The sequence below is a fragment of the Kocuria sabuli genome (assembly GCF_040981185.1).
In the GTDB taxonomy this organism is placed as follows: domain Bacteria; phylum Actinomycetota; class Actinomycetes; order Actinomycetales; family Micrococcaceae; genus Kocuria; species Kocuria sabuli.
On the sequence record NZ_JAVHZE010000007.1, the window covers coordinates 55112 to 162981 of the forward strand.

At 73.4% G+C, this 107870-nt stretch carries 96 protein-coding genes and 1 riboswitch (1 of these 97 cut by a window edge); of the genes, 39 read left to right on the forward strand and 57 right to left on the reverse strand.

The window, feature by feature from the left end:
- Positions 1 to 44, forward strand: the final stretch of a protein-coding gene (locus RE027_RS09030) for a metallopeptidase family protein (RefSeq protein ID WP_387920906.1). Its footprint begins 301 nt before the window's first position; the window shows 44 of its 345 coding nt (coding positions 302–345); the start codon falls outside the window, past its left edge; the stop codon is at positions 42 to 44.
- A gap of 10 nt (positions 45 to 54) precedes the next feature.
- On the opposite strand, the gene RE027_RS09035 is transcribed toward RE027_RS09030, so the two are convergent.
- The gene (locus RE027_RS09035) at positions 55 to 1125 is read right to left on the reverse strand and encodes a universal stress protein (RefSeq protein WP_368807917.1); all 1071 of its coding nucleotides are present in this window, start codon (positions 1123 to 1125) and stop codon (positions 55 to 57) included.
- 179 nt (positions 1126 to 1304) lie between these two features.
- Between RE027_RS09035 and RE027_RS09040 the strand changes: the two genes are divergently transcribed.
- On the forward strand, positions 1305 to 2666 hold the full coding sequence (locus RE027_RS09040; protein ID WP_368807918.1) for a D-arabinono-1,4-lactone oxidase: 1362 nt from the start codon (positions 1305 to 1307) through the stop codon (positions 2664 to 2666).
- Positions 2667 to 2778: 112 nt separating this feature from the next.
- Here the strand turns inward: RE027_RS09040 and RE027_RS09045 are convergent, their stop codons facing one another.
- The 8 genes from RE027_RS09045 to RE027_RS09080 all read right to left on the reverse strand — a co-directional run bounded on the left by RE027_RS09045 (position 2779) and on the right by RE027_RS09080 (position 12007).
- Positions 2779 to 4206 (reverse strand): FAD-dependent oxidoreductase, encoded by a 1428-nt coding sequence (locus RE027_RS09045; protein WP_368807919.1) that lies wholly within the window; start codon positions 4204 to 4206, stop codon positions 2779 to 2781.
- 99 nt (positions 4207 to 4305) lie between these two features.
- A complete protein-coding gene (locus RE027_RS09050; protein ID WP_368807920.1) occupies positions 4306 to 5244 on the reverse strand; it encodes an ABC transporter permease in 939 nt (312 codons plus the stop codon).
- Positions 5234 to 5998, reverse strand: a complete 765-nt coding sequence (locus RE027_RS09055) for an ABC transporter ATP-binding protein (protein WP_387920870.1) — start codon at positions 5996 to 5998, stop codon at positions 5234 to 5236. Before RE027_RS09055 ends, RE027_RS09050 begins: the two co-directional genes overlap by 11 nt.
- The gene (locus RE027_RS09060; protein ID WP_368807921.1) at positions 5995 to 7137 is read right to left on the reverse strand and encodes an ABC transporter substrate-binding protein; all 1143 of its coding nucleotides are present in this window, start codon (positions 7135 to 7137) and stop codon (positions 5995 to 5997) included. The genes RE027_RS09055 and RE027_RS09060 overlap by 4 nt, the downstream gene beginning before the upstream one ends.
- Position 7138: 1 nt before the next feature.
- The gene (locus RE027_RS09065) at positions 7139 to 8530 is read right to left on the reverse strand and encodes a sulfate adenylyltransferase subunit 1 (RefSeq protein WP_368807922.1); all 1392 of its coding nucleotides are present in this window, start codon (positions 8528 to 8530) and stop codon (positions 7139 to 7141) included.
- A gap of 2 nt (positions 8531 to 8532) precedes the next feature.
- Positions 8533 to 9468 (reverse strand): sulfate adenylyltransferase subunit CysD, encoded by a 936-nt coding sequence (gene cysD, locus RE027_RS09070; RefSeq protein WP_368808011.1) that lies wholly within the window; start codon positions 9466 to 9468, stop codon positions 8533 to 8535.
- 80 nt (positions 9469 to 9548) lie between these two features.
- Positions 9549 to 10316, reverse strand: coding sequence for a phosphoadenylyl-sulfate reductase (locus RE027_RS09075; RefSeq protein WP_368807923.1), 768 nt, complete (start codon positions 10314 to 10316; stop codon positions 9549 to 9551).
- Positions 10313 to 12007, reverse strand: coding sequence for a nitrite/sulfite reductase (locus tag RE027_RS09080; RefSeq protein WP_368807924.1), 1695 nt, complete (start codon positions 12005 to 12007; stop codon positions 10313 to 10315). Before RE027_RS09080 ends, RE027_RS09075 begins: the two co-directional genes overlap by 4 nt.
- Before the next feature lie 303 nt (positions 12008 to 12310).
- Here RE027_RS09080 and RE027_RS09085 point away from each other — a divergent pair, with 303 nt between their 5' ends.
- Both RE027_RS09085 and RE027_RS09090 read left to right on the forward strand, forming a co-directional pair.
- Entirely contained in the window at positions 12311 to 13780 is a 1470-nt protein-coding gene (locus tag RE027_RS09085) for an NCS2 family permease (protein ID WP_368807925.1), read from the forward strand.
- Between the two features lie 106 nt (positions 13781 to 13886).
- Complete coding sequence (locus RE027_RS09090; protein ID WP_368807926.1) at positions 13887 to 14276, forward strand: YchJ family protein; 390 nt, start codon at positions 13887 to 13889, stop codon at positions 14274 to 14276.
- A 10-nt stretch (positions 14277 to 14286) separates the two neighbouring features.
- Here the strand turns inward: RE027_RS09090 and RE027_RS09095 are convergent, their stop codons facing one another.
- From RE027_RS09095 to RE027_RS09105, 3 genes are all read right to left on the reverse strand, one after another.
- Entirely contained in the window at positions 14287 to 14652 is a 366-nt protein-coding gene (locus RE027_RS09095) for a VOC family protein (RefSeq protein ID WP_368807927.1), read from the reverse strand.
- Positions 14653 to 14661: 9 nt separating this feature from the next.
- Complete coding sequence (locus RE027_RS09100) at positions 14662 to 15525, reverse strand: SDR family NAD(P)-dependent oxidoreductase (RefSeq protein WP_368807928.1); 864 nt, start codon at positions 15523 to 15525, stop codon at positions 14662 to 14664.
- A 106-nt stretch (positions 15526 to 15631) separates the two neighbouring features.
- The gene (locus RE027_RS09105) at positions 15632 to 16657 is read right to left on the reverse strand and encodes an AraC family transcriptional regulator (RefSeq protein ID WP_368807929.1); all 1026 of its coding nucleotides are present in this window, start codon (positions 16655 to 16657) and stop codon (positions 15632 to 15634) included.
- 69 nt (positions 16658 to 16726) lie between these two features.
- Here RE027_RS09105 and RE027_RS09110 point away from each other — a divergent pair, with 69 nt between their 5' ends.
- The 6 genes from RE027_RS09110 to RE027_RS09135 all read left to right on the forward strand — a co-directional run bounded on the left by RE027_RS09110 (position 16727) and on the right by RE027_RS09135 (position 24255).
- Positions 16727 to 18262 carry a flavin-containing monooxygenase gene (locus RE027_RS09110; RefSeq protein ID WP_368807930.1) on the forward strand — a complete coding sequence of 512 codons (1536 nt, stop codon included), beginning with the start codon at positions 16727 to 16729 and terminating at the stop codon, positions 18260 to 18262.
- Positions 18259 to 19182, forward strand: a complete 924-nt coding sequence (locus RE027_RS09115; protein WP_368807931.1) for an alpha/beta fold hydrolase — start codon at positions 18259 to 18261, stop codon at positions 19180 to 19182. The genes RE027_RS09110 and RE027_RS09115 overlap by 4 nt, the downstream gene beginning before the upstream one ends.
- A 314-nt stretch (positions 19183 to 19496) precedes the next feature.
- Positions 19497 to 20867, forward strand: a complete 1371-nt coding sequence (locus RE027_RS09120) for a pectate lyase family protein (RefSeq protein WP_368807932.1) — start codon at positions 19497 to 19499, stop codon at positions 20865 to 20867.
- Positions 20864 to 22753 (forward strand): pectinesterase family protein, encoded by a 1890-nt coding sequence (locus tag RE027_RS09125; protein ID WP_368807933.1) that lies wholly within the window; start codon positions 20864 to 20866, stop codon positions 22751 to 22753. Before RE027_RS09120 ends, RE027_RS09125 begins: the two co-directional genes overlap by 4 nt.
- Positions 22754 to 22999: 246 nt before the next feature.
- Entirely contained in the window at positions 23000 to 23794 is a 795-nt protein-coding gene (locus tag RE027_RS09130; protein ID WP_368807934.1) for a GAF and ANTAR domain-containing protein, read from the forward strand.
- A 125-nt stretch (positions 23795 to 23919) separates the two neighbouring features.
- Positions 23920 to 24255 (forward strand): hypothetical protein, encoded by a 336-nt coding sequence (locus tag RE027_RS09135; RefSeq protein WP_368807935.1) that lies wholly within the window; start codon positions 23920 to 23922, stop codon positions 24253 to 24255.
- Between the two features lie 79 nt (positions 24256 to 24334).
- Here RE027_RS09135 and RE027_RS09140 read toward each other — a convergent pair whose 3' ends face one another.
- Genes RE027_RS09140 through RE027_RS09150 form a run of 3 tightly spaced genes read right to left on the reverse strand, consistent with a single transcriptional unit; the run spans position 24335 to position 26060 of the window.
- Entirely contained in the window at positions 24335 to 25207 is an 873-nt protein-coding gene (locus tag RE027_RS09140; RefSeq protein WP_368807936.1) for a spermidine synthase, read from the reverse strand.
- Positions 25204 to 25689, reverse strand: a complete 486-nt coding sequence (locus tag RE027_RS09145) for a GNAT family N-acetyltransferase (protein ID WP_368807937.1) — start codon at positions 25687 to 25689, stop codon at positions 25204 to 25206. The genes RE027_RS09140 and RE027_RS09145 overlap by 4 nt, the downstream gene beginning before the upstream one ends.
- A gap of 53 nt (positions 25690 to 25742) precedes the next feature.
- Entirely contained in the window at positions 25743 to 26060 is a 318-nt protein-coding gene (locus RE027_RS09150) for a thiamine-binding protein (RefSeq protein WP_368807938.1), read from the reverse strand.
- A 187-nt stretch (positions 26061 to 26247) separates the two neighbouring features.
- Between RE027_RS09150 and pta the strand changes: the two genes are divergently transcribed.
- From pta to RE027_RS09185, 7 genes are all read left to right on the forward strand, one after another.
- Positions 26248 to 28341, forward strand: coding sequence for a phosphate acetyltransferase (gene pta / locus RE027_RS09155; protein ID WP_368807939.1), 2094 nt, complete (start codon positions 26248 to 26250; stop codon positions 28339 to 28341).
- Between the two features lie 52 nt (positions 28342 to 28393).
- Positions 28394 to 29548 carry an acetate/propionate family kinase gene (locus tag RE027_RS09160; protein WP_368807940.1) on the forward strand — a complete coding sequence of 385 codons (1155 nt, stop codon included), beginning with the start codon at positions 28394 to 28396 and terminating at the stop codon, positions 29546 to 29548.
- Between the two features lie 150 nt (positions 29549 to 29698).
- Positions 29699 to 30229 (forward strand): carboxymuconolactone decarboxylase family protein, encoded by a 531-nt coding sequence (locus tag RE027_RS09165; protein ID WP_368807941.1) that lies wholly within the window; start codon positions 29699 to 29701, stop codon positions 30227 to 30229.
- Positions 30226 to 31215, forward strand: a complete 990-nt coding sequence (locus RE027_RS09170) for a pirin family protein (protein ID WP_368807942.1) — start codon at positions 30226 to 30228, stop codon at positions 31213 to 31215. The genes RE027_RS09165 and RE027_RS09170 overlap by 4 nt, the downstream gene beginning before the upstream one ends.
- 122 nt (positions 31216 to 31337) lie before the next feature.
- The gene (locus RE027_RS09175) at positions 31338 to 31865 is read left to right on the forward strand and encodes a hypothetical protein (protein ID WP_368807943.1); all 528 of its coding nucleotides are present in this window, start codon (positions 31338 to 31340) and stop codon (positions 31863 to 31865) included.
- A gap of 53 nt (positions 31866 to 31918) precedes the next feature.
- On the forward strand, positions 31919 to 34324 hold the full coding sequence (locus tag RE027_RS09180; protein ID WP_368807944.1) for a TIM-barrel domain-containing protein: 2406 nt from the start codon (positions 31919 to 31921) through the stop codon (positions 34322 to 34324).
- Positions 34325 to 34486: 162 nt separating this feature from the next.
- The gene (locus RE027_RS09185; RefSeq protein ID WP_368807945.1) at positions 34487 to 34942 is read left to right on the forward strand and encodes a hypothetical protein; all 456 of its coding nucleotides are present in this window, start codon (positions 34487 to 34489) and stop codon (positions 34940 to 34942) included.
- Between the two features lie 102 nt (positions 34943 to 35044).
- Here RE027_RS09185 and RE027_RS09190 read toward each other — a convergent pair whose 3' ends face one another.
- The 5 genes from RE027_RS09190 to RE027_RS09210 form a co-directional block, all read right to left on the reverse strand.
- Positions 35045 to 36190 (reverse strand): AI-2E family transporter, encoded by a 1146-nt coding sequence (locus RE027_RS09190; RefSeq protein ID WP_368807946.1) that lies wholly within the window; start codon positions 36188 to 36190, stop codon positions 35045 to 35047.
- 202 nt (positions 36191 to 36392) lie between these two features.
- Positions 36393 to 37664, reverse strand: a complete 1272-nt coding sequence (locus tag RE027_RS09195) for a TRAP transporter large permease (RefSeq protein ID WP_368807947.1) — start codon at positions 37662 to 37664, stop codon at positions 36393 to 36395.
- Positions 37661 to 38311, reverse strand: coding sequence for a TRAP transporter small permease (locus RE027_RS09200; RefSeq protein WP_368807948.1), 651 nt, complete (start codon positions 38309 to 38311; stop codon positions 37661 to 37663). The genes RE027_RS09195 and RE027_RS09200 overlap by 4 nt, the downstream gene beginning before the upstream one ends.
- Positions 38308 to 39237: a TRAP transporter substrate-binding protein gene (locus RE027_RS09205; protein WP_368807949.1), complete on the reverse strand. Its 930-nt coding sequence runs from the start codon at positions 39235 to 39237 to the stop codon at positions 38308 to 38310. Before RE027_RS09205 ends, RE027_RS09200 begins: the two co-directional genes overlap by 4 nt.
- A gap of 879 nt (positions 39238 to 40116) precedes the next feature.
- Positions 40117 to 40779 (reverse strand): GntR family transcriptional regulator, encoded by a 663-nt coding sequence (locus RE027_RS09210; protein ID WP_368807950.1) that lies wholly within the window; start codon positions 40777 to 40779, stop codon positions 40117 to 40119.
- Positions 40780 to 41269: 490 nt separating this feature from the next.
- On the opposite strand from RE027_RS09210, the gene RE027_RS09215 reads away from it, so the two are divergent.
- The gene (locus RE027_RS09215; protein ID WP_368807951.1) at positions 41270 to 42133 is read left to right on the forward strand and encodes a transketolase; all 864 of its coding nucleotides are present in this window, start codon (positions 41270 to 41272) and stop codon (positions 42131 to 42133) included.
- The gene (locus RE027_RS09220) at positions 42130 to 43176 is read left to right on the forward strand and encodes a transketolase family protein (RefSeq protein WP_368807952.1); all 1047 of its coding nucleotides are present in this window, start codon (positions 42130 to 42132) and stop codon (positions 43174 to 43176) included. Before RE027_RS09215 ends, RE027_RS09220 begins: the two co-directional genes overlap by 4 nt.
- Before the next feature lie 113 nt (positions 43177 to 43289).
- On the opposite strand, the gene RE027_RS09225 is transcribed toward RE027_RS09220, so the two are convergent.
- From RE027_RS09225 to RE027_RS09235, 3 genes are all read right to left on the reverse strand, one after another.
- Positions 43290 to 43499 (reverse strand): hypothetical protein, encoded by a 210-nt coding sequence (locus tag RE027_RS09225; protein ID WP_368807953.1) that lies wholly within the window; start codon positions 43497 to 43499, stop codon positions 43290 to 43292.
- A gap of 135 nt (positions 43500 to 43634) precedes the next feature.
- Positions 43635 to 44408 carry an SDR family NAD(P)-dependent oxidoreductase gene (locus RE027_RS09230; protein ID WP_368807954.1) on the reverse strand — a complete coding sequence of 258 codons (774 nt, stop codon included), beginning with the start codon at positions 44406 to 44408 and terminating at the stop codon, positions 43635 to 43637.
- A 30-nt stretch (positions 44409 to 44438) separates the two neighbouring features.
- On the reverse strand, positions 44439 to 45263 hold the full coding sequence (locus tag RE027_RS09235; RefSeq protein WP_368807955.1) for a sugar phosphate isomerase/epimerase family protein: 825 nt from the start codon (positions 45261 to 45263) through the stop codon (positions 44439 to 44441).
- A gap of 286 nt (positions 45264 to 45549) precedes the next feature.
- Between RE027_RS09235 and RE027_RS09240 the strand changes: the two genes are divergently transcribed.
- Complete coding sequence (locus tag RE027_RS09240; RefSeq protein WP_368807956.1) at positions 45550 to 46491, forward strand: alpha/beta hydrolase; 942 nt, start codon at positions 45550 to 45552, stop codon at positions 46489 to 46491.
- A 98-nt stretch (positions 46492 to 46589) separates the two neighbouring features.
- Here RE027_RS09240 and ppc read toward each other — a convergent pair whose 3' ends face one another.
- Positions 46590 to 49397, reverse strand: coding sequence for a phosphoenolpyruvate carboxylase (gene ppc, locus RE027_RS09245; protein ID WP_368807957.1), 2808 nt, complete (start codon positions 49395 to 49397; stop codon positions 46590 to 46592).
- A gap of 204 nt (positions 49398 to 49601) precedes the next feature.
- On the opposite strand from ppc, the gene RE027_RS09250 reads away from it, so the two are divergent.
- Positions 49602 to 50072, forward strand: a complete 471-nt coding sequence (locus RE027_RS09250; protein ID WP_368807958.1) for a hypothetical protein — start codon at positions 49602 to 49604, stop codon at positions 50070 to 50072.
- 61 nt (positions 50073 to 50133) lie between these two features.
- Here RE027_RS09250 and RE027_RS09255 read toward each other — a convergent pair whose 3' ends face one another.
- Positions 50134 to 50637, reverse strand: coding sequence for a phosphoribosyltransferase (locus tag RE027_RS09255; RefSeq protein WP_368807959.1), 504 nt, complete (start codon positions 50635 to 50637; stop codon positions 50134 to 50136).
- A 120-nt stretch (positions 50638 to 50757) separates the two neighbouring features.
- Here RE027_RS09255 and RE027_RS09260 point away from each other — a divergent pair, with 120 nt between their 5' ends.
- Positions 50758 to 51333 carry a cysteine hydrolase family protein gene (locus RE027_RS09260; RefSeq protein ID WP_368807960.1) on the forward strand — a complete coding sequence of 192 codons (576 nt, stop codon included), beginning with the start codon at positions 50758 to 50760 and terminating at the stop codon, positions 51331 to 51333.
- Positions 51334 to 51447: 114 nt separating this feature from the next.
- Here the strand turns inward: RE027_RS09260 and RE027_RS09265 are convergent, their stop codons facing one another.
- Positions 51448 to 52152 carry a cation efflux transmembrane domain-containing protein gene (locus RE027_RS09265; RefSeq protein ID WP_368807961.1) on the reverse strand — a complete coding sequence of 235 codons (705 nt, stop codon included), beginning with the start codon at positions 52150 to 52152 and terminating at the stop codon, positions 51448 to 51450.
- Complete coding sequence (locus RE027_RS09270; protein ID WP_368807962.1) at positions 52149 to 52481, reverse strand: ArsR/SmtB family transcription factor; 333 nt, start codon at positions 52479 to 52481, stop codon at positions 52149 to 52151. Before RE027_RS09270 ends, RE027_RS09265 begins: the two co-directional genes overlap by 4 nt.
- Before the next feature lie 420 nt (positions 52482 to 52901).
- On the opposite strand from RE027_RS09270, the gene RE027_RS09275 reads away from it, so the two are divergent.
- A complete protein-coding gene (locus RE027_RS09275; protein ID WP_368807963.1) occupies positions 52902 to 54899 on the forward strand; it encodes a hypothetical protein in 1998 nt (665 codons plus the stop codon).
- Between the two features lie 338 nt (positions 54900 to 55237).
- Here the strand turns inward: RE027_RS09275 and RE027_RS09280 are convergent, their stop codons facing one another.
- From RE027_RS09280 to RE027_RS09295, 4 genes are all read right to left on the reverse strand, one after another.
- Entirely contained in the window at positions 55238 to 56941 is a 1704-nt protein-coding gene (locus tag RE027_RS09280; protein ID WP_368807964.1) for a peroxidase family protein, read from the reverse strand.
- Positions 56942 to 57101: 160 nt separating this feature from the next.
- Positions 57102 to 57635 carry a signal peptidase I gene (gene lepB, locus RE027_RS09285; protein WP_368807965.1) on the reverse strand — a complete coding sequence of 178 codons (534 nt, stop codon included), beginning with the start codon at positions 57633 to 57635 and terminating at the stop codon, positions 57102 to 57104.
- Positions 57636 to 57702: 67 nt separating this feature from the next.
- Positions 57703 to 59463 carry a multicopper oxidase family protein gene (locus RE027_RS09290; RefSeq protein WP_368807966.1) on the reverse strand — a complete coding sequence of 587 codons (1761 nt, stop codon included), beginning with the start codon at positions 59461 to 59463 and terminating at the stop codon, positions 57703 to 57705.
- A gap of 108 nt (positions 59464 to 59571) precedes the next feature.
- The gene (locus tag RE027_RS09295; protein WP_368807967.1) at positions 59572 to 60123 is read right to left on the reverse strand and encodes a hypothetical protein; all 552 of its coding nucleotides are present in this window, start codon (positions 60121 to 60123) and stop codon (positions 59572 to 59574) included.
- 350 nt (positions 60124 to 60473) lie between these two features.
- Between RE027_RS09295 and RE027_RS09300 the strand changes: the two genes are divergently transcribed.
- The 3 genes from RE027_RS09300 (at position 60474) to RE027_RS09310 (ending at position 63720) form a co-directional block, all read left to right on the forward strand.
- The gene (locus RE027_RS09300; RefSeq protein ID WP_368807968.1) at positions 60474 to 61451 is read left to right on the forward strand and encodes an AfsR/SARP family transcriptional regulator; all 978 of its coding nucleotides are present in this window, start codon (positions 60474 to 60476) and stop codon (positions 61449 to 61451) included.
- 212 nt (positions 61452 to 61663) lie between these two features.
- Positions 61664 to 62332: a response regulator transcription factor gene (locus RE027_RS09305; RefSeq protein WP_368807969.1), complete on the forward strand. Its 669-nt coding sequence runs from the start codon at positions 61664 to 61666 to the stop codon at positions 62330 to 62332.
- A 116-nt stretch (positions 62333 to 62448) separates the two neighbouring features.
- Positions 62449 to 63720 carry a sensor histidine kinase gene (locus RE027_RS09310; RefSeq protein WP_368807970.1) on the forward strand — a complete coding sequence of 424 codons (1272 nt, stop codon included), beginning with the start codon at positions 62449 to 62451 and terminating at the stop codon, positions 63718 to 63720.
- Between the two features lie 39 nt (positions 63721 to 63759).
- Here RE027_RS09310 and RE027_RS09315 read toward each other — a convergent pair whose 3' ends face one another.
- From RE027_RS09315 to RE027_RS09335, 5 genes are all read right to left on the reverse strand, one after another.
- The gene (locus RE027_RS09315; RefSeq protein WP_368807971.1) at positions 63760 to 64806 is read right to left on the reverse strand and encodes an LLM class flavin-dependent oxidoreductase; all 1047 of its coding nucleotides are present in this window, start codon (positions 64804 to 64806) and stop codon (positions 63760 to 63762) included.
- 104 nt (positions 64807 to 64910) lie between these two features.
- The gene (locus RE027_RS09320) at positions 64911 to 65615 is read right to left on the reverse strand and encodes a hypothetical protein (RefSeq protein ID WP_368807972.1); all 705 of its coding nucleotides are present in this window, start codon (positions 65613 to 65615) and stop codon (positions 64911 to 64913) included.
- A 148-nt stretch (positions 65616 to 65763) separates the two neighbouring features.
- Positions 65764 to 67629: a gamma-glutamyltransferase gene (ggt, locus tag RE027_RS09325; protein ID WP_368807973.1), complete on the reverse strand. Its 1866-nt coding sequence runs from the start codon at positions 67627 to 67629 to the stop codon at positions 65764 to 65766.
- A gap of 45 nt (positions 67630 to 67674) precedes the next feature.
- Complete coding sequence (locus RE027_RS09330; protein ID WP_368807974.1) at positions 67675 to 71196, reverse strand: proline dehydrogenase family protein; 3522 nt, start codon at positions 71194 to 71196, stop codon at positions 67675 to 67677.
- A gap of 141 nt (positions 71197 to 71337) precedes the next feature.
- Positions 71338 to 71811, reverse strand: coding sequence for a DUF2867 domain-containing protein (locus RE027_RS09335; protein ID WP_368807975.1), 474 nt, complete (start codon positions 71809 to 71811; stop codon positions 71338 to 71340).
- 141 nt (positions 71812 to 71952) lie between these two features.
- Here RE027_RS09335 and RE027_RS09340 point away from each other — a divergent pair, with 141 nt between their 5' ends.
- Positions 71953 to 73026: a threonine aldolase family protein gene (locus RE027_RS09340; protein ID WP_368807976.1), complete on the forward strand. Its 1074-nt coding sequence runs from the start codon at positions 71953 to 71955 to the stop codon at positions 73024 to 73026.
- A gap of 168 nt (positions 73027 to 73194) precedes the next feature.
- Positions 73195 to 73782 (forward strand): dihydrofolate reductase family protein, encoded by a 588-nt coding sequence (locus RE027_RS09345; RefSeq protein WP_368807977.1) that lies wholly within the window; start codon positions 73195 to 73197, stop codon positions 73780 to 73782.
- Here RE027_RS09345 and RE027_RS09350 read toward each other — a convergent pair.
- From RE027_RS09350 to eat, 5 genes are all read right to left on the reverse strand, one after another.
- Entirely contained in the window at positions 73764 to 74540 is a 777-nt protein-coding gene (locus tag RE027_RS09350) for a 3-oxoacyl-ACP reductase (RefSeq protein ID WP_368808012.1), read from the reverse strand. The genes RE027_RS09345 and RE027_RS09350 overlap by 19 nt on opposite strands.
- A gap of 68 nt (positions 74541 to 74608) precedes the next feature.
- Entirely contained in the window at positions 74609 to 75970 is a 1362-nt protein-coding gene (locus RE027_RS09355; RefSeq protein ID WP_368807978.1) for an aldehyde dehydrogenase family protein, read from the reverse strand.
- Positions 75967 to 76764: a gamma-glutamyl-gamma-aminobutyrate hydrolase family protein gene (locus RE027_RS09360; RefSeq protein ID WP_368807979.1), complete on the reverse strand. Its 798-nt coding sequence runs from the start codon at positions 76762 to 76764 to the stop codon at positions 75967 to 75969. The genes RE027_RS09355 and RE027_RS09360 overlap by 4 nt, the downstream gene beginning before the upstream one ends.
- Positions 76745 to 78127 carry a glutamine synthetase family protein gene (locus RE027_RS09365; RefSeq protein WP_368807981.1) on the reverse strand — a complete coding sequence of 461 codons (1383 nt, stop codon included), beginning with the start codon at positions 78125 to 78127 and terminating at the stop codon, positions 76745 to 76747. The genes RE027_RS09360 and RE027_RS09365 overlap by 20 nt, the downstream gene beginning before the upstream one ends.
- Positions 78128 to 78187: 60 nt before the next feature.
- Positions 78188 to 79618, reverse strand: coding sequence for an ethanolamine permease (gene eat / locus RE027_RS09370; protein WP_368807982.1), 1431 nt, complete (start codon positions 79616 to 79618; stop codon positions 78188 to 78190).
- 203 nt (positions 79619 to 79821) lie between these two features.
- On the opposite strand from eat, the gene RE027_RS09375 reads away from it, so the two are divergent.
- From RE027_RS09375 to RE027_RS09385, 3 genes are all read left to right on the forward strand, one after another.
- Entirely contained in the window at positions 79822 to 80652 is an 831-nt protein-coding gene (locus tag RE027_RS09375; RefSeq protein ID WP_368807983.1) for a FadR/GntR family transcriptional regulator, read from the forward strand.
- A gap of 207 nt (positions 80653 to 80859) precedes the next feature.
- Positions 80860 to 80963, forward strand: a riboswitch (TPP riboswitch).
- A 47-nt stretch (positions 80964 to 81010) separates the two neighbouring features.
- Positions 81011 to 81775 carry a 3-oxoacyl-ACP reductase gene (locus RE027_RS09380; protein WP_368807984.1) on the forward strand — a complete coding sequence of 255 codons (765 nt, stop codon included), beginning with the start codon at positions 81011 to 81013 and terminating at the stop codon, positions 81773 to 81775.
- Positions 81776 to 81786: 11 nt separating this feature from the next.
- Complete coding sequence (locus tag RE027_RS09385; protein ID WP_368807985.1) at positions 81787 to 83103, forward strand: LLM class flavin-dependent oxidoreductase; 1317 nt, start codon at positions 81787 to 81789, stop codon at positions 83101 to 83103.
- A gap of 15 nt (positions 83104 to 83118) precedes the next feature.
- On the opposite strand, the gene RE027_RS09390 is transcribed toward RE027_RS09385, so the two are convergent.
- The 4 genes from RE027_RS09390 to RE027_RS09400 form a co-directional block, all read right to left on the reverse strand.
- Positions 83119 to 83853 (reverse strand): GAF and ANTAR domain-containing protein, encoded by a 735-nt coding sequence (locus RE027_RS09390; RefSeq protein WP_368807986.1) that lies wholly within the window; start codon positions 83851 to 83853, stop codon positions 83119 to 83121.
- 683 nt (positions 83854 to 84536) lie between these two features.
- Positions 84537 to 84641, reverse strand: coding sequence for an MFS transporter small subunit (locus RE027_RS18285; RefSeq protein ID WP_438612428.1), 105 nt, complete (start codon positions 84639 to 84641; stop codon positions 84537 to 84539).
- 1 nt (position 84642) lies between these two features.
- Positions 84643 to 86037, reverse strand: coding sequence for an OFA family MFS transporter (locus tag RE027_RS09395; protein WP_368807987.1), 1395 nt, complete (start codon positions 86035 to 86037; stop codon positions 84643 to 84645).
- Positions 86038 to 86205: 168 nt separating this feature from the next.
- A complete protein-coding gene (locus RE027_RS09400) occupies positions 86206 to 88353 on the reverse strand; it encodes a glycosyltransferase (protein WP_368807988.1) in 2148 nt (715 codons plus the stop codon).
- 390 nt (positions 88354 to 88743) lie between these two features.
- Here RE027_RS09400 and RE027_RS09405 point away from each other — a divergent pair, with 390 nt between their 5' ends.
- On the forward strand, positions 88744 to 89394 hold the full coding sequence (locus tag RE027_RS09405) for a helix-turn-helix transcriptional regulator (protein ID WP_368807989.1): 651 nt from the start codon (positions 88744 to 88746) through the stop codon (positions 89392 to 89394).
- Positions 89395 to 89401: 7 nt separating this feature from the next.
- Here RE027_RS09405 and RE027_RS09410 read toward each other — a convergent pair whose 3' ends face one another.
- The 3 genes from RE027_RS09410 to RE027_RS09420 are packed head-to-tail and all read right to left on the reverse strand — an operon-like array spanning position 89402 to position 92444.
- The gene (locus RE027_RS09410; RefSeq protein ID WP_368807990.1) at positions 89402 to 89713 is read right to left on the reverse strand and encodes an AzlD domain-containing protein; all 312 of its coding nucleotides are present in this window, start codon (positions 89711 to 89713) and stop codon (positions 89402 to 89404) included.
- On the reverse strand, positions 89710 to 90432 hold the full coding sequence (locus tag RE027_RS09415; protein WP_368807991.1) for an AzlC family ABC transporter permease: 723 nt from the start codon (positions 90430 to 90432) through the stop codon (positions 89710 to 89712). The genes RE027_RS09410 and RE027_RS09415 overlap by 4 nt, the downstream gene beginning before the upstream one ends.
- The gene (locus RE027_RS09420; RefSeq protein WP_368807992.1) at positions 90429 to 92444 is read right to left on the reverse strand and encodes a glycoside hydrolase family 15 protein; all 2016 of its coding nucleotides are present in this window, start codon (positions 92442 to 92444) and stop codon (positions 90429 to 90431) included. Before RE027_RS09420 ends, RE027_RS09415 begins: the two co-directional genes overlap by 4 nt.
- 122 nt (positions 92445 to 92566) lie before the next feature.
- On the opposite strand from RE027_RS09420, the gene RE027_RS09425 reads away from it, so the two are divergent.
- Genes RE027_RS09425 through RE027_RS09435 form a run of 3 tightly spaced genes read left to right on the forward strand, consistent with a single transcriptional unit; the run spans position 92567 to position 95431 of the window.
- Positions 92567 to 92881: a metal-sensitive transcriptional regulator gene (locus tag RE027_RS09425; protein WP_368807993.1), complete on the forward strand. Its 315-nt coding sequence runs from the start codon at positions 92567 to 92569 to the stop codon at positions 92879 to 92881.
- Positions 92882 to 92922: 41 nt separating this feature from the next.
- Positions 92923 to 93132 carry a heavy-metal-associated domain-containing protein gene (locus RE027_RS09430; protein WP_368807994.1) on the forward strand — a complete coding sequence of 70 codons (210 nt, stop codon included), beginning with the start codon at positions 92923 to 92925 and terminating at the stop codon, positions 93130 to 93132.
- Positions 93125 to 95431 carry a heavy metal translocating P-type ATPase gene (locus tag RE027_RS09435; protein ID WP_497795570.1) on the forward strand — a complete coding sequence of 769 codons (2307 nt, stop codon included), beginning with the start codon at positions 93125 to 93127 and terminating at the stop codon, positions 95429 to 95431. Before RE027_RS09430 ends, RE027_RS09435 begins: the two co-directional genes overlap by 8 nt.
- An 81-nt stretch (positions 95432 to 95512) precedes the next feature.
- On the opposite strand, the gene RE027_RS09440 is transcribed toward RE027_RS09435, so the two are convergent.
- The 4 genes from RE027_RS09440 to pdxR form a co-directional block, all read right to left on the reverse strand.
- A complete protein-coding gene (locus RE027_RS09440) occupies positions 95513 to 95710 on the reverse strand; it encodes a hypothetical protein (RefSeq protein ID WP_368807995.1) in 198 nt (65 codons plus the stop codon).
- Between the two features lie 116 nt (positions 95711 to 95826).
- On the reverse strand, positions 95827 to 96300 hold the full coding sequence (locus RE027_RS09445; RefSeq protein ID WP_368807996.1) for a hypothetical protein: 474 nt from the start codon (positions 96298 to 96300) through the stop codon (positions 95827 to 95829).
- Positions 96301 to 96360: 60 nt separating this feature from the next.
- Positions 96361 to 96951 (reverse strand): DUF308 domain-containing protein, encoded by a 591-nt coding sequence (locus RE027_RS09450; RefSeq protein ID WP_368807997.1) that lies wholly within the window; start codon positions 96949 to 96951, stop codon positions 96361 to 96363.
- An 80-nt stretch (positions 96952 to 97031) separates the two neighbouring features.
- On the reverse strand, positions 97032 to 98588 hold the full coding sequence (gene pdxR / locus RE027_RS09455) for a MocR-like pyridoxine biosynthesis transcription factor PdxR (RefSeq protein ID WP_368807998.1): 1557 nt from the start codon (positions 98586 to 98588) through the stop codon (positions 97032 to 97034).
- 147 nt (positions 98589 to 98735) lie between these two features.
- Here pdxR and pdxS point away from each other — a divergent pair, with 147 nt between their 5' ends.
- Positions 98736 to 99692: a pyridoxal 5'-phosphate synthase lyase subunit PdxS gene (gene pdxS, locus RE027_RS09460; RefSeq protein ID WP_368807999.1), complete on the forward strand. Its 957-nt coding sequence runs from the start codon at positions 98736 to 98738 to the stop codon at positions 99690 to 99692.
- Complete coding sequence (gene pdxT, locus RE027_RS09465; protein WP_368808000.1) at positions 99689 to 100291, forward strand: pyridoxal 5'-phosphate synthase glutaminase subunit PdxT; 603 nt, start codon at positions 99689 to 99691, stop codon at positions 100289 to 100291. The genes pdxS and pdxT overlap by 4 nt, the downstream gene beginning before the upstream one ends.
- A 75-nt stretch (positions 100292 to 100366) precedes the next feature.
- On the opposite strand, the gene RE027_RS09470 is transcribed toward pdxT, so the two are convergent.
- From RE027_RS09470 to RE027_RS09490, 5 genes are all read right to left on the reverse strand, one after another.
- The gene (locus tag RE027_RS09470) at positions 100367 to 101242 is read right to left on the reverse strand and encodes a TPM domain-containing protein (protein WP_368808001.1); all 876 of its coding nucleotides are present in this window, start codon (positions 101240 to 101242) and stop codon (positions 100367 to 100369) included.
- A 149-nt stretch (positions 101243 to 101391) separates the two neighbouring features.
- Positions 101392 to 102282, reverse strand: coding sequence for a universal stress protein (locus RE027_RS09475; protein WP_368808002.1), 891 nt, complete (start codon positions 102280 to 102282; stop codon positions 101392 to 101394).
- Positions 102283 to 102328: 46 nt separating this feature from the next.
- Positions 102329 to 103300 (reverse strand): universal stress protein, encoded by a 972-nt coding sequence (locus RE027_RS09480; RefSeq protein WP_368808003.1) that lies wholly within the window; start codon positions 103298 to 103300, stop codon positions 102329 to 102331.
- A gap of 51 nt (positions 103301 to 103351) precedes the next feature.
- Positions 103352 to 104704 (reverse strand): MATE family efflux transporter, encoded by a 1353-nt coding sequence (locus RE027_RS09485; protein WP_368808004.1) that lies wholly within the window; start codon positions 104702 to 104704, stop codon positions 103352 to 103354.
- A gap of 58 nt (positions 104705 to 104762) precedes the next feature.
- Entirely contained in the window at positions 104763 to 105134 is a 372-nt protein-coding gene (locus tag RE027_RS09490) for an RNA-binding S4 domain-containing protein (RefSeq protein WP_368808005.1), read from the reverse strand.
- Positions 105135 to 105393: 259 nt separating this feature from the next.
- Here RE027_RS09490 and RE027_RS09495 point away from each other — a divergent pair, with 259 nt between their 5' ends.
- Positions 105394 to 106230: an ABC transporter substrate-binding protein gene (locus RE027_RS09495; protein WP_368808006.1), complete on the forward strand. Its 837-nt coding sequence runs from the start codon at positions 105394 to 105396 to the stop codon at positions 106228 to 106230.
- A gap of 160 nt (positions 106231 to 106390) precedes the next feature.
- On the forward strand, positions 106391 to 107870 hold a 1480-nt coding region (locus tag RE027_RS09500), incomplete at its 3' end, for a M13 family metallopeptidase (RefSeq protein ID WP_368808007.1).

Consider the following 107870-nt stretch of genomic DNA (forward strand, 5'->3'; position numbering starts at 1 on the left):
TCGGCATCGACGACGACCGCCTGCACGAGCTGGGCTGGGGCTGAGCCGGTCCGCTCAGACGTCCCAGGGGCGGACGTCGTCCAGGTCGAAGTCCTTGCGGGTCTCGATCCGCTGGTCGTAGCGGTCCGGGACGATCAGCACCGGACCGGCCGCGTTGTGCAGCACCCCCTGCGAGGTGGAGCCCAGCAGCATGCCCGCGAAGCCGCCCCGGCCCCGGGTGCCGAGCACCACCAGGCCGTTGCTCCGGGTCTGCTCCACCAGGACCTGCACGGGCGGGCCGTCGGCCAGCTCGGAGCCGATCTCGAGGTCCGGGAACCAGCTCTTGAGCCACGCGACCCCGCCGTTGAGGGACCGGGCGACGTCGTCGTGCATCACCTCGAAGTCCACGGCCGTGGGCATCCAGGCCAGCGCCCCGCTCACGGGCGGGAGCGCGCAGACCACGCGCAGCGGGACCCCGAGCAGGCGGGCCTCCTCCGCGGCGTAGAGCATGGCCGCCCGGGCCTGTGCGGAGCCGTCCGAGCCGACGACCACACGGTCCACGAGGGCCCGGGTGGTGGTGAGCTCCTCCTCGCTCAGGTGCTCCTTCGACCAGGGCAGGGGCACGACCCCGGTGGGGCACTTGGCGTGGGCCGGCACCGCCGTGGAGACCGTGCCCAGCAGCCGGCCCAGCAGCCCGCCCCGGCCGCGGGAGCCGAGGACCATCAGCTCGGCCGAGCGGCTCAGCTCGAGCAGGGCACCGGAGGGGTCCCCCGTCTCGACCGTCGCCCGCAGCTCGACCCCCACCGCGCCGACCTGCTCCGCGGCGTGGTTCAGCAGCTCCTCGACGCCCCGGGTCAGCGCGGCCTCGTCCACGGTGGCGTAGCCGGTGTCGAACCCGGAGCCCGAGAACACGGGCAGGCTGTAGGCGGTGACCATCCGCACGGGCAGCCCGCGGCGTCGGGCCTCGCGGGCCGCCCAGCGCAGGGCCCCGAGGCTCTGCTCGGAGCCGTCGATGCCGACGACGACCTCTCCGGCGGCGTCCAGGCCGCGGCGCTGCCCGCCGGAGGGGAGGCGGCGGCGCACGGCCTCCTCCCCCAGGCTGGGCTCGTGGCGCTCCTCGCGGCCGGGTGACGGGTGGTCGGTCATGGTGCTGCCTCCTGTGCGCGGCCTCGGCCCGGGCGGCTCCGTCGCGGTCCCGGGCTCCGCCTCCGATGGTACGCGGGGACGCGCCGCGGCCGGCGCCGCCCACGGCGTGCGTCGGGGGCCCGGAGTGAGAAGATGAGGGCGCACTGTGCACCTGCCTGCGAGGAAGGACGGTCCCGCCGATGAGCGAGGTCCCGCTGCCCGACGCCCTGCCCGGGGAGACCGGCACGAAGGAGTGGACCACGTGGGGCCGGACGCACGCCGTCACCCCCCGGCACGTCCTGCGCCCGTCCTCGGTCCCGGAGCTCGCGGAGGGCGTGGCCGCCGCCGCGCGCCGGGGCCTGGGCGTGCGCGCCGTGGGCTCCGGGTGCAGCTTCTCGGCGCTGCCCCTGGCGCCCGAGGTGATGGTCGAGCTCTCCGGGCTCACCGGGCTCACGGCGGTGGACGCGGACGAGCACCGGGTCACGGTCCTGGCGGGCACCACGATCCGCGCCCTCAACAAGGAGCTCGACGCCCACGGGCTGGCCGTGACCAGCCTGCCGGACAGCGACTGGCAGACGATCGCCGGAGCGGTCTCGACCGGCACCCACGGCACCGGCCTGGCCTTCGGGTCCCTCTCGGCGCAGGTGGTCGCCCTGACCCTGGTCACCGCCCGGGGCGAGCTCGTGGAGTGCTCCGCCGGGCAGCGCCCCGAGCTGTTCCAGGCGGCGCGCGCGGGGCTGGGGGCCCTCGGCGTGCTCGCGAGCGTGACCCTGGCCTGCGAGACGGCGTTCCGGCTGCACGCCGCGGAGATCCGGGAGCCCCTCGGCCAGCTCGTGGACACCCTCGGGAGCCGGATGGCCGGGGCGGACCACTTCGAGTTCTTCTGGATGCCGGGGACCCCCACCGCGCAGACCCGCATCCTCACCCGGCTGCACAAGCTCCCGGACTCCTACACGCGCCCCGGGTCCCCCGTGGCGCGCACCGTGCGCCGGCTCGACGACGCCGTGCTGCGCAACACCCTGACGGCCGGGCTGAACCAGCTGGCCACCGTGCTGCCGCGCTCCACCCCCGGGCTCAACCGGGTGGACGCCCTGACCAACAGCCCCCGGCAGTACAGCGACCTCTCCTCCCGGGTGTTCACCGTGCCGCGCCGGGTCCGGTTCGTCTCCACCGAGTACGCGCTGCCCGTGGAGGAGCTGGTGCCCGCCTTCCGGGATCTGCAGACGCTCATCGAGCGCCGCGGCTACGCCTTCTCGCTGCCCGTGGACGTGCGCTGCTCCGCCGCCGAGGAGGCCTGGCTCGCGCCCGCCCACGGCCGCGAGACCGCCTGGATCGCGCTGCGGCAGTACTGGCGGCGCTACGAGCCGAAGGTCTTCGCCGCCGCGGAGGAGATCTTCGTGGACCACGGCGGGCGGCCGCACTGGGGCACCGTGCACACCCAGGGCGCCGAGTACCTGCACTCGGTCTATCCCCGGTTCCAGGACTTCCTCGACGCCCGGGCCGCGGCCGACCCGGACGAGGTCTTCCTCAACGACCACGTCCGCGGGCTGCTGGGCCTCTGAGGCCGTTCCACGGGAGCGCGCCGCCCGGCCTCTGCGCGGCCCTGCCCCACTTCACGGCGCAGGGTCGCGCCCTGTCGACCAGGACGCGGCCCCGCGCGCGGAGGGAGCCGGCTCAGACCGGGGAGGAGACCGGCTCGGCCACGCCCTCGCGGGAGACGCTGACCATCTCCTCGCGCTCGACCACCTTGACCCGCTCGCGCGGGTTGCCCTCGGCGTCGTGCGAGGACTGGCCGAGGCCCTGCTCGTACTCGTCCAGGGCCAGCCAGCCCTCCCACGTGGTGTACTCCACGCCGCGGGCCTCGAGCACGTCGTTGACGGACTCGGGGTCGGGGCGGGTGGCGCCCGGCAGCACCGGGCGGTCCGCCAGGAGGTGGTTGACCGTCTCGAGGGCGTCGGACTTGGTGGCCCCGATCAGCCCGACCGGGCCGCGCTTGATCCACCCGGTGGCGTAGAGGCCGTGCAGCACGGTCCCGTCCTCGGCCAGGACGCGGCCCTCCACGTTGGGGATCACGCCGCGGCCGTCGTCGAAGGGGAGCTCCGGCAGCCGGGAGCCCAGGTAGCCGACCGCGTGGTAGACGGCCTGCACCGGGTAGTCGACGTACTCGCCGGTCCCGGACACGGAGCCGTCGCCGTTGAGCCGGGTCCGCTCCATGCGCAGGCCGGTGACCCGGCCGTCCTCGCCGAGCACCTCGCGGGGGCTCTGCAGGAAGTGCAGGTGCAGGCGCCGGGAGGCGGTCTGCGGGGAGTCGTCGGCCCGCCACTTCTCGAGGGTCTTGACCATGACCTTGACCTGGTTGTTGTCGGCGATGGCCTGCTCGGAGCCCTCGTCGTAGGCGAAGTCCTCGTCGTAGACGACGATGTCGACGTCGCGCGACTTGGCGAGCTCGCGCAGCTCCAGCGGGGTGAACTTCACCTGCGCGGGGCCGCGGCGGCCGAAGATGTGCACGTCCGTGACCGGGGAGGCCTTGAGGCCCTGGTAGACGTTGCCGGGGATCTCCGTCACGAGCATGTCGTCGGCGTGCTTGGAGAGCACGCGGGCGACGTCGAGGGCCACGTTGCCGTTGCCGATGACCGCGACCTCCCGGGCCTCGAGCGGCCAGGTGCGCGGGAAGTCGGGGTGGCCGTCGTACCAGGCGACGAACTCGGCGGCGCCGTGGACGCCCTCGAGGTCGTTGCCGGGGATGTTGAGCGGGGCGTCGTAGACGGCGCCGGTCGCGAAGATCACCGCGTCGTAGTGGGCGCCGAAGTCGGCGAGGGTCAGGTCCCGGCCGAACTCCACGTTGCCGAAGAAGCGGATGTCGCCGCGGCCCAGGATCGCGCGCAGCGCGGTGATGATGCCCTTGATGCGGGGGTGGTCGGGGGCCACGCCGTAGCGGATGAGCCCGAACGGGGTGGGGTAGCGGTCGAACAGGTCGATGCTGACCTCGAGCTCCCCGTTCTTCACGGGCTCGGACTTGGTGAGCATGTCCGCGGCGTAGATGCCGGCCGGGCCGGCGCCGATGATGGCGACGCGCAGGGGGCGGGTGGTGGTGTCAGCCACGTGGGTTCCTTTCGATTGCGCGCACGGCGTGCACCGCGCGCATCGTAGACCGGGTCCAAGTTTAGTGAAGTCGTCCCAGGATCTCCTGGGTGAGGATGCTCACGAGCGGTGCCCGAGCAGCCCCCGCCCGCGCAGCAGCCGGCGTTCCACGGGGTTGAAGAACAGCAGCTCCACGAGGATGCCGACGGCGAGGATCGCGAGCACCGCGACCATCACCACCGCCATGTTGGAGACCGTCCGCCCCTGCGCGAGCAGGGAGCCGAGGCCGAAGCCGATGGAGCCGCCGATCGCGATCAGCTCGGCGCCCATGAGCGAGCGCCACGAGAACGCCCAGCCCTGCTTGAGTCCCGCCACGTAGCCGGGCAGGGCCGCCGGGAGCACGATCCGGCTCGCCATCGTCCAGCCCGAGGCCCCGAGCACGTGCCCGGCCCGGCGCAGCTGCGGCGGGATCTGGTCCACGCCCGCGAGCATCCCGTTGACGATCGACGGGACGGCGCCCATGAGCACCACGAAGTACACCGTGGCGTCGGAGAGCCCGAACCAGATGATCGCGGCGGGCACCCACGCGACGGACGGCAGCACCTGCAGCCCGGAGATGAGCGGCCCGACGGCGTTGCGCAGCCCCTGCCACTGGGCCACGAGCAGCCCCAGCGGGGTGGCCACGGCCACGGCGATGAGGAAGCCGCTGAGCCCGCGCCACAGGCTCGTGCCCAGCGCGCTCAGCACCGTCCCGTCGGAGAGCAGGACCCCCAGCTGGCGGGCGACGTCGACCGGGCCCGGCACCACGTCCGGGCGGGGCCCGAGGACGGCGACGAGCAGCTGCCAGGTGAGCAGCGCGAAGAGCAGTGCCACGAGGGGCGGGGCCACCTTGGAGCGCAGCACCTCCGTGGCCGACGTGCGGCGGGTGCGCTGGGTCTGCAGGGCGTCGAGCCCGGCGAGCTCGTCGGCGGCGGCGTCCGGGCGGGTCCCGGCCGGCGCCGCGACGGGCGCGGTGGAGCGGCGGGCCGTGGCGGGCAGGGCGGCGGTCTCAGGCGGCATGGCGGCTGATCTCCTCCCGGAGTCGTGCGGTGATCGTGCGGGTCAGCTCGCCGAGGGTCTCGTCGAGGGACTGGGCGTTGCCCTCGAAGCCGTAGGCGTCGGGGTCCTTCCAGGGGCGGGTGTCCCACTCCTGGACGATCCGCCCGGGCCGGGAGGACATCAGCAGCACCCGCTGGCCCAGGCGCACGGCCTCGCCGACGTTGTGGGTGATGAACACGATCGTCCGCCCGGTCGCCTGCCAGATCCGCAGCAGCTCCTCGTGCAGCAGGTCCCGGGTGATGGCGTCGAGCGCGGAGAACGGCTCGTCCATGAGCAGCACCTCCCGGTCCTGGGCCAGGGCCCGGGCCAGGGCCACGCGCTGGCGCATGCCGCCGGAGAGCTCGTGCGGGCGCTTCTCCCCGGCGTGGCCGAGCCGCACGAGCTCGAGCAGCTCGCGCGCCCGGTCGGAGCGCTCGGCCCGGGGCACGCCGCGCAGCTCCAGGGCCAGTTCCACGTTGCGGCGCGCGCTCAGCCAGGGGAACAGGGCGGCGTCCTGGAACATCAGGGCCGCGCCCTCCGCCGGGACGGTCACGGATCCCCCGCTGGGCTCCTCCAGGCCCGCCACGATGTTGAGCACGGTGGACTTGCCGCAGCCGGAGGCCCCGAGCAGGGCCACGAACTGGCCCTGCTCCACGGTCAGGTCCACGCCCTCCAGGACGGGCCCGTCGGTCGTGCCGAACCTCTTGCTCAGGTTCTCGAGCTTGATCGCGGTCACGGCGCGGCCTCCGCCGTGACGGGCGGCGCCTGCTCCAGGAACCGGGTGTCCACGAGGCCCTCGAGGGAGGCGTCCTGCGTGGTCCCGGCCGCGACGCCGTCGGCGAGCAGGGCGGGGTAGGTCTCCGTGAGCGGGTCGACCGTCCACTCGAGGGCGTCGAGCGCATCGATCAGCGTGCTCTGCGGCAGGGGCTCGGTGCCGGCCTCCACGAGTCCGGCGTTGAGGGTGCCGGCCAGCGTCACGGGGTCGTCCTCGTGGGCGTCCAGCCACTCCACGGAGCGCTCCAGGCCGCGGACGAGCTGCTGCACGGTCTCGGGGTGGCGCTCCAGGTAGTCCCGGCGCACGACGAGCACCGTGGTGGGGAACCGGCCGTCCTCCCACAGGTCCCGCTCGTCGACGAGCACGGTGGCGCCCTCCTCCTGCACGGCGCGGGTGGCCCACGGCTGGGGCAGCCAGCCGCCGTCGATCTGGCCCTGCCGGAGCATCTGGAGGGCCTGGCCGTTGGGCATGGGGGTGATCGCGACGGAGCGTTCCCCGTCGCCGTCCGCCACGTAGTCGTGCTCGGCGAGCCAGGTGCGCAGGGCCACGTCCTGGGTGCCGCCGAAGTCGGGGGTCGCGAGCGTGCGGCCGGCGAGGTCGTCCTCGCCCGCGACGTCGCCGGCCACCACGAACTGGGCGCCGCCGGAGGCCGCCCCCGCGACGACGGCCAGAGACTCCCCGCCCGACTGCACGTAGGAGTTGATCGCCGGGCTGGGGCCGACGAAGGCGGCGTCGACGGTCCCGGCGTTCATGGCCTCCACGGCGGTGGGCCCGCTGCCGAAGACCTGGGTGGACAGCTCGGTGCCGCCCACCTCCTGGGCGAAGAGCCCCTCCTGGGCGCCCACCAGGGCGGGGGCGTGCGTGAGGTTGCCGAAGTAGCCCAGCCGCAGCTCGGCCGCCTCGGAGGTCTCCACCCCGGCCTGCTCCCAGGCCTCGAGGGTCCCGTTGGCGCGCAGGACGGTGGCGGCCGCCGTCAGGGCGGCCAGGAGCGCGAGCGCGGTCAGCACCAGCGGCCAGCCCGGGCGGCGGCGTCCTGCGGCGGGGCGCCCGCCGTCGCCGGCCGTCACCGTGGCGAGGTCCAGCGGCTGCTGCCGACCCACCTCAGGCGTCCCGGACGAGCCCGGCGCCGAGCGTGTTGCCGGTGGCGGGGTCGACGAGCAGGAAGGCACCCGTGCGCCGCAGCCGGTCGTACGGGTCGACGGGCAGCGGCGAGGCCAGGCGCAGGCGCACCCGCCCGATGTCGTTGAGCTCGAGGGTCCCGGCGTCCCGCAGGACCAGCTCCTCCAGGTCCAGGCGCCCCTCGAGGTCCTGGACCATGGCCTGGACCGTGGCGGCGCCGTGCTTGACGAGCACGCGGGCGCGGGACTGCAGGGGACGCTCGCCGAGCCAGGCCACCGAGGCGACCAGGTCCCGGGTGGGCTCCGGCAGCTCGTCGTCGGCGCTCGCGACGAGGTCGCCGCGGGCGATGTCGATGTCGTCGGCCAGCCGCAGGGTCACGGACAGCGGCGCCGCGGCCTCCGCGAGCTGCTCGCCCGGCAGGGGCGCGCCCGGGACGGGCGCGGTGCCGGCCACGTCGATGCCGGTGACCGTGGTGCGCCGGCCCGCGGGCAGGACCACGACCTCGTCCCCGACCGCGACGGTGCCCGAGGCGATCTGGCCGGCGTAGCCCCGGTAGTCGCGCAGGGCGTCGGCGTCCAGGCCGGGCGCCGTGCCGCCCTGCGGGCGGATGACGTACTGGACGGGGAAGCGGAAGGGGCGGGCGGTGCCGCGGCCGGACTCGTCGACCGTGGGCAGCTCCTCGAGCACGCGCAGCAGCGGGCGCCCGGTGTACCAGGGGGTCCGCTCGGAGGGCTCCACCACGTTGTCCCCCTCGAGGGCGGAGACGGGCACGACGTGCACGTCCTCGATCCCCAGCCGGGTGGCGACGTCGGTGGCGTCCGCCGTGACCCGGTCGTAGACCGCCTGGTCGTAGTCGACCAGGTCGATCTTGTTCACGGCGATCACCACGTGCGGGACGCGCAGCAGCGAGACCACGGCCAGGTGCCGGCGGGTCTGCTCGACCACGCCGTGCCGGGCGTCCACGAGCAGCACGACGGCGTCGGCCGTCGAGGCGCCCGTGACCGTGTTCTTGGTGTACTGCACGTGGCCGGGGCAGTCGGCGAGGATGAAGGAGCGGCGGTCCGTGGCGAAGTAGCGGTAGGCCACGTCGATCGTGATGCCCTGCTCCCGCTCGGCGCGCAGGCCGTCGGTCAGCAGGGCGAGGTCGAGCCGGCCCGTCCCGCCGCCGAAGCCGCGCTCGGCCGAGGTGCGGCCCACGGCCTCGAGCTGGTCGGCGAGGACCGCCTTGGCGTCGTGGAGCAGCCGGCCCACCAGGGTGGACTTGCCGTCGTCGACGGAGCCGGCGGTCGCGAAGCGGAACAGCGAGCCGGGGTCGATCGTGGGGACCTGCCCGGCGGCGGGGGCCTGCGGGGTCACGGTGCTGGGGGAAGTCATGTCTAGAAGTACCCGTCCTTCTTGCGGTCCTCCATGGCGGCCTCGGAGATCCTGTCGTCCGCGCGGGTGGCCCCGCGCTCGGTCAGCGTGGACACGGCGACCTCGGCCACCACGTCGGCCACGGTTCCCGCGGCGGAGAGCACGGCGCCGGTGCAGGACATGTCCCCGACGGTGCGGTAGCGCACCGTGCGCCGCTCGACCGGCTCGGTCGGGGCCGGTGCGGAGAACTCGCCCACGGCCATCCACATCCCGTCCCGGTGGAAGACGTCCCGCTCGTGGGCGTAGTAGATCGGCGGCAGCTCGATGTTCTCGCGCTCGATGTAGCGCCAGATGTCCAGCTCCGTCCAGTTGCTGATGGGGAACGCCCGCACGTGCTGGCCGGCCGTGTGCCGGCCGTTGTATAGGTTCCACAGCTCGGGCCGCTGGTTGCGGGGGTCCCACTGGCCGAACTCGTCGCGCAGGGACAGGATCCGCTCCTTGGCGCGGGCCTTGTCCTCGTCGCGGCGGCCGCCGCCGAACACGGCGTCGAACTTGTTGTCCGCGATGGCGTCCAGCAGCGGGAGGGTCTGCAGCGGGTTGCGGGTGCCGTCGGCACGCTCGAGCAGCCGGCCGTCGTCGATGTAGTCCTGCACGCCGGCCACGACCAGACGGATGCCCAGCCGCTCCACGGTGCGGTCCCGGAAGTCGAGGACCTCGGGGAAGTTGTGCCCGGTGTCCACGTGCAGCACGGGGAAGGGGATCCGGCCCGGCCAGAAGGCCTTGGCGGCCAGGTGCAGCATGACCACCGAGTCCTTGCCGCCCGAGAAGAGCATGGCCGGGCGGTCGAACTCGGCCACGACCTCGCGCAGGATGTGAATGGACTCGGCCTCGAGCGCGTCCAGGCTGCTGTGCACGCCGGCCTCCGCCGGCCCGTGGTCGCGGGTCGCGGCGGTCGGGATTGCCGTCACGTTCTCCTCCGTCGTCGTGTCTGTCGTGCCGTCGGGGCTGTGGGTCGTCGTCGTGCCGGTCGGTCGCGGGCTCACAGGTGGATCCCGCACTCGACCTTGTCCTGGCCGGCCCAGCGGCCGGCGCGGGGGTCCTCACCGGGGGCCGTGGGGCGGGTGCAGGGGGCGCAGCCGATGGAGAGGTAGCCCTCCGCCATCAGCGGGTTCGTCGGCACACCGTGGTCCTGCGACCACTCGATCAGCTCGTCGAGGGTCCAGCGCACCATGGGGTTGACCTTGACGAGCTTGTGGGTCTCGTCGAAGGTCACCATCGGGGCGTTGGTGCGGGTCCAGGACTCGTCCCGGCGCACGCCGGTGAACCACACCTCGTAGCCCTCCAGGGACTTCTTGAGCGGGGCCACCTTGCGGATCGCGCAGCACAGACCGGGGTCGCGGGCGAAGAGGTCCTTGCCGTGCTTCTCGTCCTGCTCAGCCACGGTCAGCTCCGGGAGGGCGTCGACCACGTTGATGTCGAGCATGTGCGCCACGGCGTCCCGGGTGCCGATGGTCTCCGGGAAGTGGTAGCCGGTCTCGAGGAACAGCACGTCCACGCCGGGCAGCTGCTCGGCCACGAGGGCCGGCAGCACGGCGTCGGCCATCGAGCAGGCCACGGTGACGTTGCGCAGGTCGAAGTTCTCGGCGACCCAGCGGATCGCCTCCTCGGTGGACGCCTCGCCCTCGGCGGGCACGCGGCCCTCGGCGTCCGGCTCGGCGTGCAGCGCGGCGGCGCCGGCCGCCGCGAGCTCACGCAGCTGCTGCTCGTCGCGCAGCGCGGGGCGGGTGCCCGTGTCGGTGCTGGTCATGCGAGTTCACTCTCCTCGACCCTGCGGGTCCACTCGGCGAAGGTCTCGTTCTCGGCGCGCTGGTCCACGAAGCGCCGGACCAGCCGTTCCACGTAGTCGGCGAGGTCGTCCTGGAACACCTTCAGCCCGCGGACGGTGCGGCCCAGCTCGGCCTCGGCCCGCATGTCGTCGGTGAGCCCGCCGCCCAGGTGGATCTGGTAGCCGGGCTTCTGCCCGCCGTCGTCCGTGGGCAGCAGCTGGCCCTTGAGCCCGATGTCCGCGGTCTGGATGCGGGCGCAGGAGTTGGGGCAGCCGTTGACGTGCAGGGAGATCGGCTGGGGCAGCTCGATGTCGCCGAGCCGCCGCTCGAGCTCGTCGATCGTGTCCGAGGCCGTCTGCTTGGTCTCGACGATGGCCAGCTTGCAGTACTCGATGCCCGTGCACGCCACCGTGGAGCGGCGGAACGCGGAGGGCCTGGCCTGCAGGTCCAGGGCCTCGAGCTCGGCGACGACGTCCTCGACGTCGGCCTCCTCGACGTCCAGGACCACGAGCTTCTGGTGCGGGGTGGTGCGCAGCCGGTCGGAGCCGTACTTCTCCATGACGTCGGCCAGGGCCAGGAGCTTCCCGCCCGAGACGCGGCCCACGCGGGGCGCCACGCCGATGTAGTAGCGGCCGTCCTTCTGCCGGTGCACGCCCACGTGGTCGCCGGGCACGGCGGACTTCTCCGGGGCCGGCCCGTCGGCCAGCTCGTAGCCGAGGTACTCGTCCTGGAGCACCTGGCGGAACTTCTCGGGTCCCCAGTCCTGGACCAGGAACTTCAGGCGGGCACGGTTGCGCAGCCGGCGGTAGCCGTAGTCGCGGAAGATGCTCGTGACGCCCTTCCACACCTCGGGGGCCTGCGCCTCGGTCACGAAGGCGCCGAGGCGCTTGCCCAGGTGCGGGACCACGGACAGCGCGCCGCCGACCCACAGGTCGTAGCCGGGTCCGAGCTCGGGGTGGACGACGCCCACGAAGGCGCAGTCGTTGATCTCGTGCACGACGTCCAGCGACGGGTGGCCGGTGATCGCCGTCTTGTACTTGCGCGGCAGGTTGGAGAACTCAGGGCTGCCGATGTAGGTGGCCTTGATCCGCTCGATCACGGGAGTGGGGTCGATGATCTCGTCCGCGGCGATGCCCGCCAGCGGGGAGCCGAGGAGCACGCGGGGCACGTCGCCGCACGCCTCGATCGTGTCCAGGCCCGCGTCCTCGAGCCGCCGCCAGATCTCGGGGACGTCCTCCACCCGGATCCAGTGGTACTGGATGTTCTGCCGGTCCGTGACGTCGGCCGAGTCCCGGGCGAAGTCCGCCGAGATCTGCCCGAGCACGCGCAGCTGCTCGCGGGTCAGGGCCCCGCCGTCGAGCCGGACGCGCATCATGAAGTACTTGTCCTCGATCTCGGCGTCCGACAGGGAGCCCGTCTTCCCGCCGTCGATGCCCGGCTTGCGCTGGGTGTACAGGCCCCACCAGCGGAACCGCCCGTGCAGGTCCTCGGAGGAGATCGAGTCGAAGCCCTCCTGGGAGTAGACCTCCTCGATCCGGGCGCGCACGTTGAGCCCGTCGTCGGCCTGCTTGAAGACCTCGTTGGGGTTCAGGGGTTCCCGGCCGTCGACCTTCCACTGCCCCTCGGGCTTCGGCTTCCGGGCAGCGCGGGGCGCGCGCGTCGTCTGAGTCATGGGATCGATTGTTCGCGGGTCCTCCCGGCCAGTCACGCCGGTCGTCACAATCCGCCATGAACCGTCGTGACCTGACACAGGCCTTGACATGAAAGAGGAGATGTGGGAATACGTGGCGGTCGCTGCCCGTCCCGGAGGCGCGCGGGCAGACCCCGCCCCGCCCGGGGGGCCCTCCGCGGACCGGGCGACGACACCACGGAGCGGGACCGGTAAGGTTCCCCCGGTGGCACGCGGATCCCGGCGCCGCCCCGGACCCGCCGCCGTCGAGCCCGCCCTGTCCCGTCGAGTGCCCCTAGGACCACCATGGCATCCTCCGCCTCCGTTCCCACGGAGACCCCTTCCCGTCCCCCGCGCAACGGACTGGACCGCTTCTTCAGGATCAGCGAGCGCGGTTCCTCCGTCACGAGCGAGGTCCGCGGCGGCGTGGCCACGTTCATCGCGATGAGCTACATCGTGGTCCTCAACCCGCTGATCCTCGGCTACGGCCCGGACGGCGCCGGGAACGTCCTGGGCGCCGAGCGGGTCGCGGCCGTGACCGCGCTCGTCGCCGGCGTCATGACCATCCTCATGGGCGTCGTGGCCCGCTCGCCGTTCGCCATCGCCACCGGCCTGGGGGTGAACGCCTTCCTGGCGGTGACGATCGTGACCACCCCGGGGCTCACGTGGCCCCAGGTGATGGGCCTGGTCGTCTGGGCGGGCCTGGTCATGTTCGTGCTGGTGCTCACCGGCTTCCGCACCGCCGTGTTCAACGCCGTGCCGTCCTCGCTGAAGACCGCGATCGTCGTGGGCATCGGCCTGTTCATCGCCCTGATCGGCTTCGTGAACGCCGGGTTCGTGTCCCGGATCCCGGACGCCGCCGGCACCACCGTCCCGGTGCAGCTCGGCGACGGCGGGACGCTGCTGGGCTGGCCCATGCTCACGTTCGTCGTCGGCCTGCTGCTGACCCTGGCCCTCATGGTGCGCAACGTCCGCGGCGCCATCCTGATCGCCGTGGTCCTCACCACGGTCCTCGCCCACGTGCTCGAGGCCGTCGTCCCGTCCGGATCGTCCGTGGACAGCCCCACGGGGTGGTCGCTCGTGGTGCCCTCGACACCTTCCTCCTTCGTGGCGCTCCCGGACCTCTCGCTCGTGGGCGCGGTCGCCCCGCTCGAGGCGTTCCAGAGCCTCGGCGCGCTCGCGGCGCTGCTGCTCGTCTTCACCATCCTGCTCTCGATCTTCTTCGACGCGATGGGCACCATGGTGGGGCTCTCCCAGCAGGCCGGTCTCGTGGGCCGCAACGGCCAGATCGAGAACGTGGACCGGGTGCTGCTCGTGGACGCCGCGGGCGCGATCGCCGGCGGCGCGGGCTCCGTGTCCTCCAACCAGATCTTCGTGGAGTCCTCCACCGGCATCGCCGACGGCGCCCGCACCGGCCTGGCCAACGTGGTCACCGGCGTGCTGTTCCTGCTCGCGACGTTCATCACCCCGCTGGTCAACGTGGTGCCGTTCGAGGCCGTCGCCCCGGCCATGGTCGTCGTCGGCTTCCTCATGGCCAAGCAGGTCGTGCGCATCGAGTGGGACGACTGGGGCCTGGCGGTGCCGTCCTTCCTGACCTTCGCCGTCATGCCGTTCACCTACTCGATCGCCGACGGCATCGGGGCGGGCTTCGTCTCCTACGTCTTCATCCGCCTCGTGCAGGGCCGGGGCAAGGAGGTCCACCCGCTGATGTACGTGGTGGCGGCGGCCTTCGTGGTGTTCTTCGGCAAGGGCGTGGTCGAGGGCTGGATGGCCTGAGCGCCTCCTCGCCGAACCCGCGGCGGACGGCCGCCGGAACGCTCCCGGTGGCCGTCCGCTGTCACCTCGCGGGCCGGCGGCGGCCCGCGGTGGGAGGATCGGGGACATGATCGACGACGACGCCCGCTGCCCCTGCGGCACCGGCGAGACCTACGGCGCGTGCTGCGGGCGCTTCCACGGCGGCCGCCCCGCGCCCACCGCCGAGCTGCTGATGCGCTCCCGGTTCAGCGCCTTCGCGGCCGGGGACGAGGCCTATCTCCTGGCCACCTGGCACCCGAGCACGCGCCCGGCGTCCGTGGAGCTGGACCCGGGCGTGCGCTGGTACCGGCTCGACGTCCACGGCGGGAGCGGCGGCGGGCCCTTCGAGGACGAGGGCCGGGTGGAGTTCAGCGCCCACTGGCGCGGCGCCGCGGGCGCGCGGGGGCGGCAGCGGGAGGACTCCCGGTTCGTGCGCGAGGACGGCCGGTGGTTCTACGTGGACGGCGTCCCGGGCTGAGCCGGGCGGCTCAGCCGTCCTCGGGGTCGGCCAGCACGCAGAACTCGTTGCCCTCCGGGTCGGCCAGGACCACCCAGGTCACCTCGGGGCCCTGGCCCACGTCCACCCGGCGCGCTCCGAGGGACTCCAGGCGCGCCACTTCGCCGTCCTGGTCGGTGTCCGCCGCCCGCAGGTCCAGGTGCAGCCGGTTCTTGACGGTCCTCGGCTCCGGGACGAGCAGGAAGTCGAGGCGCGGACCGGCGCCCTCCGCGGGCGCGATCCCGACGTAGCCCTCGGCCTCCCCGTGGACGACGTAGTCCAGGGCGTCGCACCAGAAGCGGGCGAGGCTCTCGGGGTCGCGGCAGTCGACGGCGATGGCGGACAGTGTGCTGGTCATGGCGCCAGCCTAGGCGCGGCGCCGTCGCCGCGGAAGGCGCTGCAGCACCCCGGCGGCCCGTCCGACGACCGCCCAGTAGGAGCCTGGCAGCATCCGGGCGAGCAGGTCCGGCGCCGCGGCGCTCGGGGCGACCAGCAGGCGGGGCCGGCGACGGGCGATCCCGCCCAGGATGTCCTCGGCGGCACGGTCCGCGGGATAGGTGAGCAGGGCGTCGAAGCTCTCCCGCTGGAGCCGGGCCCGGTCGAGGTCCCCGTCCTCCGGCAGCCGGGCCGACCGGGCGATGCCGGTGCGCACGCCGCTGGGGTGCACCACGGTGACGCCCACCCGCCCGGCGAGCTCGTGGCGCAGTCCCTCGCTGAAGCCGCGCAGCGCGAACTTGCTCGAGGAGTAGGCCACCTGCCCGGGGGGCGCGACGAGGCCGAAGAGGCTCGACATGTTGACGAGGTGGCTGCCGGGCGTGCGCAGCAGCGCCGGCAGCAGCAGGCGGGTCAGCACCACGGGCGCCCGGAAGTTGACGTCCATGACCCAGTCGAAGTCCTCGGCGGAGACCTGCTCGAAGCGTCCGCCGAGGCCGACCCCCGCGTTGTTGACCAGCAGGTCGATCCGCGGGTCCTCGGCCAGGATCTCCTCGGCGACGCCGGGCAGCGCGGAGAGCTCGGCGAGGTCGGCCACGACGGTGCGCACCCGCGCCTGCGGGTGCCGCCGGCGGATCGCGGCCGCGACGTCCTCCAGGCGGGGCGCGTCCCGGTCCAGGAGCACCAGGTGGGAGCCGCGGGCGGCGAGGCCGTGGGCCAGCTGCTCGCCGATGCCGCCGGCCGCGCCGGTGAGCACCGCGGTGGCGCCGGCGAAACGGAAGGGTGCGGAGGGGGACACGGGCTGCTCCTGGGATCGGACGACGGGTTCCGGGCTCCAGTGTGGTGCGCCCCCACGTCCACGCGCTTGACCCGGCGCGACAGGAAGTTGACACCGGGCGACACGCTCAGCCGGCGCGGGCCACGCCGCGGCGCACGTCCCGCGGCGGCGCACCCCACCAGCGGCGGGCGCACCGGGTCAGCGCCGAGGACTCGGACAGGCCCACCAGTCCGGCGATCTGGCTCAGCGGCACGTCCGTCGTGGTGAGCCAGCGCAGGGCCGCGCTGCGCCGGGTCTCGTCGAGGACCGCGCCGAAGGTGGTGCCCTCCTCGGCCAGCCGGCGCTGGAGGGTGCGGGGGTGCAGGTCCAGCACGCGGGCCACCGCCTCGATCTCCGGGGCCGCCGTGCCGAGCAGCTGCACCAGGACGCCGCGGACCCGCGGCGTCCACGCGGAGCCCCCACCGGGGAGCTGGGCGTCGAGGAAGGCCAGCGCCACCTGCCGGACGCCGGCGTCCCCGTGCAGCGGCCGCGCCAGGGTGCTCGTGGGGATCCGCAGCAGGACCTCCGGGCGGGCCGGGCGCACCGGCACGCCGAAGAACTCCTCGTAGGTCCGCAGCGGCGCGGTGGGACGGTGGTCCAGATCGACCGTGCGCAGCCCGTAGCGGCCGCCGACCAGCGAGGTCAGGGCCCGGTGCAGCAGCCCCAGGCCGAGGTCGGTGCCCTGGGGGCTGACGGGCCCGTCCCCCCGGGCGGCCGGCGCGGGCCCGCCGTAGCGCACCGCCGTGACCCCGCGGGCGCCGTAGGGGTCCTGGACCAGCGCCAGCTCGAGCGAGGGGGCGTGCACGAACAGGTAGCGGGACGCGCACTCCAGGGCGTCGCGCACCGTCTCCGAGTGGCGGGCGGCGAGCGCGATCGGCCCGAGCACGCCCGGGTCCTGCCGGGCGGCGACCCGCAGCCCCAGGTCGGGGCAGCCCAGGTCCCGCGCGGCGGTCTCCAGCACCCGGCCGACGGCGCGCTCCGGGACCAGGAGGTCGTCGGTGTCCAGGGCCGCGCGGGGCAGGCCGGCGGCGTCGGCGAGCGCCTCGGCGTCCCCTCCGAGCTCGGCCACCGCGGCGCGGAAGCCGCGCAGCCCCGCGGAACGAATCACGGACATGTCGCCCAGGGTCAAGCAATCGTCGCACTGCGTCAAGTCTCAGCGGGTGCGGCGGGGAATCCTGGAACCATGCCAGCACCTCTCCCCACCCCCGAGGGCCCCGCCGGGCCGGACCACCGCGACGTCGTGGTCGTCGGCGCGGGCCTGTCCGGCATCGGCGCGGCGTACCGCCTGCAGACCGAGTGCCCGGACCTGTCCTACACCGTCCTGGAGGCCCGCGACGGGGTGGGCGGGACCTGGGACCTGTTCCGCTACCCCGGCGTGCGCTCCGACTCCGACATGTTCACGCTGGGCTACTCGTTCAAGCCCTGGCGGGACCCGCAGTCCATCGCCGACGGCCCGTCGATCCTCTCCTACATCCGCGAGACCGCCGAGGAGTTCGGCATCGACCGGCACATCCGCTTCCGCACCCGGGTGGTCTCGGCCGGCTGGTCCTCCGCGGACGCGCGGTGGACGCTGGGCCTGGAGGAGCGCGACGACGAGGGCGGGCTCCGGCGGCGCACGATGACGTGCTCGTTCCTGTACTCGTGCGCCGGGTACTACGACTACGAGCAGGGCCACGACCCCGTCCTGCCCGGGATCGAGGACTTCGGCGGCCAGGTGGTGCACCCCCAGTTCTGGCCCGAGGAGCTGGACTGGTCCGGGCGGCGCGTGGTGGTGGTCGGCAGCGGTGCCACGGCGGTGACCATCGTCCCCGCCATGGCCCGCGACGCCGCGAGCGTGACGATGCTGCAGCGCTCCCCCACCTGGATCAGCGCCGTGCCCGGCCGGGACCGGCGCGCCGACGCCCTGCGCCGGGCCCTGCCCCCGCGGCTGGCCCACCGCGTGATCCGGGCCAAGAACATCCTGTTCAGCACGGCCGTGTACCAGTTCTGCCGGCGCCGCCCGGCCGCGGCCCGCGAGTTCTTCACGTCCCGGGCCGCGCGCGCCCTCGGCTCGGAGGAGCTCGTGGCGGAGCACTTCACCCCGTCCTACGACCCCTGGGACCAGCGGCTGTGCGCCGTGCCGAACGCCGACCTGTTCAAGGCGGTCCGGCAGGGCCGGGCGGAGGTCGCCACCGACACGATCGACACGTTCCTGCCCGAGGGGGTCCGGCTGAGCAGCGGCCGGGTCCTCGAGGCCGACGTCGTGGTCACCGCGACGGGGCTGAGACTGCTGCCCTTCGGCGGGGTCGTGCCCACCGTGGACGGCACGCCGGTGGAGCTGTCCGAGCAGTTCGTCTGGAACGGCGCCATGCTCACGGGCGTGCCCAACTTCGCGCTGTGCATCGGCTACACCAACGCCTCGTGGACCCTGCGGGCGGACCTGACGCACCGGCTGGTCTGCAAGGTGCTCAGGCACCTGCGGCGCCACGGCGCCGCCGCCGTGGTGCCGAGGGCCGCCCCCGGGATGTCCGAGCGGCCCCTGCTGGACCTCAGCTCCGGCTACGTCCGGCGCTCGATCGACGCGTTCCCGCGCCAGGGCGACCACCACCCGTGGCGGGTGCGCCAGAACTACCTGCTGGACTCGGCGACCACCCTGCGCACACCGCTGGCCCGCACCCTCGAGCTGATCCCCCGCTCCGCCGTCCGCGGCGCGGCCGCACCCCAGGAGACCTGCGCATGACCGAGCAGCACACCCCGCAGCCCGCCGCCGGCCCGCCGGGGAGCACGACGACGACGGTGGAGGTCGCCGGCCGGCCCGTGCGCATCCGCCGGTCCGGACCGGAGCAGGCCCCGCCCGTGGTGCTGCTGCACGGGATCGGGCGCAGCCTCGAGGACTGGTCGGCCGCCCACGACCTGCTGGCTCGGGACCACCGGGTGCTCAGCACCGACCTGCCCGGCTTCGGGCTCACCCCCGCCGGAGCGGAGAAGCCGGGGCTCGGGGCGTTCGCCCGCGCCGTGGTCGGCGTGCTCGACGCCGTCGGCGAGGACCGTCCGGTGCACCTGATGGGCAACTCGCTGGGCGGGGCGGTGGCCATGACCGTGGCCGCGGAGCACCCCGGGCGGGTGGCCAGCCTGCTGCTGGTCAACAGCGCCGGCTTCGGCCGGGAGGCCAACGTCTCCCCGCTGCCGATGGTCTGGGCCGCGATGTCCCGCCTGCCCGTCGTCGGGCACCGGTTCCGGCCCCTGGCGCGGGCCGCCGCGGTGCGGTCGAACCAGAACTGCTTCTTCGACCCGGCGCTGGCCACGCCCGAGCTGCTCCGGCACGCGGCGACGGTGGGTTCCCAGCCGGACTTCCGGGCCACGTTCCTCGGCACCTACCGCAGCATCGGGCTGCCGGTGGTCGGCGTGCTGCCCGGCTGGCGCCGGGCCCTGCTCGAGCGGATCCGCGCCTCGGGCCTGCCCGTGCTCGTGCTGTGGGGCGACGCCGACGCCGTGCTGCCCGCCCACCACGCCGAGGCCGCGGCCGCCGCCCTGCCGGGCGCTCGCCTGCACGTGTTCCCGGACACCGGGCACATGCCGCAGATCGAGCGGACCGAGGAGCTGGTGGACCTGGCCCGGGAGTTCGTGGCCTCCGTGGAGGAGCGGCCCACGGCCTCCTGAGCCCCTGCGCCGCGGGCCCCTGCGCCCACGTCCCCGGTCCGCCCGGCGCCGCGGCCGAGCGCCGCGCTCCCGCCCCTTCCGAGCCCTCTGCACGTGCGGCACCAGGGCGTGGCGGAAGCCGCCCGCCCGGGCGGGTCCGAAATGTCACTCTGGGCATGGATCTCCCCCGAACGGTTCCTCTTGGGCATGAATACCCCAGTCCCCGTTTCTGGAAAGCGCTTTCTGCTACCGTCCTGCTCAGCACTCCCCCGTGACCCCCATCACAGTTCTTCCGCTCACCGGGGCGTGTCCACCGAGACGACGGAAGAGGAACCATGCGGAAACGCGCTTCGTACCTGTCCATGTCCACCGCCGCGGCAGCGGCGGTGGCGATCCTCGCGGCGACCCCGGCGGCGGCCTCCCCCGGCCTGCTGGCCGACCCGACGGCGCAGTCGGCCCGCACACCGCTCGAGCGCCAGGTCCTGCCCGCCGGCGACGGCTGGGCCTCGGCCGACGGAGGCACCACCGGCGGGGCCGCGGCCGCGCCCGCCGACGTCCACGACGTCAGCGACCGGGCCGGGCTCCTCGAGGCGTTCGCCGCCTCGGGCGAGCGGCCGAAGATCATCCGCGTCCACGGCACCATCGACGCCAACACCGCGGCGGACGGCTCCGCCCTGAGCTGCACGGACTACGCGGCCGGCACGGGCTACGAGCTGGAGCAGTACCTCCAGGACTACGACCCCGCCGTCTGGGGCCGGGACCGGGACCCGGCCGGGGCGCAGGAGGACGCCCGCCGCGCCGCGGCCGCGAAGCAGGCGCGGACCATCCGCTGGAACGTCCCGAGCAACACCACGATCGTCGGAGCGGGCCCGGACAGCGAGATCCGGGGCGCGGCGCTGCGGATCAACGGCGCCGACAACGTCATCCTCCGCAACCTCACGTTCTCCGACGCCGCCGACTGCTTCCCGGCGTGGGACCCGGGCGACGGCAGGACCGGCGCCTGGAACAGCGAGTACGACCTGCTGCAGGTCATCAACGGCGCCACGCACGTCTGGGTCGACCACTCGGAGTTCACCGACGCCCCCAATCCGGACAGCGAGCAGCCGTCCTACTTCGGCACCCCCTACCAGGTGCACGACGGCGCGGTCGACGTGACCAACGGGTCCGACCTGGTCACGATCTCCTTCAACCGCTTCACCGACCACGACAAGCTGATGCTGATCGGCTCCACCGACTCCCCCACCCGCGGCGACCCCGGCAAGCTGCGGGTGAGCGTCCACCACAACGTGTTCGAGGACGTCGGCCAGCGGGCCCCCCGGGTGCGCTACGGCCAGGTGGACGTCTACAACAACCACTACGTGGTGCCCGAGAACGGCTCCGTCCCCTACGTGTACTCCCTGGGCGCGGGGATCGAGTCGCACATCTACGCGGAGGCCAACGCCTTCACCCTCCCCGCCGGCACGGACGCCGCGGAGATCATCGGCCGGTACAAGGGCACGACCATCGCCACCGTGGACAACACCGTGAACGGCAAGAAGGTCGACGTGCGGGCCGCGTACAACGCCGCCGTCCCGGAGGCCGAGCAGCTGACCCACGACACCTCCTGGACGCCCACGCTGCGCACCCAGGTGCACGCCGCCCAGGCCGTGCCGGCACTGCTCGCCCGCACCGCCGGCCCCGTCCTCAGCACCGGCGGTGTCCGGTGAGGCCCGTCGGAGCGCCGACCCGGCGCACCGTCCTGACCGCGTTCGCCCTGGCGGCCGGCGCCGCCGCCCTGACGGGTGCGGCGGGCTCACCGGCCCTCGCCACGACGGGGGCCACCGGCAACAGCGGCGGCACGCGGCGCACCCGCCCCGCGCTGTTCGTCGTCGGGGACTCGACGTCGTCCGCGTACCAGCACTCCGAGCGCCCCCGCGCGGGCTGGGGCCAGGCCCTGCCCCTGCTGCTGGGCCCCCAGGCGGGCGTGCTCGACCTCGCCTGGTCCGGGGCCTCCTCCAAGAGCTACGCGGACGCCGGGCTGCTGGACCGGGTGCTGGGAATGCTCCAGCCCGGCGACCACCTGCTGATCTCCTTCGGCCACAACGACGCGAAGGTCCAGGACCCGGCCCGCGGCACCCTGCCGGGCTCGACCTTCGAGGAGTACCTGCGCCGCTACGTCGACGGCGCCGCCGAGCGGGGCGCGCAGCCGGTGCTGGTCACCCCGGTGGAGCGGCGGCGCTTCGACGCCTTCGGGGCCGCACGGGACACCCACGGCGCCTATCCGCAGGCGGTGCGCGACCTCGCCGCGGCCACCGGCACGCCCCTCGTGGACCTGACGGCCTCGTCCAAGGACCTGTGGCAGCGGCTCGGCCCGGAGGGGACGACGTCCCACTTCCTGCACCTGGCCCCGGGAGAGCACCCGCAGTATCCGCAGGGCTCCGAGGACAACACCCACTTCCAGGCCCTCGGCGCCCTGGCGGTGGCCCGGCTGGTCGCGCGCGAGCTGCGGTCGAAGCGGATCGTGCCGCCGGGCTGGTTCCCGGATCCCGACGCCGTGACGGATCCTCTGGCCCGGATGCACTGGCCGAGCGAGCGGCCCGTGGACACCCCTGTGGTGCTCGACGTCGGCCCCGGCAAGCCCTTCCGGACCGTGCAGGCCGCCGTGGACGCGGCGGAGCCGGGCGGCGCCCGCCGGACGGTCGTCCGGATCCAGCCCGGGGAGTACCGGGAGGTCCTGCGCGTGCCGTCGGGCAAGCCCCGGATCTCCCTCGTCGGGACGGGCGGCCGGCCCGAGGACGTGGTGCTGGTGTACGACAACGCCTCCGGCACCATGAAGCCCGACGGGAGCGGGCCGTTCGGCACGTCCGGCAGCGCCTCCGTCCGGGTGGACGGCGCGGACTTCGTGGCGCGCAACCTCACGTTCGGCAACGACTTCGACGAGACCGCGCACCCGGAGATGAAGAACCGCCAGGCCGTGGCCCTGCATCTGACGGGCGACCGGGCGGTCCTGTCCGGGGTGCGCTTCCTCGGCAACCAGGACACCCTGCTGGTCAACTCACCGGCGAGCGGCGTGGTCGCGAGGTCCTGGTTCGACCGGTGCTACGTCGAGGGTGACGTCGACTTCGTCTTCGGCCGCGGCACGGCCGTCTTCGAGGACTGCGAGATCCGGTCCCTCGACCGCGGCTCCGCCACCAACAACGGATACGTCACGGCCGGGAGCCAGGACCTGAGCATCGCGCACGGGTACCTCTTCGACCGGTGCCGCTTCACGTCCGGGGCGGCCGCGGGCACCGTGCACCTCGGCCGCCCGTGGCACCCCAGCGGGGATCCGCGGGCCGTGGCGCAGGTCCTGGTCCGCGACTCGTGGCTCGGCGCCCACGTCTCGGCGAGCCCGTGGACGGACATGAGCGGCTTCTCGTGGCGCGAGGCGCGCTTCGCCGAGCACCACAACCGGGGCCCGGGGGCGCAGGTCTCCCCCGACCGCCCGCAGCTGCCGGCCGGCGAGGCGGCCCGCTTCACGGTCCGCACCTACCTGGAGGGCGACGACGGATGGGCGCCGCAGCTGGCGGGCACGGCGGCCGACAGCACGGCCCTGCTCGCGCTGCAGGACTGACGGCGCGGCCCTGACGGCACAGGGCCGCGTCCGTCGCCCCGAGGGGTGGTGCGCTGCCGGGGAGGACTCCTCCCCGGCAGCGCACCACCCCTCACAGGGCCCGCGGTCCGGCGGGCAGGGCCCCGCGACACCTGTCCTCCGCCCGTGGGTACTTGCTGGTAAGGTTCTGCCGCCGGCGTGCATCCACGCCGGCCTCGACTGCGGCGAGGGGGCCCGCACACAGGATGGAACGGGTGGGCCTGACCCATGGTGGATCCGACGCTGATCGACGCGCGCTCGGTACAACTGGACGATCTCCTGCTGGCCTCGGAGGACCTGACGGACTTCCTCCAGCAGTTCGTGAGCACGGCGGCACGGAACCTCGCGGAGGACACCGAGGACCTGTGGTGCTCGGTCACGCTGCTGCGCGGTGCCGGCGCGGCCACGGTGGCCACCAGCCACGAACGGGCCGCCGCCCTCGACGAGGTCCAGTACGCCTTCGACAGCGGTCCCTGCCTCAGTGCGGCGGAGCAGCACCGGGTCGTGCTGCTGGCCGACACCCGTTCCGACCGGCACTGGCCCCCCTACAGCCGGGCGGCGGCGCAGCACGGGATACGGTCCGTGCTGGCCGTGCCCTTCGAGCTCGACGACGAGGCGCGGGCCGCGCTGAACGTCTACTCCGCGACGGTGCGCCAGTTCGACGCACGCACCACCCAGGTGATCGAGCGGGAGGTCGCCCTGGCCTCCCGCGCCCTGCGGCTGGCCCTGCGCCTGGCGCGGCAGCGGGAGACGCAGCTCGACATGGCCGCGGCCATGGCCTCGCGCGCCACGATCGACATGGCCATCGGCATCGTCATGGCCCGCCAGGACTGCACCCAGGACGAGTCCGTGGCCCTGCTGACCGCGGCGTCCAACCGCCGGAACGTCAAGCTGCGCGACGTCGCGGCGGAGCTGGTGGCCGCGGCGAACGGCGGATCGCCGAGCACGCACTTCAACCCCTCCGTGCCCCCTGCTGCCCGGACCCGGTCCGCGCCGTCGCCCTCGGACGGGGCGATGGCCTGACCGCGGACGGTCCGGTGGAGCCGGCTCCCCGCCGGCGGTGGCGTCCTCCGGGCCGGGTGGCTACGATCGAGGAGTGCGTCGAGTAGTCGGCCACGACTTTGTCGTAGCCAGCGAAAGAAGCTCTCGTGCACTCTCTTCCCGCCATCTCTCCCACTGTCGAGGCCCTGCCGACGCCCGCCCCGGCCCCTGAGGACACCTCCTCCCCCTCGGTGCACGACAGCACCGATCTCCCCGTCACGGACCTCCGGCCCGGCGGCAGCACCGTCCTCGATCCCGCCGAGGAGGTCACCGCGGACCTGGACGAGCTCCCGCTCGTGGACCTGCAGGTGCTCCACAGCCGTGTCACGAACCAGATCGAGCGCGAGCACCTCTCCCCCGAGGGCCCCCACCCGCTCACCCGGGACCGGCAGCAGGACGTGACGGCCGAGCTCACAGCCCGGGGTCTCGCCCGGGAGCCGTGAGCCCGGACCGGAGCGCTGCTCCCGGCCCCGCAGCTGCTGCGTCACGCGGCGGCCCCGTCCGCGCGGGCGGGCCGCGCGCTCAGGCGTCCCGGCGCGGCGGCGAACCGGCGACGAAGGACCGCGCCCAGGTCCCGTCCTTGTACTGGGCGGGCACCGCGCCGCCGAGCAGCTCCCGGGTCAGCGCCGCGGCCTCCGGCGAGCCGTCCACGGGCAGCGGCGCGGAGGAGGCGGCCAGCACGATGTTGCCGTAGCGGCGGCCCTTGAGCATCGCCGGGTCGGCCACGGCGCCGACGTGCTCGAAGACCTCGGACAGGGCGGCGAGCTCGGCCCGGGCCCCGGCGAGGTCCCGGGTGTCCCCGCAGTTGAGCACGTACAGCCCGCCGGGGGCCAGCACCCGCTCCACGTGCCGGGCGAACTCGACCGTGGTCAGCGGTTCCGGGGTCGTGGCCCCGGCGAACACGTCCCGGACCACGACGTCCCGGGTGGCCGCGGTCAGCGACTCGGTGACCGCGCGCGCCTCCCCCACCCGGAGGCGCAGCAGCGGGGCGCGCGGGAGGTCGAACCACTGCCGGACCAGCTCGGCGAGCCGCCCGTCGAGCTCGACGACGACCTGCCGCGCCGCCGGGTAGGCGTCGGCGAGGTACCGGGCCATCGAGCAGGCGCCCCCGCCGAGGTGCAGCACCCGCAGCGCGGAAGATTCCAGGTGCGCGGCGACGTGGGCGTCGACGAGCGCGGCGATCCAGCGCATGTACTCGAAGTCCAGCCGCTCGGGGTGCTCCGGGTCCACGTGGGAGGAGGGCACGCCGTTGACGTGCAGCACCCAGGAGCCGGGGGCGTACTCGTCCGGCACGAGCTCGGCCGTGCCGGTGGAGATCTCGTAGCTGCCGGCCGCCGGACCGTCGGGCGCCGCGGGCTCCGGCGCCCGGCGCCCGCGGCGGGCCGAGCGGCTCACGCCCGCCCCGTCCGCACCATCCGGTGCATGCGCCGGCCGGTCCACGGCCCGCCGGCGGGAAAGGACTCGTCCAGGGCGCGGAAGCCGTGCTTGACGTAGAAGTGCTCGGCGCGGTCGTTGCCGTCCATGATCCACAGGTACGCGTCCGCGGCGCCGACCGCCGCGTCCAGCAGCGCAGCGCCCAGGCCGCTGCCGTGGCTCGCGGCGAGCGTGTAGAGCTGGAACAGCTGCCGGGGGACCACGGGGCCGGGCACGCCGGCCCGGGACTCCCAGGCGGCAGGTGCCGGTCCGGCGCAGACCAGTCCGAGGGCGGCCCCGGAGTCGTCGACCGCCAGGAGGGTGCGCACGCGCGGATCGGCGAGGAGCTCGCGGTCGTAGCCGGCCGTGCGGTCGGCCGCGCCCTGCTGTCGCTCCGCGAAGGCGTCGCCGAAGAGCGGGCGGTAGGTCTCGTCGAGGCAGCGCAGGTGCAGGGCGGACCACACGGGGGCGTCGGCGACGCCCGCGGGCCGTACCCGCGCGGCCGTGGCGGCGCGGTTCAGGACTCGATCGCCTGCCGCCGGATCGCGGCCTCGAGCCGCTCGACCTTGCCCTCCAGCTCACCGGTGCGGCCGGGACGGATGTCGGCCTTGAGCACGAGGGACACGCGGGGACCGTAGTCGCCGACGGCCTCGGTGGCGCGCTTGACGACGTCCATGACCTCGTCCCACTCGCCCTCGATCGTGGTGAACATGGCATCGGTCTGGTGCGGCAGTCCGGAGTCGCGGACCACGCGGACGGCGGCGGCGACGGCGTCGTGCACGGACCCGGTGTCGTCGGAGCCACCGGACGGGGAGACGGAGAAGGCAACCAGCATGACCCCAGTCTCCCACCCCCGGCGCCCGGGGAGAACCCCGGGGGGGGACGAGGACACCCCGCCGCCGTTCCGCGCGCGTCGCAGGCCCCGGGGCAGGTGCGGCGCCGCCCGTCCGCGCGGACGGGCGGACCGTAGACTGGGGCGAGCACTCCAGCCCCGAGCCCGCCCACCGGAGGACGCCGACACCATGACCCGAGGCATCTACGTCAGTGCCATGACACCGCAGTCCGGCAAGTCGCTCGTGGCCCTCGGACTGGCCGACTCGCTGTTCCGCAAGACCGACCGCCTGGGCTACTTCCGCCCCGTCCACCTCGGGGCGAGCCCCGCGGAGGACCCGATGGTCCAGCTCATGAAGCGCAACTTTGACCTCCCGGACGAGCGGTGCCGCGGCGGGCTCTCGCTGGCCCGCACCCGGGAGCTGCTCGCCGCCGGGGACCACGACGAGCTCGACTCGATGGCCGTGAGCGTCTACGGCGAGATGGCCCGGCACTGCGACGTGGTCGTGGTGGACGGCACGGACCTGCTGGCGCACAACGCGGCGACCGCGGAGTTCGACATGAACGCCCGGATGGCCAACAACCTCGGCGCATCGGTCCTGGCCGTGATCGGCGCCGACGAGTCCGAGAGCCCCGAGGACGTCCTCAACGCGATCGAGGTGACCCGCGCCGAGCTCAACCAGGCCCGGTGCGACATCTTCGCCGTCATCGTCAACCGGGCCCGCCCCGAGTGGGTCGAGCGGCTGAGCGCCAACGCCGCCCGGGGCGTGCGCGGGCTGCCCGTCTACGTGCTCGCGGAGAACTCCGCGGTGGCCGCGCCCACCGTGGCGGAGCTGCGGGACCGGCACGGGTTCGGGGACGGGCCGTCCACCGTGTCCCTCGACCGCGACGTCAAGGGCGTGAAGATCGCCGCGATGACGGTGGCCCACTACCTCGAGCAGCTCGACGACGGCGACTTCGTCATCACGCCCGGGGACCGCTCCGACATCGTCGTCGCGTCCCTGGCCTCCGCCCTGTCCCCGGCGCTGCCGGTCCCCTCGGGGATGCTGCTGACCGGCGGCTTCGGCACCGAGGGGCGGATCCAGGAGCTCACCGCCGCCGCGCCCTTCCCCGTCCTGACCACGGAGCTCGACACCTACAGCGCCGCCCGCGCGGTCTCCCGCTCCCGCGGCACCCTCTCCGGGGCGCACCCGCGCAAGGTCGCGGCCGCGCTGGGCGAGTGGGCCCGGCGCGTCGACGGCGAGGAGCTCGTCAGCCGCCTCGACCTGCCGCGCCCGCTCCGGCGCACGCCGCTGCGCTTCCTGCACGAACTGGTCGAGGCGGCCCGCACGGACCGGAAGAACATCGTGCTGCCCGAGGGCGAGGACCCCCGCGTCCTGCGGGCCGCCGAGATGATCCACCGCCGCAACTTCTGCGACCTCACGATCCTGGGCGACCCCGCGCGGATCGCCCTGCTGTGCCAGACGGAGGGCATCAACCTCGACTTCGACGACGACGGCCTCACGCTCGTCGACTTCGAGCACGACGAGGCGCTGCGCGAGAAGTACGCCGGCGAGTACGTGCGGCTGCGCTCCCACAAGGGCGTGCAGCGGGACACGGCCCTGGAGCGGATGCTCGACGGCTCCTACTTCGGCACCATGATGGTGCAGATGGGCGACGTGGACGGCATGGTCTCCGGCGCCGCGCACACCACCGCCAACACGATCCGCCCGGCCCTCGAGTTCGTGAAGACCTCCGAGGGCGTGAAGATCGTCTCCTCCGTGTTCTTCATGCTCCTCGAGGACCGCGTGCTGGCCTACGGCGACTGCGCCGTCAACCCGAACCCGGACGCGCAGCAGCTCGCGGACATCGCGCTCGCCTCGGCCCGCACGGCCCGCCAGTTCGGGGTGGAGCCCAAGGTCGCGATGCTGTCCTACTCCACCGGCGGCTCCGGCTCCGGCCAGGACGTGGAGAAGGTCCGTGCGGCCACCGAGATCGTGCGCGGCGCGGACCCGGACCTCGAGGTCGAGGGCCCCATCCAGTACGACGCCGCGGTGGACGCCTCCATCGCGGCGTCCAAGCTGCCCGGCTCCACCGTGGCCGGGCAGGCGACCGTGTTCGTCTTCCCGGACCTCAACACCGGCAACAACACCTACAAGGCCGTCCAGCAGTCCGCCGGGGCCGTGGCCGTGGGCCCGGTCCTGCAGGGGCTGCGCAGGCCGGTCAACGACCTCTCGCGGGGCTGCACCGTGGACGACATCGTCAACACGGTCGCGATCACCGCGATCCAGGCCCAGCACATGTGAGCCGGCGCTCCGCCGGCCCGTCCTCGTCCCGACCGTCCCAGGGAGTCCCACCATGCTCGTGCTCGTCGTCAACTGCGGCTCGTCCTCGCTGAAGTACCAGGTCCGGGAGCTGGATCCCGGCGCCGACGGCGGCACCGTGCTCACCTCCGGGCTGATCGAGAACATCGGCAGCTCGCGGATCGCGGACCACACCCAGGCCCTGGAGCTGCTCGCCGAGCGCCTCGAGGACGAGCTGGACGGACGGGGCATCGACGCCGCGGGCCACCGCGTGGTGCACGGCGGCGAGCTGTTCTCCGAGCCGGCGCTCGTGGACGGCGGGACCATCGGGGCGATCGAGGAGCTCTCCCCGCTGGCGCCCCTGCACAACCCCGCCGCCGTCCTGGGCCTGCGCGCCGTCCAGCAGAAGTGGCCGCAGCTGCCGCAGGTGTGCGTGTTCGACACCGCGTTCCACGGCACCATGCCCGAGCACGTGTGGCGCTACGCCGTGCCCGAGGAGTTCTACGAGCGCTGGGGCATCCGCCGCTACGGCTTCCACGGCACGTCCCACGACTGGGTGACGGGACAGGCGGCGCAGTTCCTGGGCGTGCCGCGCGAGCGGTTCAGCTGCGTGGTGGCCCACCTGGGCAACGGCGCCTCGGTCACGGCGGTCAAGGACGGCCGGTCCTACGACACGTCGATGGGCTACACCCCCCTGGCGGGCCTGGTGATGGGCACCCGCACCGGGGACCTGGACCCGTCCGTGGTCACCGCCGTCCTGCGCCGGGACCCGGAGCTGACCCCCGAGCGGCTCGACGCCGTGCTGAACAAGGAGTCCGGGCTGCGGGCCGTGGCCGGCGACCACGACATGCGCGCGGTGCAGGAGGCCGCCGAGCGCGGCGACGAGCGCGCCGAGCTGGCGCTGGAGATGGCGGCCTACCGCCTGGCGAAGTACGTGGGCGGCTACCACGTGGCCGTGGACGGTGCGCAGGCCCTGGTGTTCACCGCCGGGATCGGGGAGAACGCCGCGCCGTTCCGGGCCCGGGTCTGCGACCGGCTCGGCGCCCTGGGGATCCGGCTCGACGACGACGCTAACGCCGCCCGCTCGCGCGAGACCCGCCGCATCTCGGCCCCGGACTCGGCGGTCGAGGTGCTCGTGGTGCCCACCGACGAGGAGCAGGCGATCGCCGCGGCCACCGCGGCGCTGGTCACCGGCCCGGCGGCCGGCTGAGCGGTCCGCGACTTTCCGCCGCGCCGTCGTGCGGTGCCGTCCCGCCGTGCGCCGGGGCCCGCCCTTGACGGGGTGGGCGCCGGGGTGTCTGCTGGGGAGAGCGGTCCGGGCGATCGTCGGGCCGGACCGCGCCGACGATGAGGAGAACCCATGACGGCCCGTGACCGCTTCTTCCTCGACAAGTCCGATCCGGACAGCTGGCGCGCGCTCAACGGGCTGGCCGGCGCGGTCGCCGAGGCCGCCGAGGAGGCCGGTCTCGGCCGGGCGGTGCTCGAGCTGGTCAACGTGCGGATCTCCCAGCTCAACGGGTGCGCCTACTGCCTGGACCTGCACGTCCGCTACGCCGTGAAGGCGGGGGTGAGCACCCAGCAGCTGGCCGTGCTGACCGCCTGGCGCGAGGCCGAGGCCCTGTACACCGACCTCGAGCGCGCGGCGCTGGCCGTCGGCGAGGCCGCCACGGTCCTGCCCGAGGAGCAGGAGCGCACGGCCGAGCTCGCCGAGGCCCGGGAAGCGCTGACCGATGCCCAGTTCTCGGCGCTGCAGTGGGCGGCGGTGACGATGAACGCCTTCAACCGGATCTCGATCCTCTCCCGGCACCCCGTCCGGTCCCGGACCGCCGCACCGAGGACCCCGGCCCCGGCCACCCCGGCGCCGTCGAACGGATCCGGAGGACAGTCGTGACCAACCTGGACGCCCACCCCCAGGAGGTCGTCTGCGCGGACGGCGGCGGCGGCGCGCAGCTGCTCCCGCCGCGCGACGTGCCCCTGGGCGGGCCCCGGGCGATGACCGTGCGCCGGACCCTGCCCCAGCGCCGGCGCAGCCTGATCGGCTCCTGGTGCTTCCTGGACCACTACGGCCCCGACCCGGTCTCCGCGTCCGGGGGGATGGCCGTGGCCCGGCACCCGCACACCGGGCTGGCCACGGTGAGCCTGCTCTTCACCGGCGCGATCGCCCACCGGGACTCCGCCGGGTACGACGCGATCGTGCGTCCCGGCGAGGTCAACCTCATGGTCGCCGGGCGCGGGATCTCCCACCAGGAGTTCTCGACCCCGGGCACCGACCTCCTGCACGGGGTGCAGCTGTGGTACGCGCTGCCGGACGGGACCCGGCACACGGCCCCGGGCCTCGAGCGCTACGCGCCGGAGCCCGTGCACGGTCCGGGCAGCCGGCTGCTGGTGTACGTGGGTTCCCTGGCCGGCTCCGTCTCCCCCGTGCAGACCCGCACCCCGCCGCTGCTGGCCGCCGAGATCGCCCTGGACGCCGGCGCCCGGCTGGAGCTCGACCTGGACCCGGCCTGCGAGCACGGGGTGCTGCTCGACGCCGGGGACCTGGTGCTCGACGGGGAACCGGTGCCGGAGGACCACCTGGTCTACCTGCCCCTCGGCAGGGGAAGCGTGGTCCTTGAGGCCGGGCTGCGCCCGGTGCGGGCGCTGCTGATCGGCGGGGAGCCCCTGGGCGAGCAGATCGTCATGTGGTGGAACTTCGTGGGGCGCAGCCACGAGGAGGTCGCCTCCTACCGGGCGGCCTGGCAGGCCGAGATCGGGGCCGAGCCGGCGCCGGCCGGCGACGAGGCGTCGACCCCGCGCTTCGGCCCCTATCCCGCGGGGCAGCCCGCTCCGCTGCCGGCCCCCGCCCTGCCCACCGTCCAGCTGCGCCCGCGCGGCTGAGCGGCGGCGCTCGACGACTCGCCCGGTGCTCCGCACCGGCGAACGGCCGGGGAAGCCGGATCAGCGGATAGGTTCGGTGCTGAGCCCCGACGGGTTCCCGTCCTGCCGCGAGGAGGCCCTCCATGTCCCAGTACCCGTACGGCCCGCACAGCGCCCACGGCCCCGGCACCCCGGGGAGTCCCTGGGCGGCCGGGCGCATCCCGCCGGCGACCCCGGACCTGCGGCTGCTGCTGAAGCTGACGATGGCGTCCTTCGCGCTGAGCGTGCTCGGGAGCCTGATCGGCTACGCGGCCTCGTCGGAGCAGCTGGCCGCGGCGCCGGGTGTCCCCTTCCTCGGGACGGGCTTCGTGCTCGCGAGCGCGGTGCTGGGCATCGGCATCAACGCGGGCCTCTACGCCCTGGTGTACTTCCCCCTGCGCGAGCAGCGGCAGTGGGCCTGGATCCTCGGCATCGTCTTCGCCTCCCTGGCCGTCCTCGGGACCCTGGTCAACGTCGTGCTGTTCCTCGCCGTGCCCGCGGTTCCTGCCATGTCCGGAGTGCAGGGCGCGATGCAGCCGCTGTATCTGCTGCCCGCCGCGCTCAAGCTGGTGGTGGACGTGGTCTGGCTCGTCGTGGCCGTCCGTCCGGGCGTGCGCGCCGCCCTGCGCTAGCCGGTCCGCACGGGCCCGGGCGGGTCCCGCCCCCGTCGTCCTACGCTGGGGTCATGCCGCTCCCCCGATTCCGTCCCACCGGCCAGGGCACCCCGGAGCCCGGCGCCGTCGTCGCCGGCGAGCACTACCGCATCACCGTGCTCACCGACGGGCTGCTCCGCCTGGAGTACAGTCCCGGCGGCCGGTTCGAGGACCGCCCGTCCGCCTTCGCCGTGCACCGCCGGTTCCCGGTGCCGCAGTTCCGCGTCCGGCGCTCGGAGGCCGGAGTCGAGCTGTTCACCGACCGGGTGCACCTGAGCTACGACGAGCGGGAGTTCAGCCCCTCCGGCTTGTCCGTGCAGGTGCGGGGCGGCGTGACCAGCTACCACAGCGTGTGGCGCTACGGCACGCCGGCCCCCACGCTCGGCGGGACCGCCCGCACCCTCGACGAGGCCGACGGGCCCGTTCCGCTCGAACCGGGCACCACCTCCCGCGAGGGGTTCGGCGTGATCGACGACTCCGGCTCGGTGCTGCTGACGGAGGACGGCTGGTACGCGCCGCGCGCCCGGGAGGAGGGCGCGGTGGACCTCTACTTCTTCGGCTACGGCCACGACCACCAGGAGGCCCTGCGGGCCCTCTACGCCCTGTCCGGGCCGCAGCCGGTGCTGCCCCGCTACGCCCTGGGCAACTGGTGGAGCCGCTACCACGCCTACGACGAGACCGAGTACCGGGAGCTGATGGCCGAGTTCGCCCGGCGCCGGCTGCCCTTCTCCGTGCTGGTCGTGGACATGGACTGGCACCTCACGGACGAGCACGTGGAGCGCCACCACGGTTCCGGCTGGACCGGCTACACCTGGAACCGGGAGCTCTTCCCGGACCCGCGGCGCTTCCTGGCGTGGGCGCACGAGCACGGGCACCGCGTCACGCTCAACCTGCACCCGGCCGACGGCGTGCGCTCCTTCGAGGACCACTATCCCTCCGTGGCCGAGGCCCTGGGGCGGGACCCCGCCACGGAGGAGCCGGTGGCCTTCGACGTCACCGACCGGGAGTTCATGGCCGCGTACTTCGAGGTCCTGCACCGGAGCCTGGAGGCTGACGGCGTGGACTTCTGGTGGATCGACTGGCAGTCCGGCAAGCACTCCCGGGTGCCGGGGGTCGACCCGCTGTGGGTGCTCAACCACTACCACTTCCTGGACTCGGCCTCGGGCGGGCGGCGGCCGCTGATCCTCTCCCGGTACGCGGGGCCCGGCAGCCACCGCTACCCCGTGGGGTTCTCGGGGGACACGGTCATCTCCTGGGCCTCGCTGGCCTTCCAGCCGTACTTCACCGCCACGGCGGCGAACATCGGGTTCGGCTGGTGGAGCCACGACATCGGAGGGCACATCTTCGGCGCCCGCGACGACGAGCTGGCCACCCGGTGGCTGCAGTTCGGGGTGTTCTCCCCCGTGCTGCGCCTGCACTCGGGCAACAACGACTTCATCGCCAAGGAGCCGTGGCGCTACCGCTCCCCCTACGCCGAGGCCATGGAGCGCGGCCTGCGGCTGCGCCACCGCCTCCTCCCCTACCTGCACACGGCGAACCGCGCCGCCGCCGTGGAGGGGGTGCCCCTGGTCCGTCCCCTGTACTTCGAGCACCCGGAGGCGGAGCAGGCCTACCGCTACCGCAACCAGTACCTGTTCGGCCCCGAGCTGATGGTCGCCCCGGTCACCGTCCCGCTGGATCCCGTGCTCACCCGCGCCGCCGTGCCGGTGTGGTTGCCGGAGGGCTCCTGGACGGATCTGTTCACCGGCACCGTCTACGACGGCGGACGGGAGCTCGTCCTGCACCGCGGCCTCGACGACGTGCCCGTCCTGGCGCGGGCGGGCGCCATCGTCCCGCTGGCCGGCTCCGGCGGCGACGCCGCGCCGGGGATCGGCAATCCCGCGGAGCTGGAGGTGCTCGTGGTCGCCGGGGCCTCCCACGGGGCCGTCCTGGACGAGGACGACGACGGCGGCGACGGCCGGGACCCGGCCCGCTGGGCCCGCACGGAGCTGGCCCTGGACGTGGCGGCCGGGCAGTTCACGATCGGTCCCGCGCACGGCAACCTCGGCTGCCTGCCGCCGGCCCGGACCTGGACCGTCACGGTCCTCGGTGCGGGCGAGCTGACCGACCCCGCCGTGACGGTGGACGGCGAGACCGTGCCCGCGTCCGTCGTGCGGCGGGACGGGCGGGTCTCGGTGACCGTTCCGGACGTCCCGCCCGGAGCGGGTGTCGTGGTCCGCTCCCCGGGCCTGCGCACGACGGCCGTGCCGGATCCGGGGGCCCGTGTCTTCGACCTGCTCAACGACGCCCAGATCGGCTACGACGTCAAGCAGCGCATCCACGAGGCCGTCCGGCGGGACCCCGTGGCGGCGCTCGGCCAGGCCCCGGCCCTGGGCGCCGAGGGGCCGCTGCTCAGCGCGCTCGCCGAGCTGGTCCTGGCCGTGCGGGACCGCGGCTGAGCCCGGGCGCCGTGGGCGGTGCTGGGCGTGGCCCTGCCGCACCGCGGCCGACCCGCCCCGCTCGGCCGCGCACCGGCGGGGACCGCGGCGGGTTGTACGCTGTGCGAAACCACCTTCCGGTGCGTGTGCCGTCCCCCTGTTGGCAGGAGTACCCAGCTCGTCATGTCCGTCGTTCTGCGGGGTCGGCCCCGCGCCTATGTCGCCGCGCCGGTGGCCCCGGCCAACGGACTGTTCCGGGCCATCAACTGGGCCTTCGACCAGGCCGAGGAGCTCACCTGGGGCGATCTCGGCATCCTCGTGGCCGACCCGGTCATGGTCGCGCAGCTGAGCCACCTGCACCGGCTCCGGGCGCGCGGGGTGCGCATCGGCACCGCCGAGCAGGCCGCGCGGGCCCGGTCCTTCCACGGGGTGGTGATCGCCTACTGCCCCGACCGCTCGATGCTCACCGCCGCCGAGGCCCTGCCCGGGGTCCGGGGCCTGGCCGCGGTCGCGCTGCACAACGACCAGCTGGCGGACTGGGTGGCCGCCTGCGCACCGCAGCACCTGGGCGGAGACGCCCTGCCGGCCGGGGCCACGGCACCCGCACGCTCCGCCGGCCCCCTCCAGCCCAGCCCCTGACCTGCCCGGAGGGCGCCCGGCCGGACGGTGCAGCGCCGACGGTGCACGGAGCGGTCACCGTGCTGCCCCGGCCCGGAACCCGGGGGCACCTTTCCGCGGGCGTCATCCCCGTGCCGGGCCGGATCGTTCCGGGAGCACGGCGCCCGAGCGCGCTTCTCGACCCGAGGGCGAGCCGGGTGCGCGGGGGTCCGGGAACCAGATCCGGATCAGGGCCCAGCCCACCGCGGTCAGGGGCACGGCCAGCACCGCTCCCACGATGCCGGAGAGGATCCCTCCCCCGGCCAGGGCCAGCAGCACCACCAGCGGGTGCAGGCTCAGCGCCCGGCCCATCACCATGGGCTGGAGCACCCGGCCGTCGAGCTGGTTGATGGCCACCACGACCGCCACCACGACCAGCGCCACCACCGGGCCGTTGGCCACCAGCGCCACCAGGGCCGCCACGGCTCCGATCAGGGCCGCCCCGACGATCGGGACGAAACCGCCCAGGAAGATCAGCACGGCCAGGGGCAGCGCCAGCGGCACCCCGAGCACGAGCAGGGTCACCCCGATCACCACCGCCTCCAGCAGGGCCACCACGGCGGTGCCCCGCACGTAGTTGCCCAGCACGTGCAGGGTCGTGACCCCCGAGGCCAGCAGCCGCTCCAGGGTCTCGCCGTGGAAACGGCCCAGGAAGAAATGCCAGATCCGGGCCCCGTCCTGGAGGAAGAAGAAGAGGATGACGGCGGCCAGCACGGCGCCGGTGAGCACCTGGGTGGCCGCGGAGATCCCGAGCAGCGCCCCGGCGCCGAACCGGGGGCTGGTGGTGAAGTCCACGACGGCGGTGATGGCCTCGTCGAGGGCCTGCTGACCGATCGGGACGGGTCCCGCCACGATGAACTCCCGCAGCCGTTCCAGCCCGGCCACCGCGGAGACCACCAGCTCGTCCCACTCGCTGCGCACGGCGAGGACGATGCCCGTGACCACGCCGCCCAGCACCACGAGCGCGGCCAGGAAGGTGATCCAGGTGGCCAGGGTGCCGGGCACGCGGTGCCGGCGGAGGAGGGCGACGACCGGGTTCAGCGCCGCGGCCAGGATCAGGGCGATCATCAGGGGGATCACCACGAGCTTGAGCTGGATCAGCCCGTAGACCACCACGACGGCCGCGGCGAGCAGCACCAGCCCCTGCAGGGCCCGGATGGTGGCCCGCCCCATCGCGTCGGCCCACAGGTCGCGGGTGTGCGAGGTGCTGCGGTGGCGTGGGCGCGTCATGGGAACTCGCCTCCCAGGGGTGATCCGCTGAGGACCCGTGTTCAGGATGCGCCCGGGGACGGCGATTGCCAAGCACCGAGGTCACCGCGGTCGCCCGGAGGCCCCCTGCGACCCCGAGGGCACGGACACGGGCCTGGATCCAGGGAGGTGGATCCAGGCCCGTGTCGGCAGGCGTTCCGGTCGCCGAGCGCCCTTTTCGGGATCAGATCACTCCGACCCACTGCGGGAAGAAGGCGACGACGACCACGACGAGGGCGGCGAGGAGGTAGAAGGGCCACAGGGCCTTGGTGGTCTCGATGACGGAGACCTTGCCGATCGACGCCGAGATGTAGAGGGTGGTGCCGAACGGTGGGGTGTAGAGGCCGATCGCCAGGGTCGTCACCATGATCAGGCCCAGGTGGACGGGATCCATCTCCACGGCGGTGGCCAGCGGGAGCAGCACCGGGGTGAGGAGCAGGATCGCCGGTGCCATGTCGAGGAACATGCCGGTCAGCAGCAGGATCAGCACGATCGCCAGGATGACGGTGGTGCGGGACTGGAAGTTCTCCGTCATGAAGGCGGCCAGGGACTGGGGTGCTTCCTGGATGGTGAGCAGCCACGCCAGGGCACTGGAGAACATGATCAGCAGGAGGACGACCGCGCTGGCGGCGGCCGAGTTCACGATGATCTTGATCAGCTGTGAGGTGTTCAGGTCGTGGTACAGCAGCACCCGGACGGCCACCGCGTAGACGACGGCGAGCACGGCCACCTCGGTCACCGTGGCGATGCCGGTGAACAGCACCACGCGGATGAGGATGACGGGGATGATGATCGCCGGTGTGGCGAAGAGCAGGTCGATCAGGAAGCGTTTCGGGGTCAGCTTGGCACGGATCCGGGGGAAGCCCTCGCGGACGGCGACGAACCAGCAGCCGAAGAGCAACAGGCCCGCCATGAGGATGCCCGGTCCGATCCCGGCGTTGAAGACGGCCGCGACGGACACCCCGGAGGCGGCGGCGAACAGGATCATCGGGATCGAGGGCGGGATGATGACGCCCAGGACGGAGGACGACGCGTTGACCGCTGCGCCGTACCCGGCCGAGTACCCGATCTTCTTCGTCCACGGAATGACGACCTTGCCGATGCCCGTGGCGTCGGCCACGGCGGAGCCGGAGATGCCGGAGAAGGCCACGTTGGTGAGCACGTTCGTCATGCCGACGCCTCCGCGGAAACGCCCCACGACCCGGGTGGCCAGCCCGATCACCTGTCGGCCGAGCGTGCCGCTGAACAACAGCTCCGCGGTGAGGATGAAGAAGGGAATGGCCAGCATCGAGTAGTCGGACAGGGGACTGACCGACTGCTGGGTCAGCGCCTCCATGGGCAGGGAGCCCAGGACGAACAGCCCCACGACGGTGCCGGCGATGATCGCGAAGGCGACCGGCACCCCCGCCATGAGCAGGGCGATGAAAATAAATGTGGCGAGTGCTACCTCGATCATGCCGGCATCCCCTTGAGGTGTCCTGTGGTGGTGTCGTCCCGGAAGGTCTCTGCGTGGGCAGGACCGTGGCGCCAGAGCAGGTAGGTCCGGGCGGCTGCCTGCAGCGCCAGGCAGGCCGTCATGACGATGAAGGCGCTGAAACTGCCCAGCTGGGGCCATCCCATGATCGGGCTCGTCTGCTCGGCGATGGGGCCGGCCATGTAGATCCCCAGGTAGGTGAGGTAGGCCGCGAGGATCGTGACGAAGATCCAGATCGCCAGCTGCGCCCGGGCGTAGCCCTTCTCCCCCAGGCGGGAGACCAGGACGTCGACGGCGACGTGCCCCAGCTGCGCCTGGGCGACGATGGCTCCTCCGGCGATGAGCCAGGGGAAGAAGTACGACGGGCCCTCCGCCGCGATCGGGATGCTGGAGTTGAAGAAGTAGCGCAGGATCACCGAAGCGGTGACCAGTGCGGTGATCCCCACGGTGAGCACCACGCAGAGGGTGCCACCGATGCGGAGGAAGATCCGGTTGACGGGGTCCGTGGCGTGCAGGGGCTCGTTGGCCTCACCGGTCGTGTCGAGGACGGCGAGATCCTCCTCGGTGATGACGGGGGTCTCACGTCCCTCCGCCCCGGATGCCGTCGTCTTCGCGTTCGTGGACATCATGCCTGCTTTCCGTGCTCGGCTCGGGAGGACTCGGCAGCCGAGGTGAGGGCCGCGAAGAACTCGGGGTGCTGTTGCTGCCAGGCGTCGAACACCGGCCGGGTGGCTTCCCGGAACTGGCCCCGGTCCGGGCGCGTGTACTCGAGCACCGACTCGAACTCCTGGTAGATCTCGGCGGTCTGCTCGGCCATCAGGTCTCTCTGCGTGCGCTTGGCCTCCTCGGCCGCGTCCTCGATCACGGTGCGGATGTCGGAGTCCATCCGTTCCCACCGCTGCGTCGACATCACGAAGGGGTTGACCTGGTACTGGTGGCCGATGACCGCCAGGTGGCTCTGGACCTCCTGGAGCGAGGCGGACTTGATGTTGACCACCGGGTTCTCCTGCCCGTCCACAGCGCCCTGGCGCAGGGCCAGGTAGAGCTCGCCGAAGGCCAGCGGAGTGGGGTTCGCCCCCAGCTGCGAGAAGATGCTGATCGTCATCTGGTCGTCGGGGACGCGGATCTTCAGTCCGCGAAGATCCTCGGGCGACCGGATGGGCCGCTTGCTGTTGGTGATGTCCCGCATCCCGTTGTCCCAGAACCCGAGGACGTGGAAGCCCTTCTCCTCCGCCTTCCGCCGCAGGTAGTCCTGCACCTCTCCTCCGTCCACGACCGCGTGGGCGTGCTCGCTGCTCTCGAACAGGAAGGGCAGGCCGATCAGCGCCGCCTCGGGCACGTAGGAGGAGAAGGGCCCCTGGGAGTTGATCGTCATGTCCAGCGACCCGGAGGCGGTGGACACCATCATCTCGGAGTCGGAGCCCACGGACTCCTGCCCCAGGATCTGGATCTCCACCTCGCCGTTGGACTTCTCACGGACGAGTTCCTGGAACTGGATGGCACCCAGGGCCCGCGGGTTGCCGGGGGCCGCTCCGTGCCCCAGGATGATCCGCACCGAATCCGTGTTCCGTGGGCCGGACCCGCCGGCACACCCGGACAGCGCCACCGCCCCGCAACCAGCAGCCAGGGCCTTCAGTACGGCGCGACGGCCTATTGGCGTTCCACGGGTCATGGTCTCTCCTCGTACGGGTAGGTGTGCCGGGGCGTTCAGGAGGCCGGCGGGAACGCTCCTCGGAGCGGCGCAGCGGCGCGGAGACCCCCGCCTGCCTCGGACGCCGACGGATCCTCAGCGCCGCCCCGATGTCGACGTGGTCGTCGGCGAGTCCGCAGACGGAGGAGCTCGTGCCCCTTCGCTCACGCGCTGCGGGGCGATGACTATCACTTCGCACTGCTAACCGTCGACGGTTAACAATGAATGTAGAAGTGTAGGTCACATGTGTCAAGCATCACTTCGGCTCGCCGCGGGGATGCGGGCACCCAGGGCCGCCAGGCGGAGACGTGATCCGCACCCCGCGCCGCCGCCGACAGGGGCAGGGGGGCGAGCTGGCACCCGGCGCGGCAGGGATCCAACGCTCGAGACTGCTGACTGGATCCGTCAGCGCAGCATCGACCGGGGCACCGGCAGCGGAACGGTCGACGTCGCTGCCTGCCCGCACTGGTCGACGCGCGAGGAGAGCCTCCGGCACCGGAGAGAAGTCATCCGGGTGCCGTGCTCCACGGAAAGGTCCTCGACGTCTCACGGCAGGGCAGCGGCGTCCCCCGACACGGTCGACCCCCGGCCGAGCTGCGGGCGTGCCGAGCTCGCGCCATGGGCGTCGACGGGACGGGCGACCGGCCCACGCACCCGGCCTGGCTGCAGCGCCTCCTCCGGCTCCGTCGCAGGATGGGCCGTCATCCACCCACTGTGCGGTCGACCGACCCGCTGGGTGGGGAGCTAGGAGACGACGAGGTTGGTGGCGGCTTCGTCCATGTGGGAGAGCATGTAGTCCGCGGCCGCCGCGGCGTCCCCGGCGGCGATGACGTCGACGATGGCGGTGTGCCGGTCCACGCGCATGTTGCCCACCGCCCGTTCCATGCCGGCCCACATGAAGGACATCCGGATCGACCCCTCCAGGGCCTTCCAGGAGTGCAGGAGCATGTCGTTGCCGGTGAGCTGGCACAGGGTGCGATGGAAGTTCAGGTCGGCCTCGATGCGTTCCTCGAGGGTGTCGTGGACGGCCTCGTCCATGGCCCGCACCGCCTCGCGCAGGGTGACCACGGCCGCGCCCCGGTCCTCCGCCTGGCTCAGCACCCGGACCGCCAGGGACTCCAGGGCTGCTCGGACGGCGAAGATGTCCAGGATCTCCTTCGCGTCCAGGCTGCGCACGGACAGCCGGCCGCGAGCACCGGTGGTGATGAGGCCTTCCTGCTGGAGCTGGCGCATGGCCTCGCGCAGCGTACCGCGGCTGATCTGCAGCTGCTCGGACAGCTCCGTCTCCACCAGGTGGGTGCCCGGTGGCAGTTCGCCGGTGGTGATGGCCCGGCGCAGCGCGGTGAGGGCCTGCTGGCGCAGGTTCACCTTGGCCAGTCCGGCCAGGGCTGCTGTCTGTGTGGTCATCGGCGTCGTCCTTCGGAGAGCTGTCGGGGACAAGTCTGCAGTGCCGGGTCTCATGGGCGAGCAGGGGGGCTGTCGCCGCTCCTCCGGGAGCGCGGGGCCGGGCGAGACCCACGCCCCGCACCACTTCACAACCGTGCCCTGCGTGGACCCCGGAAGAGGTGCCTCCGGCCGGTGCAGTGCTACATCGATCATACGCATCGGTCAACCGTCGACGGTGAACCGGCATGACAGCATCCACCGGCTGCCGCACTGGCCTGCGGCGCTGAGCACGGGGCCACGCACGGGGAGAGACGTCAGGACGCAACATTCACGCCTTGAGTGTTGACTGTTAACAAAGGATTCGTCTAGTGTGAGTCACGCCACAGCCACTGTCAGCAGTCGGTAGTGCGGTGGAACACAGCGGCTCCGCCTCCCACCGGGCGCGCCCACCCGGCGCACCGGAAGGCGCAAGGACCCGCCGACCCGACGAACACCACACGAGGTGAAATCCATGCCAGCAACCAATGAACCGAATCCGGTGGATCCTGAGCGTCTGCAGCGGATCAAGGAGGCGGCCTTCCGGATCCGCACGAACGCCCTGATCCAGGCCGAGGTGCAGGGGCAGGGCTACATCGGCCAGGCCCTGGACATCGCCGACGTGCTGGCGGTGCTCTACGCCGACCAGCTGAACCTGCGTCCGGAGGACCCGGAATGGGAGGGCCGGGACCGCTGCCTGCTGTCCATCGGCCACTACGCCATCGCCCTGTACGCCGCGCTGACCGAGGCGAAGTTCCTGCCGCTGGAGGAGCTGGAGACCTATGCGACCGACGACTCGCGGCTGCCGATGTCGGCGATGGCCTCCTACACCCCCGGGGTGGAGATCTCCGGCGGGTCGCTGGGCCACGGCCTGGTGATCGCCAACGGTGTGGCCCTGGGGCTCAAGCGCAAGAACAACGACGCGTTCGTCTACAACATCCTCTCCGACGGGGAGCTCAACGAGGGCTCCACCTGGGAGGCCGCCGCCGTGGCCGCCCACCACGAGCTCGACAACCTGATCGCGATCGTGGACTTCAACGACCAGCAGGCCGACGGCAAGAGCCAGCACATGCTGGGGATGGAACCCATCGAGGGGAAGTTCGAGGCCTTCGGCTGGCTCACCCGCCGGGTGGACGGCAACGACGCGGCCGCGGTGCTCACCGCCCTGGAGGAGCTGCGCGCCAGCGACGCCGCCCAGCCGCGGTGCCTGATCGTCAACACCAAGCTCGGCAAGGGCGTGGACTTCCTGGAGAACCGCGAGAAGCTGCACTTCATGTCCGTCGCCGCTGATGAGTGGCAGACGGCCCACGACCGACTGAAGGAGTCGTCCCAGGCATGAACACCACCCCGAACGCCGCTGCTCAGAACAGCGCGGCGCAGAAGAAGCGGCTCACCTCCGACGCCATGAGCGCCTCCCTGGCCAAGGAGGGTCAGCGGGTCACCGCCGCGCCCCTGGGCCACGCCCTGGTGGAACTGGCCGAGCGCGACGAGCGGGTCGTGGGCCTGTCGGCAGATCTGGCCAAGTACACCGACCTGCACATCCTGCGCGATGCGATGCCGGACCGGTTCTACCAGGTCGGCATGGCCGAGCAGGCCCTGCTCGGGGCCGCGGCGGGCCTGGCGATGGAGGGCTTCGTGCCCTTCGCCTCCACCTACTCCGTCTTCGCCACCCGCCGGGCCTACGACTTCCTGTGCCTGGACATCGCCGAGGCGAACCTCAACGTGAACATGGTCTGCGCCCTGCCCGGGCTCACGACCGGCTACGGCCCCTCCCACCAGGCCACCGAGGACGTGGCGATCCTGCGCGGGATGCCCAACCTCACGATCGTGGACCCCTGCGACGCGGTGGACATCGAACAGGCCGTGGCGCAGCTGGCCGCCCACGACGGGCCCACCTACATGCGCATCCTGCGCGGGAAGGTCCCGCGGGTGCTCGACGAGTACGACTACACCTTCGAGCTCGGCAAGGCCAAGCTGATCCGCGACGGGGCCGAGGTGCTGCTGATCTCCACCGGCCTGATGACCGAGCGCGCCCTGGAGGCCGCCAAGGCCCTGGAGGCCGACAAGGTCGACGTCGCCGTCCTGCACGTGCCCACCCTCAAGCCCCTCGACGAGGCGACCATCCTGGCCGAGCTGGCCAAGGACCGGCTGGTGCTCACCTGCGAGAACCACACCGTGATCGGAGGGCTCTTCGACGCGGTCGCCCACACGGCCGTCCGCGACGGGGTGCTGCGCCAGATCACCCCGATCGGGCTGCCCGACGAGTTCCTCGACGCCGGAGCCCTGCCCACCCTCAACGACCGCTACGGGGTCTCCACGGCCAAGATCGCAGAGAAGGTCAGGACCCTGCTCCACCCCCGCCGCACCGAGGCCGTCGGCTGAGGCCACCACCCCCGAGCAGGACACCGCACAACGGTGAGGGCCGGACGGAGAAGTTCTCCGTCCGGCCCTCACCGTTTGTCGTGGCACGCCGATCGGTCCTGTGCCTGCACTGCTCACCGGGCGCGCACGGGACGGGGCATCTTCCAGATGGTGAACTCGCAGGCGTGGATCAGGGTCCGCTCACCCAGGGGACCGTCCAGGACCCACAGCACACCCAGCCGAGGGCAGACCATGTCGACCGCTCCCCGGTAGCGCACCGTGTCCCAGAGCCGGATCTCGACAACGTCGCCGGCCCGGAGCTCGGAGATGTCATGGACCCGCACCCCCGTCGATCTCGGGGAGTGGGGCGTAGCAGAAGGGTGAGGGCGGGCCGGACCGTGCATGGTGTCTCCTGGAAGGTGATGCCGCCGCCTCCCCGCAGGTGCGGGGAGGCGGCGGGCACGGAGCGGACGAGCCGCTCAGTGCATGTGGCTTCCGCCGTTGATGTCGAGAGTCACACCGGTCAGGTAGGAGGAGTCCTCGGAGGCGAGGAACGTGATCGCCGCCGCGACCTCCTCGGTGGTGGCCGTGCGCCCCACCGGGATGCCCGCCGCGATGGCGGCCTCCTGCTCGTCGGTGCTGCCCACGCGGATGTTGGTGTCGACCGCACCGGGGGTCACCGCGTTGACCGTGACACCGGTCGGGCCCAGTTCGCGGGCCAGCGCCTTGGTGAACCCGAGGACGGCGGCCTTGGCCGAGGAGTAGGGCACCTTGCCGAAGACCCCGCCACCGCGCTGGGCCGAGACGGAGGACATGTTCACGACCCGGCCCCAGCCCTGGTCGATCATCTCGGGCAGGAACGCCTTGGTGACCAGGTAGGTGCCGGTGGCGTTGACGTCCATGACCTTGTGCCACAGCTCGAGCGTGGTCTCCAGGAAGGGGACCGGGGAGGTGATGCCGGCGATGTTGACCACGGCCCCGACCGGGGGAAGGTTGCCGGCCGCCGATTCGGCGGCCACCGCGTCACGGGCGGTGGCCACGGAGGCCTCGTCCGAGACGTCGATCGCGTGACCGAAGGCCGGCACGCCGTGCTCCTCCGCGATGCCCTGGGCGACCTGGGAGGACTTCTCGCCGTCGAGGTCCAGGATCACGACGGCCCAGCCCTCGCGGGCGAAACGGTGGGCCGTGGTGGCCCCGATGCCCTTCTCGGACGTGGCTCCGGTGATGACGGCGGTGCGCTGGATGGTCGACATGGTGCTCCTATGGGTGGTTGGGAATGGGTCCTACAGCAGGGACGAGATGTACTCGGCGGCCGCGCGCGCGGCCTCCGGGCGCTGCTCGTGGGTGACGTCCCGGGTCTCGAGCTCGAGCGAGAAGTGGCCGGTGTACCCGGTCCGCTCGAGGGCCTGCAGACCGGAGGCGAAGTCGGCATCGCCGTTGCCGATGCTCAGGTTGATGTCTCCCGCGGTGGCGTCGCGCAGGTGCACGTGCGCGATCCGGTCGGAGAAGGTCTCGGCGAAGCGCACCGGATCCCCGCCGGAGGCGACGATGTGGCTGAAGTCCATGACGACCCCCACCCCGGTGCCCTCGAGCTCGTCCGCCAGTCGCTGCGCACGGTCCTCGTTCCAGCACAGGCGGAAGAAGTGCAACGACTCGCACCACAGCTCGACGCCGGCCGCGGCGGCACGCCCGGACGCGCCGGCCAGCTCGGCGGCCACCGTCCGGACGTCCTCCTCGAGGGACCGGATCGGCTCGTGGTCCAGTGCACCGCAGGGCAGGACCAGGGCGTCGGCGCCGACCGCGGCCGTGAGCCGCAGCAGCATGTCCAGGTGCTCCGCGCGCTCCGTGCGCCGCTCCTCGTCCAGCACCGCGTTGAGGTCGCCCACGTCCCCGTTGACCGAGCGCACGCGCAGGCCCGAGGCCCTCACGTCGGCGGCCACACGATCCACGGCGGCCTCGTCCAGCACGTAGGGGACGTGGTCGCAGACCCCGGGCAGAGCACCCAGGTCGATCTCCTGGAAGCCGAGCTCACGCATGGTGCGCAGGGCCTCGGGCAGCGGCTGGTGCCGGAAGCTGATGGACGAGCAGCCCAGTCGGGGAGGGTACATGTAGTGCGTCCTTGCCTGAAGCCGTCAACGGGATGTGCTACAGGTCACGCTACTGCGAGCGACTGTTAACAGTCAACAAGAAGGCCTTCCCAGTGTCATGAGGTCTCCCCCACGGCGCTTCCGCTCTTGTCGACCACCACCGGAGCCGACGACAGGGCGTCCGAGTCCTCGTCACCGGCCAGGCCCCGGTTGCCCGCCTGCCGCGTGGTTGAGGGCCCGGGGCCGGAACGTCACCCGGGGCGCATCATGGTCCTGTACGTGGTGCCGGGAGCAGGAGGACGAGGTCATGATCCGAACCGTCGCATTCGACTCCGGCGGGACGCGGTGCACCGCAAGGCTGTACCGGCCCGCCGAGGACGGCGCGCGCCCGGGGGTGGTGATGGGCCACGGGTTCACGGGCACCCAGGACCAGCTGGCCGCCTACGCCCGGGCCTTCGCGGACCGAGGCCTGGCCGTGCTGACCTTCGACTACCGCCACTTCGGCGACAGCGGGGGAGAGCCTCGGCAGGTCGTCGATGTCGCCGAGCAGCTGGAGGACTGGCGGGCCGCCGTGAAGGCGGCCCGGTCCCTGCCGGAGATCGATCCGCAGGCGGTGTCCCTGTGGGGCAGCTCGTTCTCCGGTGGCCACGTGCTGCGCCTGGCCGCCGAGGATCCGCGCATCCGCGCCGTGGTGGCCCAGGTGCCGGAGTTCGGAATGGGCTCCGGGAGCATCCGGGAGGAGATCCGGGCCAAGAGACAGCGCAAGGGTGTGCCGCTGAGAACCATCGCGCGAGCCGGCGTGCGGTTGATGGGCGCGGCCGTGCGGGACGAGGTGCGGGCCAGACGCGGACGCCCGCCGTACTACCTGCCGGTCTTCGCCCCGCCGGGAGGTGTGGGAGCGGTGATCGATCCCGACCATCACCGTTTCCTCGCCCGGGCGGCCGGGACGGGACCGACGTGGCGCAACGAGTTCGCCGCCCGGCTCTTCCTGCACCCGCCGAAGTACCTGGAGGGTACCGCCGAACGGGTCGCTGCGCCGCTCCTGGTCTGCGTGGCCGAGCACGACACCGAGACCAACGCGCGGGCCGCCGCCGACATCGCCCGGACCGCACCCCGCGGAGAGGTGCTGAGCTACCCGGTGGGGCACTTCGACATCTACGAGGACCCCTGGCAGCAGCGGATGATCGAGGACCAGGCCGGGTTCCTGCACCGGCACCTGTGGACGAGCACCGAGGTGGACGAGCACTGAGGTGGACGGGCGCCGAGGCGCCCCACCCCTGAAGAACCCGCGCGGCGCACCGGGACCGGACGGGGCGGGGACCTCGGCGGGACGGACCGCCCGGGTGGTCAGCCGGTGTTGCGCAGCCCGGCGGCCACCCCGTTGATGGTGATGAGCAGCGCCCGCTGCAGCCCCTCGTCGACCTCCCGGCCCTCGGCGCCCTGCTCCCGGATCCGGCGCAGCAGCTCCACCTGGAGATAGGAGATGGGATCGAGGTACTGGTCCCGCACCTCGAGCGTCTGCTTCAGGGTGGGGCTGCCGTCCAGCAGCTCCGTCTGCCCTGTGAGCCGGGCGAGCTCGTCGAGGGTGAGCTCGTACTCGCGGCGGATCGTCTCGAACACGTGCTGGAGCCGCTCGGGCACGAGCGCCCGGACGTAGTGGGCGGCGATCTCCAGGTCGGTCTTCGCCGCGGTCATCTCCACGTTGGAGATCACGGAGCGGAAGAAGTGCCAGCGCTCCAGCATGTCGCGCAGGTCCTCCTCCATCCCCGACTCGCGGGCCGCGCGCAGCCCCGAGCCCACCCCGAACCAGCCGGGCACGATCTGACGGGACTGCGTCCAGCCGAAGACCCACGGAATGGCCCGCAGCCCGGACAGGCCCTTGTCCGACGACGGGCGCTTGGCCGGCCGGGAGCCGATGTTCAGCGCGCCCAGCTGCTCCACCGGGGTGGCGGAGAGGAAGTACTCCGGCAGGTCGGGGTCCTCGACCAGGCCGGTGTAGGCGGCGAAGGCGGCGTCACTGACCACGTCCATGACCTCGCCCCAGCGCTCCAGCTCCTGCTCGGTGGAGCGCGGGTCCTGGTGCAGCGCCGTGGCACGCAGCACGGCGGCCAGGGACAGTTCGAGGTTCTCGCGGGCCAGCGCGGGGAGGGAGAACTTGTCGCTGATCACCTCGCCCTGCTCGGTGAACTTGATCTCGCCGGCCAGGACCCCGCTGGGCTGGGCCAGGATGGCGTCGTGGGTGGGCCCGCCGCCGCGACCCACGGACCCGCCGCGGCCGTGGAAGAGCCGCAGCCGCACGCCGTGCCGGGCGGCGACGTCGCGCAGCCGGCGCTCGGTCCGGTGGATCTCCCACCGGCTGGTCATCACTCCGGACTCCTTGTTGGAGTCGGAGTAGCCGAGCATGACCTCCTGGATGTTCCCGCGCGCGGCGACCACTCGCCGGTAGGCCGGGTCGGAGAGCAGCGCGTCGATGACCTCCGCGGAGCGGCGCAGCTCCTGGACCGTCTCCAGCAGCGGAGCGAAGCCGAGGGTGGCGCGGTCCTGCTCGCCGGTGAGGTCCACCAGCCCGGCCTCGCGGGCCAGGATCACGGGGGCCAGGATGTCGTCCGCGTCGCGGGTCATGGACACGATGTAGGTCTCGACGATCTCCTCGCCGTAGATCTCCTGGGCCCGGGCGATCTCCCGGAAGACGGCGAACGTCCGGTCGGCGTCGCCGTCGAGGTGCACGGCACCCGTGGACAGTCCTGGCGGGGCGAGCGGACGGCGGCCGGCGAGCTCCCCGGCGAGCACCGCCGCGCGCGCGGCACGGTCCATGTCCGCGTAGGGCCGGTCCAGCTCCCCCAGCCGGTCGAGCAGCTGCCCCACGGCCTCGTGGTGGGCGTCGGCGTGCTCGCGGACGTCCAGGGTGGCCAGGCCCAGGCCGAAGCCGGCGATGGTGCGGGTCGCCGCGGCGAGCGAGCCGTCGGCGGCGAGCGCGCCCGTGTGGTGCCGCAGCGAGCGGGCCACCACGTCCAGGTCGGCCACGAGCTCGGCGGTGGTCCGGTAGTCCCGGCCCGGCTCGTGGACGGTCTCCTCCGCGAACCGGCGGCGCGTGTTGATCAGCTTGGCCTTGATGCAGGTGAGCTTGAGCCGGTACGGCTCCTGCGCGTTGAGCTCGAGCACCCGCGGGTCCAGGCCGGGCAGGTGCGCCACGTCCCGTTCCACGGACTCCCGGAGCTCGGGGTCGATCTCGACGATGGCGGTCGAAGAGGAGATCCGGGAGACCAGCACGTCCAGGAAGCTCAGGGCGACGTCGACGGCAGCCTGCCCCTGCAGCTGGAGGACCCGGCGGGTCATCTCGGGGGTGACGTTGGGGTTGCCGTCCCGGTCCCCGCCGATCCAGGACCCGAAGCGCAGCGGCGGGGGGCCGGCCGGCAGGTGCACGTCGTGCTGCGAGAGCTGGTCCTCGAGGTCCGCGAGCAGCACGGGCATGGTCTCGGTGAGGACCTCCCGCAGGTAGTACAGGGCGTTGCGGGCCTCGTCGAGCGGGGTGGGGCGGTTCTGGCGCAGCTCGTCGGTCTGCCACAGGAGCTCGATCAGCTCGGCGAGACGCCGGTCCTGGCTGCGGCGCGCGGCGGAGCCCTCGGGGGTCTCGCGGGCCAGGATGTCGGAGAGGTGCCGGATCTTGGTCAGCACGGAGCGCCGGGAGGCCTCGGTGGGGTGCGCGGTGAACACCGGCCGGACGTCGAGGCTGTCCACCGCCTCCCGCAGTGCGTCGGGACCGGCCTCGGCGGCGACGTCGGTGACGGCCGCGGCGAGCCACCCCTCGTCCTCGGGCCGGCGGCCGAGCACGCGCACCCGGTGCACCTGCTCGGCGGCGTTGGCCAGGTGGAAGTAGTGGGCGAAGGCCCGCACCAGGTCCGTCGCCCGGTCGAGGGGCAGCGAGCCGAGCAGCTCGCGGACCTGGCCCGCGGCGTCGTCGGCCCCGGAGGCCTTGGCGTCCTTGGTGAGCCGGCGGACCTGCTCGACGAGGTCCAGCAGCTCCTCGCCGCGCTGGCGGGTCAGGGTCTCGCCCAGCAGGGTGGTGATGCGCCGGACGTCGGCCCGCAGGGGCGCGTCGATCACCTCGGCGGGGCTGGGGTCGGCGTGCGGGGGCCGGTCGGGATGCGTCGTCATGTCTCGGCTGCTCCTGGCTCGTCGGTCGGGGCCGGACCGCGCACGACCGACGACCGGTCGCGCCGTCGGTGCCTGCCCGCCCAGCGTACCCCGGACCCCGGACCGGGGTGTCCTGCGCCACTGCCGGGACGCGCCCGTGCCCGGCCGGTCCCGGAGCGGTAGGTTCGGCGGTGAGCACACCGCGCGCGCCAGGAGGCACCGGTCATGACCCAGACCCCGCACGGCTCCCCGCCGGTCCCGGCCCGGCCGCCCAGGACGGCCCCGCTGCGGCTGCTGCTGCGGCTCACGCTGCTCTCGCTCGGGGTCAACGTGGCGGACACCGTGGTGCAGGCGCTCACGGGTCCCCTCACGCTCCTGTCCGGCATGGAGGACGTGCTCCGCGTCCCGTGGATCCCCGGGGGCGGGCCGGCCGCCGTGCTGGCGCTCTACGGAGTGGTCCTGACGACGGCGCTCTACGCCCTCGTCTGGTTCCCGCTGCGGGAGCAGATGCAGTGGGGCTGGATCCTCGGCCTCGTCTTCTGCTGCCTGGCCGTGCTCGGCGACGTCGTCGACCTGGCGGTGCTCCTCCTGGGCGGCGACGTGCTGCCGGCCCTGAGCACCGCCGCCCTCGTGGCGGTCAACGTCCTGTGGCTGGTCGTGGCCGGCCGGCCCGGGGTGCGCGCGGCGCTGCGCTGAGAAGACGGCACCGTGCCGCAGCCGTCCTCAGCCCCGGGATCCGGCGATCACGGGGCACCGGTCAGGAGCCGGCCGTGACCGGCGGGGCGGCCGACCACGGGAAGACGATCCACTCGTCGGTGGCCCGCCACACGAAGTCCGGCGCGACGACCGAGCGGGGCTTGGCGTAGATCACCGCGGACCGGGCCTCCGCGCCGAAGCCGCGCAGCAGCTCCAGCACCAGGGCGAGGGTGCGTCCGGAGTCGGCCACGTCGTCGACGACGAGCAGCTTCCGCCCCGCGATGGACTCGGTGTCCAGCATGGGGGCGAGCAGCACCGGGTCCGGCAGCGTCTGGTGCACGTCCGTGTAGAACTCCACGTTGATCGCGTCGGAGAGCTTCACACCCATCGCGTAGGACAGGGCGCCCGCCGGGAGGAGGCCTCCGCGCGCCACCGCGATGATGATCTCCGGCAGGAAGCCGCTCTCCACCACGCTCCGGGCGAGCTCCTGGGTCGCCTCGCCGAAGCGCTCCCAGGTCAGGATCTCCTTGCCCTCGAGCTCCAGGGCGTCCGCGTGATAAGCCATGCGCCCGAGGCTACCCCAGCGGCACGGCGGCTGGAGCGCCCGGGCCATTGGCAGTAAGTTTACTGACCAGATCACTTCGCGCCGACGCCCCGCGTCGGCGACCCCACCGGAGAGGACGCCATGACCCAGCACCGCGCGGAGGGCCGCACGGCCCTGCTCGTCATCGACATGCAGAACTCCTACTTCGAGTTCCCCGAGCTCGAGGAGCAGCGGGAGTCCGTGACGGGAAAGATCAACGAGCTGATCGCGGCGGCCCGCGACGGCGACTGCCCGGTCCTGCTGGTCCGCACCCAGCACGAGCGGGACCGCTCCACCTGGACGGTCAACATGCACGACGACGGACAGGGCTTCGCCTATCCCGGCACGGAGCAGTCGCAGTACGTGACCGGCCTCGACACCGAGGGCGCGACGGGCCTGGTCAAGACCCGGGACAGCGCGTTCTTCGACACGGACCTCGCCGCCCGGCTGCGCAACCTCGGCGTGGAGCAGCTCGTGGTGTGCGGGATCTCGACGCACACCTGCGTGTCGCAGACCGCGATCGACGCGTTCGCGCACAACTTCCGGGTCGCCGTGGCCCGGGACTCGGTCGCCTCCGAGGACCCGGAGCTGTCCCGGGCGCTGCTGGCCTTCCTCGAGAACGAGAAGCGCCAGGAGGTGCTGCACCAGGCCGGGGCGGTGGCCCGGCTCCGCGGCTGAGCACGCAGGGTGCAAGCGGCGACTCCTCTGCCGCGCGGCTCCCCTACGAGACCGCCGACGGCCCCGACGCCGAGACACCGGCCCACGGGTGGGCCGCACACCTCGGGAGCGTGCTCACGAGCAGCAGGAGCAGCCACCGCCACATCCGTCGTCGCCGTCTCCGTCCGCGCCGACGAGGACGGCCGCGGGCGTGCAGCAGGCGTCCCCGCGCCAGGCCTCCAGACCCTCCTTCACGGCCACGGCGGCGATCACCAGTGCGGCCACCGGGTCGGCCCAGGTCCAGCCCAGCGTGCTGTTGAGGAGCAGGCCCACCAGCAGCACGGCCGAGAGATAGGTGCACAGCAGGGTCTGCTTGGAGTCGGCCACCGCGGAGGCGGAGCCCAGCTCGCGGCCGGTGCGGCGCTCGAACCAGGACAGCAGCGGCATGACCACCAGGCTCACCGCCGCCAGCCCGATCCCCACCGGGGAGTGCTCCGGCTCGGCGGCCCCCAGCAGGGCGCGCAGCGCGTCGACGGAGACGAAGGCGGCGAGCCCGAAGAAGGAGAAGGCGATCACCCGCATGGCCACCCGCTCCCGGTGGTGCGGGTCCGGAGCGGCGAACTGCCAGGCCACCGCGGCGGCGGACAGCACCTCCACGACGGAGTCGAGACCGAAGCCGACGAGCGCCGAGGAGGAGGCCACGGTGCCGGCGGTGATCGCGATGATCGCCTCGAGGACGTTGTAGGTGATGGTGCCGGCCACGATCCACCGCACCCTCCGGTGCAGGACCGCACGCCGGGCCGCCGGAAGGGGCCGGGGCCCGAGAGAGATCGAGCTCATGCGCAGGTGCATCCTTCCGGGGAGCAGCAGGTCGGGTCCACGGTGGCCACCAGCTCCAGCAGGTCCCCCAGGGCACCGCCCAGCCGGGGATCGGCCAGCCGGTACCAGGTGCTGCGCCCCTCACGAGTGGCCTCCACGAGTTCACAGCCGCGCAGGCACGCGAGCTGGTTGGAGATCACCTGCTTGGACACGTCCAAGGCCTCGGCGAGGTCCGAGGGACGGGCCGGAGCTTCCCGCAGGCTCAGCAGGATCCGGGTGCGGACGCCCTCCGAGAGGGCGTGGCCGAGCCGGGTCAGAGCGGCGGCATGCGTGACGGTCACCGTGGTCATGCTCTGACAGTACACGTTTCCATGTACCGTTGGGGTGCGGTGGCCCCGGGCGTGGGGCTCAGCCGGCGACAGGGGTCGGCAGGGCGGCAGCGATGTCAGCCAGAGGGGTCTTCGGCGAGGAGACCGTGAAGTCCGTCTGCGTCGCAGGACGTCAGGCTCCCTGGTGCCTCTCCCCAGGACGGTCCGAGGCATCTGTTTCCCACCGCTCCCCGGCAAGCTCCAGGACCGAAATCCCGCGGAACATCGGGTCAGGACGGTTCCCCCGCAGGGCTCCGCGCTCCGGCCCACCTCGTGCCGTACTCCTCCGGCCCTGTGCGGACCGGATCCGATGTCGATGCCGATCACATCTGCAACAGGGTTTTTCCAAGAGTCCCTCCACATATTTGCGATGTCATCACCATCGCTCTATGAGGAGACATCATGAGCACGTCAACCGGCCCCCAGGAACTGTTGAGGGACCCACCGCGAGGACTTCGCCTCCGTCGGAGTCTTGCAGTATCCCTCGCCCTGGCGCTGGGCGCCACGGGCATCAGCGCCGCGGTCGCCGCCACCAAGGTCACCGAGACGAACAAGAATCAGCTGGTGGCCGTGGGGCCGGTGAACAGCAAGTACGGGTTCCCGGCCTGGTACGAGGACAGGACCGGAACCCGCCTGGAACTGTGCGACGACGGCACGAACCCGCTGTGCGGCCTGGCCGCGGAGGAGGGCTTCGATCCCGAGCAGCCTCTCGCTCTTCCGCGGGAGGGGGTCGCACGCAACTTCCCCCACGAGATCTTCTACATGCTGGCCGGCTCCGAGCTGGACCTGCCCGGTGGGGGAAGCGCGGTCCTGACGCTCGGGCTGGAGGCGGCCTTCGGCAACGAGGTGGCGGACGGGGAGCAGATGGTGTTCGCCCGGCAGCGCCTCGTGGTCAAGGACGGACCGGCCAACAGCACGCTCTCCTTCCCCCACCCCTACGGGACCATCGAGGTCGACACCGACGCCGAGGGCAACGCCAAGCTCGTGGAGGACATCTCTCCCGCGGTCGGCAACTTCAACACGCCCCTGGGAAGCAACCTCGGCCCGTTCCTGAAGTGGGACACCGGGGCCCCCGCAGGCTACCTGGGCAACCCGGACGTGCCGCACAAGATCGTGGGCGGGATCCGGACCACCTTCTCGGTGTCCGGCACGACCTCGACCGGTGATTCCGTCACAAATTCGACCGATTTGTTCACCGTCCAGGGCAAGATCGCCACCAACACGGGGGTGAAGGCGGAGCACGCCGTCGTCAACGACGGCTACATCGATGTCTTCGCCACCAGCCGCGGTGACACCCTCGAGGTGTCCGGCCAGGGCATCGCCACCACGCCCATGGAGAAGGCGCCGGGGAGCTCCGAGCTCGCCTATGCCCGCGTCAAGGTCGACGGGGCGGCGCCGAGCGAGGTGACCGTCACGAACCTCACCGACGACCCGCAGAGCACCAGCACCGTGCGCGTGAGTGACGTCTCCGTCCCCACCTCCGCCACGTACGACGGCACGAAGCTGACTGTCGTGGCGAAGACGACCTCCGCCTCCGCGAAGGTCGACGGATTCGGGGACATGGCAGCCGGGGCCGACGGCACCCACCAGGGCTCGTTCGACACCGTTGCTCCTCCGGTCAACGTCACCGTCTCGACCGGCACCAGCAAGGCCACCGTCCCGGTCGTCGTGACCGGCGGCGAGGAATCGCCCAGGGGCCTCGCGCCGATTCCGGTGAGCCCCGACAACGGCGGCGTGACCGTGGTCGAGGGCGGCACCCCCGGCGCCGGGACTCCGCCCGCCGGGCCTCCGGCCGACGACACCGAGAACCCGACCGCTGCCGTCGCCCCGCTGACCGCTTCGGTGGCCCGCGGCATCGCCACCGAGCTGGACGGCAGCGGCTCCAAGGACAACGCCGGCGCCGTCACCTACGAGTGGTCCCAGGTGAGCGGTCCCGAGGTGGCGTTCGACCGGAAGGACGTGGCCAAGCCCAAGGTCACGGTTCCCTTCTTCACCACGACCAGTGCCGCGGCACCCGTGGCGCCGGACGCGAACCCGGTGCTGCAGCTGGTGGTCACGGACGCCGCCGGCAACAAGAGCGCTCCTGCGAGGGTCACGCTGAACAGCGACGACGAGGTCTCCATCGCCGCCGGTGCGAGGTACCGGGCCGGCAAGGAGTTCCGGCTCGGCGGCACGGCCGTCGTCCAGGGCGCCCCGACGCTGCTGCAGCCGCCCACGTCAGTCAATGTCTATGACGTGGCCGCGGACGGGACGTCCAAGCGGAAGCTCGGCACGGCACAGGTGGACACCCTGGGCAACTGGGAGCTGAGGCTGCGGCCGGCACCCAGCGGCACGGTCACGAACGTGCTCGTGCAGTCCACACGCGGTGGCGAAGCAAGAGGGGCGGTCGCAGCCGGGTGACGTCGAACACGTAGACCGCCTCCCCTGTGGGGCCCGTGCTCCGATGACTGTCGGAGCACGGGCCCCACTCTTGTGCGCTCCCGTGTCCCGGCCTGTTCCGCGCCGGCCGGCCCGCCGACGACGAGGACCGCAGGGCGGGAACGGCCCGTGGCAGGCGGAGCGCGTCCGTGCGGACTCCGTCCGCACGGACAGGAAGGGAAGGCGGGAAGACCGAGGACGGAGAGACGGGTGGGTGGCCCTCGGTCACCGGTCGATCCCCCACCACGCACGGGACCGTCCTGCCCGGGTGGGCAGGACGGTCCCGTGCGTGGTCCGCCGATCCTGGTGTCCGGCCGTGGTCAGCCGGCCGGTTCGAGCTCCGCCTCGGCGTCGCCCTCCACGTGGAGCTCCTCCACCTCGACCTCGAGCTCGTCCTCGGCTCCCTCGTCCTCGGCTCCCTCGTCCTCGTTGCCGACGGGCATGTTCTCGAGGGCCCCGGCCATCTCGAGGAAGTCGCCGCACGCGAAGGGCGTCCTCTCCGGCGCCCACCCGGTGGGGGCGTTGAGGACGGACGTGCGGTCCAGGGAGAGGACGCCCAGGACCACCTCTGCGATGATCCTCCCGCCGACCGGGCCGAGTGTCCGCCCACCGAGCAGCTCCGCCTCCTTCAGCACGTAGAACCACAGCGGCGCCCGGCCGTTCCAGCGGGGGTCCGTGAGCCCGAGCCTGTCGTTGGGGATGGGGGCCACGCCCATGGCCCTGGCGACGTCCTGCCCGGCCGGCAGGCCGAGCCGCTTGCCCCGCAGCAGGTTCCGGTGGGCCAGTGAGAGGATGGCGCCGTCGACGTGCTGCACCACGGTCGGTGGGAGCTCGTCGAGCGGGAGCGCCAGCTTGGTGTCGATCAGCCGGGTCATGTTGCGGTCGTCCGGCACGCTCATCCCGGGGACGTCGAAGAAGTAGTTCCAGTCGGCCCGAGCGATGGTCGGCAGCGGGCGGGACCCCCGGAGGTCGTTGGACGGGTTCCCGAAGAAGGGAATGGTGACCGCGTCGTGCATCTCGTACTCGGCGCGGATCATGCTGTGGCCGAAGCGGTACGCGGCCACCGAGTACTCGATGGGCATCATGGGCCGCGTGGGGTTGCCGGGCTTGTAGAACCGGCAGTCCACCCCGGTCGGCCCGCCCCGGCGGGGCCTGAGCATGCTGTCCACCAGGGCCTGGCCCACGATGTGGGGCAGGAAGTCGTGCACGATCAGCCACTGGTAGTGCCACCGGGTCAGCTGCTGCGCCTGTTCGAAGGTCTTGCCGGCGTCGATGAACTTGTTGTGCAGCTGCAGGAAGGTGAGGTGGAACTGGGCGACGATGAGGTTCTCGTCGTTGCGGTGGTCCCCGATGATCGCGGTGCCGTCCGCGTTGCGCGGCAGGTCGGGGAAGCCGTCGAGGTTCTGGCCGAGGCGCATCCGACGCGGATCCGCCGGATCGTAGAGCTGGGGATCCGCGTCCGGCCCCCTGCCGTAGACGGACCCCAGCTCGAAGAACGGGGTGTCGAAGTTGGTGAGGCCCCTCGGATCCATCTCCTGCTGCGGCATGGGGGTCTTGTCGAGCGTCATGTCGTGGTCGATGAACTGGCCCAGATATGCGTAACCGGCCGGGATGTCCGGGTTGTCGAACCCGTCGTTGCTGAGCGAGACGTCGGCCAGCGGCGGGGTGCGGTCCACCATCTGTTGTGCGAGGTCCGCCAGCAGGTCGTCGTCCGGCGCGAATGCCGGGAGCTTCTTGAACATGACGCCGAAGCGTCCCTCTCTGGTCCGGCCCGCGGTGATCGCGATGTCGGAGCCGCGGGGAGCCCCCACGCCGTGGCCGGACCGGGCCGCGCTCAGCACCGGGGACGACGAGGGCCCCGCAACGGGTGCCTTGGGCGAGGGCGCCTTGGGCGCGGCCTGCGCCTGGCCCGCAACCGGCAGCGTGGCCAGACCGGCCATCAGGCCGGTGATGACGCCTCGGCGCGAGACTCCCCCGGACGCCTCGGCCCCCTCCGGCACGCGGATTTTCTTCATGGCTCTCATCAGGTGTTCCTCTCCCCCGAGGTGTGCTTGTGCAATCCAGGAAACGGTCCGAGGCTTGGAAATACCTTGCTGGGTTCCCGTTCGTGACAGGGGGAAAGCGGGCCCGGGACGAGGGGAGAGGTCCCGGGCCCGCCGGTCTGTGTGCCGCGGGGCGGCGGATCTAGGTCCGGGGGAGCAGGACCGTGGCCTCCAGGGTCTCGGCCGGAACGGCGCCGAAGTGCCGGGAGTCGACCGACACGCCCCGGTTGTCGCCCATCACGAAGACGTGTCCGTCGGGGACGGTGACCGGACCGAAATAGGTGCCGTCGATCCGGCTGTGGTCCACGAACGGCTCGTCGACCGCCCTCCCGTCCACGACGAGGACGGAGTCCTCGATCGCCACCGTCTGCCCGCCAGTGGCCACGACCCGCTTCACGGTCGTGCTGGCGTCCTCGGGATGGGGGAACACGACCGTGGTGCCCGCGGACACCCGGTCGGGATCAGGATCCGGCTTCAGGAGCAGTGCGACGCTCCCCTCCCCCATGGTGGGCTCCATGCTGTCCGAGGCGACGACCACGGGTTCGACCAGCCAGATCCGGACGGCGAGAACCAGGACCAGGCCCAGCAGGACGGCCCAGACGGTCCTGCGGCCGACGGGTCGGTGACGGGCCCCCGCCTCCTGGTCCGGGGGCGATGCGGTGCTCAGCGCTGCCATGTCGGCTCATCCTTTCTTCTCGGGCGGGAACGGTGGCCGGGCGTCCTCGGCCGCGGCGACGACCGGATCACTTGCCAGGACGCGGTTCCCTCGTCTGGTTTCCCTTCCCCGAGTTCTTGGTGGGCGAGGGCGAAGCGGACGGCGACGGCGACGCGGACGGCGACGGGCCTGCAGTCTCGGACGGCGAAGGCGTCGGAGTGGGCGACGGGGCGGGGGCGGTCGTCCCGGCCGGCACCGCCGGTGCCGCCGTCATCGGATCGTTGGGGTCCGGGTCCTGGGACTCTCCGACCTGGTACTGCACCATCATGTCGTGGTCCTCGTGGACCAGGTTGTGGCAGTGCACCATGTACCGGCCCGTGTGGGGGCCGAACTTCATGAGCAGCCGGACGGTCTCGTTCTCGCCCACATAGGCGGTGTCCTTCGGCCCGAGCTCGTAGGCGAACGGAGCCCTGCCGTTGCGGCCCAGGATCTTGAAGTCCACCAGGTGGATGTGCATGGGGTGGAACCACCCGCCCGAGCTGTTCTCGAACTCCCAGATCTCCGTGGCGCCCAGCTCCACCTCCGCGGCGACCTTGCGGTAGTTGCTGGCGATCACGTCCTCCCACGTGACCCCGTCGATCGTCCACATGCCGTTCGAGCGCTCCACCCGGAAGCGCCGTGTCCTGGTCGCCTGGCTCTCCTGCAGGTCCATCACCTCGCTGCCGGCGAGCGTCGTGGGGATCCGGTTCCAGGTGGGATCGGACGTGTCCACGGCATCACCCACGACGTCGAAGGCCATGATCTTGTCGGTGAAGTCGTAGTCGACGTTGTTGTCGTTGGACAGGTTCTGCAGTTCGACACGCTGTCCGGTCTTGTACTTGCTGAAGTCGATGAGGAACTCGTAGCGCTCGGCGCTGGCGTGCCGGTACTCGCGCACGGCCTGAGCGGTGGGCATCAGCCCTCCGTCCGTGGCGACCATGACGAGCGGGTCCCCCGTGCTGAGCCTGGGCCGGTAGGACCGGGAGATGGAGCAGTTCAGGAACCGGAACCGGTAGACCCGCTTCTGCACCTTCATGACGGGCCAGGGCTTCCCGTTCACGAGGACGACGTCCCCCCACAGTCCCGACTGGCTGTTGTCCTCGTAGCCCAGGGATCCGTTGGCGGCGAACATCGCGTCGGAGACGGTGAGGGCGACGTCGTACTTCCCGCGCGGCAGGAGCCGCTCCGAGTTGGCGTCGTGCATGTGGTACTGCCCCGCCAGCCCCGAGTAGGCGTTGAGCGCGGTGTGGTGGACCCCGTGGTCGTGGTACCACAGCGTCCGGGCGCCCTGGAAGTTCGGGTACTTGTACGTCTTCTGGAAGCCCGGCCGTGTGATGTCGCTGGCGTAGCCGTCGTACTGGGGCAGGGAGGCGGAGCCGTGCAGGTGGGTCGACGTGTCCAGGCTGTGACCGTCCAGGGCGTGCTGGCGCGGCAGCTTGTTCACCACGGTGAGCTCGACCTTGGTGCCCTGGTAGACGTCGATCGTGGGGCCGGGGAAGATGCCGTTGTAGCCGAGGATGGGCGTCAGGAGACCCGCCTTCGGCAGGATCTGGGCCGAAGCGGCTCGTTCCTCCACCCGGTAGTACTTGATGGGCTTCCCGTCGACGGGGTCGACCGTGGGCCGACTCCCCGGGTCCTCCGCGCCCAGGACGGGCGACTGGGTGAAGGCGGTCTGGAACGGCCTGGGCATCAGGGAGTCGGCGAGCGCGCTCGCCGACTTGGCGTTGACCGCTGTCGTCGGCACGCCCAGAGCCGCCCCCGCGACTCCCAGCCCGCCCAGCAGCAGGACGTTCCTTCTCGAGACAGCCATGACGATGTTCCCCCTTGGATCAGGACCGCTGCACCAGCCTGGTCCCGTGTTCGTGAAAAATGGTGTGGTGGAACGACCTGCCCCCCCGGCGGGGCCGCTCCCACCCGGTCAGCGCCCCCCGGCGCCGCTGTGGTGTTCGGTCCCCATCGAGAGACGGACGTCGCCGGCTCCCTCGAGCGTCAGTTCGAGTGCCTTGTCGGGCACCTCGAACACCAGCTCCGCCTGCATCGTCTCGCCCTGCGCGAGCGGCGCCTCGGACGGGGACGCCCAGACCACCGGCGAGCGGCTCCCGCCGAGCCGGTCCACCGCGTAGTCGTCCGCGTCGAACTCGAGGCCGCCCGGTTCCATGGCGGTGATCTCCAGCAGCACGATCACCTGGTGGGCGCCGTTCGGGACGTCGCCGTCGAGCTCCGGAGGCGTCTGTCGCTGCTCCAGGACGGCGAACTCCTGGTAGGGCATCACCCCGTTGAGGCGGGCGAGGCCTCCCGGCACGGAGCCGGAGGCGCCGAGCATCGTGGACGGCTCCTCCTCCCCGGAGAAGACGTCGCGCCCGAGCACCAGGAGGAGCGCCAGCAGGAACAGGGCCGGCAGCATCCACCGTCGGCGGCTCCGCTGGACCGGCGGTTCACCGGTGACAGCTGTTGCTTCCTGAGTGGTCATGGCTAAAAGGTCGACGCATCACCTTGGAGAAAAGTTGGTGCGATGGAGGAAAGTCGCTGCGAGGTCCTGCGGCCCGGACGGGACCGGCCCGGCCGGCAGACGGCGACCGCCCGGTCGTGACGAACGATGTCACGGACCAGCGCTCTCCCGCCCGGGGTCCAGTCCCGACCAAGCGTCCGTGAGGGCCGCACCTGGCCCCTGCCGCCCCGGGTTCCCGGGCCCGCAGGCTCATGCGGAAGTCATGCCGTGGCGCACACCCCCCAAATTGGGGGGACACACCCCCCCGTTCAGGGCTGACGGCCGGCGACGGGCGCACCCACACTTGAGGCACTTCGGGGGGAGTGATCATCATGTACGTCACAGACATCAACGTTCGATCCGCAGCCGGTGCCTCGGGGGCACGGCTGTCGGCGCAAGTCATCGGCCCGCTCGTGGTCCGGCGGGGAAGCCGGACCCTCACGTCCAAGGAACTGGGTGGGCCCCGGCAGCGGCAGATCCTCGAGGTCCTGCTCCTGCACCTGGGGACACCCGTGTCCAAGAGCCGGCTCGTCGATCTGATCTGGGGCGCTCACGCGCCCGCCGCGGCCCTTGCGAACCTGGAGAGCTACGTCAGCGTTCTGCGCCGGCACCTCCAGCCCGGGGAGGGCAGGAGCGGTCCGCTGAAGACCACGAACGGCGGCTACGTCATGGACGACTCCATGGTCGATCTGGACCTGTCCGGGTTCGACCGCCTGCTGGACGCTGCACGGCACTCCTCCGCGCAGGAGGCGTACCCCATGCTCCGCCGCGCCCTGGAGGTGGCCTCGGCACCGTTGCTCGAGAACGAACTGGGCTGCGAGTGGATCGAGTCCCAGCGCAACGCCTACGCCGCTCGCGTGGTGGAGGCCCGGGTGCTGGTGGCCGAGGCCGGCCTCGAACTGGGCCGGTGCCAGGACTCCGTCGTCCAGGCGAGGAACGTGCTCACGGACGACCCCTTGAACGAACGGGCCTGGACCGTGCTCGTGCTGGGACTGGAGCAGTCGGGACGTCACGTGGAGGGTCTGCAGGAGTACGACCGCTGCCGCCGGACGCTCGGCGAGGAGCTCGGATGCGCTCCGGCCCCCGCGGTGCAGGCCGCATACGAACGCTTGCTGCGGGCCACGGCGGGATCGGAGACCGAGCTCGGGCAGGTGCTGTCCGCCCTGCTGCTGCTGCACGGGCACGCCGGGGCTTCCGCCGGCCGGCTCGACGCCCGGGTCCTGCAGTCCCAGCACAGGGCGGCCGCGGTGATCCAGCAGTTCGTCGAGCGGATCATGGAACCGGCCGTGCTGGTCCCGATGGCATCCTGACCCTCACCCGCCGGAGCGCGCGAGTAGCGCGCCTCCATGAGTACTCCGCCGTAATATGTCGTCGCTTGCAGTAGCACATGGACGGTGGCTGCCCGCATTCTTGAGGCATGTCGGACTCGGCGACCATACTGATGCAAAGCCGGAGATCCGCCACGGGCACACGCCGAACTGGTCGAGACATCCCCGGCCCGGGCACAGGCGGTGGGGCGGGGATGACAAGGGACGTCGGGCACACGCGGTCGCGCCCGACATCGATCCTCGTGGTCGACGACCACACGACGTTCGCGGAGCTCCTCACCGGAGCCCTGAGCCAGGAGCCCGGCCTCGAGAGCGTCGGTGTGGCAGGCGGGGTGGAGACGGGCGTCCGGCTCTGCGCGGCGCTGCGTCCCGACGTGGTGGTGATGGACTACCACCTCCCGGACGGCAACGGGTTGAAGGCCTCCGAGCGCATTCTCGCCGACCGGCCGGAAACCCGCGTCGTCATGCTGACCGGCAACCCGGAACAGATCCCGCTCGAGGCGGCGGCGCACACGAAGATCTGTGCCCTGCTCCCGAAGGACTGTTCCCTCTCCACCCTGCTCGACACCATCCGGACCGCGCGCAACGGGACGCTGGTCGTCCACCCGTCGATCTTCCTGCTGGCGCCGAAGCAGCCGCAGCCCGGCAACGGCCGCGTTCCCGCCCTCACGCAGCGGGAGCTGGAGGTTCTCGGGCTGATGGCGCAGGGCCACGGCGTGGGCGCGAACGCCCGGGCGCTGAGGATCACACCGAACACGTGCCGGGGCTACGTCAAGAGCATCCTGGCGAAGCTGGACGCCCACTCCCAGCTGGAGGCCGTGGCAAAGGCCACGAAACTGGGTCTGCTGCCGGGGGGCCGATGAGCCGGACCGAGGGGGTCGAGGCCGCCGCTTCCCCGCGCCCTTTGTCACCTCCCATACCGGAGGGCATCCTCCCCGCACCCCCCGACGCCCGGAGCCGGTCCGAGGTGCGGCAGGCCGTGGGGCGCTTCCTGCTCGTCGAACTGCTGCTGCTGCTCATCGTCGCCGTGCCCATCGCGTTCTGGATCCGCGTGGTCGCCGAGAAGCACGCGCTCGACAACGCCCTGCTCATCACGCACCGACTCGTCGAGTACGCCGTGGAGCCGGTCCTCACCGACGAGGCACTCGCCGGCGCCCGGGCCTCGACGGAGCAGCTGGACGCCCAGATCGAGCCCTGGCTGGAGGACGGGACCATTCGCCGCATCAAGATCTGGGAACCCGACGGCACCGTCCTCTACTCCGACGAGGAAACCCTCATCGGCAAGAAGTTCCCCCTCCCGGACTGGGACCGGGAAGAGGTCCAGCGGGGCACCGGATCCGCGACCCTGGAGAACCAGCGCGGCCTGGAGAACATGTTCGAGGCCCATGCCGGGGAGCTGATCGAGGTCTACGTCGGTTTCGTCTCGCCCATGGGCGAGCCGCTGGTGTTCGAGGCCTACTACGACGGAACGGTCGTGCGGGACGAGCAGCGATCCGTGCTCATGAGCATGGGTCCCCTGTTCCTCGCCGCGCTGGCTCTGTTCCAGCTGGCCCAGGTCGCCCCGGCCGTGCGCCTCGCCCGGCGGATCCAGTCGTACCAGACGGCACGGGCGCAGCAGCTGCAGCGCACGCTGGACGCGGCCGAGCACGAGCGGATGCGGGTGGCCCGCGACCTGCACGACGACGTCATCCAGGACCTGGCGGGGCTGTCCTTCGTCATGGAGGCCCAGGAGCGGCACGCCCAGCCCGATCAGCGGGCCCGGCTGGCTCAGGCGCGCTCGATCCTGCAGAACAGCCTGCGCAGCATGCGCAAGATCACCAGCTCCCTGTACACACCGGATCTCCTGGAGCTCGGGCTGGCCGCCGGCCTCGAACGCCTCACGGACTCCCTGTCGGCGCGGGGGGTCGCCACGACCGTGCGGGTCGATCCCGGCATCTCGCTCTGCCCCGAGCAGGAGGGCATGTTCCTGAGGGTCGCCCGTGAGGCCCTCGCGAACACCGCGAAGCACGCCGACGCCTCCTCGGTGGACGTGAAGCTGAAGCAGGGGCCGTCCGGGGTGATCCTGTCGATCAGCGACGACGGCGAGGGGTTCGACACCTCCACGGGCTCACCGGACGGGCACCTCGGCCTGCGCATCATGCACGACATCACCTCGGCCGCGGAAGCCACGCTCGCCATCAGCTCCCGGCCGGGCGGCGGCACCACCGTCGTCGCCTACCTGCCCTTCCCGAGGGACGGATCGAGGCGCTGACCCTGCTCGGATGGCCCCGTCCGCCGCGTCCGGCCCCCGTCAGGCGCTCGCGGGGACGTCCGCCGACATGTCCTCGACGTAGCGGCGCACCTCGGTGCCGAACAGCTCGATGCTGCGGGTCATCCGGGCGTGGTCGAGGGTGCCCACCGCGTACTTGAGGTCGAAGCGAGCGGCGCCCAGCGCCGCCGAGGACCGCACGATCTTGCGCGCCACCGTCTCGGGCGAGCCCACGAAGTAGGCGCCCTCCGGTCCGCACATCGCGTCGAACTCCCCGCGGGTCAGCGGACCCCAGCCGCGCTCCCTGCCGATCCGGCCGTGCGTGTAGGCCTGGTGCGGGAAGAACTCCTCGCGGGCCTGCTCGTCGGTCTCCGCGACGTAGCCCGGGGAGTGGAAGGCCACCGGCTGCGGCTCCTTGCCGAAGTGCCCGAGTGCCTGGCGGTAGTAGTCCGCGAAGGGCGCGAAGGCCGCGGGGCTCCCGCCGATGATCGCGAAGATCACGGGCAGCCCGTAGTGGGCGGCACGCACCACCGAGTTGGGCGAGCCGCCCACCGCGATCCACGCGGGCAGCGCGCCGGCCTCGGTCTTGGGGTGCACCTCCCGCCCGCGGATCGGGGCGCGCAGCCGGCCCTCCCAGTCGATGACGCCCTCGGTGCGCAGCCGGTCGAACAGCTGCAGCTTCTCCTCGAACAGGGCCTCGTACTCGTCGAGCGGGTACCCGAACAGGGGGAAGGACTCGGTGAAGGACCCGCGCCCGAGGATGACCTCGGCGCGGCCGGAGGAGAGGGCGTCCACGGTGGCGAAGCGCTGGTAGACGCGCACCGGGTCGTCGGAGCTGAGCACGGTCACGGCGGAGCCCAGGCGGATCCGTTCGGTGACGGTGGCGATGCCCGCCAGGACGGTCTCCGGCGAGGAGACCGCGAAGTCCTCCCGGTGGTGCTCGCCGATGCCGAAGAAGTCCAGGCCCACCCGGTCGGCCACGACGGCCTCGGCCACCACGTTGCGGATGACCTGGGCCCCGCTGAGCATCCGTCCGTCGGGGCCGGGATAGATGTCGCCGAAGGTGTTGAGGCCGAGCTGGAGGGTCATGACGGTGCTCCTGGTCGCGATTTTGTGGACTTATCCATAAAAGTCGCCGTCCGGCCGTTCTATTCCGTCCGGCCGTCCGGGCCCGGCCGCCGGGTCCCGGCCGCTCAGCGGACGAGCCACTCCCAGGCCGTGTGCTTCTCGGGGCCCGGGACGCCGCTGACGATCCAGGCGATGTCGTCCGTGGAGAGCGGGAAGGGCGGTGCGCCCCCGGCGGCCGGCTCCGGGTCCAGCTCGTCCCCGTGGTCCAGGCTCCACAGCTCCGCGAAGACCTGCGTGGGCCCCCGCCGGGCCAGCAGGGACAGCCGGAGGTCCTCGGCGAGCTCGTCCACGTGGTCCTCCAGGAACCCGGAGAGCTCCGCGGCGAACTCCTGCGGGTCCGCCCCCGCCGGGTCGAGCTCCCACGTCCGGCGCACGACCGCCAGCGCCTCGTCCTCGCCCAGCGGAGCGCCGTCCCGCCGGGGGTCGGGCACCTCGGCCGGCGCCGGCTCGCCCGCGGCGACGGCCAGGAACCGCTCCTGGAGGGCGAGCAGCGCGGCCACGGCCAGGAGGTCCTCCACCCGGTGGTCGGGCCCGGTGGTGGTCGGGCCCGGGGCGGCGTCGTCGGCGTCCGGCCCGCCCGGCAGGGCGACGGCGCCCTCCCAGGCGTGGCGCACCCAGGCCCAGACGCGCTCGGGGTCGGCGGAACGGATCGACGACGGGCGCCAGCCGGCGGTCGCCGCGCGCCACCGCCCGTCCAGGACGGGCTCACCGGGAGCGGTCGCGGAGTGGCCGGTGGGCTCGGGAGGTCCCGGGACGGGGTGGCTGAACACGTGCTGCTCCTGGGTCGGGCGGTCGGGCGCGGCGGCCGCGCCCCGGACCCAGCGTAGGCCGGGGGGCGGGGCGGGGACGAAGCGTCCCCGCCCCGCACGGACGCCGGGCCCCGTCCGCAGCGGACGGGGCCCGGCGGGCGGGCAGAGCTCATCGCTCAGGGCGCACCACCATGGCCGAGCCGCCGAAGCCGCGCTCGGTCTCGGCCGCCGCGACGAACCGGTCGTGGCCGAGGATGCGGATCGCCGAGGCGTTGCCGATCCACTCCAGGTCCGTGAGCTCGTGGCCGAGCGCGCCCAGCTCCGCACCGGTGGCGGACTCCGCGAGGCCGAGGTCCGCCCCCGCGCTCGCGCCGTTGCGGGAGCTCAGCCGCGGCGCGGCCACGGCGTCGACGAGGGCGAGGTCGCGGTCGACGTGGCCCGTGATGATCTGTCCCACCGTGGTGATGATCGTGGCGCCGCCGGGCGTCCCGACCGACATCCACGGCTCGCCGTCCTTGAGCACGATGGTGGGGCTCATCGACGAGCGGGGCTTCTTGCCCGGGCCCGGCAGGTTGGGGTCCGGGACGCCCGGGGTGAGGGGCGCGAAGTTGAAGTCGGTCAGCTCGTTGTTGAGCAGGAACCCGTGGTCCGGGACGGTGATCCCGGAGCCGCCCGTCTGCTCGATGGTGAGGGTGTAGGAGACCACGTTGCCCCACCGGTCGGCCACGTTCAGGTGGGTGGTCGAGACCCCGCCGGCGGGCTCGGGCTGGCGCGCCCCGGACGTCCCGCACTCGGCGTAGTCCCCGTCGGGCTCCCCGAAGGGGATGGGTCGGTCCTGGGCGGCCGCCGGGTCGAAGAGGCAGGCGCGCTCGTCGGCGAACTCCTGGCTCGTGAGCTCCTCGACGGGCACGCCCTCGACGCCCTCAACGCCCTCGACGTCCCCGATCCACCGGTTGCGGTCGGCGAAGGCCGTCGCGGTGGCCTCGGCGAAGCGGTGCAGGTACTGGGTCTCGGAGACCTCGGAGAGGCCGGTGCCGGTGCGCTCGTCGTAGGCCTCCAGGAGGTTCAGGGTCTCGGCCACCGTGATCCCGCCGGAGCTGGGCAGGCCCATGCCGTAGACGTCCAGGCCGCGGTAGTCGGTGTGCGTGGGTTCGCCCGGCACCGCCTCGTAGGAGGAGATGTCCTCCGCCGTCATCTCGCCCCCGAGCACGTCCACGCCCTCGGCCGTGGTGGGCTCCCGGCTCTCGTCGACGATCGCCGCCGCGATCGAGCCCTCGTAGAAGGCCTCCGTGCCGCGGTGGCGGATCGTGTGGTAGGTGCGGGCCAGGTCCCGGTTGCGGAACACGGTGCCGACCTCGGGCGCCTCGCCGTCGCGCAGGAACAGCTCGGCGCTCTCGGGGAAGAGCCGGAACTTCTCGGCGTTCTCGGCGGTCTGCTTCTGGAAGTTCTCGTCCACCACGAAGCCGCGGTGCGCGATCCGCTCCGCGGGCCGCAGCAGCCGGTGCAGGTCCATGGTGCCGAACTCCTCGGCCGCGACCTCCCACGTGGCCAGGGTGCCGGGCACGCCCACGGCCTTGCCGGAGCGGACCACGGTCTCGAAGTCGAGGGGTTCGCCGTCGGTGCCCACGAACTCGTCCTCCGTGTACGTGGCCGGGGCGGTCTCGCGGCCGTCGATGGTGCTGACCTCCCCGGTGCGGGCGTCGTAGTGGACGAAGAACCCGCCGCCGCCGATGCCCGCGGAGTACGGCTCGGTGACGCCGAGGGTCGCGGCCATGGCGACGGCGGCGTCCGCGGCGTTGCCGCCGCGCTCGAGGACGTCGATGCCGACCTGGCTCGCGAGCGGGTCCACCGACGAGACGGCCCCGCCGCTGCCGGTCATGGTCGGTACCTTGGGCAGCTCCGCGGTGACGGGCGAGCCCCGCCCGCCGTCGTGCCGCCCGTCGTGCGCGGCGGCCGGCACGCCGCCGAGGACGGCGCCGGTGACGCCGAGGACTCCGGCGAGCCCCACTGCGAGGAACTTCGAGGATGCGCTCATGGGCTCATGCTGGCACTGCGCCCCCGCGCCCACCAGGGCTGACGCTCAGATGTCCGACGGTTGCGCGGGCGCGTCCGCGGGCTGCGAGGCCACGACGAGCCGGTGCACCACCGTCGCGGCGTCCGCGGAGGGATTGCCGAAGCGGTGCATCGTCACGGAGACGGCCTGCTCGGCGAGCATCGGGAGCATCTCCACGCGCGATGCCCCGACCACCGGATCCGCGAGCACGTCGATCTCGGGCCGCTCCGCGAGCGCCTCCGCAAGGCCGCGCGCGGTCCCCACCACCCGGATCCGTCCGGCCCCGCTCGGATCGGACCAGTCCGCGGCCACCCGGGCGAAGGCCGCGTCGTCGCAGGGGTCGAGCACGGAGCGGAACAGCTCGCGCACCTCCCCGGGCAGCTCGGCGGCCGGGACGAGCACCACGCGCGAGCAGGACCGCACGGCGCCCAGGCCCACCCGGATCACGTCCGTGAGCGAGGCGTCCTCCGCGGCGCGCACGACGACCTCGCGGGGGCGGTAGCGGAACAGGTTCGCCTCGCACGCCAGGCCGGTGGCGTCGTGGACGCGGCCGAACTCCCGCTCCCACCAGGCCTGGTCCTGCTCGGCGCACGCGGTGAGCCAGGCGGCGTCGGCCTCGGGCACCAGCGGGCGCAGCGCCTCCAGGTGGTGGGCGATCGGCTCGTCGGGGGCCGCGCCGGTGCCGGCGTCCCGGAAGGGGGCCTTCTGCCACGAGCCGAGCTGGACGAGGTAGTTCGGGCCCCCGGCCTTGGCGCCCAGGCCCACCGAGGACTTCTTCCAGCCGCCGAAGGGCTGGCGCTGGACGACGGCGCCGGTGATGCCGCGGTTGACGTAGAGGTTGCCCGCCTCGACGACGTCCACCCAGGTGCTGATCTCCTCGGGGTCCAGGGAGTGCAGCCCGGCGGTGAGCCCGTACTCCACGGCGTTCTGCAGCTCGAGCGCCTCGTGCAGGTCGGCGGCCTCCATCAGCCCCAGGACGGGGCCGAAGCACTCGGTGCGGTGGTAGAAGGATCCCGGGGCCACCCCGGTCTTGATGCCGGGCCGCCACAGCCGCCCGGTGTCGTCGAGCTGCCGCGGCTCGAGCAGCCACTCCTCCCCCGGGTCGAGCCGGGTCAGGGCGCGGCGGAGCTTGCCGCCGGGCTCGTCGATGGTCGGGCCCACCGTCGCCTGCAGGTTCTGCGGCCAGTCCACGACCATGGAGGACGCCGCGTCGAGCAGCTGGCGGCGGAACCGCGGGGACTGCGCCACGCTGCCCACGAGGATGCCGAGGGAGGCCGCCGAGCACTTCTGCCCGGCGTGGCCGAAGGCGCTGGTGACGAGGTCCCGCACCGCCCGGTCCCGGTCGGCGCTGGGGGTGATGACCATGGCGTTCTTGCCGGAGGTCTCGGCGGTGAGCGGGCGGCCGGGGCGCCAGGACCCGAACAGCTGGGCCGTCTCGTAGGCGCCGGTGAGGACGATCCGGTCCACCCCGGGGTGGGAGACGAGCGACTGCCCGACCTCCCCCTCGACCGAGTCGACGAGCTGGAGCACGTCCCGCGGCACGCCGGCCTCCCACAGGGCCTCCACCACGGCGGTCGAGCAGCGCCGGACCTCGGGGGCGGGCTTGTGCAGCACCGCGGCGCCGGTGGCCAGGGCCGCGACCGCGGAGCCGGTGGGGATGGCCAGCGGGAAGTTCCACGGCGGGGCGACCAGCACCAGCCGGTCGGGGACGAAGCGGGCGCCGTCGACGGTCTCGAGCTCGAGGGCCCGGCGGGCGTACCAGCGGCAGAAGTCGACCGCCTCCGAGACCTCGGGGTCGGACTGGCCCAGGGTCTTGCCGGCCTCGGCGCCCGCCACGGCGAGCAGGTGGCCGCGGCGGGCGGCCAGGACGTCGGCGGCCCGGTTGAGGATCTCCGCGCGCTCGCGGGCGCCGCGGCCGTGCCACTCCTCGGCGGCGGCGCGTCCCGTGGCCACGAGCCGCTCCACGGCCTCGGCGTCGACCGGCCCGGGCACGGGCAGCTCCTCGTACCAGCGGCGGTCCGCGATCCGGGCGGCGATCTGCTCGGCCCACGCCTGGTTCGCCGGGACCGAGACGTCGGTGTCGGGCTCGTTGCGGAACGGCTCGTCCAGCGGGAGGTGGACGGAGCCCGCACCGGGGGCGCCGCGGTCCTGGGCTCGGGCGGGCGCCGGCTCGGCGTCCTGCCGCGGGTCCAGGGCCTCCAGGGCGGCGCGGAAGCGGCGCTCCTCCCGCGCGAAGACCTCGTTGTCCGGGGCCAGGTCGAAGATCCCCGACATGAAGTTCTCGTGCGAGGCGTTCTCCTCGAGCCGGCGCACGAGGTAGGACACCGCCACGTCGAACTCGGCGGGGCGCACGGCGGGCACGTAGAGCAGCAGCTCGCCGACGTCGTCGCTCACCGCCCGCGCCTGCTCGACCGCCATGCCCTGGAGCATCTCGAACTCGATCCGCTCCGTCACGCCGCGGCGCTGCGCGAGCAGGTGGGCGAAGGCGATGTCGAAGAGGTTGTGCCCGGCCACCCCCAGCCGCAGCCCCGTCATGCGCTCGGGCCGGAAGAGCCAGTCCAGGACCCGCTTGTAGTTGGTGTCGGTGTCCTGCTTGGTGGTCCACGTGGCCAGCGCCCAGCCGTGCAGCTCGGCGTCCACGCGCTCCATGGGCAGGTTCGCGCCCTTCACCAGCCGGACCTTGATCCCCGCGCCGCCGGCCGCGGCCCGCTCGGCGGACCACGCGGAGAGCCGCCGGACCACCGCGAGCGCGTCCGGCAGATAGGCCTGGACGACGATCCCCGCCTCGAGCCCGCGCAGCTCCGGGCGGTCCAGCAGGCGGGTGAACACCTCGGTGGTCAGGTGCAGGTCGGAGTAGACCTCCATGTCCAGGTTGATGAACTTGCTCCCGGCGGGGGCCTCGGCGGCGGCGCAGTAGACGGGCAGGAGCCGCTCGACGACCTGCGCCACGGTGCCCTCGAAACCCCAGTGGGACAGCTGCGGCACCACGGAGGAGACCTTGAGCGAGACGTAGTCGACGTCGTCGCGCTCCAGCAGCGCGACGGTGTCGGCGAGGTGCTTGTCCGCCTCCTCCTCGCCGAGGACCTCCTCGCCCAGCAGGTTGATGTTGAGCCGGTGGCCCTGGGCGGTGAGCTTCTTCACGGCCTGGCCGAAGGACCTGGGCCGGGCGTCGACGATCATGTGGCCCACGAGCTGGCGCAGCCGGGCCCGGGCCGCGGGGACGACGACCTGCGGGGCCGCGGACGCGAGCGCGGCCCCGGCCCGGATCTGGGCACGGTCCGCGGCGGGCATGGTGCGGGGGACGATCTCGGCGATCGAGCGCAGGGCCCTGGCGGCCGCGCGGGCGTCCTCCGTGCGCACCACCCGGTCGACGAAGCCCACGGTGAACTCGAGCCCGTGGGGGTCCTGCAGGACGGTCGCGAGGCGGTCGGCGGCGCCGTCGCGGTGCTTGCGGCCGCCACCGGCACGGACGAGCCATTCGCGGACCAGGGCGACGGCCTCGTCGGCCAGCGCGCGGGAATCGGGGACGGACGGGGCGTCGGCGGACATGGCGGCACTCTCCTGGAGGCTCGGCCCGGCAACGGTGCCGAGGCACTCCCCCGGCCGCCGGCCGCATCCACCGGGCGTCACGGTGGCCGGTGAGACCACGCTACGGCCGCGGGGCCCACGGGGGAAGAGCCCGGCGGGGTCCTATCCGCCCGCGCGCCCCAGGATGTCCGAGGCGAGCCGGCCCATGACGGCCTGGTGCGGGGCGAGCATGGCGTACCAGTAGGCGCGGCCCGCCGCGCCCGCCGGCCGGAAGACCGTGGTCTGGCGGTAGCGGCAGCCGCCGTCCGCGGCCGGCTCCAGGCCGATGTCCAGCCAGGCCTCCCCCGGCATCCGCACCAGGGAGCGCAGCCGCAGCCTCCGGGGCGGCTCGAGCGCCTCGACCGTCCACCAGTCCAGGCGCTGCCCGGCCGCCAGGCGGTCCGGGTCCTCCCGGTGGCGCAGCCGCCCGGGCGGGAGGCCCAGCCGGTTGGGGACGGCTCGGGCGGCCCAGAGGCGGTCGGTGCTGTACCAGCCGCGCTCCCCGCCGATGCCCTCGACCACCGCCCACACCGCCTCCGGGTCCGCCGTGGTGGTGCGCTGCACCGTGTCGACGTAGAAGCCTCGCGTCCGTCCCATGCCCCCATCCAAGCACGCGCCCGCCGGACCGGGGAGGACGGCGGCGGGCTCGGCGCACCCTGTTCCCGGGGGGCGCGCGGCAGGCGCGAGTAGAGTGCGGAACCGGCCCAGCACGTCGTCGCCCCACCGGAAAGGCCCACCGTGACCGAGACCCCTCTGACCCGCCTGCACGACCCCGCCCGCCAGGGCTTCGCCAGCGACAACCACGCCGGGGTCCACCCCGAGGTGCTCCAGGCGCTCGCGACCGCCAACGGAGGCCATGTCGGGGCCTACGGCGCGGACCCCTACACGGAGGCGCTCCAGGACGTGGTCCGCCACCACTTCGGCGAGCAGGCGGAGTGCTATCCGGTGTTCAACGGGACAGGAGCCAACGTCGTCGCGCTCTCGGCCATGACCGACCGGTGGGACGCGGTGATCTGCACGGCCACCGCCCACGCCCACGTCGACGAGTGCGGGGCGCCCGAGAAGGTCGCGGGCGTGAAGATGCTCGCGGTGCCCACGCCCGACGGCAAGCTGACCCCTGAGCTCGTGGACCGGGAGGCCCACGGCTTCGGCTTCGAGCACCACGCCCAGCCGCGCGTCGTCACGGTCACCCAGTCGACCGAGCTCGGCACGGTCTACGCCCCCGAGCAGCTGCGCGCGGTGTGCGAGCACGCGCACGGCCTGGGCCTCACCGTCCACCTCGACGGCGCCCGGCTGGCCAACGCGGCCGCGGCCCTCGACCTGCCGCTGCGGGCGCTGACCACCGACGTGGGCGTGGACGTGGTCTCCTGGGGCGGGACCAAGAACGGGCTGATGGGGGCCGAGGCCGTCGTCGTGCTCACCCCCGGGGCGGTGCGCCAGCCCCGGTTCGTGCGCAAGCTCTCGACCCAGCTGGCGTCGAAGATGCGCTTCGTCTCCGCCCAGCTGCTGGCGCTGCACACCGGGGACCTCTGGCTCACCGCGGCCCGCCGGGCCAACGCCATGGCGCAGCGGCTGGCCGCCGGTCTCGCCGCCGTGCCCGGGGTCACGGTGACGCAGCTGCCCGACGCCAACGCGGTGTTCGCGGTGCTCCCGCCGGGGGCCACCGCTCGGCTGCAGGAGCGCTGGCCGTTCTACGTGTGGGACCCGGCGCTCGGGGAGGTCCGCCTGATGTGCTCGTGGGACACCACGGAGCAGGACGTCGACGGGTTCGTGGCGGCCCTGCGGGAGCTGACGGTCGCCGCCGGCCACTGACCACGGGGTGCCCGTGGAGCCGCTGGAGGGCGGACGGCGGCCGGTCGTGGGCGGCGCGGCACCCTTGACCCTCTTCCCAGCCGGTGCGTACGGTGCACGCACTCTACTCGTCCACGGTGTCCGCCCGACGTCGGAGCACCGCCTGGGCACGGACGGAGGAGTCCCGGCATGCGCACACTGGTCATCACGCAGAACGTCACTCTCGACGGCGCCATCGAGATGCTCGACGACTGGTTCGATCCCTCCGGGGAGCCGGACCCGGAGTACCTGGCCCTGACCCACCGCCAGGACCGGGAGGCCGACGCCTGCCTCCTCGGCCGGCGGACCTTCGAGGACTTCCGCGGCTACTGGCCGCTGCAGAGCGACGACACCACGGGGATCACCGACTATCTCGACCGAGTGCAGAAGTACGTCGTGTCCTCGACCATGACGGACCCGCAGTGGCAGCACTCGACGGTCCTCACCGGCGACCCCGTCGAGCAGGTGCGGGCGCTGAAGGACCGCCCCGGCAAGGACATCGTCTGCACCGGCAGCATCACCCTGGCCCACGCCCTCGTCACCGCCGGGCTCGTCGACGAGTACCGGCTGTTCACCCACCCCGTCGTCCAGGGCCGCGGCCGGCGGCTGTTCCCGGACGGCCATGCCATCCCGGAGCTCCGGCTGCTCGACGCGCGATCGTTCGGGTCCGGGGTCACCTACGCCGCGTACCGGCCCGCCCGAGGCCGGGAGGGGCGCGGTCACACCGGCGTGACGTAGGCCCCGGAGATCCCGCCGTCCACCAGGAACGTGGCGGCGTTGACGAACGAGGCGTCGTCGCTGGCCAGGAACGCGACCGCCGCCGCGATCTCCTCCGGCTCCGCGAACCGCCCCGCCGGGACGTGCACGAGCCGGCGTTGGGCCTGCTCCGGGTCCGCGGCGAACAGCTCCCGGAGCAGCGGCGTGTTGACCGGCCCGGGGCACAGCGCGTTGACACGGATGCCCTCCCGGGCGAACTGCACGCCCAGCTCCCGGCTCATCGAGAGCACGCCGCCCTTGGAGGCGCTGTAGGAGATCTGGGAGGTGGCCGCGCCCATCACGGCCACGAAGGACGCGGTGTTGATGATCGACCCCCGGCCCTGCTCCCGCATGTAGGGCAGCGCGTGCTTGCAGCAGTGGAACACGCTCGTGAGGTTGACGTCCTGCACCCGCCGCCACGCGTCGAGGCCGGTGTCGAGGATCGAGCCGTCGTCGGTCGGGTTGATCCCGGCGTTGTTGAAGGCGATGTCCACGGACCCGTAGGCCTCGTGCGTCGTCGCGTAGAGCGCGACCACGTCCGCCTCGACGGCCACGTCGGTGCGCACGAACAGTCCGCCGACCTCCGCCGCGGCCGCCTCCCCGGCCGCGGGGTTCAGGTCCGCGACGACGACGTGCGCGCCCTCCGCGGCCAGCCGGCGGGCCGCGGCGAGACCGATGCCGCTGGCGCCTCCGGTGATGACGGCGCTGCGGCCGACCAGGCGGCGGGCGTTGACCTCCATGGGGTTCTCCTTCGGGGTGGTGGGGGCGGGACGGGAGGAGCTGCGCGGGGCCCGGGACGGGTCCGCCGTCACGGTGTGCTGGCGAGGAAGACGTTCTTGGTCTCGGTGAACGCCTGGGGTGCGTCCGGGCCGAGCTCCCGTCCGAAGCCGGACTGCTTGAACCCGCCGAAGGGGGTCCAGTAGCGCACCGACGCGTGCGAGTTGACCGAGAGGTTGCCGGCATCGACGGCGCGGGAGACCCGCAGGGCGCGTCCGACGTCGCGGGTCCAGACGGAGCCGGACAGCCCGTACTCCGTGTCGTTGGCGATCCGCACCGCGTCCGCCTCGTCCTCGAAGGGCACCACCGCGAGCACGGGGCCGAAGACCTCCTCCCGGAACACCCGGGAGTCGGGCGACGGGGTGAGCACGGTCGGCGGGAACCACCACCCGGGCCCGTCCGGGGCGGTCCCCCGGAAGGCGACCGGTGCGTCGTCGTCGAGGAAGGAGGCCACCGAGTCCCGGTGCGCGGCGGAGACGAGCGGGCCCATCCGCGTGTCCTCCCGCCACGGGTCGCCGCAGGTGAAGTCCCGCACGGCGGGCTCGAGCAGCTCCAGGAAGCGGTCCAGCACGGAGCGCTGGACGAGCACGCGGGAGCGCGCGCAGCAGTCCTGGCCCGCGTTGTCGAGGGCGCCGGCGGGGGCGGTCGCGGCGGCCTGCTCGAGGTCGGCGTCGGCGAACACGATGTTGGAGTTCTTCCCGCCCAGCTCCAGGGTCACGCGCTTGATCTGCTGCGCGCACCCGGCCATGATCCTGCGGCCCACCTCCGTGGAGCCCGTGAAGACGACCTTGCGCACGGCGGGGTGGGTCACGAAGCGCTCCCCCACCACCGAGCCCCTGCCCGGCAGCACCGTCAGGACGCCCTCGGGCAGGCCGGCCTCGAGGGCGAGCTCCCCGAGCCGGACGGCGGTCAGCGGAGTGAGCTCCGCCGGTTTGAGCACCACCGTGTTGCCCGCGGCGAGCGCCGGGGCGAAGCCCCACGCGGCGATCGGCATGGGGAAGTTCCAGGGCACGATCACGCCCACCACGCCCAGCGGTTCGTGGAAGGTGATGTTGACCCCGCCGGGCACCGGGATCTGGCGCCCCGAGAGCCGTTCCGGGGCGCCGGCGTAGTAGGCCAGCACGTCGCGGACGTTGCCGGCCTCCCACCGGGCGTTGCCGATGGTGTGCCCCGCGTTGCGCACCTCGAGCCGGGCGAGGTGCTCGAGGTCGGCGTCGACCGCGTCGGCGAAGCGGCGCAGCAGCCGGGCGCGGTCGGCCGGGTCCACGGTCCGCCACGTGCCGAAGGCCCGGCGCGCCCGTTCGACGGCCGCGTCCGTCTCCTCGAGGGAGGTCAACCCGACGGTGCCGACGACCTCCTCGGTGGCGGGGTCGATGATCTGCGTGCTCGTCATGGGGTGAAGGTGTCCTCTCGATGCGGGGCGTCGGCGGAGCCCGCGGACCGGTCCCGCTCGCGTGCGTGCTCGTGCGCCACCCGGACGAAGCCCTCGAACAGGCGGGGGTCCTTCCGGTTCTCCTCGGGGTGGAACTGGACGCCCAGGGTCCAGCCCCCGGCCGTGGTCTCGACGGCCTCGACCGTCCCGTCCTCGGCGCGGGCGGTGACGACGAGCCTCTCCGCCACCTCGTCCAGGGCCTGGTGGTGGTAGCACGGGGACTCCGCCGTCTCGCCCAGCAGCGCCCGGCAGCGGCTGCCGGGCGCGGTGCGGAACGCGACCCGCCCGTACCGGCCGGGCCCGGGCTGGTAGCGCGCGGCGTTCTCGTTGACGTCGGGCAGGTGCTGGACGAGCGTGCCGCCCAGGGCCACGTTGAGGATCTGGGCGCCGCGGCAGATGGCGAACAGCGGCAGCCCGCGCTCGAGCGCCGCCCGGGTCAGGGCGAGGTCGTGCTCGTCCCGGGACGGCTGCGAGGAGGTCAGCTCGTGCCGCTCGGCGCCGTAGAACCGCGGGTCGACGTCGACGCCACCGATCACGATCAGCCCGTCCACGAGCTCCAGCACCCCCGCGTCCGTGCCGACCGGGGGCAGCAGCAGGGGGGTGCCCCCGGCGGCGGCGACGGCCTCCACGTAGGCGCCCGGGACGATCGCGGCCACGGAGTTCCACACGCCCCACGACCCCTCCTGGTAGTAGGTGGTCAGGGCGATCCGGGGGCGGCGTCCCTCGGGGGCGGGCTCAGAGGCGCTCGAAGCCACGGCGCAGCTCCCAGTCGGTGACGGCGGACTCGAAGGCCGTCAGCTCCACGTCGGCGTAGTGCACGTAGTGCTCGACGACGTCCGCCCCGAACAGGTCGCGGGCGAGCGTCGAGCCGGCCAGCAGGTCCCGGGCCTCCCGCATGGTCGAGGGCACCACGGGGGCGTCCGACTCGTAGGCGTTGCCCTCGGTCATCGGCTCCAGCTCAACCTCCTGCTCGATCCCGTGCAGCCCCGAGGCCAGCATCGCGGCGAGCGCCAGGTAGGGGTTGACGTCCCCGCCGGGGAGCCGGTTCTCCATCCGGGCGGACTGACCGCTGCCCACCAGGCGCACGGCGCACGAGCGGTTGTCCACGCCCCAGGCCACCGAGGTGGGGGCGAAGCTGCCCTCCACGAAGCGCTTGTAGGAGTTGATGGTGGGAGCGTAGAACAGCGTGAACTCCCGCATGGTCCGCAGCACCCCGGCGATGAAGTGCTCGTACGTCCGGGACCGGGCGTCCCGTTCACGGTCCCAGAAGACCAGCTCGCCGTCGGGACCGCGCAGGGACATGTGGATGTGGCAGGAGCTGCCCTCGCGCTCGTTGGGCTTGGCCATGAACGTGATCGATTTCCCCTGCAGGTGGGCGATCTGCTTCGAGGCCAGCTTGTAGACCACGTGGTTGTCCGCCGTGACCATGCCCTCGTCGTAGCGGAACGCGATCTCGTGCTGACCCAGGTTGCACTCGCCCTTCGCGGACTCCACGGTCAGCCCGGCCGCGTACATCGCGTTGCGGATCTCCCGCAGCAGCGGCTCGACCCGCTGGGAGCCCAGCACGGAGTAGTCCACGTTGTACTGGTTGGCCGGGACCAGGTTGCGGTAGCCGGCGGTCCAGGCGTCCTCGTAGCTCGTGTTGTAGACGCAGAACTCCAGCTCGGTGCCGGTGACCATCCGGAAGCCCATGTCCCGGGCGCGGTCGAGCTGGCGGCGCAGCATGGCCCGCGGGGACATGGGGATCGGCTGCCCGTCGTGGCCGGTGAGGTCGCACTGGATCATGACCTGCCCGGGGTTGTGCGGCATCAGCCGGATGGTGTCCAGGTCCATGGCGAACTCCATGTCCCCGTAGCCGGAGGACCAGCTGCTGATCGAGTAGCCGCCCACGGTGTTCATCTCCGTGTCCACGGCCAGCAGGTAGTTGCAGCCCTCGGCGCCTTCGCCGAGCACGGAGTCCAGGAAGAACTGCGCGTGGTTGAGCTTGCCCTGCAGCCGGCCCTGCATGTCGGTGAAGGCGAGCACCACGGTGTCCACCAGCCCGTCGGCGACGTGCCGGCGCAGCTGCTCGACGGTGAGCATCCTGGCGTTGCGCGGGTGCTGGGGGGTCTCGCTCATGGGTCCGTTCCTTCGTCGCTGGAGTGGTGGGACGGGGCGCCGGAGGGCTGCGCCCGGCGGTCAGTGCAGGTCGGCCTCGGCGGTGCGGATCTGCGCGAACTCCTCCTCGGGGGCGTGGCCCACGAGGCGGTGCCGGCTGTAGAACCAGTAGTAGGCGAGGAAGACGACGAACACGAGGGCGGTGATCGACGCGGCGACCACGTCGACCAGGAAGGTCGCGACCACCGCCACGAGGGCCAGCACCAGGGCGATCCCGGTGGTGACCACGCCGCCCGGGGTGCGGTAGCCGCGCGGGAGGTCGGGCTCGCGGACCCGCAGCACGATGTGCGAGAGGTTGAGCAGCACGTAGGAGACCGTGGCGCCGAAGACCGCGATGTTGATGAGCAGCCCGCCATCGCCCGTGACCGCCGCGAGGACGAAGCCGATGGTGCCGGGCACCACGAGCGCGACCCACGGCGTCCTGCGCTTCCCGGTCAGCGAGAGCCAGCGGGGCAGGTAGCCCGCGCGGGACAGGGCGAACAGCTGCCGGGAGTAGGCGAACATGATGGAGAAGAAGCTCGCGACCAGTCCGGCGAGGCCGGCGTAGTTCACGATGTCCGCCATCACGCTGTCGTCGCCGGCCACGGTCCGGATGGCCTCCGGCAGCGGGTTGTCGGAAGTGCTCATCGCCTCCGCGCCCGCCGCCCCGGGGACGAGGACGAGCATGAACGCCCCGGAGACCAGCAGGAAGGCCATGGCCACGATGATCCCGCGCGGCATGTCCCGCTTCGGGTCGGCCGTCTCCTCGGCGGCCAGCGGCACGCCCTCGATCGCCAGGAAGAACCAGATGCCGTAGACCAGGGCGGCCATCGCCCCGGCCCAGCCCATGGGCAGGAAGCGGCTCGCGCCCACCGCGTCGTTCGGGACGATGTCGAAGAGGTTCGCGGCGTCGAAGTGCGGCACGAGTGCGACGACGGTCACCCCCAGTGCGAAGACCGCGATCACGGTGATGCCGAACATCAGCTTCAGGGCCTCGCCCACCCCGTACATGTGGATGCCCATGAACACGAGGTAGGCAACCAGGTAGACCGGCCACGAGTTGGTGATCCCGAACAGGCCCAGGGCCTCGATGTAGCCGCCGATGAAGGTGGCGATCGCGGCCGGGGCCACGGCGTACTCGATGAGCACGGCCATGCCGGTGGCGAAGCCGCCGAGGGGTCCGAGGGCGCGGCGGGCGAAGCCGTAGCCGGCGCCCGCCGTGGGCAGCGTGGAGGAGAGCTCCGCGAGGCCGAACACCATGCAGGTGTACATCAGGCCCATGAGCACGAAGGCGATGAGCAGTCCGCCCCACCCGCCCTCGGAGAGCCCGATGTTCCAGCCGGAGAAGTCCCCGGAGATGACGTAGGCGATGCCCAGGCCCGCCAGCAGGACCCAGCCGGCCGCCCCGGACCGGAGCTGACGGTGCTGGAAGTACTCGTCGGTGTCGTGCGGCCGTGCTGGGGAGTCGGGCATGGGACGATCCCTCCGGGTTCCGCAAAGGTCTGAAAACAGACGTATGAGGTCAGTGCTGACAGTCTGTGGTCTCCCCTGAGGACCGTCAAGACCCTGCATCCGCGCGGGTCGGAGTTCGCGACGGCTGTGCCCGCGGACCACTGGCGGCCCGATGCGGCCGTGGCACGATGGGCGCAGGACCCAGCGCAAGGAGGAGCGCCACCGTGAGCGACCCCGTCCCGCACCCCCTCATCCGGCCCGTCCGGCAGGGCAACGCCTTCGAGGAGGCCGTCGAGCGGATCCTGGACTCGATCCGCCTCGGCCTGTTCCGCAGGGGCGAGCGGCTCCCGCCCGAGCGGGAGACGGCGGCCCTGCTGGGCATCTCCCGTTCCACGTTGCGCGAGGCCCTGCACGAGCTCCAGGACGCGGGCGTCCTGGAGGTGGTGCGCGGCCGGTACGGCGGGACCTTCGTGACCGGCCGGACCGCCCACCCGGACGAGGACCTGCCCCGGGTGGACCCCGCGGAGGTCGAGGACGTGATCGTGTTCCGCGCCGTGGTGGAGCCCGCCGCGGCCGAGCTGGCCGCGGCGGCCGCCCTGAGCGCGGCCGCCCGCGCCCACCTGCGGGCATGCCTGCGGCAGGTCGAGGAGAGCTCCCCGGAGGACTACCGCCCCGCCGACGCCCGCTTCCACATCGCCGTGGCCGAGCTCGGCGGCTGCCCCAGCCTGGTCCGCGCGGTCGCGGAGGTCCGCTCCCGGGCCAGCGACCTGCTGGACCGCATCCCGGTGCTGCCGGTCAACCTCGAGCACTCCGACCGCCAGCACCGGGAGATCGCCGACGCGATCCTCGGCGGGAACGCGCCCGGTGCCCGGGCCGCGGCCCTGGCCCACCTGGAGGGCACGGCGGCCTTGCTGCGCGGCTTCCTGGGCCACGGCGCCGAGCACGGGACCGCGAAGGAGGCCGGGAACGGAGCCGAGGACGGGACGGGCGAGCAGACCGGCGAGCAGACCCGCAACGGCCTCCCGGGCCGGGAGCGGCCCCCCGGTGGCCGCTGAACCGCACAGCCCCGGCCGGGATGCCGAGGGCTCCCGGCGCCTCGGCCCCCGGCAGCGGGCGTCGCGGCGCCGGGACTCCCGGTCTGAGTGCCCGCGGCGCCGGTCCGGCGCCGGCGGCGGGCGGTCATGGTGGTGCGGTCGGCGCAGCGCCGGCCCTGATCCCGCGCGCTGGACGGAGGGCAGCGAGGGCGCGGGTCTATACTCGGCCGCAGTGACACGGGGTGCCGGCCCCACGCGAGGAGCCTGCTGAGACGACACCCGTCGAACCTGATCCAGTTCGTACTGGCGAAGGGATGTCCTGACGGGCCCGGCCGTGACCGCCCCGCACCTCCTCTCGCCCTGACCCTCAGGGAGACCCATGCAGATCGCAGAACAGACCGTGCTCGTGACCGGCGGCGGCCGGGGCCTCGGCCGCAGCGTCGTCGAGGCCTTCGCCGCCCAGGGCGCGAAGGTCGTGGTCAACTACCGCGCGTCCCGGACGGCCGCGGAGGAGCTCGCGGAGCAGTACGGCCCGGAGCGGGCCGTGGCCCTGGCCGCCGACGTCACCGACGCGCAGCAGGTCGCGGACCTGCTCCGCGCCGCCCGCGAGCACTTCGGCTCCCCCGTCACCACCGTGGTCAACAACGCGCTGGCGGACTTCTCCTTCAACGGCGACGCCCGCTCCGGGGCCGAGGACATCGGCTGGGAGGAGTTCGAGGCGCAGTTCGCCGGCAGCGTCCGAGGCTCCCTCAACACCGTCCAGCAGGCCCTGCCCGCCATGCGGGAGCAGGGCTTCGGCCGGGTGGTCAACATCGGCACCAACCTGTTCCAGAACCCGGTGGTCCCGTACCACGACTACACGGCGGCGAAGGCCGCGCTGCTGTCCCTGACCCGCACCCTCGCCAAGGACCTCGGCGCGCACAACGTCACGGTCAACATGGTCTCCGGGGGCCTGCTGCGCACGACCGACGCGAGCGCCGCCACCCCGGAGGAGGTCTTCGACTACATCGCCTCGGCCACGCCCCTGGGCCGGGTCACCACCCCGGCCGAGTTCGCCGACGCCCTCCTGTTCTTCGCGTCCCCCTGGGCGCGCTCGGTCACCGGGCAGAACCTGGTGGTCGACGGCGGACTGGTCCTCGACTGAGCGCGGCCGCCGTGACCTCGCCGCGACAGCTGCACCTCAACGCCTTCCTCTTCGGGGCCGGCCACCACCAGGCGGCCTGGCGCCGCCCGGAGTCCCCCCTGGAGCAGCTGGGGGACATCGCCTACTGGGAGCGCCTCGCCCGCACCGCCGAGCGCGGCCTCTTCGACGCGGTGTTCTTCGCCGACGGGCACAGCGCCGGGGACGTCGGGTCCGGGCCCCGGTGGTTCCTCGAGCCGCTCACGGCCCTGTCCGCCATGGCGCGGGCCACGGAGCGGATCGGACTGGTCAGCACCGTCTCGACCACCTTCTGGACGCCGTTCCACGCCGCCCGGATGCTCGCCTCGCTCGACCACATCAGCGGCGGCCGGGCGGGGTGGAACGTGGTGACCTCGATGTTCGACGCCGAGGCGCGCAACCACGGCCTGCCGGGGATGCCGCCGCACGACGAGCGCTACGCCCGGGCCGAGGAGTTCGTGGACGTCACGCTGCGGCTGTGGGACTCCTGGGCCGACGACGCCCTGGTCCGGGACCGGGACGGCCTGCACGCCGACCCGGAGCGGGTGCACCCGGTCGGCCACGCCGGGGAGCACTTCCGCGTGGACGGGCCGCTGACCGTGCCCCGCTCGCCCCAGGGCCGCCCGGTCCTGTTCCAGGCCGGCGCCTCCGGGCCCGGCCGCGACCTGGCCGCGCGCTGCGCGGAGGGCATCTACGCCGTGGCCTACGACCTGCCCAGCGCCCAGGAGTACACCGCGGACCTGAAGCGGCGGGTCGCCGCGGCGGGCCGGGACCCGGGGAGCGTGGCGGTGATGCCCGGGCTCGTGGCCTACGTGGGATCCACGGAGCGGGAGGCCCTCGCCCAGCAGGCGGCGGTGGACGCCCTGCTGCCGACGGAGCAGTCCCTGGCCCAGCTGAGCACCTTCGTCCAGCAGGACTGCAGCGGCTGGGAGCTGGACGCCCCGGTCCCCGGCCTGCCGCCGCTGGAGGGCTTCACCGGCCCGAAGGGCCGCTACGCCACGATCCTGCGGATCGTGGCGGTCGAACGGCCCACGGTCCGGCAGCTGCTCGGGCGGCTCGCCGCCGGCGGCGGGCACTGCACCGTGGTCGGCACCCCGGAGGCGGTGGCGGACCGGATCGAGCACTGGTTCCGCTCGGGGGCCGCCGACGGGTTCAACCTCATGCCGCCCACGCTGCCGCACGCCCTCGACGACTTCGTGGACCACGTGGTCCCCGTCCTCCAACGCCGCGGCCTGTTCCGCACCGGGTACACCGAATCCACGCTGCGCGGGCACCTGCGGCTGCCGCGCCCCGCCGTCGGCGCTCCGGCCTGAGCCGGGGCGGAGCGCTCAGCCGTCGAAGTGGGTGCTGGCCGGTCCCTTGCCGACCGTGGTGACCAGCTCGGTGGCCAGGTCCCGCAGCTTGACGTTGCGGTGGCTGGAGGCGGCCCGGAGGATCTCGAAGGCCTTCTCCTGGCTGCAGCGGTTCTGGGCCATGACGATGCCCACGGCCAGGTCGATGGTCGTCCGCGACGCCATGGCCGCGGCCAGGTCCTCCGCGGTGTCGCGGTGCTGGGCCAGGCGCACGGCCAGGCGCAGCGTCGCGGAGACCGTCTGGACGTGCCGTTGGACGACCTCCACGGTGGCCTCGTCAAACGCCCCCGGACGCCCGGCGTAGACGTCCAGGCCCGCGGACGCCTCCTCGCCCAGTTCGAGGGGGACGCCGAGGGCGGAGAGGATGCCGTTGGCGGCGGCGGCCTGACCGTAGGCGGGCCAGCGGGGGTCGGTGCGGGTGTCGACGACGTGGACGACCCGGTGGTCCCGGGCGGCGGTGAGGCAGGGGCCGTCGCCGTAGTGGTACTGGATCTCGTCGAGGGCCTCGGCGCGGGGGCTGGAGGCGGCCACGGTGGTGGAGCGCTTCGGTCGCAGCAGGGTCACCGCGCACCAGACCGCGTCACCCTCCGTGGAGAGGGCCTGGGCCACCGTGGCGGTGAACTCGTCGAGGAAACCGGTGATGTCCTCGCTCTCGAGCAGCACCTCCTGCAGCTGCGTCACCGGTACCCCGCTCGGGTCGTGCTCGGCCATCGTGTTCCCCTTCGTCGGTCAGGTGGTGCGTCGGTGGTCCGCCCTCGGGCGCCGGGTGCCCTGGGGGCATTGTGCCAGGGTGCCGGTCCGCGCGGCGTGCTCGGGCTGGTCGTCGGGGAACCTGGTGCGTCCCGACTCCCGGGATCGGGCTCCCGGGTGCGTCCCGACTCCCGGGATCGGGCTCCCGGGAGCAGACGAGCGGGCGGATCTCGGCGGCGTAGGGTGCCCGGGGCGGGGCGAGGTCGGCGAGGATCCCGTCGGCGGCCCGGGCCGGCAGGTCCCGCTGCAGCCGCGGCAGGACCAGGGAGTGGTGCAGGTAGGCGTCGACCTCGGACTCGCCCACCTCGCCGCCGATGCCGAAGCAGTACGGCCACAGCCCCCGCGGTGGATCCCGTCACCGCGTGCTCTGCTCAGCAGGGCGGAGCGGGCGGCCTCGGGGCCGGGACCGTCCCGCGCCATGGGCACCCCCGTGGCCAGGGCGACGGTCTCCCGGGACCGCAGCGTCTGCCGCAGCGAGGCGCTGCGCCGCACCGGCGCCTGCACGGGCTGGGCGGCGTCCAGCAGGGTGGCCGCGACGTCGGCCGGCAGACCCAGCGGCCGCACCTCGGCTTCCCGGAACCCTGGGGCTCCGCCGGAGGACCGCGCGGGAGGGCGCCGGAGCGCTCGGGACCGGCCGGTGCGGCTCAGCCGAACAGGCTGGCCGCCTTCAGGAGGGTCTGGGTGATCCCGTAAGCGAGCGGGACCCCGACGAGGACCCAGCCGAGGGCCAGTCGCAGACGGACGATCATGTCATGCCTCCTTCGCGAGGACCGTGGTGCCGGACGGGGCGGTGTCGGGCTCGTGGTGGCGGGCGTCCACGGGCTTCACCAGGAGGTTGGCCACGAAGCCCACCACCAGCAGGACGACCATGGTCAGCAGCGCGGGCTGGTACGCCTGCGCGGTGAGCTCGCCCGGGGTGCCCTGGGCGTCGAGGAACGTGTTGACGATGAGCGGACCGGCGATGCCGGCGGCGGACCAGGCCGTGAGCAGCCTGCCGTGGATGGCCCCGACCTGGAAGGTTCCGAAGAGGTCCCGCAGGTAGGCCGGCACCGTGGCGAAGCCGCCGCCGTAGAACGAGATGATGACGAAGGCCAGCAGCACGAACAGCAGCGTGGAGCTCGACCCGAACAGGGCCAGCACTGTGTAGAGGACCGCCCCGACACCGAGGTAGACCATGTAGATGCGCTTGCGCCCCAGGACGTCCGAGGTGGTCGACCACACGAAGCGCCCGCCCATGTTCCCGATGGACAGCAGCCCCACGAAGCCGCCGGCCACCCCTGCGGTCACGAGGGAGGCTCCGTCCGCCTGGCGGAAGAAGTCCTGGATCATGGGCGCGGCCTGCTCGAGGATGCCGATGCCGGCCGTGACGTTGCAGAACAGGACGATCCACACGAGCCAGAACTGCCTGGTGCGGATCGCGTTGTTCGCGGAGACGTGGTTCTGGGTGACGAGCGCCTTCGTCGCGACCTTCGAGGGGTCGAAGCCCTCGGGCTTCCAGCCCGCGGCGGGGACCTTGATGGTGAACGCCCCGAAGAGCATGTAGGCGAGGTAGACGACGGCGAGGGTCAGGAACAGCTTGCCCACGGCGTCCCCGCTGGCCACCCAGCCCGGGGAGCCGGAGTCCGGGTCGTAGAGGTTGAGCAGGGCCGCCGAGAGGGGGCTGGCGATCAGCGCGCCGCCGCCGAAGCCCATGATCGCCATGCCCGTGGCGAGGCCCGGGCGGTCGGGGAACCACTTGATCAGCGTGGAGACGGGCGAGATGTAGCCGATGCCCAGGCCGATGCCGCCGATGACGCCGTAGCCGAGGTACACAAGCCACAGCTGCTCGGTGAAGATCCCCGCCGCGCCCACCAGGAACCCGCCCGACCACAGCAGGGCGGCGGTGAACATGGCCCTGCGCGGCCCGCCGGTGTCCACCCAGGTGCCGAAGACGGCGGCGGACAGGCCCAGCATGACGATCGCGATGGAGAAGATGATGCCGATCTGGGTCAGGCTCGCGTCGAAGTGCTCCACCAGCGCGGTCTTGTACACGCTCGTGGCGTAGGCCTGGCCGATGCACAGGTGCACCGCCAGGGCGGCCGGCGGGATCAGCCAGCGGTTGAATCCCGGGGGTGCCACCGTGTGCTCTCGGTCCAGCCAGCTCATGCCTCGACTCCTCTTCTGCCGCGGACGTGCCGGAACGGCGTGACTCCCGGGCGGGACGGCGGCGCTCCGGTCCCGGCGCACCGCCTCCGGCGTACCAGGGTGAAGCATGTCACATCAACGTCTCGGATGGGAAGCACCCTGTCGGTCCACCCGCCGGGGCGGGCCCGCTCACCGCCCCCGCACGGCACGCCACACGCGTCTCCAGAACGCGGTGAACCCCCGTTCCGCGACCGCCCGTTCCAGCTGCTCGATCCGGGCCGACTGCTCGCGGACCAGCTCGAGCAGCTCACGGGCGACGGCCTCCGAGCCGTCCAGGCGCGCGTGCAGGCCCTCCGCCTGCTCGCGGATCTCCCGGCTCAGGTACAGCGGCAGGCCGACGCCGTTCTCGCCGGTCCACTGCTTGAGGTGGCGCTCCCGCACGAGCAGCTCGTCCCGGCCGCGGAGTGCCGGGCCGGCCCCGGACCCCTCGTTCCCCCGGGCGCGGACGGGGTGCGGGTGCCCGCGGACCAGGCCCACGGTGAACGTCTCGAGGAACCGGAGGGCGAACTCCCAGCCCGCCGCGGCGGCCAGGGACTCGTCGTAGTCGCCGAGCACCCCGTGCACCGCCCGCCGGTACACGAAGGATCCGGGCGCCGCACGCTCGCCGCCCAGCGCCCCGGTGAGGGTGGGCGCCGCCGGACCGGCCGGCGCGGGCTCTCCGGCCTGCGCGTGGACCACCACGCCGTCGTCGGTGGTGAGCGGGTCCTCGAGACGGACCACGGCGCGCTGCAGGAACGTGGGGGTCCACGGCTCGTGGTCGTCACGGAGCACGACGAGCTCCGAGTCCGTCGCCCGCAGGCCCCGGTTGGCCGCCGCAGCGGGTCCGAGGCCGCGCCGGTGGTGCAGGACCGTCGCGCGTCCCGCCAGCTCGTCCTGCCGCTCGGCGAGGAGCCGGTCCACCACGGCGGGGTCCCCGCCGTCGTCGACGACGACCAGCCGCCAGTCCGTGAAGGTCTGTGCCAGGACGTCGTCGAGGGCGCGGGACAGCGCCGCGGGACGGCCGCGGGTCCGGAGCACGACGGCGACGGTGGGGCGGGCGGGCGGCGCCGCAGGGGTCGTGTACCGGCGGCGGAGGGAGCGCACCACAGGGGCGCCGACCCCGCGCGGCGCCACGGCCGTCGACGACAGGCGCTGCGGTTCCCCGCCCCGCAGCGCCACCACGACGCCGTCCCACCAGCGGTCGCCCGCCGCGTGCAGGGCCGGCACCGCCTCGGCCAGGGCCGAGCGGACCGCCGCCCGCTGCTCGACGGTCTCCGTGGCCCACTGCTGCACGGCCGCCCGGGTGTCCCACGCGGTGGCGCCGGGAGTGAGCAGCGCGGCCAGGGGCACGACGTTCTCGGTCAGCCCCCAACGGCGCAGCACCGCCTCCATACGCTCAGCGGCATATTTCTCCGTGCCGACGGACAGGACGTCAGCGCCTGCAGCGAGGCCGAGCGCGACCGCCCGCGGACAGGTGGTGACCAGGTGGTCGGCCGCGAGCACCAGTGCGTCCGCCGCCGGGTCCGGCGCCAGGACGTGCGGGCGGGTGCCCTCCGGCAGGCCCGCGGCGACGGCCTCGGCGAACTCCACGTCCGCGCGGGCACCGCCGCACGGCAGGACGGCGACCGTGCCCGCCGTCCGGTGCACCAGGGCGGCGAGCAGGGCGGTGAGCACGGGTGCCGCCTCGTCCGTACCGAACGGTCCCGTGAGGTGCCCGAGCGCCGCGACGATCCGGGGCGGCGCGACCTCCGGCGCGGGACCCGCCGCCGTGTCCGGGGTGGGGAGGACAAGGATGTCGTCCGCCCCGAGATGCAGTCCGGGGTGGTCCGGGCAGAGCCGGAGGGCCAGTGCCCGGGAGGCCTCGTCGCGCAGCCCCACGAGCGAGGCGGTGCCGAGCAGCTCGCGCAGGACCTCGGCCGGGGCGTTCCGGGCGTCGAGGGCCAGGCCGCTGATCACGACCGGCCGGCCGTGCCGGGCCGCGGTCCGTGCCGCGCCGAGCCAGTCGGCGAGCAGCTCCGGACCGGCGGGGCCGTCCGGTCCGGCACCGCTCAGCAGGAGTCCCTCCGCCTCGGGCGCCGGCTGTTCCGCCTCGTCCGGCATCACCTGTGCCGTGGCGCCCGGCGGATCCTGCCCGGCGGGCTCGGCCCCGCACACGAGGCCCCCCGGCGCCTCGCCGCGGTCCACGAGCACCCCCTCGACCCCGCGGCGGGCGAGCTCCTGGAGCAGGCCGCGCAGCTCGACCTGCTCACCGAGGTGCGGCACGCGGCCGGCGGAACTTCTCAGGACGTCGATGCGCATGACGGGGCGGGCCTCTCTTCCGGGGGTTCCTGCGGGGCCATTCTCCCAGGCGGGTCCCGGCGCGGACCGGCGTCCGGCGGGGAGGGCCGGGGCCGCAGTGTCCCTCGTACGGTGTACGAAGTTGCAGGTCCGTACGACGTCCGTCTTGTCCGGACACGAACCCGTCCGCCACTGTTGAAGGACACAGAGCACCGTCTCCGCCGGCAGCGATCACCCGGAGGACCGTTGCCCGGACCGTCCCCGTCGACCTCCCGTACATGCCGAACCCGGCATATCTGCGGCCGGCCGGCACCGGACCCCGGGACACCGTCCTCCCGCCGCCGGGCCGGACCGAACCGGCCCCGGAGAACCCGCCCAGCTCATCGCGGGAGAAGTCGAGGAGTCCCCAGCATGTTGAACGCCGCCGTCGTCAGCCCCCAGCCCATGACCCGCATCGCGATGCAGCGCGAGTCCCTCGAGCACCCCGAGCACGGGGTGCGGATCGGCACCGTGGCAGGGAGCGTCCCGGAGTTCCTCGCCCAGAACGCGACCGAGGCGGCCGTGGTGCTGCTGAGCCTGAACACCCAGGACGGGCGCACCCTGGTGCAGAACATCACCGACCTCACCGCGCACGAGCACACCGTGGTGGTGCTCGCACCGCCGGGCGATCTCGTCCGCGTCCGTTCCGCCTTCTCCTGCGGAGCGGCCGGGGCCGTGGGCAAGTGCGAGCCGATCAAGAGCGTGTTCCGGACCATGCGCCTGGCCAAGCAGCTGGGCCACTTCGTGAGCGACAAGCTGCAGGACGCCCTGACCGAGCTGCCCAGCAGGGCGCCGGCGAAGCTCTCCGCCCGGGAGCGGGAGGTGCTCGCGCTCTACGTGGACGGCCTCCAGGAGCAGGAGGTGGCCGCCCGGCTGCAGATCGCGGAGTCCACGGTCGAGGAGCACCTCAAGCGCATCCGGCGCAAGTACGCCCTGGTGGAGCGGCCGGCGCGCACCAAGCTGGAGCTCTACAAGCGCGCCATCGAGGACGGGTTCATCCCGCCCGTGCTGCCCTTCGCCTGAGCCGGGGTCAGGCCGCCCCGACCAGCCGCAGAGCGGCCGCGGCGGCCGCGCCCAACACCACGACCAGCAGGAACGGCGCGCGCAGGGCCAGGGCGACCCCGGCCACGAGCAGGGCCCCGAGCCGGGCGTCGAGCACCAGGGCCTGCCCCGAGCCGAAAGCGTTCATCACCACGAGCGCGGCGAGCAGACCGACCGTGACCGTGCCCGCCATCCGCTCCACCCGGGGGTCGTCCAGCACGCGGTCCGGAACGAGATAGCCCACGAGCTTCAGGCCGTAGGCCAGCGCGCACGCCCCGAGGACCCAGAACCACAGGCTCATGCCCCGGCCTCCGCCCGGCCGGCCGCTCCCGCGGGGGCTCCGCCACCGCGGGAGCGGCCGAGGAGCGCGGCCACCACGGCGGCCACCAGGATGGGCAGCCCCGGCGGCAGCACCGGGATGGTCAGGGCCGTCACCAGGGCGCACACCACGGCGACCGCCACGGGCTCCCGGGCGGTCAGCCGGGGCCACAGCAGCCCCAGGAACGCGGCCACGGCGGCCCCGTCCAGGCCCCAGCGGGCCGGGTCGCCGAGCGTGTTGCCGAGCAGCGCGCCGAGCACGGTGAACAGGTTCCAGAGCAGGAACACGCCCACGCCCGCGACCCAGAACCCCCGCCTCTCCTCGACGGGGTCGCTCTGGGAGGACGCCGCCGCGTTGGACTCGTCGATGGTTACGTGGGCGGCGAGGAGCCGCAGCCAGCCCCGAGGGCGCACCAGGGCGTTCATGCTCATGCCGTAGACGGCGTTGCGCACCCCGAGCAGCGTCGCCGCACCCAGCGCCGAGACCCCGGCCCCGCCGCCCGAGACCACGCCGATGAAGGCGAACTGGGACCCGCCCGTGAACATGAGCGAGGACAGGGCGACCGTCTGCCAGAAGCTCAGCCCCGCCGCCACGGACAGCGCGCCGAAGGAGATCCCGTACAGCCCGGTGGCCACGGACAGGGACAGCCCGATGCGCACCGCCGGCGAGCTCCGCAGGTCCGGGGGAACGGCAGAGCTCACGAGCCGGCGCCGGTGGGAGCGGGCACGGCCTCCTGGGGCTCCGGGGCGGTCCGGCGCCCCTGTGCGGCGTCGAGCGCGTCCATCGCCTGGACGAGGGCCAGGTGGGTGAAGGTCTGGGGGAAGTTGCCGGTCAGCCGCCGCCGGTCGGGCGACCACTCGGTGGACAGCAGCCCGAGGTCGTTGGCGCGGGACAGCACGAGGTCCACGAGCTTGCGCGCGCTGTCGGTGCGGCCCGAGCGCGCGTACTGGGCGGCCAGCCACAGGGACGCGCCGAAGTGCGGGTTGTCCTGGCCCGTGAAGCCGTCCACGCCGACCACCCCGGCGTAGGCGTCGGGGTTCTCGGGGTCCACGGGGCCCAGCACGTTGCGGTAGCGGTGGATCAGCCCGCACGGGTGCCGCAGCTCCTCCTCGATCCGCCGCACGGTCCCCAGCATCCGCTCGTCGTCGTAGGCCACGAAGCCCACCTGGGGCAGCTGGAGCAGGGAGGCGTCCACGGTCTTCGCCCCGTAGTGCTGCACGAAGGAGCCGATCTCGGGGTCGTAGCCGCTGGTCCAGATCTCCTCGGCCAGCGCGTCCCGCAGCTGCTCCCACAGCGGCGCGTCCCCGGGCAGCCCGTGCAGGCGCACGGCGTCCACCCCGGACTGCAGGGCCGCCCACATCAGCACCCGGGAGTGCGTGTAGTACTGCCGCTCGCCGCGCATCTCCCACAGGCCCTGGTCCTTGACCTCGTAGTTGTCCACCACGGAGCGCAGCATCGCCTGCTGGAGCGGCCAGGAGAGGTGGTCCTCCACCGCCCCGCGCCGGCGCAGCTTCTCGAACACGACCATCACGTGGCCCACGGCGTCCGCCTGGTGCTGGCCCGCCGCGCCGTTGCCCTCCCGGACCGGACGGGAGCGCTCGTAGCCCGGCAGGTCCAGCTGGTGCTCCCGCCCCCGGCGCTCCCCCGCGATCCCGTAGATGTTCTGCAGGTCGTGCGGATCCCCCGCCACGGCCCGCAGCAGCCAGTTGCGCAGCTGGACGGCCTCCCGGTCGTGGTCGTGGTCGAGCATGACCTCCAGGGCCATCGCCGCGTCCCGCAGCCAGGAGAAGCGGTGGTCCCAGTTGCGCTCCTCGCCCACCACGTCCGGCAGGGAGGTGGTGGGCGCGGCCACGAGCCCGCCCGTCTCCTGGTGCATCAGGGCCCGCACCACGAGCAGGGAGCGCCGGACCACGTCCGAGCGGCCGGCCACCGCGTGGCCCCGGACCGGGACGATGTGCACCGGCTCGTCCCGGTCCGCGGCCGGCGGGGTGTACAGCCCGGACCAGTCCTGCCACAGCTCCACGGTCCGGGTGAGCTGCTCGTTGACGTCGACCGGCGCCGGCGGCGTGCGGTGGGACGGGAAGTGCGTCAAAACGAAGTCCCGCGCCTGGCCGGCGGAGACGGTGAAGGTCCCGTGGTGGCGGCGCTCGTCGTCGCCGCGCGTGGCCTCGGGCAGGGGCTCCCCGCGCAGCACGAGGGCGTCCGGCCCGGCCATGGCCACGAGCATGGGCGGGGCGGGGTCGCCGCCCTCGGGGTCCTCCTCCCCCTCGAAGCGGCTGACCCAGGGAACCACGGCGCCGTAGCCGAAGCGGACCCGCAGCTCCTGGTACATCTCGACCTCGCCCGTGAGGCCCTCGACGCGGCGGATCAGGTCCGTGCGGGAGGTCAGCGGGAGGAAGTCGGTCACGCGCACGGAGCCGGAGTCCGTGACCCACACCGTCTGGAGCACGAAGGTGTTCTCCACGTAGAACCGCTCGGCGACCTGGGCGCCGCTCTCCTCCTCGTCGAGGACCTCCCCGCCGGCCTCGTCCACGACCGCGGAGGCGGGGGCGAGCAGCCAGCGCCCGTGGTCGGCCTCGCCCAGGAGGGCGCCGAAGACGGAGGGGGAGTCGAAGCGCGGGGCGCACAGCCAGTCGACGGAGCCGGTGCGGGAGACGAGCGGACCCGTGCGCATGTTCGAGAGCAGGGCGTAGTCCTCGATCAGTGAAGCCATGCCTCAAGATTCGCACATCGGCGCCCCGGCCCGGCCCCTCCGGATCCGCCCCGGACGGCACCGGCCCTTGAGGCATACCCCCAAGGGGTATAGGGTGGGGGCAGGACGACCGAGGAGGACCCATGACCGACACGCTCCCGCCCCACGGGTACACCCACGACAAGGACGCGTACCTCAAGCGGCTCCGGCGCATCGAGGGCCAGGTCCGCGGCATCCACCGGATGGTCGAGGAGGACAAGTACTGCATCGACGTCCTCACCCAGATCTCCGCGATCCAGTCCGCGCTCAAGGCCGTGAGCCTGGGCCTGCTGGACGAGCACCTGAACCACTGCGTCGTGGGCGCCGTCGAGGCCGCCCAGGAGTCCGGCGACGGGGCCGGCGTCGACGCCAAGCTCCAGGAGGCGTCCGCGGCCATCGCGCGCCTGCTCAAGAGCTGACCCGCCCCACGAACGAACCCACCGACCCCCAGGAGAACATCGTGCAGACCACCGTCAACGTGTCCGGAATGACCTGCCAGCACTGCGTCAGGTCCGTCACCGAGGAGCTCACCGCGCTGGGCGGCGTCGAGTCCGTCGACGTCGACCTGGTCGCCGGCGGCGCCTCGCCCGTCGTCGTGACCTCCTCCCGGGAACTGGGCCAGGAGGAGATCGCGGAAGCCGTCGAGGAAGCGGGGTACTCGGTTGTCTGAGACCGGCACGCGCGCCGCGGCGCCCGGGCAGGCGGCCGGGCCGCTGCGCACCCTCGAGCTCGAGATCACGGGCATGACGTGCTCCTCGTGCGTGAGCCGGGTCGAGCGCAAGCTGGGCAAGCTCGACGGCGTCGACGCGTCCGTGAACCTCGCCCTGGAGACCGCCACCGTCCACGCGCCGGAGGGCGTGAGCGACGAGGAGATCGTCGGGACGGTCGAGAACGCCGGCTACGGGGCCACTGTGCGGAACGCGCCCGGGGCCGGCGACGACGGGACCGGCGGGGGATCGGTCTCCGCGATGGCCCGCGTGTCCGGCCGGGAGGCCTCCTCGCTGCGCTCCCCCGGGTCCCTGCGCCGGCGACTGCTCGTGGCCGGCGCCCTCTCCGTACCGGTCTTCGTCATCTCGATGCTGCCCGGCTTCCAGTTCCCCCACTGGGGCTGGGTCGCGGCGCTGCTGAGCCTGCCGGTCGTGACCTGGGCGGCGTGGCCGTTCCACCGCTCCGCCGCCGTCAACGCCCGGCACCTCACCTCCACCATGGACACCCTCGTCTCCCTGGGCGTGTCCGCCGCGTACCTGTTCTCGCTGTGGAACCTGCTGCGCGACCCCGCCATGACGGCCGACGCGATGCTCGGCCACCGGATGGACATGAGCGGGCACCTGCTCTACTTCGAGACCGGCGCCCTCGTGACCGCCTTCCTGCTGCTGGGCCGCTACCTCGAGGCCCGGGCGAAGGCCCGCTCCGGCGAGGCGCTGCGCGCGCTGCTGGAGCTGGGCGCGAAGGACGCCGTGGTCCTGCGGGACGGCGTCGAGACGAACGTGCCGGCCGAGCAGCTGCGGCCCGGGGACCGGATCGTCGTGCGCCCCGGGGAGAAGATCGCCGCCGACGGCGTGGTCGTCGAGGGCCGCTCGGCGGTGGACACCTCGCTGCTCACCGGCGAGTCCCTGCCGGTCGAGGTGGAGGTCGGCGACGCCGTCACCGGCGCGACGATCAACACCAACGGCCGGCTGCTCGTCGAGGCCACCCGAGTGGGCGCCGACACGACCCTGGCCCAGATGGGCCGGACGGTCGCGCAGGCGCAGACGGGCAAGGCCCCCGTGGCGCGGCTCGCCGACCGGATCTCCGGGGTGTTCGTCCCGGTCGTGCTCGCGATCGCGCTGCTCACGCTGGTGGGCTGGCTGGTGCTCACGGGGGACGTCGACTCCTCCTTCGTGGCCGCCGTCTCCGTGCTGGTCATCGCCTGCCCGTGCGCCCTCGGCCTGGCCACGCCCACGGCCCTGCTCACCGGCACCGGCCGCGGCGCGCAGCTGGGCATCCTGATCAAGGGCGCCGAGGTCCTCGAGGACACCCGCACCGTGGACACCGTGGTGCTGGACAAGACGGGCACCGTGACCAGCGGCCGGCTCTCCGTGGCCGCCGTGACCCCCGTGGCCTCCTACTCCCGGGACCAGGTGCTCGACCTCGCCGCCTCGGTCGAGCAGCACTCCGAGCACCCCATCGCCCGGGCCGTGGCCGCGGCCACCCCGCACCGGTTCCCGCTCTCCGGGTTCGTCTCGGCCCCCGGCGGGGGCGTCCGCGCGCACGTGGCCGACGGGATGCACTCCCGCTCGGTGGTGGTCGGGCGCACCACCTGGCTCGCCGAGAACGGTGTGCGCCTCGACGGGGCGCAGCTGGACGCGCTGCGGCGCGCCCAGGAGGGCGGCTTCACCACGGTCCTCGTGGCCGTGGACGGGGCGCTCGCCGGGTTCGTGGACCTGCGGGACACCGTGAAGGACGACGCCCGGGAGGCGATCGACCGGCTCAAGGGCCTGGGTCTGCGGCCCATGCTGCTCACCGGCGACAACGAGCCGGTGGCCCGCTCCGTCGCGGCCGAGGCCGGCATCCCGGCCGAGGACGTCGTGGCGGACGTCAGCCCGGAGGGCAAGGTCGCGGTGGTCCGCGACCTGCAGGACGACGGGCGCGTGGTCGCCATGGTGGGCGACGGCGTCAACGACGCCGCGGCGCTGGCCCAGGCCGACCTCGGGATCGCGATGGGCTCAGGGACGGACGCGGCCATCGAGGCCGCCGACATCACGATCGTGCGCAGCGACGTGCGGTCGGTCCCCACGGCCATCGCCCTCTCCCGGCGGACCCTCGCCGTCATCAAGTCCAACCTGTTCTGGGCCTTCGCCTACAACGTGGTGGCCATCCCCGTGGCGGCGGCCGGCCTGCTCAACCCGGTGATCGCGGGCGCCGCCATGGCGTTCAGCTCCGTGTTCGTGGTGCTGAACTCCCTGCGGCTGCGCGGCTTCGGCCGCTGACCGGGACGCCGGTCCGCACGCAGGAACGCCCCGGGAGGACCGATGTCCTCCCGGGGCGTTCCTGCGTGCGGGGCGCGTCGCTCAGGCGTCGGCGGCGCCGGGGTTCACCACGCTGTCCTCGTCCTCCTCGAGCTCGGGCACCTCGGACTTGTAGTCCTCCTGGGCCACGTCCGTGGGGTCCTCGTCCGGATCCGCGTCCGGCTTGTCCGCCATCCGCTGCTCGACCTTCTTCTCGAACTCCTCGTCGCCCTCGGTGGGAGGTTCCGGCTGCTGGCTCATGCTGATTCCTGTCGTCGGGCCTCGAGCAGGGCGCGGGGTCGGCCCTGCTGCTCAGGTCCCTTCCAATCTACTGAGCGGGCGGCCGGCGGCCAAGTGCCGTGGCCGCCGGCGGCGGGTCAGGCCCGCGGGCCGGGGGCTGCGCCGTCGTCGCCCGTGCTCCCGTCCGTCCTCTCGCCGGGGCCCTCGCCCCGGCCCTCGGCGGGGTGCCGGCCGAGCAGGTCCTCGCCCTGGGTGTCGGGGTGGACGCGCTGGCCGAACTCGGCCTCGCCGGCCGGCCGCGCGGCGGCCTGGCGGCGGGCGCGGGCCTCGGCGTAGAGCTTCGCCGAGGACCGGTTGACGCCGGTGCCCTCGCCGAGGTGGGGGTCGTTGGGCTTCTCGATGATCATGAGCGTCGCGCTGAACACCAGGGCCACGATGAACACGATGCCGGCCGCGGTGAAGGCGAGGTCCAGGCGCGGGGCGTTCTCGGTCCCGCCGCTGGCGAGGACCGCCACGCCGCCGAACGTGACGGCGGCGAGCACGGCGGAAAGGATCAGGGGGCCCTTGACGTCGGCCCGGAAGCCGTCTCGCGAGCCCTTGCGCTGTGCCACTCGTCCTCCTCGTGAACCGGTGTCGTGGGCAGGACGGGGCCTGCCGTGCGGTAGCCCAGTCTACGCGGTTCCGGCCGGGGCCTGTCCTCGGCGGTCCTCGTGCCGGAGGCTCAGCGCGGCGAGCAGGTGGGTGACCCCGATGACCACCGCGGCGGCGCCCACCACGCCGAAGAGCGCCTTGGCGCCGAGATCCACCACCAGCACGAGACCCGTGGCGGCGAGGACGGTGACGAGCCCGGCGATCGTCCAGTCCCGGCCCAGCGGGAAGGTGGTGCGGAACTTCAGCCCGAGCGCGAGCTCCGTGAGGCCGGCGACGCCCAGGACGAGCCCGGCGTAGAGCACGAGACCGCCGGGGCTGTCCGCGCCGACGAGCGCGAGGATCCCGCCCACGACGTAGAGCACGCCGTAGGACTGCGGGACCTGCCGGCTCGGCCCCATGTCCACGTGGTCGTTGCCGTTGAGCCGCAGCTGGAGCAGGATGCTCGCCGCGCCCGTCAGCAGGAGGTAGAGGCCCACGCCCCAGACCACGACGCCCATCGTCGGCTCCTGCCAGAAGATGGTCACGGCGGCGAGGACGAGGGCCACGAGCGCGCGCAGCAGCGTGGGCGCGAACAGGTCGCGGTGGATGCCGGTGCTCGGATCGGGGTTCACGGTGGGGCCTTTCGGGGGACGGCTCGTCGGGCGGGGCCCGGTGCGGCGGCCCGTGCGGGGCCCGCGGGGCACGGGACAGTCTAGCGAGCGGCCCCGGTCCCCGGCCCGGGCGCCGAGAGCACCCGCGCGAGCACCGCGAGGGCGTCCGGCAGGGCGTCCCCCTCCGGTGCGGCGCCGGTGGCGCCGAAGCCCACGACGACGCCGCGGCGCGCGCCACGGGCACCTTCCGCCCAGTAGGAGCCCAGTGCGGCCACCCGCACGCCCGCCGCCGCCGCGCGGGCCACGACGTCCTGCTCCTCGAACGCCACCTCCCCGGTGAACTCGAGCACGGCGTGCAGCCCGCCGTCCATGGGCACGGCCCGCACCCCCCGGACCCCGGCGAGCGCGGCGGTGAGCAGGTCCCGCCGGCGCCGGTACTCCCGCCGCATCCGGGCGGTGTGCCGGCGCAGCCCGCCGTCGGCGAGGAAGCGGGCCATGGCGTCCTGGGCCACCGCCGAGGCGGGGTTGCCGAGGTCGGTGCGCAGGCGCAGCAGCTCCTCGCGCAGGGCGGGCGGGGCCAGCAGGTAGCCGACCCCCAGTCCCGGCGCGAGGACCTTGGTGAAGGAGCCGAGCGTGGCCACGTGCCCCCCGGCCCCGAGCCGCCGGCCGGGGGACGGCGGCCCGGGGACGGCGCCGGGCCCGTGGTCCAGGGAGGACAGCGCCGGCAGGGGCTCGCCGACGTAGCGCAGCTCCGAGTCGTAGTCGTCCTCCACGATCAGGGCGTCGTGGGCGCGGGCCCAGCCGAGCAGCTCGAGGCGGCGGGCCGCGGGCATCGAGGCCCCCAGGGGGTACTGGTGGCTGGGGGTCACCACCACGGCGTCGGGAGCCCGCTCGACCTCCCACCTCCCCGCCCCGGACCACGCACCCGAGGGCAGGCGGGCGGGGTCGAGGCCCTGGTCGTCGATCGGCACGGGCAGCACCCGGTGGCCGAGCCGTTCCGGCACCCGGCGCAGGGAGGGGTAGCCGGGGTCCTCGACGGCGACGCGCAGCGGGCGGCCGGCGAGTCCGCCGAGCGCGGCGAGCAGGAGCTGGAGCCCGTCCCGGGCGCCGGCCGTGACGAAGAGGTCCTGCGGGTCGCGGACCACGCCGCGCATCAGGCGCAGGTGCTCGGCGATCTGCTCGCGCAGCGCCTCCGAGCCCTGGGCCGGCGGTGCGCCCGACCCGGCGGCGGCCGCGGCGTCCCGCCACGCGGCCCGCCACCCGGGGGTGGCCAGCCGGCCCGTGTCGGGGCGCCCGGGGGTGAGGTCGATCATCGGCCGCTCGCGGGCCCGGCGCGGGCGCGCCGCGGGCGGGCGCGGGTCCGGCCGGGTGCCCGGCCGCTCCACGCGGGAGCGGGCGAGGTCGGGGTGCACGACGGTGGCCCCGTTGGTGGCGTGCAGGTAGCCCTCGCCGTGCAGCTGGTCGTAGGCGGTGACCACGGAGCCCCGCGAGATGCCGAGCCGGGCGGCGAGCCCCCGCGTGGAGGGCAGCGGGTCCCCGGGGCGCAGCGCCCCGGAGACCACCAGGTCCCGCAGCTGCTGGACGAGCTGGGCCGGCAGCGGCGCGGGATCGGCGCGGTCCACGCGCACGGGCACCTCGACGTCGTGGGGATGGCGCACGGGACCTCGGTTCTCCGTCGTCCGCGGAAGTCGTCCGCGGACTCCTCTGTGGACTCGTCCGCGGACGCACCTGCGGACGAGTGGTCCAACGAATTCTATCGTTGGTGGACCTGTCGGTGGACCACTCCGCCCCGGAGGATGGGACGCATGACCGATCTGCAGACCACCCCTGCCCAGACCTCCGCCCGGACCACGTCCCCCGCGGACGCCACCCCCCTGACCGGCTCCCCGCTGGTCAAGCGCGGCCTCGCCGACATGCTCAAGGGCGGCGTCATCATGGACGTCGTCACCGCCGAGCAGGCCCGCATCGCCGAGGACGCCGGCGCCGTCGCCGTGATGGCCCTCGAGCGCGTGCCCGCCGACATCCGCGCCCAGGGCGGCGTGGCCCGCATGTCCGACCCCGACCTGGTCGAGGGCATCCAGGCCGCCGTCTCCATCCCGGTCATGGCCAAGGTCCGCATCGGCCACTTCGTGGAGGCGCAGGTCCTGGAGCACCTGAAGGTCGACTACATCGACGAGTCCGAGGTCCTCTCCCCCGCCGACTACGTCAACCACATCGACAAGCAGCGCTTCACCGTCCCGTTCGTGTGCGGTGCCACCAACCTGGGCGAGGCCCTGCGCCGGATCGCCGAGGGCGCCGCCATGGTCCGCTCCAAGGGCGAGGCCGGCACGGGCGACGTCTCCGAGGCCACCAAGCACATCCGCACCATCCGCGGCCAGATCGCGGAGCTGCGGGCCCTGTACGCGATCTCCCCCGACGCCCTCTACGTGAAGGCCAAGGAGCTCGCCGCTCCGTACGACATCGTGCTCGAGGTCGCCCGCACCGGGAAGCTGCCGGTCGTGCTGTTCACCGCCGGCGGCGTGGCCACCCCCGCGGACGCCGCCATGATGATGCAGCTCGGCGCCGACGGCGTGTTCGTGGGCTCCGGCATCTTCAAGTCCGGCAACCCCGCCGCCCGGGCGCAGGCGATCGTGAAGGCCACCGCCTACTACGACGACCCCGAGAAGATCGCCGAGGCCTCCCGCGGGCTCGGCGAGGCGATGGTCGGGATCAACGTGGGCGACCTCCCCGCCCCGCACCGGCTCGCGGAGCGCGGCTGGTGAGTTCCGCGCCCCGGGTCGGGGTCCTCGCCCTGCAGGGCGGGGTCGCCGAGCACGCCGCGATGCTGCAGGAGCTCGGCGCCGAGCCGGTGCTCGTGAAGACGGCGGAGCAGCTCGCCGGGCTGGACGCGATCGTCCTGCCCGGCGGGGAGTCCTCCACCGTGGACCGGCTGCTGCGCCTGTTCGGGCTCCGGGACCCGCTGCGGGACGCCGTGCTCGGCGGTCTGCCCACCCTGGGCACGTGCGCCGGGCTGATCCTGCTCTCCTCCGGCATCGAGGACCCCGCCCCCGGCCAGCAGACCCTCGAGGTCCTGGACGTCACGGTGACCCGCAACGCGTTCGGCACCCAGACGGCCTCCGAGGAGGCCGCGCTGACCTGGGGCGAGGACGGGGCCACCGTGCGCGCTGCCTTCATCCGCGCCCCCGTGGTGACCCGCGCGGGCGAGGACGTCACGGTGCTGGCCCGGCACCGGGGCGAGGTGGTCGCGGTGGCGAGCGGCAACGTCGTCGGCATCTCGTTCCACCCCGAGCTCACCGGGGAGACCACGGTGCACCGGCACCTGCTCTCCCTCGTCGCTTCCCGGCGCGCCCTGCCCGCCTGACCCTCCGGCCCGTGCCGCCCGCCCGGCGCCGTTCCCGGTCAGCACGCGGCGGTGCAGCGTGCTGACCGGGCCGAATCAGTAGCTGCCGGACGCCCCGCCGCCGGTGAAGCCGCCGCCTCCGCCGAAGGAGGACCCGCCCGGAGCGCCGCCGTCCGTGCCGCCGCCCGACCCGCCGGAGTACAGCCCCGGGTTGGCCAGGTAGAGCGGCAGCCACACGGCGGGGTTCGTCACGGCGTCGTCCTTGCGGTGGTGGTACCGGTACGTCCGGTACGCCGTCCGCTGCTCCTCGGTGAGCCGCAGACCGGGGTCACGCTGCTCCGCCGCACGGAGCTCCTCGTCGGAGATCCGGCGCCGGCGGCGGAGGTCCGCGGCGATCCACCAGGCCACCAGCCCGGCGACCAGGGCGAGGGGTCCGGCGATCCAGCCGAGCAGGGCCCAGTCGAAGGGCTCCCGCGGCGGCTCCCCGCCCTCCGCGTACAGGTGGATCCGGTCGACGGCCGCGGTGAGGCCCTCGGCGTAGCGGCCGTCCGCGAAAGCGGGGCCGAGCACGTCGTCCACCACGCGCTCCGCCTCGTCGTCCGTGAACCGCTCCCGGACCCCGTCCGCGGACTCGATCCGCAGCTCCCGGTCCTCGGTGGCCGCGACCACGAGCACGCCGTTGTCCGCCCCGGCGTCGCCCACCCCCCACGCTGTGGCGACCTCCCGTGCGTAGTCCTCGATCGACCCGTTCACCGACTCCACCGTCAGCACGGCGACCCGCGCGGCGTCGCCGCCCGTGCCGCGCCGGTCGATGAACGCGTCGAGGTCCTGCTCCTCCTGGTCCGTCAGGACGTCCGCGGCGTCCAGGACGTCCGACGCGGCCGGCGGGGCGGGGACCTCCACGGCAGGCCCGGCGCAGCCGGTGAGGACGAGGACGACCAGTGCCGCCACGCTCGGAGCCCTGCGGCCCATGGGGCCCTCCTTCCGGCGCCCGCGGACGGTCCGGGGCGCGCCTTCCAGGATGACGCCTCCCGGCCGCCGCCGGATCCGCCCCCAGGACGAGGTCCGCGGGGCGGGGCCCGGACCGCTCCGCCTGCGGACGGACGGCGCCCCGGGCGGGCTCAGTCCTTCCCGCGGGTGGGGACCACCATCACCGGGCTCTCGGCCTCGTTCAGGACGGCCTGGGAGACGGAGCCCATGAGCAGGCCCCGGAACCCGCCGTAGCCGCGGCTGCCGACCACCACGAGCTCCGCCGTCCGGCCCGCCTCCACCAGCCGCTCGGCGGGTTCCCCCGAGAAGACGTGCGTCTCGACGTCCAGCCCCGGGCAGTCCTCCCGCACGGCCTCCGCGACCTGGTCCACCAGGGCGCGGGCGGGTCCGATGAGCTGCTCGTGCACCGCCCGGTCCAGGTCCGCGGAGCCCGTGGGCACGCTCGTGGCCTCCGGCACCACCATGACCAGCGTCAGTCCCGTGCCGTGCCATCCGGCGTGGCGGGCGGCCGCAGCGACCGCCGGGTTGTCCCGCCCCAGCCGGTCCACGCCGACCACCACGCGGCCCGCGAAGGGCCCGGCCCCCCGGGCCTCCCGGGCCCGCGGGTCCCAGCGCTCGGGCACCACGACCACGGGGCAGGAGGCGTGCGCCGACACCGCGGCCGAGACCGACCCCAGGCGCCCCCGCACGCCGCGCCGCCCCCGCCGGCCGAGCACGAGCACCTCGGCTGAGTCCGATCCCTGGACGAGCACCCCCGCCGCGTCGCCGCGCTCCAGGACGCCCACCGCCGCGACCCCGGCCTCCCGGGCCCTGGCGACGGCGGCACCGGCAACCCGGTCGGTCTCCTGCTCGATCGCCTCCAGGAACGGCCCGTACAGGCTGGGGTCCACGGCCACGGGCCGCCCCATGGAGACCACCACCTTCAGCTCGTCGCCGAGGGCCCGCGCCTCCCGGATCGCCCAGCCGAGGGCGCGGTCGCTGTTCTCGGAGCCGTCGTAGCCCACGACGATCTGCTCTGCCATCTGCGGTGCTCTCCTGTTCTCCCGGCGGGCACGGCCGGGCCGCTGCTCAGGCGGGGTGGGCGGGCACGACCATGACCGGGCCGGCGGCGTTCTCCAGCACGGCCTGGGAGACCGAGCCCAGCAGCAGCCCGCGGAACCCGCCGATGCCGCGGGAGCCGACGACGACCAGGTCCGCGGAGTGCGTGGCGTTCATCAGGATGCGGCCGGGCCGGCCGACGAAGATGTGGTGCTCCACCGTGAGGCCGGGGTGCTCGGCCTCGATCTCCTGCGAGACCTCGGCGAGCTTCCGCTCCGCCTCGTGGAAGTACCGGGCCTGGTTGAACTCGTCCTGGAACCAGGAGGGGGTGCCGGACATGGCCCCGTTAACCGAGACCAGCGCGAGGGGCTTGCCGTGCTGCTCGGCGTACTCCACGGCCTGCCACAGCGCCGGGTTGCGCGCGCCCAGGGCGTCGAGACCGACGACCACCCGCCCGGAGAAGTCGATCTTCTCCGCCTCGACCGGCCCCTGGTCCTCGAGCGCGAAGTCGTTCCCGCCGCGGTGGCGCTCGCTGTGCCGGCCCTCGGACGCCTCGGGGACGACCACGACCGGGCACTTCGCGTGCGCGGCGACGGCGGCGGACACCGAGCCGAGCCGCCCGCGCAGGGCGCCGCCGCGGCCGCGCTTGCCCACGACGACGAGCGCGGCCTCCCCCGACCGCTCGACGACGGCCTTGGCGGCGTCCCCGGCGGCCTCGACGGTCTGCACGGGCAGGCCCGCGTCCTCGACGACCCGCCGGGCCTCGGCGAGGTGCTCCGCGTTCTCCTGGGTCACAGCCTCGGTGAAGCGCATCTCGAGGCCGGGGTCGCCGACCCCGATCACCGGGTAGGCGCCGACCAGGCGGACCGAGAGGTTGTGCGCCCTGGCCTCCTCGACGGCGCGCTCGAGGGCGTGGCGGGCCTGGTCCGACCCGTCGATCCCGACGAGCACGACGTCGTGTCCGGCAGCGGGCTGGTTCTGCGTGCGGGAGTCGTTGTCCATGTTCGCATCGTAGGTGATCCGGACCACATCCCCGAGGGTGGTTCCCGCTTGTTACCGGGCGTTCCGGAGCAGCCACGCGTCCCCGCGGGCGCGCAGACCGAGGGTCAGCGCCCGGGCCCCCAGGTAGCCGCCCGCGTAGGCGATCCACAGCCACACGAGCCCGCCGGCGCCCGATCTTCCGGAGCTGGCCACGAGGCCCAGCAGCGGGAGGTAGACGGCGAGGTTGAGCACCCCGGCCACCGCGAGGTAGCGGGCGTCCCCGGCCCCGATGAGCACTCCGTCGAGGACGAAGACGTAGGCGGCCAGCGGCTGGCCGGCCGCCACCACGAGCAGCGCCGCCGCGAACAGGGCCTGCACGGCGGGGTCGGGGCTGAGCAGGAAGCCCAGCCGCGTCCCCAGCACGGCCACGGCCAGGCCGGTCAGCACGCCGAAGCCGAGGCCCCAGAGCACCAGCCGGCGCATCAGCTCGCGGATCGCCCGCCGCTCGGCCGGCTCCGCCAGGTCCCGGGCCCCCATGTCCCGGCCCAGCAGCGCCTGCGCGGCGATGGCCAGGGCGTCGAGGGCGAAGGCCAGGAAGCTGAACACCGTCATCACCAGCTGGTGGGCCGCGAGGTTCTGGGCGCCCTGCGCCGTGACCACCAGGACGGTCGCGAGGATGGCCACGCGCAGGGACACCGTGCGCAGCATCAGCCACGACCCCACGGCGAGGTGGGAGCGCAGCCGGGCCCAGGAGGTGCCGGGCCCCACTGCGTGCCGGCGGGCCAGACGGTGCACGATCCGCAGATAGGCCAGGGCCATGGCCCACTGCACGGCGCTCGTGCCGATCGCGGCGCCGGCCACGCCGAGGCCGGCGCCGTGCACCAGCAGGAGGTTGAGCCCCGCGTTGGCCGCCGCCCCGATCCCCGCGATGAGCAGCGGGGTCCTCGTGTCCTGGAACCCGCGCAGCACACCGGTGGCGGCCAGCACGAGGAGCATCCCGGTGAGCCCGGGCAGGGACCAGTACAGGTAGGCGACCGCGTGCTCCAGGACCTCGCCGCGGGCGCCCATCAGCTCCAGCAGCGGGCGGCCGAGCGCCCAGCCCGCGGCGGACAGGAGGACGCCGAGCCCGGCGGCCACCCAGAGCCCGTCCCGGCCCACCGCCACGGCCTCCGGGAGCCGGCCGGCGCCGAGGTGCCGGGCCACCGCCGGAGTGGTGCTGTAGGCGAGGAAGACCATCAGCCCCACGACCGTCTGGACCAGCGCGGCGGCCACCCCCACCCCGGCGAGCTGGGGGGTGCCGAGGTGGCCGACGATCGCGGAGTCCGCCAGCAGGAACAGCGGTTCGGCCACGAGCGCTCCGAAGGCGGGGACGGCCAGGGCCAGGATCTGCCGGTTGAGCCCGCGCGGGCGTGCGGTCGTGGTCACCGGACCAGGCTACCGACCGGCGGCCACCCGGCCGCCGCGCCGCCTCGTACGGAGCCCCTCAGAGGCCCCGGAGGCGGTCCAGCTCGCGGCGGTCCTTCTTGGTGGGCCGGCCGGCGCCCCGGTCCCGGCGGGGAACGGCCGAGTGCAGGGCCGGGGGCGGGGGCGGGCTGTGGTCCACGTAGGCGGCCGCGGCCACCGGCGCGCCGACGCGCTTGGTCAGCAGCTGCACGACCTCCAGGACCTGCTCGTAGCCGGGGCGGCGCACCGTGACCCGCTGGCCGGGCCGCACGGGCTGGGCGGCCTTGACGGAGGTGCCGTCGATCTTGACGTGGCCCGCCCGGCACGCGGTCGTGGCGGCGGAGCGGGTCTTGAACACCCGCACCGCCCACAGCCACACGTCCACGCGCACGCTCGCCGGCGCCGCCGTCATCGGTCCCCCTGCGGGGTCGGGGAGTCGTCGGTCCGAGTCATGGGCCCATTGTGCCCAAGAACGGGCTCCGGGGAGGACCCGGCCGCCGTGAGGACGTGGGCGGCAGTGGGGACAGCCGATGTGCTACCGACCAGTGGTGGGCGACACACCAGCGACCCGGGACGCCCTACACTGAGGCACATTCAGCAGTGGGTCCCGCTCCGGCACGACGCCGCGCCGGGGACGGCGGCCGACCACCTCCCGAGGGAAGGACAGATCCATGAAGAGCAGGTTCCACGGGGCAGCGACCCTGTCCGTGCTGGCCGTCTCCGCGCTGGCCCTGAGCGCGTGCACGAGCACCGGAGGGGGCGAGCAGGCCGCCGAGGGTGAGGTCAGCCTGATCAGTCCCGGGACCCTCACCGTCTGCTCGGACATCCCCTACGCCCCGTTCGAGTACGTGGAGGACGGCGAGACGGTGGGCTTCGACATCGATCTGGTCAACAACATCGCCGAGGACCTCGGGGTCGAGACGAACGTCATCACCACGGGCTTCGAGGCCATCGAGACGGGCTCCGCCCTGGACACCGACCAGTGCGACCTCGCCGCCTCCGGCATGACCATCACCGAGGAGCGGGAGTCGGTGATGGATTTCTCCGAGCCCTACCTCGAGGACAACCTCGCCCTGCTCGTGGCCCCGGACTCCGGCATCAGCTCCGTGGCGGACATCGAGGGCCGGCGCGTGGGCGCGCAGCAGGCCACCACCGGCGAGGAGTACGCGCGGGACAACGGGGCGGACGTCGTCCAGTACGAGACCTCCTCCCTGATGATCCAGGGCCTCAACACCGACGACGTCGAGGCCGTGCTCGGCAACATCTCCGTGACCGGCCCCGCCATCTCGGACAACCCGGAGCTGAGGCTGGTCGAGGAGATCGAGACCGGCGAGCAGCTCGGCATGGCCGTGAAGACCGGCAACACCGCCCTGCTGGAGCGGGTCAACGAGTCGCTGGCCACCATGGAGGAGGACGGCACCCTCGACCAGCTCAAGGCCGAGTGGCTGGGCACCGCGGACGCCGGGGACACCGAGGCCTCGGCGAGCCCGTCGCCGACCGCCGGCTGACGCACCCCGCACCCGCCGGACGGGTGTGACCAGCACCACGGACGCCGTGGTCCGCCCCGCGCGGGCCACGGCGCCGTCGTCCGTAGGCTGGGGCCGGGCGGCGACGTCGCCGGCCCCGTGCGTTCCGACACGCCCCACCACGACGACAGGGGATGCGCCCGTGACGACCGTCTCCGGCCTCGAGATGCAGCACCTCCACCCCGGCGTCCGCCCGCAGGACGACCTGTACCGCCACGTCAACGGCGGCTGGATCGAGGCCCACGAGCTGCCCGACGACCGCGCCTCCGACGGGGCGTCCGCGGTCCTCACCGACCTCAACGCCCGGCGGGTGCACGAGATCGTCCGCGAGGCGCCGGCCGGCTCGCGGATGGGCGCGCTGTACCGCTCCTTCCTCGACGAGGACGGGATCGAGCGCCGCGGCCCGAGCGCCCTGGACCCCGACCTCGCGGTGCTCGACGCCGCGTGCGGCAAGGAGCAGCTCGCCCGGGCCTCGGCCGCGCTGCAGCGCACCGGCGTGGACGGCCTGCTGTCCTTCTTCGTGGAGAACGACTCCGGGGACTCCTCCCGGTACTCCTTCTTCCTCTGCCAGGACGGGCTGTCCCTGCCCACGAAGTCCCACTACACCGGCGATCTGCACGAGCCGCTGCGCACGGCGTTCACGGACCACGTCGCGGCGATGCTCGAGCTCGCGGACCTCCCGGCGCGGTGGGGACTCGCCCCCGGCGAGGCCGCCGCCACGGTGCTGGCCATGGAGACACAGCTGGCCGCCGCCCACTGGGACACCGTCGCGGCCCGGGACGTGGGGCGGATGCACAACCCCGTGGACCTGCCCGGACTGGCCGCCCTGGCCCCCGGCTTCCCCTGGGCGGCATGGCTGGAGGGCACCGCCCCGACCCGGGGCACGGGCGTCTTCGACCGGGTCATCGTGCGCCAGCCCTCCTTCGTGACCGCGCTCGGCCGGCTGTGGGAGGAGTGGTCGGAGCAGCAGATCCGGATCTGGCAGTCGTGGCGGACCGTGTCCCGGCGCGCCCCGTTCCTGCCCCGGTCCTTCGTGGAGGAGAACTTCCGCTTCTACAGCACCGCCCTGTCCGGGATCACCCGCCCCCGCGAGCGGTGGCGGCGGGCCGAGTACCTGGTCACCCGGGTCCTGGGCGACGACGTGGCCCGCGCCTACGTGCAGCGCTGGTTCCCGCCGTCGCACAAGGCACGGGTGGAGCAGCTCGTGGAGCACCTGCTGGCCGCGTACCGGGAACGGATCTCCCGGCTGGAGTGGATGTCCCAGGCCACCCGGGCCCGCGCCCTGGAGAAGCTGTCCACGTTCACGGTCAAGGTCGGCTACCCCGGCACCTGGCGGGACTACTCGTCCCTGGAGCTGGACCCGGCGGACCTGCTCGGCAACGTCCGCGCCGGGCTGGCCCTCGAGCACGACCGCGCCGTCGGGAAGATGGGCGCTCCCGTGGACCGCGGCGAGTGGCTCCTCCACCCGCACTGGGTCAACGCCTACTTCCACCCCGTGCTCAACGAGGTGGTCTTCCCAGCCGGGATCCTGCAGCCGCCGTTCTTCGACGCCGACGCCGACGACGCGGTGTGCTACGGCGCGATCGGGTCCGTGATCGGCCACGAGATCGGCCACGGCTTCG

Bases quoted from the DNA above. Each gene is read 5' to 3' on its own strand.
- RE027_RS09035 (WP_368807917.1), bottom strand. From the start codon at position 1,125: ATGACCGACCACCCGTCACCCGGCCGCGAGGAGCGCCACGAGCCCAGC.
- RE027_RS09040 (WP_368807918.1), top strand. From the start codon at position 1,305: ATGAGCGAGGTCCCGCTGCCCGACGCCCTGCCCGGGGAGACCGGCACG.
- RE027_RS09050 (WP_368807920.1), bottom strand. From the start codon at position 5,244: ATGCCGCCTGAGACCGCCGCCCTGCCCGCCACGGCCCGCCGCTCCACC.
- RE027_RS09065 (WP_368807922.1), bottom strand. From the start codon at position 8,530: ATGACTTCCCCCAGCACCGTGACCCCGCAGGCCCCCGCCGCCGGGCAG.
- RE027_RS09075 (WP_368807923.1), bottom strand. From the start codon at position 10,316: ATGACCAGCACCGACACGGGCACCCGCCCCGCGCTGCGCGACGAGCAG.
- RE027_RS09080 (WP_368807924.1), bottom strand. From the start codon at position 12,007: ATGACTCAGACGACGCGCGCGCCCCGCGCTGCCCGGAAGCCGAAGCCC.
- RE027_RS09085 (WP_368807925.1), top strand. From the start codon at position 12,311: ATGGCATCCTCCGCCTCCGTTCCCACGGAGACCCCTTCCCGTCCCCCG.
- RE027_RS09090 (WP_368807926.1), top strand. From the start codon at position 13,887: ATGATCGACGACGACGCCCGCTGCCCCTGCGGCACCGGCGAGACCTAC.
- RE027_RS09095 (WP_368807927.1), bottom strand. From the start codon at position 14,652: ATGACCAGCACACTGTCCGCCATCGCCGTCGACTGCCGCGACCCCGAG.
- RE027_RS09105 (WP_368807929.1), bottom strand. From the start codon at position 16,657: ATGTCCGTGATTCGTTCCGCGGGGCTGCGCGGCTTCCGCGCCGCGGTG.
- RE027_RS09110 (WP_368807930.1), top strand. From the start codon at position 16,727: ATGCCAGCACCTCTCCCCACCCCCGAGGGCCCCGCCGGGCCGGACCAC.
- RE027_RS09115 (WP_368807931.1), top strand. From the start codon at position 18,259: ATGACCGAGCAGCACACCCCGCAGCCCGCCGCCGGCCCGCCGGGGAGC.
- RE027_RS09120 (WP_368807932.1), top strand. From the start codon at position 19,497: ATGCGGAAACGCGCTTCGTACCTGTCCATGTCCACCGCCGCGGCAGCG.
- RE027_RS09130 (WP_368807934.1), top strand. From the start codon at position 23,000: ATGGTGGATCCGACGCTGATCGACGCGCGCTCGGTACAACTGGACGAT.
- RE027_RS09150 (WP_368807938.1), bottom strand. From the start codon at position 26,060: ATGCTGGTTGCCTTCTCCGTCTCCCCGTCCGGTGGCTCCGACGACACC.
- pta (WP_368807939.1), top strand. From the start codon at position 26,248: ATGACCCGAGGCATCTACGTCAGTGCCATGACACCGCAGTCCGGCAAG.
- RE027_RS09160 (WP_368807940.1), top strand. From the start codon at position 28,394: ATGCTCGTGCTCGTCGTCAACTGCGGCTCGTCCTCGCTGAAGTACCAG.
- RE027_RS09165 (WP_368807941.1), top strand. From the start codon at position 29,699: ATGACGGCCCGTGACCGCTTCTTCCTCGACAAGTCCGATCCGGACAGC.
- RE027_RS09175 (WP_368807943.1), top strand. From the start codon at position 31,338: ATGTCCCAGTACCCGTACGGCCCGCACAGCGCCCACGGCCCCGGCACC.
- RE027_RS09180 (WP_368807944.1), top strand. From the start codon at position 31,919: ATGCCGCTCCCCCGATTCCGTCCCACCGGCCAGGGCACCCCGGAGCCC.
- RE027_RS09185 (WP_368807945.1), top strand. From the start codon at position 34,487: ATGTCCGTCGTTCTGCGGGGTCGGCCCCGCGCCTATGTCGCCGCGCCG.
- RE027_RS09190 (WP_368807946.1), bottom strand. From the start codon at position 36,190: ATGACGCGCCCACGCCACCGCAGCACCTCGCACACCCGCGACCTGTGG.
- RE027_RS09195 (WP_368807947.1), bottom strand. From the start codon at position 37,664: ATGATCGAGGTAGCACTCGCCACATTTATTTTCATCGCCCTGCTCATG.
- RE027_RS09200 (WP_368807948.1), bottom strand. From the start codon at position 38,311: ATGATGTCCACGAACGCGAAGACGACGGCATCCGGGGCGGAGGGACGT.
- RE027_RS09210 (WP_368807950.1), bottom strand. From the start codon at position 40,779: ATGACCACACAGACAGCAGCCCTGGCCGGACTGGCCAAGGTGAACCTG.
- RE027_RS09215 (WP_368807951.1), top strand. From the start codon at position 41,270: ATGCCAGCAACCAATGAACCGAATCCGGTGGATCCTGAGCGTCTGCAG.
- RE027_RS09220 (WP_368807952.1), top strand. From the start codon at position 42,130: ATGAACACCACCCCGAACGCCGCTGCTCAGAACAGCGCGGCGCAGAAG.
- RE027_RS09230 (WP_368807954.1), bottom strand. From the start codon at position 44,408: ATGTCGACCATCCAGCGCACCGCCGTCATCACCGGAGCCACGTCCGAG.
- RE027_RS09235 (WP_368807955.1), bottom strand. From the start codon at position 45,263: ATGTACCCTCCCCGACTGGGCTGCTCGTCCATCAGCTTCCGGCACCAG.
- RE027_RS09240 (WP_368807956.1), top strand. From the start codon at position 45,550: ATGATCCGAACCGTCGCATTCGACTCCGGCGGGACGCGGTGCACCGCA.
- ppc (WP_368807957.1), bottom strand. From the start codon at position 49,397: ATGACGACGCATCCCGACCGGCCCCCGCACGCCGACCCCAGCCCCGCC.
- RE027_RS09250 (WP_368807958.1), top strand. From the start codon at position 49,602: ATGACCCAGACCCCGCACGGCTCCCCGCCGGTCCCGGCCCGGCCGCCC.
- RE027_RS09255 (WP_368807959.1), bottom strand. From the start codon at position 50,637: ATGGCTTATCACGCGGACGCCCTGGAGCTCGAGGGCAAGGAGATCCTG.
- RE027_RS09260 (WP_368807960.1), top strand. From the start codon at position 50,758: ATGACCCAGCACCGCGCGGAGGGCCGCACGGCCCTGCTCGTCATCGAC.
- RE027_RS09265 (WP_368807961.1), bottom strand. From the start codon at position 52,152: ATGAGCTCGATCTCTCTCGGGCCCCGGCCCCTTCCGGCGGCCCGGCGT.
- RE027_RS09270 (WP_368807962.1), bottom strand. From the start codon at position 52,481: ATGACCACGGTGACCGTCACGCATGCCGCCGCTCTGACCCGGCTCGGC.
- RE027_RS09275 (WP_368807963.1), top strand. From the start codon at position 52,902: ATGAGCACGTCAACCGGCCCCCAGGAACTGTTGAGGGACCCACCGCGA.
- RE027_RS09280 (WP_368807964.1), bottom strand. From the start codon at position 56,941: ATGAGAGCCATGAAGAAAATCCGCGTGCCGGAGGGGGCCGAGGCGTCC.
- lepB (WP_368807965.1), bottom strand. From the start codon at position 57,635: ATGGCAGCGCTGAGCACCGCATCGCCCCCGGACCAGGAGGCGGGGGCC.
- RE027_RS09290 (WP_368807966.1), bottom strand. From the start codon at position 59,463: ATGGCTGTCTCGAGAAGGAACGTCCTGCTGCTGGGCGGGCTGGGAGTC.
- RE027_RS09295 (WP_368807967.1), bottom strand. From the start codon at position 60,123: ATGACCACTCAGGAAGCAACAGCTGTCACCGGTGAACCGCCGGTCCAG.
- RE027_RS09300 (WP_368807968.1), top strand. From the start codon at position 60,474: ATGTACGTCACAGACATCAACGTTCGATCCGCAGCCGGTGCCTCGGGG.
- RE027_RS09305 (WP_368807969.1), top strand. From the start codon at position 61,664: ATGACAAGGGACGTCGGGCACACGCGGTCGCGCCCGACATCGATCCTC.
- RE027_RS09315 (WP_368807971.1), bottom strand. From the start codon at position 64,806: ATGACCCTCCAGCTCGGCCTCAACACCTTCGGCGACATCTATCCCGGC.
- ggt (WP_368807973.1), bottom strand. From the start codon at position 67,629: ATGAGCGCATCCTCGAAGTTCCTCGCAGTGGGGCTCGCCGGAGTCCTC.
- RE027_RS09330 (WP_368807974.1), bottom strand. From the start codon at position 71,196: ATGTCCGCCGACGCCCCGTCCGTCCCCGATTCCCGCGCGCTGGCCGAC.
- RE027_RS09335 (WP_368807975.1), bottom strand. From the start codon at position 71,811: ATGGGACGGACGCGAGGCTTCTACGTCGACACGGTGCAGCGCACCACC.
- RE027_RS09345 (WP_368807977.1), top strand. From the start codon at position 73,195: ATGCGCACACTGGTCATCACGCAGAACGTCACTCTCGACGGCGCCATC.
- RE027_RS09350 (WP_368808012.1), bottom strand. From the start codon at position 74,540: ATGGAGGTCAACGCCCGCCGCCTGGTCGGCCGCAGCGCCGTCATCACC.
- RE027_RS09355 (WP_368807978.1), bottom strand. From the start codon at position 75,970: ATGACGAGCACGCAGATCATCGACCCCGCCACCGAGGAGGTCGTCGGC.
- RE027_RS09365 (WP_368807981.1), bottom strand. From the start codon at position 78,127: ATGAGCGAGACCCCCCAGCACCCGCGCAACGCCAGGATGCTCACCGTC.
- eat (WP_368807982.1), bottom strand. From the start codon at position 79,618: ATGCCCGACTCCCCAGCACGGCCGCACGACACCGACGAGTACTTCCAG.
- RE027_RS09380 (WP_368807984.1), top strand. From the start codon at position 81,011: ATGCAGATCGCAGAACAGACCGTGCTCGTGACCGGCGGCGGCCGGGGC.
- RE027_RS09390 (WP_368807986.1), bottom strand. From the start codon at position 83,853: ATGGCCGAGCACGACCCGAGCGGGGTACCGGTGACGCAGCTGCAGGAG.
- RE027_RS18285 (WP_438612428.1), bottom strand. From the start codon at position 84,641: ATGATCGTCCGTCTGCGACTGGCCCTCGGCTGGGTCCTCGTCGGGGTC.
- RE027_RS09395 (WP_368807987.1), bottom strand. From the start codon at position 86,037: ATGAGCTGGCTGGACCGAGAGCACACGGTGGCACCCCCGGGATTCAAC.
- RE027_RS09400 (WP_368807988.1), bottom strand. From the start codon at position 88,353: ATGCGCATCGACGTCCTGAGAAGTTCCGCCGGCCGCGTGCCGCACCTC.
- RE027_RS09405 (WP_368807989.1), top strand. From the start codon at position 88,744: ATGTTGAACGCCGCCGTCGTCAGCCCCCAGCCCATGACCCGCATCGCG.
- RE027_RS09410 (WP_368807990.1), bottom strand. From the start codon at position 89,713: ATGAGCCTGTGGTTCTGGGTCCTCGGGGCGTGCGCGCTGGCCTACGGC.
- RE027_RS09420 (WP_368807992.1), bottom strand. From the start codon at position 92,444: ATGGCTTCACTGATCGAGGACTACGCCCTGCTCTCGAACATGCGCACG.
- RE027_RS09425 (WP_368807993.1), top strand. From the start codon at position 92,567: ATGACCGACACGCTCCCGCCCCACGGGTACACCCACGACAAGGACGCG.
- RE027_RS09440 (WP_368807995.1), bottom strand. From the start codon at position 95,710: ATGAGCCAGCAGCCGGAACCTCCCACCGAGGGCGACGAGGAGTTCGAG.
- pdxS (WP_368807999.1), top strand. From the start codon at position 98,736: ATGACCGATCTGCAGACCACCCCTGCCCAGACCTCCGCCCGGACCACG.
- RE027_RS09470 (WP_368808001.1), bottom strand. From the start codon at position 101,242: ATGGGCCGCAGGGCTCCGAGCGTGGCGGCACTGGTCGTCCTCGTCCTC.
- RE027_RS09475 (WP_368808002.1), bottom strand. From the start codon at position 102,282: ATGGCAGAGCAGATCGTCGTGGGCTACGACGGCTCCGAGAACAGCGAC.
- RE027_RS09480 (WP_368808003.1), bottom strand. From the start codon at position 103,300: ATGGACAACGACTCCCGCACGCAGAACCAGCCCGCTGCCGGACACGAC.
- RE027_RS09490 (WP_368808005.1), bottom strand. From the start codon at position 105,134: ATGACGGCGGCGCCGGCGAGCGTGCGCGTGGACGTGTGGCTGTGGGCG.
- RE027_RS09495 (WP_368808006.1), top strand. From the start codon at position 105,394: ATGAAGAGCAGGTTCCACGGGGCAGCGACCCTGTCCGTGCTGGCCGTC.